This is a genomic window from Streptococcus rifensis, assembly GCF_053203525.1.
In genome coordinates this window covers 1-115,343 of record NZ_JBRUCW010000001.1, presented here as the reverse complement: position 1 = coordinate 115,343, position 115,343 = coordinate 1, and the positions used below count along the sequence as shown (strand labels likewise).

Below are 115,343 nucleotides of genomic sequence, written 5' to 3'. Positions count from 1 at the left end.
ACAAAGAGGGTCAACTGCCAGGACAGGCTAAACATGGCCACTAAAGTCGCCACAAAAATAAAGCCTGATTTCAAGAAACTTTGGAAGACCGTTGCGAACATATCGGCAACTGCCTGCGTATCATTGGTCAAGCGAGAGACGATGGCTCCTGCTGGTGTCTGATCAAAGTAGGACATGCCTAACTGTTGAATGTTGGAAAAGGCAGCCTGACGCAGATCACGCACCGTTGCATATGCTACCTTGGCAAAGAGAAATTCACTCAAGTAGGAGCTAACCGCCCGGATAATGACCATTCCAAAGTTAAAGAGCATAATCACCAAGGCAATCCGTGTCACTCCGTCTTCGATATGCTGATCAATGTAGTAACGAATGAGCAAGGTATTTCCTGTCGTCACCACTGTTGTCACTAGGACAAAGAAGAGACCCGATAGCATGCCCCACTTGTACTTAACAGCATAGCGTAAGAGACGGCTGAAAACACCAGGTTCTTTTGTTTTAGTTGTCATCCGCTTCTCCTTTCAAGGTCTGTTCCAATTGCTGAGACTGATAGGTTTCGTAATACCAGCCACGTTGTGCCATCAAGCTCTCATGGTTCCCGCGTTCTTTGATGGTTCCATTGTCCATAACAATAATGACATCTGCATGCACGATGGCTGACAATCGGTGAGCTGTGATGATCGTGGTTTTACCAGAACGCTCTGCTTTCATATTTTCGAGGATGAAGTGCTCTGTTTTAGCATCGACGGCTGAAAGGGAATCATCCAAAATTAAGATATCAGGATCCATGACTAAGGCACGGCTCATGGCAAGACGTTGTTTCTGACCACCTGAGAGGGAAACTCCACGTTCTCCAATAATCGTATTAAAGTCCTCCGGCATGTCCATGATGTCCTCATAGACACCACATAATTGGGTAGCACGCGCTACGGCTTCGTCTGAGAGATTAGGATTCGCAAAACGGACATTTTCCCGAATCGTCGTCGCAAACAGCATTTGATCCTGAGGGACATAGCCAATCAGGCTTCTCAAATCTGAAAGGCGGTAATCACGGATATCGTGACCATTCAGCCGGATACTTCCTTCTTGAACATCGCGTTCGCGCAGTAATAACTTCAAGAGGGTTGTTTTCCCAGAACCTGTAACACCAACGATCCCCAGAGTTTGCCCTTTTTCAACACTGACCTGAACATTTTCAAGGGTCACCATGTCATCGTAGGCAAAATGCTGAATAGCATACTCTAAACGACCATTTTCAATTCCATTGAGTGGTGTTTCAGATTCTTGAATGTCACTCTCTTGAGACAAAAGGGTATCGATACGGTCATAAGAGACTGTTCCCCTTTGAATAACGTTAAAAAGAAATCCGATTGCCATCAAGGGCCAAACCAACATATCCAGATAAGTGATAAAGGTGATCAATTCTCCGATCGTTAAGGCTTGTCGCTGAATCAACACCGTTCCGACAATCAAAGTCAAGAGATAAGAAAAGCCAACGAAGATCAAAACCAGCGGACTAAAGAGAGCGTTGTAACGAGCAGAGACTACATTTTTATCAAACACGGTCTGGTTGGTTTCTTCGAAACTCTTGGTCTCGTCTTCTTGGTAACCAAAGGACTTGGTCACCTTAACCCCTGCTACCGACTCTTGAACCTTGTTGTTCAGATCTGAGAAAGCTTCTTGAGCAGCCTTAAAGGTCGCATGGTTCTTGCGACCCAATCGACTCGTTGCCATGGCCATAAAAGGTAATGGCAAAATAGCAATTAACGTTAAGCGCCAGTCAATAACGAAAATCATGGTTAAGAGCGTCACCAAAGCGGTGATGGAAGCGTCAACTGCAGACATCACACCCCCACCAGCTGTCTGAGTGACAGCATTAATGTCATTAGTCGCATGGGCCATCAAATCACCCGTCCGGTACTTTTGATAAAAAGATGGCGACATCTTTGTAAAATGCTCAAACAAACGGTACCTAAGGATGCGCGCTAAATGATTAGCCGTTCCAAAGATGTATTTCCGCCATATATACCGCAACAAATACATGGCTACAGCAGAACCTACTAGTAGAAAAATATTCCACCACAATTCGCCATTCGTTAATTCACGATTATTAATCCTGTCGACAACATTTCCTAGAACCCGAGGTGGAATTAAGTTTAAAACTGCTACCAAAGCTAAGGAAAAAATCCCAACCGCATAGCGCCGTTTTTCCAATTTGAAAAACCAGCTTAATTTTTTTACTAAGTGCATCCTATCCCCTCATCGTCTTTTTCAATAAGTCCAATCCCTTAATCTCCGCTAAATCGTCTATTAGGGACAATGTATTATTATACGCCTTTTTTTCATTATTTTCAAAAATAAGTCCTTGAGATGTTATGACTCATTTCAGACGTTCTGCTAAAACTAAATCTCTTTTTAGTCTACTTATCATCTGTTTTTTACCTGTAGTTTCAATTTTAACTTGCAAAACATGGTTATAAGTTATATAATTAACTGGTTAATTAAAATTAAGGAGTTAACTTATGAAATCATCAAAAAAAGCCCTGATACTAGCTGGTATCGCACTTTCCTGTCATCTTTGCCTAGCTGGTTGCCAAAACAATCAAGAGAAACAAGAGACAGCTTCTTCCTCTACTGCTCAAACAGATAAAGCCTTGGTAGTTTCAAACACAGAAGAAAAGGCAGAAAATCTGGTAGTCGTAGCCAGCCTTACTGAAAACGGCTATGAACGCCTGATTGGAAAAGATCTTTATCCTGAAATTGGACCTGTCCCTTTCACAGCAAAATTTTTAAAAGAAACAGTTGCGCCCAAGTCCTATGATTTTGACAAAAAGGATGTCCTTTACCAATTAGAAAAAGGGTACATTGTCAAGGTATCCGACGAGGTTTATTATTATCCAGAAGAAACTGGAGCAAATATTATTGAAAAAACTGAGGCTGAGAAGCTGACCAAAAACCAGACAAAACCTACTAAACAAGCAAGCTCTTCCGTTCCAGGAGTAGATAAACCAACTGATGATGGTTTCCTTTTAACCGACGAAAAACAAATTATCAGTAAAACTTCTGAGGGCATTGTCGTTGATCATAACGGACACTCCCACTTCCTTTTCTACTCAGACTTGAAAGACAGTAAATGGTCCTATCTCATCCCTAAAGATTTTGTGGAAGATCCTAAACCTCGTAAAAAAGCTGCAACAACTTCAGACAACGCCTCTCATTCCTTAGACGATGGTTATGTCTTCAATCCAAATGATATTGTGGCAGAAGATGCTAATGGGTACACTGTGCGGCATGGTGACCATTTCCACTATATCTTAAAAAGCCAGTTGGGACAGATTAACAGAAACGCAGCCCCTTCTCATAACGCTCAGCTTCTTCCCAACCAGAATACTCCGAGCCCTAGAACATCTGAACCAGATCTCTTAATTTCAAATCCACCAACAACACAAACTGACCGGGGAATCCCTGGAATCCACTATCCGACTAGTGATGGCTTCCAATTTGATGGTTCAAATGTCACAGGGAAAACGGCTTTAGGGATTTTAGTGAATCACAATGGTCACTCCCACCTGATTCCTTTTGACCATCTCAGAAATACACCTTGGGAGCACCTTATCCCTAAAGGAACAGCTCCATCCTCGATTAGGCCAATTGCTCCAAAAACCATTCTTCCTACTCCAAATCCTAAACCAGTTCCTCAAAAACCAGCTAAACCGGCTAAGCCAGCTAAGCCTTCAAAAGAAGCATTAGAGCTAGCTAAAAAGAAAGCTTATTTAGCGTCACAGTTCAACATTCCAGAGGAAAGCATCCAAATCACTGATGGGCCTAATGGAAAAATTTTCGTCTATCCTCATGATGATCACTACCATTCTATTGATGTTGATAAGATCGTTATCGGTGAGCCAATTGAAGACCCACACGGTGATCCACATGCTCATCAAAAAATTGGTATGGAAACACTAAGAAAACTTGGTTTTGACGAGGAAATTATCATAGACATCCTCCATGCTACGGCCAGTTCTGACTTTCCAGCAACAGAAACAAGTCCTGAAAGAATGAAGGATTGGTTAAAAACTGTTAAAAGCATTAATATTGGACAAAGAGAGAACCCCCTTGAAAGAAAAGGCCTTGACTTAATGCCTAATATTGAAATTTTGGGGATTGGCTGTACGACTATTCGTGATATTAAACCTGTTTTTCAATTCAAACATCTGAAACAACTGCTGATGACTAAAACTGGCATTAAAGACTACAGTTTTATGAAGGAAATTCCTACACTAGAAGGTATCGACCTATCTCAAAATGAGTTATCAGATCTTAGTTTCCTAGCAGACTATCCTCATTTTAAATATCTTGCAGCAAATGGAAATGGTATCAAAGATATTTCGGTACTTGCTAAATTACCTCATCTGGAAACACTCAATTTAGACTATAATCAGATTTCAGATTTAACTGCTCTAAAACCTTTACAAAATTTACAGGCCGTTAGTTTAGATGCTAATGATATTTCAAACTTAGAAGTGCTGAATGATAAGAAGCAGCTTGAACGCCTCTTTGTCTCTAATAACCAGAATCTCCAGTTATCAACACTTAAAAATCCTCAACTTAAACATCTCATTGCCAATGAAAGCCTTGTAAACAATTTGGATTTCCTTCAAAACAATCCTCATCTAGAAACTGTTAGTGTGAACAAAAATGAATTAACGTCTCTAAAAGGTGTTGAAAAAGCAAAACAGCTGAGCAAGCTTTCTGCCAATAACAATCGTATTACAAGTCTTAAAATAGAGGGTAAACAAGAATCCCTGAAAAATTTAGATGTTGACAACAATAACTTGACTTCACTAGAAGGAATAAATGATTACACCGCTCTTCAAACAATTGATGCTGACTACAATAATATCCAAACCTTAAAACTAGATGTTCCCAACAAGACTATTAATGAAATTAATGTTAGCCACAACCACATCCCCCAATCAGAATTAGAGACTAACGAGAATAACGTTCCTAAAGTCATTGTTGATTATTATCCAGAAGCTCGCTCTGGAAATTTAAGCGCTAATACTGAAGTTCCTCAGCTGGAAGAAAAAAAATCAGACTTAGAAGACATCAAAGATGATAAGACTGATGATGATGAAGAAAACAACAAAAAAGATAAGTAAGCTACAAATCAATAGATAATGAATTGCCTTGAAATTATCTAATAACCTGTCAAAAGCAAAGCTAGGAAAGTCAAGAGAGAATAGCTGAAATTTAGTATTGATTTCTAGCCAAATCCATAGTTGGTTTAATATTGTTAAAAACCTCTGAAACTATACGTTTCAGAGGTTTTGTTATCACTAATTTAGGGTCTCTAGGGCAATCCGCAGATCGTCAATCAAGTCATCGGCGTTTTCAAGACCAACCGACAAGCGGATTTGGTTAGGGGTGATGCCACAGGCTAAAAGATCAGCTTCGCCTAACTGACCATGCGTTGTGGTGGCAGGATGAACAACTAGAGATTTGGCATCCGCGACATTGGCCAGATTTGAAAAGATTTCCAAATGATCAATAAGGGTATGGGCTTCTGCTTGTCCTCCCTTAACATGGAAGGTAAAGATGGAACCCGCTCCTTTAGGGAAGTATTTCTGAGCCAGATCATAGTAGGCATTGTCGGCTAACCCTGGATAGTTGACCTTTTCCACCTTTGGATGGTCTTTCAAGAAAGCAACGATTTTCTGGGTATTCTCGATATGGCGCTCTAAGCGTAAAGACAAGGTTTCAAGCCCTTGCAAGAGAAGAAAAGCGTTAAAAGGCGAGATGGCTGCACCGGTATCGCGCAATAACTGGGTCCGTACAGCTGTGATAAATGCTGCTGCGCCGATGTCACGTGTGTAACTGAGATTGTGGTAGGTCGCATCCTCTTCCACAAATTGCGGGAACTTGCCTGAAGCCTCCCAATCAAATTTACCAGAATCGACAATAACCCCACCGATGGTCGTCCCGTGACCACCGATAAACTTGGTTGCCGAATGAACCGAAATGTCAACACCGTGTTCAAATACATTGATCAGGTAAGGCGTCGCAAAAGTGTTATCTGCTACCAATGGAATCTTATGGCGATGCGTGATTTCAGCAACCTTTTCAAAATCAGGCACATTGATGACAGGATTCCCAAGGCTTTCAATCAAGACCAATTTGGTATTATCCTGAATGGCCGCTTCCACCTCATCCAGCTTATCGATGTCAACAAAGCTTGTGGTAATCCCGTAGCGGGGCAGGGTTTCTTTAAGCAGGTTAAAGGTGCCCCCGTAAATGGTCGTCGCAGCCACCACATGGTCTCCAGCATGGGCCAAGGCCAAGACTGTATAGGTGATAGCAGCCATTCCAGAAGCTGTCGCAAGGGCACCAACGCCACCCTCAAGAGCCGCCAAACGTTCTTCGAGTACGGCTACCGTTGGGTTGGTAATCCGTGTGTAGATATTAGCGGGTTGGCGAAGGGCAAAGATTTCTTCCGCATCATGAGCACTGTCAAAGACATAAGAAGTTGTCTGGTAGATAGGCACAGCCCGTGATTTGCTAGCAGGGTCAACTGGTTGCCCAGCATGTAATTGTAAGGTTTCAAACTTAAAGTCACGTGTCATAAAGGACTCCTTTAAAAGCTTTTTTAGTGTTGTCTCTATTGTAATCCTTTTCAAACAACTTGTCTAATACTTATTTTTGAAGAGATGCATAGTTTTAAGCTATAACAGGAGCACAAAAAAAAGCCAGACAAGCTGGCTCTAAAGATTAAATCCTTTACATTCGCTTCTCTTGGCTAAAATAGTCTTCCAGACTGTTCAAGCAATAGTAAAAATAAGATTTTTTGATTTTGAGTAATTGCTTGAACAACTATAGTGGTGTTTTATAAATCCTTAATTTTTGACCGAAGGAGATCTGAAATAGGTTGTTGGCTCCTTTCTTTTCTCATCCAATAATCTAGGGACTCAAAGATGAAGACTAGTAGGATATAGACCAAAGGCAAAGCGATCAAGTGTCCACCCAAAGTCAATCCGACTGGAATGGCGAGAATAATAACAAATAGGCGTAATAACCATTTATTAATAGTTGTGTGGTAAGTAATATACCACTCTAAAAGGGCGAGAATAACAGTCGCTACAATGACAAGTAATTGCATAAGATTACTTCCTTTCTTCTCTGTAAGATGTGATCAATTTTTTGGCAACGTCAAAGGAGAGTTCTCCGTCAAGTGCCAATTCTTTGATGAGGTTAACATAAGGCTCTTCTGGTTGGTCTTGCTGGCTAACTTTTTCAATCAAGCGATTCAAGCGTAGGCGAATGGTTGGATAGGAAATCTCATAGTAGCTTGCCATTTCCTTTAGCGAACCCGAAGCCAAAATGAAACGACGGATAAATTCGATGTCTTCTGCCTCTAGTTCTGCCAGCCAAACTGGTAAGTTCTCTTTTGCCACCCTTATATCACCTTCCTTCTATAACCATTATACACCTAAATAAAATTAAAGTAAACTTAAACATTATTAAAATCTTATTAATAATATAAAGAAAAGTCATTTCTAAAATAATAGATTTTTCTATTTCTAATAAAAAAGTATGAACCAAGAAATTATTCGGTTCATACTTTTTTATAAGCCCTTCTTCTACGAAAAGTTTTACCAAGGACAGTCGTGAAATGTCTCATCATTAGGAAAGGATAGTGCCACCTCTAATAATGAGACAAAGTCGTTTTCATAGACAACTTCTACTTGAACCTAATCGATAGTTATTCAGAAATGTCGTTTCTCACTTTTTCTCAATCGGTGCGACACTGGCCAGCAATTTTTTAAGGCCGACTTCTGGGAAGTTAATTTTCAATTCTTGGGCGCTTCCGCTTCCTGAGACTTCAAGAACGATGCCATCGCCCCACTTCTTGTGGTGGGCAGTATCACCAATCTCCCAATCAATGGCAGGCTTAGCAGTCGCTGAAGTCGATTGGCTACGACTGCTTTGAGGCGCAGCCTGGGCTTTTCGGCTTTGCAGGGCTTGAGCCAAGCTCATGCCTTGTCCGAAGGTTGGCGCAGCCCCATTGACATAAGAAGCCTTAAAACTAGTATTGGCTGGTCGGGCATTGCCTTGGTAGTCCAAAAGGTCGCTGGAAATCTCACTGAGGAAGCGGGTCGGGCGGTTGTAATTGGTCCGACCATAAAGGAGGCGAGAACTGGCATTGGTCAGGTAGAGGCGTTGCTCGGCTCGGGTAATCCCGACATAGGCGAGGCGACGCTCTTCTTCCAACTCATCTTCGTCTTCCTTGGCCCGGCTGAGCGGAAAGACATCCTCTTCCATCCCGATGATAAAAATAACCGGAAATTCCAGACCCTTGGCCGCATGGAGGGTCATGAGGGTAACATCATCACTCTCACTATCACCATCATCCGTATCTGCAATCAGAGCCAGGTCATTGAGGAAACGGCTGAGACGATCTAGACCAGATTCTTCGTCTGCTGCTTCTTTCTGGGCTTTCTCATCAAAACTTTTCGTCACTGAGAGAAATTCTTGGATATTCTCAAGACGGTTCTCACTTTCAGGTGTGCGCTGACTGGCAAGGGCTGCAGCATAACCGGTATTGTCCAAAACCTTTTCCACCACTTCTGTGACGGTCAGACTATCCAAGCTGACACGCAGGTAGTCAATCAGGTTGGCCAACTCAAAGACAGCACCCGCCGCCTTGCCTTTAATGGGTGACAGCAAGATGTTTTGACTGGCATCTAAAAGGGAGGAGCCTTCTTGAGCAGCAAAGCTGCGTAGCTTTTCGAGGGTTCCTGGCCCAACACCTCGCTTGGGCTCATTGATGATGCGCTCAAAGCTCAGATTATCCGCTGGGTTAGCAATGATATTGAGGTAAGAAATCACATCCCTAATTTCTTTGCGGGAATAGAACTTGGTCCCTCCAACCATCGTGTAAGGAATATTAGACTTGAGCAGGGCCTCCTCAATGGTCCGTGACTGGGCATTGGTCCGGTAAAGAACGGCAAAGTCACGATAACGATAGCTGTGCTCCTGAATCAAGGCATCAATGGTTCTTGCAACGTAGACTGACTCATCCTGCTCATCTGTTGCCTGATAATAGGTAATCTGCTCACCGTCAGGGTTTTGGGTCCAAAGTTTTTTCTCTCTGCGATGACGGTTGTTCTGAATCACGTCATTGGCTGCTTGGAGGATTTTCTTGGTTGATCGGTAATTCTCCTCAAGGAGGACAACCTTGGCTTCTGGATAATCTTTTTCAAAATCCAGGATATTTTGCATATCAGCTCCACGCCAGCCATAAATGGACTGGTCCGCGTCTCCGACCACACAGATATTTTTGAAGCGTGATGCCAAGAGTTTGACCAACTGATATTGGGCATGGTTGGTATCCTGATACTCATCCACATGGATGTACTGGTAGCGCTGCTGGTAGTAGGTCAAGACATCAGGATTTTGATCAAAAAGACGCAAGGTCAGCATGATCAAATCATCAAAGTCAACAGCTTCTGATTGCCGCAATTCCTTTTGATAAGCACTGTAGCATTTCGCCACTATCTGGCTATACATATCCCCAGCCATCTTTTCATAGCCGACATCATCAATCAAGTCATTTTTCGCATTGGAAATGGTGCCCAGAATAGCCCGTTCATTCCACTTTTTAGGGTCTAAGTTCAGGGTTTTCAGGATCCGCTTCATCAGCGTACGCTGCTCACCTGGATCGACAATGGTAAAGTTGCGGTTGTAACCAATATGATCAGCATCTCGACGCAAGATACGGACACACATGCTATGAAAGGTCGCAATCAAGCTATCTTGAGTCGCAGGATTAAGCTGAAAGGCCCGTTCACGCATCTCACGCGCTGCCTTATTGGTAAAGGTAATGGCCAAGATATTCCAGGGATTGACCATTTTTTCATCAATCAAGTAGGCAATGCGATGGGTCAAAACTCTCGTCTTACCTGATCCAGCTCCTGCCATGATTAAGAGAGGCCCTTCTGTCGTCTGTACCGCTTCTGCTTGGCGGTCGTTCATGCCTTGCAATAAAGGATTCATCGTTCTCTCGCTTTCTATCACTATCTTTTTCAGTAAAAGGCCATGATATCAGTCGAATCACACCTTTATATCAGCTCTTTCAAGACTATTAACCTATCCATTATAACAAAATTTCAGGTCCCTTGCTCCTTCTAACACCAGGATTTCTCAACAAACTAGATTTGAAAATTCAAGACCAAATCGCTATAATAGACTATAACCTGAATCCCTAGTATTAGAAAGAAGGTATTTGATGAACCAACAAGCTACGAATTTAAAAATAGCAGAGCGAGGTGCCCTCATCGGCATAGCAGCTTACATCCTGCTGTCTATCGCCAAACTAACAGCTGGTAATCTTTATAATTCCTCCGCGTTGATAGCTGATGGTTTTAATAACATGAGTGATATTCTTGCTAATCTAGCTGTCTTAATTGGCCTTCGTTTAGCCAGAAGGCCAGCAGACACGGATCATAAATTTGGTCACTGGAAAATCGAAGACCTGGCCAGTTTAATCACGTCATTTTTGATGTTTGCTGTTGGCTTTGATGTACTCTGGGATACTGTTCAGAAAATCGTTAACCAGGAGACAAGCCCTGTCGACCCGATTGGTGCCCTTGTCGGCATTATCTCAGCCATCATCATGTTTGCGGTGTACCTCTACAACAGCCGTTTAGCTACCAAGGTCAACTCCAAGGCCCTGAAGGCCGCTGCCAAGGACAATCTCACTGATGCCCTCATTTCAACGGGTACAGCCATCGCTATTTTTGCTTCAAGTTTTGACTTTCCCATCGTCGATAAACTGGTTGCTATCGTCATTACCATCTTAATATTGAAAACAGCTTATGGCATTTTCATGGAATCCTACTTTACCCTGTCAGATGGTTTTGATGAGCAATTATTAGACAAATATAGCGAGGATATCCTCAAACTTCCAAAAATTAGTGCTGTCAAAGCCATTCGTGGCCGAACTTACGGCAGCAATATCTATTTAGATGTCGTCCTCGAAATGCATCCAGACCTCTCTGTCTACGAAAGCCACGATGTGACCGAACAAGTCGAAAACCTTTTAAAAATGAAATACCAAGTGTTTGACGTCGATATCCATGTAGAACCTGCAATCATTGATGACGATGAAGTCTTTGAGAATATCTTCAACAAACTCTATCGTATGGAAAACTTGGTGCTAACGCATCAAGATAATTACCAAAATCTTGTGGCAGATAGTTTTAAAGGAATCAATGCTCAGGGAGAACACCTCACTAAGAGCCAGTTTTTAGAAAAACCAGCTACTACTGAGCACACGGCTAACTTTTCCGTAACCCCTATTAGTCAAAAAAGCATGCTGGTCCAGTATCATCTAGGACAGCAGCATCACAGCTCCCTATGGCGCCGTCATGAATCTTGGCAACTACTCTTTCATCAGGCTACAAAAATCGACCCAACTACCAATTAACAGATAAATGTAGTTATTCAAACAGTATGACATTTTTCATGTGTGCAGAACTTTCTAGACACTTCAATACTTCATGAATTCAATACTCAAAACGAGCTTGAGGCCAAAATGTCTCAAGCTCGTTTTAATTCTTTAACAATGCGTTTACTTGTAGTTACGTGACTTAAGTCCTTCTTCAGCAAGGTATTGGCTAAATGGCACCAATTCTTCTGCTTCATATTTTTCACGGAAAGCAGCAATCTCTTCAGCAGAGTAGGCTGTTGGTTCCAAACGAAGTTCTGGAGCTTCTACTGGGATTGGACGATGTTGTGTGATGCGGGCATCAATCACGATTGTTCGACCAGCTTTGTTGAGTTCAACCGCTTCTTTAACAACAGCATCGATATCTTCGATACGGTTAACAGTGAAGCCTACAGCACCTTGTGCTTCAGCAATCATCTTGTAATCAGGGTTAGTGAAGTCTACACCAAACAAGTGCTTGTTTGTATCTTCGTACTTGTTCTTGATAAAGGCATATTCAGCATTTGAGAAGACAACGTTAATAACTGGCAAGTTGTATTGAACGTTTGTAATCACGTCAGGGTAGCACATACCAAATGCACCATCACCCATGATGTTCCATACTTGACGGTCTGGGTTATCTTTTTTCGCAGCGATACCACCAGGAAGGGCAATCCCCATTGTCGCAAATAAAGGAGACGTGCGCCACATGTTCTTAGGTGTCATGTGCAAGTGACGTGTAGAGGTTTGCGTCGAGTTACCGACGTCGATAGAGTAGATAGCATTGTCATCTGCGTATTTGTTAATGGCATTGTAAACTTGGTACAATTGCAATTCGCCTTCTGTTTTACCTTCAAGCTTGTTCATGTAATCGCGCCAGTTTTGGTTGTTCTTAACAGTTGCTCTCCACCATGGTGTTGATTCAACAGCATTGACTTTAGCTGTGATCGCTTTTGTTGCTTCAGCAACATCACCAAGGATAGACGCATCAAGGGCATGACGTTTCCCAAGTTTGTAAGGATCGATATCCACTTGGATGAATTTCTCAACATTTTTGAAGGTATTGTAGACTTCTGAGAATGGGAAGTTACAACCCATGAAGAGAACCGTATCTGCTTCAAAGATTACTTCGTTGGCTGGTTTCCAACCCACACGGTAAGCTGAACCCGTCAAACCTTCGTAGTTCCATTCAAATGCTTCAAAGTTTTTACCAGTTGTAATGATTGGTGCTTTGATTTTACGAGACAATTCTGTCACCAATTCACCAGCACCAACACCACCGAAACCAGAATAGATTACTGGACGTTTCGCATTGTTCAAGATGTCAACGGCTTTATCGATTTCAACTTCGTTCAAAGCTGGTGCAACGAAAGTGCGGTCGTATTGACCTGATCCGTAGTAAGAATCTGCATCGATTTCTTGGAAACCGAAGTTAACTGGGATTTCAACAACCGCAGGACCTTTTTTAGCGATCGCTGCACGACAAGCATCGTCAATCACTTTTGGTAATTGCTCAGCGTATGCTACACGTTTGTTGAAAACAGCAACGCTTTGGTACATTGGGTTTTGGTTCAATTCTTGGAACGCATCCATGTTCAATTCGTTAACTGGACGTGAACCCAAGATAGCAAGCATTGGAATACCGTCCATTGCTGCGTCATAGATACCGTTAATCAAGTGAGTTGCACCTGGTCCACCTGAGCCGACACAGACACCAATTGATCCACCGAATTTACGTTGCATAAGGGCTGCTAGAGCACCTGTTTCTTCGTGGCGTACCTGCAAGAAGTTGATATCCTTGTCTTCCGCTAAAGCATCCATCAATGAACTCAATGTTCCTGAAGGAATACCATAAATTGTGTCGACGTCCCATGTTTTTAGGACGTTAAGCATAGCTGCCGATGCAGAAATTTTGCCTTGACTCATGTAAATGAAATCCCCTTTTCAATTTTTTTACGGTTGTTATTTTAACATAGCCTTTCAGCAAGCGCCAACAATTTGATTATTTTTTAATACTAATCAAAATTATCCTTATCTAAAGCAGCCTTAGTTTGATAACCTTCAGTATTATATGTCTCTAGATGGCCATTCCTCTATTTGATTTTTATAATATATAGACCATTTTGATTAAAAAAAGGAGTGGCAACAGGGCCAACTCCCTTTAAGATTTATTTCCTAATCGTTATATTTATCATCCCATACGGAGGGTAAGCGACAATAACTAGCTAATTTATTATTTCGATTTGATATAGTTCACGCCGTCAGCTTTTGGTGCCACTGCTTTACCAAAGAAGGCAGCGAGAGCAACTATAGTGATTAGATATGGGGCAACCTGTAGATAAACCGCAGGAACTTTCGATAGGAATGGAATCTGAGTTCCAATGACAGCTAAACTCTGAGACAGACCAAAGAAGAGAGAAGCCAGCATCGCACCGATAGGGTTCCATTTCCCAAATATCACTGCTGCCAGGGCGATAAATCCAGATCCAACAATAGTGGATGCCGAAAAGTTTATATTGACTGATTGAGCACTAACCGCTCCTCCAATTCCGCCGAGAAATCCTGCAATCAATACACCAGCATAACGCATGAGATAGACGTTAATCCCAAGGGTATCGGCTGCTTGAGGATGCTCACCCACTGAACGCAACCGCAACCCGAATTTTGTCTTATAAAGCACAAACCAAGCGATAAAAGCTGTCAAAATGGCGACATAGCCCATCAAACTCGTATTTTTAAAGAAGATAGGTCCAATGACTGGAATATCTGCTAGCAGTGGGAAGGAAAACCGGCCAAAGGATTGACCAATGGAGTCAGTTTGACCTTTTCCATAGATAACTTTAACTAAAAAGACAGATAAGGCTGGCGCCAGCAAGTTCAGAACAGTCCCTGAAACGACATGGTCCGCTCGGAAAGTAATAGTCGCCACAGCATGAATAATGGCAAATAACAGACCAGCTAAGCCGCCCACTAAAGTAGCAACCAAGGGTGTAGATTTCCCAAATGCGTCAACAAATTCAATGTTAAAGACAACCCCTGCAAAAGCCCCGATAACCATGATCCCTTCAAGTCCAACGTTGACAATACCAGATCTTTCAGAGAAGACCCCTCCTAAACTGGTGAAAATCAAGGGGGCTGAATAGATAAGCATTTGCGAAATAAGCAAGATTAAAATTGATGTGATATTCATTTTTATTTTGCTCCTTTCACTGCTTTGACATTTCTCGATTTTAGCAATTGTTCAAAAACAAATTTTATCCCAATGAAGAAGATAATGGAAGCTGTTACAACATTAATCAATTCAGGCGGAATCCCTGCACGAGTCATCCCAGTAGATCCAATGGAGAGCATTCCAAATAAGAAAGCTGCAAACGGTATCCCTAGAGGTGAATTCGTCGCTAGCAAGGCTACGGACATCCCATTGAATCCAATGGATAAATTAGCACCTTGAATGTACACGTTTTGGAAGGTTCCAAGACCTTCAACAGCTCCCCCTAGTCCAGCAAGTGCACCAGAAATAACCATTGACAAAATAATGGTTTGCTTGGCTGACATCCCAGCATAATCTGATGCTGTCGGATTAAGCCCTACAGAACGTATTTCAAATCCAAGTGTTGTTTTTGTAAGAAGGAACCAGATGACTACAACTGCGATAATGGCAAAGAAAATACCAATATTCATCCGTGAATTGTCTGTTAATGTTCTCAGCCAGGCCGTTTGATAAGAAGCATTGGCAGAAACATTAATACTAGAATCCGTATTTTTCATGATATCTTCTGAGAAAACATTTCGGATTAAGTGGTTACAAACGTAGAGCAAAATGTAGTTCATCATAATGGTTACGATAACTTCACTAGTTCCCAAGTAAGCTCTGAGAATTCCAGGAATCGCTCCAGCAATCCCACCCGCAATCATAGCAATTAAAACAGTTGCCAGGATAAGGATTGGACGAGGAAGATCTGGATTTTCAAGAGCAAACCAGCCAGCAAAAACCCAGCCGACAAGCGCTTGACCAGGTAAGCCGACATTAAAGAAACCAGCTCTACTCGCAACTGCAAATCCAAGGGCAGTAAAGACCAGAGGAGCCATGGCCCGAAAGATCTCACCAATCGATTTTATATTACCAAATGCTGTATAGAAAAGCTCTTCATAACCCCAAATCGGATCATATCCAAAGATTAACATGATAACGGCGCCTAGGAGTAAGCCTGAAAGGACTGCTAACAAAGGTATCGCCAGATTCTGAAATTTTTTAGGCATGAACTTCTCCCCCTTCTAAGTACCCACCAGCCATTAACACACCTAGTTCCTGTTTATTGGTGGTTTCTGGTGTCACAATACCATGAATGGACCCATCATGAATAACTGCTATGCGATCAGATACGTCTAGAATTTCATCTAGTTCAAAACTAACAACTAAGACGGCCTTCCCTTTATCACGCTCTGCAATCAACCGTTTCCGAATATACTCAATGGCACCGACATCAAGTCCACGTGTCGGTTGACTAACAATCAGTAAGTCTGGATCTCTATCAACTTCACGAGCAATGATGGCTTTTTGCTGGTTACCACCGGATAAAGCCTTAGCAGGGACCGTTTCACTGGCAGCCCGAACGTCAAATTCTTCCATCAATTGACGCGCTTTTTCGTTAATTTTATTGTAATTAAGAATGCCATTTTTAGAAATGGGTTCTTTATAGTAGGTCTGTAAGGAGATATTTTCAGCAATGGTCATGTCAAGAATTAAACCGTCCCGATGGCGGTCTTCAGGGACATGACTCACCTGCATTTCAGTGATTTTACGAGGGCTCTTGCCGACGACATTCTCTCCCTTAATCCAAATTTCTCCAGACTTAACCTTACGAAGGCCAGTAATGGCTTGAATGAGTTCACTCTGTCCATTTCCATCTATCCCAGCAATTCCGACAATTTCACCTGCACGAACATCCAAGGATAAATTCTTAACAGCTGGAATCCCACGGTTTTCATCAACAACGAGGTCTTTAATAGACAGTATAACTTCTTTAGGATCCGCAGGAACTTTCTCTGTTTTAAAGGAAACGGAACGGCCCACCATCCACTCTGCCAAATCACTGTTTGTGGCTCCTGCTACCGGCGCTGTCTGTATTCCTTTCCCACGACGGATAACGGTTACCATATCAGCTACTGCACGAATTTCATCCAGTTTATGGGTAATGAGTATGATGGATTTTCCTTCTTTGACCAGGGTGCGCATAATCTCAAGCAGTTCTGTAATTTCTGCCGGTGTCAACACTGCAGTCGGTTCATCAAAAATGAGCAAGTCAGCACCGCGGTATAGGGTTTTAAGAATCTCAACCCTCTGCTGTGCTCCAACTGAAATATCTGCAACCTTGGCAGTCGGATCAACGGATAAGCCATAACGAGCAGAGAGCTCTTTGATTTCTTCGATAGCCTGCTTAATATCTATGATACCAGCTTTTGTGGTTTCACTTCCTAGAATAATATTTTCAGCCACAGTAAAAGCATCTACCAACATGAAGTGTTGATGGACCATACCGATACCCAAGCGAGAAGCCTTTGAAGGAGAATCAATGGTAACCTTTTCTCCATTGATTAAAATATCACCACTAGTCGGTTCCAAAAGACCAGCCAGCATATTCATTAGGGTTGATTTTCCAGCACCATTTTCACCAAGTAAGGCGTGAATTTCCCCTTTTTTGACATTTAAATTGATATTATCATTTGCCGTAAACTCTCCAAAAGTTTTGGTGATTCCACGCATCTCAATGACATAGTCATTTGCCATAGTCATAATCCTTTCTGATGATCATTTTTGACAGTAAAACCTACTTCTTCTGAAATAAGCTTTACTGAGAAAAACTCTCAGTTCCCAGAAAAGGCGACCGACTATGATCGCCTTTAGGGATTATATGACCTGATTATTTTTCAGGTGCTTCTGGAACTTTAACTTCTCCATCGATAATAGCTTTTTTAGCAGTAGCTACTGCTTCTGAAGCTTCTGAAGAAAGGTTAGTTTCAGCCAATTCGACACCTTGATCTGCAAGAGAGAAGGTTACGATTTCACCACCAGGGAAGTTGCCTTCAATTGCTTGGTTAGCAATTTCACGAACAGATGTTCCAACTTCTTTGATCGTTGATGCTAAAACAAAGTTAGAGTCTTTACCATCTTTAGACGTGTAGTTACCTTCTTCTGATTGGTCACGGTCAACACCAATAACCCATACTTTATCTGCTTCATCCGTTGTTTCGTTAATCGCTTTAGCAGCAGCAAAGACACCGTTTCCTGTACCGCCAGATGCGTGGAAGATAACGTCTGCTCCTGCAGCATATTGAGCCGCAGCAATCGTTTGACCTTTAGCCGCATCCACAAATGAACCAGCGTAATCTACAGTAATTTTAATATCTGGATTAACTGATTTAACCCCTTCTACGAAACCAGCCTCAAAGCGGTCAATAACGACACCTTCCATACCACCGATGAAACCAACGTGATTTGTCTTGGTAGATTTAGCAGCAGCTACGCCAGCAAGGTAAGATGCTTCATGGTCCGCAAAACCGATACTTACAACATTGTCCTTGTCTGCAACAACAGAGTCAACAATAGCGAAATGTGTATCAGGATTATTGTCAGCAGCTTCGCCAATGGCTGTTTCCAAGGCAAAACCAATACCAAAGACAAGGTTGTAACCACCTGAAACAGCTGAATCAAGGTTAGTCACATACTCTGATTCACTGTTAGATTGGAAATAAGTGAAACCATTGTCTTTTGACAAACCATGTTCTTCACCCCAAGCTTGCAAACCTTCCCAAGCTGATTGGTTGAAAGAACGGTCATCAACACCACCAACGTCAGTAACGATAGCAGCCTTGATTGCTGGCTCTTCACCAGTATTTGAAGAAGACGTGTTGTTAGCGGTACGGCTACCACACGCTGCAAGTGTAAGGGTTGCAACTGCTGCAAGTCCTAAACCTAAAAATTTCTTGTTCATTGAAATGAACCCTCCTAAAAAAATTTTGTGCAACAGATAAGTTGCAAAGTTCCAGTCATGATGACTGTCCAAATTTAAATGATCCAAAACTTAAAAACACGAGGGGTTAACTGCTCGTTAAACATGCCCTAACCTCATGTCGTCATGACGATGACTGACTAAACAGTTCCACCACGACATGATGCTGTATTTTTAGATTCCAGTTAATTTAAATCTGTAAAGGAATATGGAAGTAACTCCCCGACTGTCATCACGACTGTCGTTTTATTTCTAGACACTAAAGTCACTGGCATGTCTTTTTCAAAAAACTCTGCCATAACCTGGCGACAAGCACCACAAGGTGAAATTGGCTGCTCAGAGGTCCCATAAACTACGAGTTCTGCAAATTCTTTATGTCCTTCAGAAACGGCCTTAAAGATTGCTGTTCGCTCACCACAATTGGTCAAACCAAATGAAGCATTTTCAATATTGCAGCCGGTGTAAACGTCCCCAGCTTTGGTTACTAGTGCGGCTCCGATTGGAAAATGGGAATAGGGCACATGTGCATGCTGACTGGCTGCAATGGCCTGATTAATCAACTCAGTAGTCGCCATCTGCTTGCAGTCCTTTCATAATCGCTACACCTGATGAAGCCCCGATACGATTGGCGCCAGCTTCGATAAAGGCTTGTGCATCCTCTAAGGAGCGAGCTCCACCAGAAGCCTTAACTCCCATTTCTGATCCAACAATTTGACGCATTAAGCCTATGTCATGAACATTAGCCCCACCTGTTGAAAATCCTGTCGATGTTTTAACAAAATCAGCTCCAGCAGACTTGGCCAATTCACAAGCCACAATTTTTTCTTTATCGGTTAGAAGGCAAGTTTCAATGATGACCTTAACCAATTTGTCGCCACTAGCATCAACAACAGCTTTAATATCAGATTCTACTAATTCTAAATCCCCAGATTTTAAGGCACCAATATTGATGACCATATCAATTTCATCAGCACCGTTGGCAATGGCATCCTCTGTTTCAAAAGCTTTGACAGCAGAAGTATTAGCTCCAAGAGGAAACCCAATAACCGTACAAACTTTCACATCTGTTTCCTTCAGTTCTTCAGCAGCTAGTGCTACCCATGCAGGGTTAATACAAACACTTGCAAAGTCATATGTCTTTGCTTGATCAATGATGGCTAAAACCTGTTCTTTAGTGGTTTCTGGCTTCAAAATAGTGTGGTCTATATATTTATTTAAATCCATAATCGTTACCCTTAAGATATGATTTCAAGAATCTCAGTTACCTTAACTTCTTCCTTATCTATTTTAACATTTTTTTTGAATTCTGACAGTACTTTTTGATCTAAATGTTGGTTTGTATAAACTTTTGCGACAATATCTCCTGTTTTTACGGCATCTCCAACCTTTTTCTCGAATACGATACCGGTTTCATAGTCTAAAACGTCCGTTTTTACCGCACGACCTGCCCCAAGTTTCATGGCGAAAAGTCCAAACTCAAGGGCTGGTAACTCAGAAATATAGCCGTCTTCTTCAGCCAGAATCTCTATCACTTCTGCTACATCAGGCTCTCTGTAGAGATCCGTCAAGTCACCCCCCTGGGCTTCTACCATGGCCTCAAATTTTGCTAATGCTTTTCCATTACTAAGGTGCTCTTGAATTTCCAAAATAGACTTTTCAACTCCAGCAAGACCCAACATAATTCGAGCAAGTTCGCAGATGAACTGCGTAACGTCTTTACGCCCTTGACCTTTCAAGATATCAAGAGCTTCCAAAATTTCTAAGCGATTGCCAATAGCTCTACCAACCGGTTGGCCCATGTTGGTTAAAACAGCAACTGTTTCGCGACCAACTGCCTTACCAAGATTGACCATGGTTTGGGCTAAATCACGCGCGTCCTCAATATTTTTCATGAAGGCACCGTCGCCCACAGTCACATCAAGAAGGATGGCATCAGCACCAGCTGCAATTTTCTTACTCATAACAGAGCTAGCAATCAGTGGAATAATATCAACTGTTGCCGTCACATCACGAAGGGCATAGAGCAACTTATCCGCCTTAACCAAATTATTGGACTGGCCGATAACAGCTAAACCGATATCTTGGACCTGCTTAATAAAAGCTTCTTGAGTTTGTTCTATTTGATAACCCTTTATGGCTTCTAATTTATCCAGAGTTCCACCCGTATGACCGAGACCTCGTCCACTCATTTTTGCCACTGGAACGCCGAAGGAAGCCACCAATGGAACCAGAATGAGGGTAACTTTATCACCTACTCCCCCAGTAGAATGTTTATCGACTTTAATACCTGGAATAGCTGACAAATCAATTTGATCCCCTGACGCTACCATATTCATGGTCAACTCTGAAATCTCTTCAGTTGACATCCCTTGGAAATAAACCGCCATGGCAAAGGCAGCCATTTGGTAATCAGGAACTGTCCCCTCAACATAGCCTTCGATTAACCATTTAATCTCTTCAGGAGACAATGCCTGACCATCTCGTTTTTTCTGAATTAAGTCAACAGCTCTCATCTTTTATACTCTGAAGGATATAATATCCTTTCTCCTTTCTAAGGGTAGTGACATTGCCAAAAACGTCTTCCATTTTTGCCTTGGCACTCGGAGCCCCTTGTTTTTTTTGAATGACAATGGTAAATGTCCCATTCGGATTCAGGTGATCAATGCTCTCTATAATAATCCGATGAACAACTTGCTTTCCAGCACGAATCGGTGGATTGGAAATAATATGGTCAAAACAATCTGTCACTTGATCATAGCCATCTGATTGAAAAATAGAGGCCTTAACCCCATTGAGGTCAGCATTTTTTCGAGCTAAATCTAATGCTCGTAAATTAACATCAACCATGGTTGGCAAGACACCCTGAACCTTAGCTAAGGCAATTCCTAGTGGACCGTAACCGCAACCGACATCCAAAACTTTTTCTCCTGCTCGAAAATCAAGATTATTAAGCAGGACTTGACTGCCAAAATCAATCATTTTTTTGGCGAAAACACCTGAATCTGTCCAAAAGGTGAAATCTTGGCTGAGGAGTTTTACCCTCAATTGCTGGACATCATGCACAGCATCAGGATTTTCAGCATAATACATTTTACTCATACTATTATTTTACCATAATTAGTTTTGAAGACAGCTAAAGATCCTTCTTAAGATTCTTTAGGAATATTAGTATATCATTTACAAACATTATTTGCAAGCGTTTTCTATTTATGGGGGTCCTCTAATTTAAAAAATCTTTTTCTACCAATATTCTGATATTTTAAGCTATAATAGAAGATATTTTAAGGAGAACAGTAGCATGTTAAACGAGTTTATCAATTTTGAACTAATCTCTCGGGAAAATTGGCAGAACCTACATCGAAATACAACACCACCGCTGACATCCGATGAGCTTGATTCGATTAAATCTCTAAACGATAGGATCAGTCTTCAGGATGTCATCGATATCTATCTGCCTCTAACAAGTTTAATTCGTATTTATAAGAAATCAAATGATGACCTGTCCTTTTCTAAAAGTCTTTTTCTGCAAGAAAAAATCCGTCAGTCACCTTTCATTATTGGAGTTTCAGGTTCTGTTGCCGTCGGTAAATCTACAACAAGCCGACTACTTCAAAAACTATTAGCTGGAGCCTTTAAAAATGCTCGAGTTGAAATGGTTACGACAGATGGGTTTTTATACCCAAATGCTATCTTGGAGCAAAAAGGCATTATGGATCGTAAAGGTTTTCCAGAATCTTACGATATGGAATTATTACTGAACTTTTTAGATACCATAAAAAGTGGTCAAAACTGTGCCATTCCAATTTATTCTCATGAAACTTATGATATTCTAAAGGACCAAGAACAGTGGATAGAGGCCCCTGATTTCTTGATTGTCGAAGGAATTAATATCTTCCAAATTCCTCAAAACCAAGGTCTCTACATCAGTGATTACTTTGATTTCTCAATTTATGTCGATGCAGAACACGATGCCATTGAAAGCTGGTATATAGAACGCTTTAGTAAGTTACTGCAATTGGCCGAAACTGATCCAAAGAACTATTACCATCAGTTTACACATCTCCCCTATTCTGAAGCTATCCAACTTGCAAGGGATACATGGAGATCCATTAACCTTCCAAATTTAGAACAATATATTGAACCGACTCGGAGTCGGGCGGATCTCATTTTGTATAAGTCTGCCAATCATAAGATTGACAAAATTTACCTTAAAAAATAATAATGCTTGTCAAACGATAGATTTTCAGATATAATGATATGGTTAGATTAAGATGGAGGTGAACAAATTGGCAAATATTAAATCAGCTATCAAACGCGCTGAATTGAACGTTAAACACAACGCTAAAAACTCAGCACAAAAATCAGCAATGCGTACAGCGATTAAAGCTTTTGAAGCTAACCCTTCTGAAGAACTTTTCCGTGCAGCTAGCTCAGCGATCGATAAAGCAGAAACAAAAGGCTTGATCCACAAAAACAAAGCTAGCCGTGACAAGGCTCGTCTTGCTGCTAAATTAGCTTAATAAGACATTTAACCACTTCTTCTTTCAGAAGTGGTTTTCTTGATCATTCATTGAGGGAACCTATGAAAATCATCATTTGGATATTATGGAAAGGACGCTCTAAAAGAGCCAGACAAAGATACCTAGAACTCATCGAAAAGTACCCTAAAAAAGTCATAGTCCTAAAAAAACAAACAGACATTGATTTATTTCTGGAAAAATTAGGTTGAGATTAACCAATAGGTGCTAAACAACAAATTGGGACCAGACAACACGGTTACAGGGAGATCTGAGTTCATCAAATTCAGTTGATGCCACCTCATTTTTTTTCAATATGCTAGATGAATCCTTCTCAACTATTAAAAAACCTTCTAAAGTTCGTTAGCAAACTTTAGAAGGTTTTTTGTCAGGCTTAAGATTGGCCATCATCACAATGGTAATCGTATTTCAAATATGGTTCCGTTAGGAACACGGTCATGGACTAAAATTTGACCTTTTAATTGGTCAACGATTTGCTTTGCTAGAGAAAGGCCAAGTCCAAATCCGCCGTTCTGGCGAGTTCTAGCCTTATCCACACGGTAAAAGCGATCAAAAACTTTTTTCTTGTTTTCATCTGATATGCCAACACCGTTGTCTTCCACTATTATCACCAATAGTCTTTCTCTCAGTTTAGAGGTAATCTTTATTTCACCATCCTCCCCAGTATATTTAACGGCATTGTCAAATAAAATGGTAATCAACTGTTTGAGAAGGGCGCTATCTGCCTTAATGGTTTTTCTAACCAGATTCTGGGATTTGAATAGCTTCTCATTTTCCTCAGCTATAAGAGAGAAGTTTTCAAACATAGATTCAAAAAAAACAGGCTCAACTGTCTCCATGACAACTTTTAATTGGCCATCTCTTCTCGCTAAATTCAGAAGGTTGGTTGTTAATAATCGCATATTTCGAACCTCTTCCAAACTGGAAGCAATCGATTCAGATTCTTCTAAAATCGTCGTATCTGGTTTACGAAATAGCGATTCCAACCGATTTTGTAGAACTGCTAGAGGTGTCCTCAGCTCATGACTGGCATTTTCAACAAATGCCTTTTGCTTTTCAAGAGAGTCTCTAATGGGTCTTACCGTTATAACTGTTAGCATTAATGCCGCAAAAGTTGATGCCAACCAAAAACCAATCATCACATAGAGCACGATACGCCGTGTTGCATCTCCAGTTGACTTCAACTGCGTCACATTGATGAGTGACATGGCATATTTCACGGAGCTATCTTGTAAATAACTGTCATCAAGTTCAACTATGACATATCGATAAGTATCAACCGTATCAAAGCTTGTCGTAATTTCAAGTTCCTGAATGGACCCCATATTGCTAAAATTTGGATTTATTTTGTCCAAACCTAGAACATGATCAAGTCGCGTAACTGGGTTTTTGTCTTCATCAAACAGAATAGCTTGGCTACTTGTCCCAATTTTAATGTCTAATTTTTTTATTCTGGGAACTTCACTAACTTCAGCGTCATCAATAGTTTCATCCGTGGTCACTCCGTTCTCATCTTCAATGATTTCTTCCACAGCCGTGATTTTTCCTTCTTCGTTGATTAAAGAACGAACTTGAGCAATATAGAGAATATTTCCAGGATTTTCAATTTGATATTCTAAGGTTTTATCCGTATTTTGATATAAGCTATTGGTTATTAACTGTAGAATAATCAATGTCATCGCTAAGAAAATAATTGTAAATACACTAAAATATCTCAAAAAATAGTTGAAGATATCTGATTTAAAAATAGATTTTACTTTAGTCCACATTTCGTAATATATACCCGACACTTCTTAAGGTTGATAAGTTTTTCACGAATTCTGTCCCCTTTAATTTTTTTCTGATTTTAGAGACGTAGACTTCGACTACTGAAACAGTGGTGTCACTGTCAAATCCCCAGATTCGGTCAAAAATTTGATTTTTAGGCAAGATAACATTTTGATTTTGTAAGAAATAAACGAGTAAATCAAATTCTTTTCCTAAAAGTTCTACTTCCTGCCCATTAACTAGGACAGCATTTGTTGCTAAATTGACTGTAACATCTCCATAGGAAAGAGTATTCTCTGTTAATTTTCCTGACCGTTTGAGTAAGGCTTGGATCCGCATTTTGAGTTCTTCAAGATAGAAGGGCTTAGTCAAATAATCATCTGCCCCCAGTTCAAAACCATGTCCCTTGTCGTCTAAGGATTCTTTGGCCGTCATAATGAGGACAGGTGTCGTAATTCCTTTTTGACGGAGCTCCTTAAGAACGGTAAAGCCATCTTTTTCTGGTAACATCAAGTCCAGCAAAATCAAATCATAAACACCAGATTCCGCTTCATAAATACCTTCTTCGCCATCAAAAACCTGCATGACATCTGCAAAATCATCTAAGAAGTCAAAAACTGAATTGGATAGGCTAAGGTCATCTTCTACAAGTAATATTTTTATCATTCGTTTAACCTCGTTTTTCTTATATTATACCACGTCAGTCTATAAATCACTAGGACCCACACATTATCTGACATAAAGGGGTTGTTTTCATTATACACATTCATCTTAAACAAGGCTAAAATCAACTCAATCCTGATAAAATAAAAGGCTTGTGTTATACTGGAATAAAAAAAGACAAAGCTTGGAGATATCCTTTGGAACAATTAGATCTTTTTTTCCCATCTGCTAGTGTAACAAATACGCAACTTGAGCAAATAGGTATGGTAAGTATTCCTCGCTCAGATGGCAAATGGCTTAATATTAATAGCAATGAATTAACGGCCCGAGAACACCTCCTGTTAAAGCAACTTCTTTCATCAGAAAAAGAGGTGGCTTCTTCTAACCCTTGGTATGCTTACCTTGTCCAAAATCAAGGGGGTCTCCCTAGTCCAGTCAGACTGATTCAATTTTTACATGTTCAAGTCATCCGACATACTGATCAAAATGATTTTGAAGCGGAGTGGTTGGACATGCTTTCACACTTACTTCCTAATCTCATCACGTCTCTAAAAATTACACCCAATCGCTATGTCCTTATCCTCAATCAGGACCCTCACTTCTTTGTCGAATCGATTATGTCAGAGATTTTAGCAAGTATGGAATTTGACTTTGATATGACGATAACTGCTTTATTAGGGCAAATGTGGTCTGAAAGGATGATGTCCAACTGGTCAGAAGCGTATCAGTTAGAGGACCAACTTTTTAGTCACAATCTCCAAAAGACTAGCTTCTCAGGCTTTAACCCATTTTCGCTCACTCTATTGCGAACAGCTGGAGAAACCTCAGCTGAACTCTACCCTCTTTTAGCCCAGCTTATCATGAGCCAGGACGATATGGAAGAAACCATTAAAGCCCTCTGGGAAGAACAAGCTGTTGTCACAAAAGCTGCTCAAAAACTTTACATTCATCGTAACACTCTCCAGTATCGCTTGGATAAGTTTCAGGAGCAAACAGGTCTGTCCCTCAAAAGTATGGATGACTTAGCTGTGTGTTATATCGCTTTATTACAGTTCTCATCCTGACATTTTGTGCAGCTTGCACAAAATGTTTTTTTCTTTTTAAGCACTATGACCAAAGAAAAATAAAACGTTTTCATTTATAATAACCTTATAATGAATAAGGAGGAACCAGCATGGTTCAGTTAAAGTTAAACAATATCTACAAACGCTATGAACGCAGCGACCACTACTCCGTTGAAAATTTCAACCTCGACATTAAGGACAAGGAATTCATCGTATTTGTAGGTCCTTCTGGTTGTGGTAAATCAACAACTCTTCGCATGATCGCTGGTCTTGAAGATATCACTGAAGGTGAATTTTTCATCGATGACAAATTAATGAACGATGTGGCACCTAAGGACCGTGACATTGCCATGGTTTTCCAAAACTATGCCCTCTACCCACACATGACTGTGTACGATAACATGGCCTTTGGTCTTAAACTCCGTAAATATCCAAAAGATGATATCGACCGTCGTGTTAAAGAAGCTGCTGCTATCCTCGGCTTGACTGAGCTTTTAGACCGTAAACCTGCAGACATGTCTGGTGGTCAACGTCAGCGTGTTGCCATGGGACGTGCGATCGTTCGGGATGCAAAAGTCTTCTTGATGGATGAGCCTCTCTCTAACTTGGATGCTAAACTTCGCGTTTCCATGCGTGCAGAAATTTCTAAGATTCACCGTCGTATTGGAGCGACTACTATTTACGTAACGCATGACCAAACAGAGGCTATGACTCTGGCTGATCGTATCGTTATTATGAGTTCAACCAAGAATCCTGCAGGCAATGGTACTATCGGTCGTGTCGAACAAATCGGTACCCCTCAAGAGTTGTACAATGAGCCAGCAAATCGTTTCGTTGCAAGCTTTATCGGTTCGCCAGCCATGAACTTCTTTACTGTTAAATTAGAAAATGGCTATATTACAACTGGGCGTAGCCTTCGCGTTAAGGTTCCAGAAGGTCGCCGTAAATTACTGGAAGAACAAGGCTATAATGGCAAGGAGCTGATTTTTGGTATCCGCCCAGAAGATGTCACAGCATCTCAATTAGAATTGACAGCCTATGCGGATTCCGTGATTCAATCTGAAGTCGTTGTTTCTGAGCTACTCGGTGCTGAAACCATGCTTTACAGCAAGGTTGACGATATTGAGTTCATCTCACGTGTAGATGCTCGTGATTACCACGAACCTGGTGAAATCGTGAAATTGGCCTTCAATATGAATAAAGCACATTTCTTCGATATCCAAACAGAAAAAGCGATTCGCTAATATACTAACGATATCTTTAGCCCGTCTAGAGATTAAGAACTTGGGACAAGCAGTCTCAGGTTCTTTTATTGATTGATTTTATGAGAATGTGCAGTAGCTGGAAGCGTCAAAACGATTAGAAACTCTTCTGTTTGAGATAAGGCTGAGACTGATTTTCTAAACACCATAAGGTGGGGATTTAAACAAGTTAACAAGGGTCAGTCTTAGCCCATTTTAGCAACAACTTGGAAGTAGGCAAACAATAGCGCACGTTTAGAAAAGTATTGTTTTTTGTAAGACTTTCTTATTGTCCATTTTAAAATCCATCAAGATATGGTATGATGGAACAAATGACTTAGAAAGTTGGTTTCCTATGGCAGCAGAACCTTTATTTTTAACTTCGACCATGCATGAAAAAATTTGGGGAGGTGACCGCTTAAATAAACTATTTGATTATGAGATCCCTAGTAGCCATACTGGTGAATATTGGGCTATTTCTGCCCATCCTAATGGGCCTTCTGTTATTGCTAATGGCCCCTATAAGGGACAAGCGCTCGATCAGTTGTACCACGAACAGCCTGCCCTTTTCGGACATCCAGATAGCACCGTATTTCCACTTTTAACCAAAATTTTAGATGCTAATGATTGGCTCAGCGTCCAAGTTCATCCTGATGATGCCTATGCGTTAAAACATGAAGGTGAACTGGGAAAAACAGAATGCTGGTATATCTTGCATGCGGAGCAAGGAGCTGAGATTATTTATGGGCATGAAGCCAAAAGCCAAACGGAGCTAAAATCTCTCATCACGACAGGTCAATGGGATAAGCTCTTAACGCATGTTCCCGTCCAAACAGGTGATTTTTTCTTTGTTCCAAGTGGGACACTTCATGCTATCGGACCTGGAATTGTTATCCTAGAAACTCAGCAATCTAGCGATACAACCTATCGTGTTTATGATTTTAATCGCAAAGATGACCAAGGGAATCTTCGACCACTTCACATTCAGCAATCCCTTGATGTTTTAACGATTGGTAAGCCTCAAAATAGCACACCAAGCATCGTCAAATTGGATAACTTCACTTTGACCACATTGGTCGCCAACCCCTACTTTACGGTGGAAAAATGGGACATCTCTGGAATGGTCTCAGTGAAACAGACAGCACCTTATCTTTTAGTATCTGTCATAAACGGTAATGGCCAACTAAAGGTTAGTCAGCAGACTTACCCAATCACTAAGGGAGACCATTTTATTCTTCCACATGATATCAAGGAGTGGGACTTTGGTGGGGAGATGACTTTGATCATTAGTCACATCTAAATAGTGTCAGACATAGAAATTGTTGTATCCTTGATTGAAAGTCAATTAGGAGAGTTGACAAAAACTTCAAATTATACGAAAAAGAGAGATTCAGCTATCATGACTGGCTAAATCTCTCTTTTTTAATTATAATTCAATGATTTTACCTGTTTTAAGGAAGACTACCCATTCACAGATGTTGGTGGCATAATCTCCAATACGCTCTAAATAAGTCAGAACTTGGAAATAATCCTTCCCAGCAACAACAGCCTCTGGGTTTTCCTTGATTAATTCAATAGTTAAAGCCTGAATAGCGTTATACATATTATCAATAGCGACATCTGAAGCCGCAATTTCTCTTGCTTTTTCATCGTCTCCCTTGATATAGGCATGCATTGTTTCTTCAACCATTAACTTAACCGCACGACCCATTTTACTGATTTCTTCTTCAACTTCTTTAAGACGGGTCTCCCCCTTCATACGAATGGTTGCTTCTGCAATTGACAAGGCATGGTCACCCATTCGTTCCACATCACTTGATGCTTTTAAAACAGTAATAACTGTTCGTAAGTCATTTGCTACTGGTTGTTGAAGGGCAATAATTTCTAGAGATTTTTTCTCCAATTTTAATTCATAATTATTGACCTCTTCATCACCTGCAATGACTTCCTGAGCCAACTCACGATCGTGACTGACAAAGGCACGAACAGTCTTATTAATCTGCGCAAGAACCTCAGTTCCCATAGCATAAAATTGATTGTGTAATTTCTCTAACTCTTCTTCAAATTGTGCTCTCAGCATTTTGGTCTCCTTTTTAATTCCTCAAGGTTAATAACCCTCAAACTTGAGCCCAGACTATAGTCTAGGTAACTCATTGTAAACTAGTCACTCTAACAGGATTAGCTGAAACAAAAATTGCTCTTTGCCTCCATAGCCCAATCGGTGCTATTTTAATCCTGACTAACCAAATTTACCGGTAATGTAATCTTCCGTTTCCTTATGTGTCGGATTTAAGAACATTTCTTTGGTTTTCCCAAATTCAATCAGTTCCCCATCTAAGAAGAAGCCAGTTCGCTCTGAAATCCGAGAAGCCTGTTGCATGGAACGGGTCACTAAGAGAAGCGTGTAATCTTTCTTAAGCTCAAATAGCGTTTCTTCGATTTTACCTGCAGAAATTGGATCGAGGGCAGATGTTGGCTCATCTAAAAGAATGATTTTAGGACTAGTTGCTAACACACGAGCAACACAAACCCTTTGTTGCTGACCACCTGAAAGCCCTACTGCTGAATCGTCCAGACGATCCTTTACTTCATCCCAAATAGAGGCCCCACGAAGGGCTTTTTCGACAGCCTCATCCAGAATTGCTTTATCTTTAATCCCCTTGATGCGCAGCCCGTAGACGACATTTTCATAGATAGACATCAAGAAGGGATTGGGTTGTTGGAAAACCATCCCAATTTCTTTCCGTAGGTCAACGGTGTCTGTCCTAGGACTATAAATATTATGACCATTATAGGTCACTGTTCCAGTCAAAGTCACTTCGGGATTCAAGTCGTTCATGCGGTTAATGGAGCGCAAGAGCGTTGATTTCCCAGATCCAGAAGGTCCAATCAATGCTGTAATCTCATTTGGCAAGAAGTCAATAGAAACGCTGTCCAAAGCTTTTTTCTTTTTATAATAGACCGATAGGTCTTTAACACTTAAAATTGGTTCTATCATCATTTACCTTTCTATCCGAATCGACCAGTAACATAGTCCATTGTCGACTGACACTGAGCATTCTGGAAGATATTTTTGGTTTTATCGTATTCAATGAGATCTCCTAGATAGAAAAAGGCTGTAAAATCGCTAGAACGCGCCGCTTGTTGCATATTATGAGTCACAATAATGATTGTGTAATTTTCCTTCAGTTCCATCATAGTTTCCTCGAGCTGCATGGTTGCAATCGGATCTAAAGCTGAGGCTGGTTCATCCATGAGCAAGATATCAGGTTTTACAGAAATCGCTCGAGCAATACAGAGGCGTTGCTGTTGGCCACCAGAAAGAGTGAAGGCAGATTTATGGAGGTCATCTTTAACCTGATCCCAAAGCGCTGCTTGTTTCAGAGAGGTTTCGACAATCTCATCCAAAACCCTTTTATCCTTAACACCAGCTCGCTCATGGGCAAAAGTGATATTATTGTATATAGATTTTGCGAAAGGATTTGGACGCTGGAAAACCATCCCAATATGTTTACGGATTTCGTAAACGTTCATATCAGCACGGTTGACGTCAATCCCTTCATACAAAATTTCACCGGTAACTTTAGCCACATCAATGGTATCGTTCATGCGGTTAAGGCTACGCAAATATGTTGATTTCCCACAGCCCGACGGACCAATTAAGGCTGTGATTTTATTTTTTTCAAACTGCATATCAATTCCCTTGATAGCCTCATTCGACCCATAATAAACATGAAGATCCTTTGTTTCAAGGGCAATTGTTTCTTGAGGAAAGGTGATGATATGGCGTTCATTCCAATTATATTCAGCCATTAAGACTCCTTCTTAATTTTAAAAACAGGAAATTCTTGGTTAAAACCAATCAAATAAGCACTATTCTGCAGAGGTTAATCTCTTATACAAGGTCTGACCTAGGCGACGTGCAGAAAGGTTGAAAATCAAGATAAAGATCAATAGTACGGCTGCACTACCAGCAGAAACTTGAACAGCATCAGGAATGGTTCCTTCACTGTTAACCTTCCAAATGTGGACGGCAAGGGTTTCTGCTTGACGGAAAATCGAAATCGGACTGGTAACACTAAAAATGTTCCAGTTAGACCAATCAAGAGCTGGTGCTGATTGACCAGCCGTGTAGATGAGGGCTGCAGCTTCACCAAAAATACGTCCAGAAGCTAACACAATCCCAGTAACAATTCCAGGCAAAGCCTCTGGAATAACAACGTGGACAATCGTTTCCCAGCGTGAGAGGCCTAAGGCTAATCCAGCTTCCCGTTGTGTGTGGTGAACATTTCGCAGACTATCTTCCACCGTACGTGTCATCTGCGGCAAGTTAAAGACTGTTAGCGCCAAGGCACCAGAGATAATAGAGAAGCCGTATTGAAACTGAACAACAAAAATCAAATAACCAAAGAGCCCGACAACCACAGATGGCAGGGACGAAAGAATCTCAATACAAGTCCTGATAAAGCTTGTCAAAGACCCTTTTTTGGCATATTCTGAAAGATAAATCCCCGCACCCATTGAAATAGGAATGGATATAATCAGTGTGACCACCAAGAGGAAGAAGGAATTGTAAAGCTGTATCCCAATACCACCGCCGGCTTGATAAGAAGATGATGGACTAGTCAGAAAGGACCAACTGATATGTGGCAAACCTCTAAAAAGAATGAAGAGTATTAGCGATGCCAAAATCGTAACGATAATAACAGCAATTGTATATAATATTCCTGTTGCTAATTTATCAACTTTCTTAGCGTGCATAGTTCTTCTTCCTTTCTCGAGTGATGAACTTCATCAACATATTGAAAGCCAAACTCATAAAGAGTAAGACCAAGGCCAAGGACCAGAGAACGTTATTTTGAACAGTTCCCATAACAGTATTTCCAATTCCCATAGTCAAGACAGAGGTAAGTGTCGCGGCTGGTGTCGTTAAAGAGGTTGGAATAACAGCAGAGTTACCAACAACCATCTGAATCGCCAGGGCTTCACCAAAGGCACGTGCCATCCCAAAGATGACTGCAGTGAAGATGCCTGGGCGGGCTGCATTGAGGATAACACGCCAAATGGTTTGCCACCTCGTCGCTCCCATGGCCAGACTGGCCTCCTTATAATGGCGAGGAACAGCACGCAAACTATCAACCGTCATAAAGGTTACTGTCGGTAAAATCATAACAAAGAGAACGAATACCCCTGATAGAATCCCAAAACCGGTTCCTCCAAAAATAGAGCGAACAAATGGCACAACCACTTGAAGACCGATAAACCCATAAACAACTGATGGTATACCAACGAGTAGTTCGATAACCGGTTGGAGAATTTTTTTACCATACTTAGGAGAGACCTCGGTCATAAAGACCGCTGCTCCAATAGCAAAGGGCGTTGCAATCAGGGCTGATAAAATCGTTACAATAAAGGAACCCATAATCATCGGTAAAGCACCAAGATAGGGATTGCCATCAGCATCTTTAACGCTTGGTTGCCATACTTTTCCAAATAGAAAATCTAAGGGATTAACCTTATCCACAAAGAAGGTGGAAAGACCTTTTTGAGCCACAAAAATGAGAATCATAGCAACAACAAAGACAATGAGGGCTAGACATAAAAAGGTAATCGTTTTTCCAAATTTTTCAAGGCGAGAATTTTTTGACGGTGTGGTCAATTTTTTCGCCAATTCTTCATTTTTCATGTTTCCTCCTTATTTTGCTGTCACATTGCCCTGAGCGTCTTTGGTTACTTGCATCTCATTGATAGAGATATAACCAATAGTCGGCACAATACCCTTTTGCACTTCATCACTCATCATATAATCCATAAACTCTTTGGTCAACTCAGTAGGCTCACCTTTTGTATACATGTGTTCATAAGCCCAGATTGGCCAATCATTGGTAGCTACATTTTCAGCAGTTGCTTCAAAACCATTGAGTTTCAGTTTTTTCACGGAATCATCAACATAAGCAAAAGCAAGGTAAGAAATGGCACCTGGTGTCTGAGAGACAATGGATTTAACCATCCCGTTGGAATCTTGTTCTTGACTCTGTTTAGCGGCAACACCATCCATAATAATGCTATCAAACGTTGCGCGAGATCCTGAGCTTGCTGCGCGGTTAATAATGGAAATGTCTAAGTCTTGTCCACCTAGTTCCTTCCAGTTTGAAATTTCCCCACTGAAAATCTGGCGCAGTTCTTCGGTCGTCACATCATCAACAGTAACTTTGCTGTTGACAATCACAGCTAATCCTGCAACCGCTACTTGATGATCGACAAGGATACTGGCATCAATACCATCTTTTTCCTCAGCAAAAAGGTCACTATTTCCTATCTGGACGGCACCAGATTGGACTTGAGAAAGACCTGTACCGGAACCACCACCCTGGACGTTAACCGTTTTACCAAGGTTTTCTTGACCAAATTCATAAGCTGCCGCCTCAACAAGTGGCTGCAATGCCGTTGATCCAACCGCAGTTATCGATTCTCCTTTGTCGATCCAACTGGCACAAGCTGACAGATTTACAGCCGCTATGGCTAGCATGAGCATTTGGCTCCATTTGTGTTTAATCTTCACGGATATCTCCTTTATTTTAAAGAGGGAAATTTACCTTAACTTCACAAAAATTTTACAGAATTTCCCTCTTTCCACTATAACATAGTTGAAAGTATTTGAAAAGCAGTTTATTTGATTCTAAGGCCTTTAGGATAGTAATTTTTTAGGGTTCCATTGACCCATTTGGCAAAGCCTAAACCATTGCCAGCGACTAAAACTTGATACCATCCGTTAGGAAGCGAACAATTCAGCGCTAAAGCCTCTCCTCTGATATAACGTTCAGCCTCTTCGTCACTGAGCGTGAGGGATTGCATAACCTCTTTTGGTCTGAGAGCGACTCCCAAGGCAAAGCTAGGTTCAAACCGCTTGGTCTTATAGGTTCCCAGATGGAGGCCGTTTCTGGCTAATCTCATCTTACTCAAATCAGGCAAACCTTGAGGAACCAGATACAGTTCCTCCCCAAAGGTTTGCAAGAGACCCTCTAGCTTTAAGTTCAAGTGCCTGCTTTCAAACTCCTTCCAATAGTCCAACTGATCCTTAGTCAGATTTGACTTGCCAGCTTTTAGTCGCTTGTCAGATACTAGCTCTCTATTGTCCTGAAAATGAGCTACAAACTGCCCTTCCCCTTTAAAATGGTGGGGGTACATCCGAGCCGTCTCAGACTGACCAAGTCCCTCAGTCATACCATTGATTTTAGTCACAGGTATAAGTTTAAAATCTGGAAATTCTTCTAATACCCAATTCACAATGTCTTCATTTTCCTCAGGCGCCCAAGTGCAAGTCGAATACACTAGGCGACCTCCGGGTTTTAACATAGTGATAGCATCGCTTAGAATCTCCCTTTGTAAACGGGCACAAGTCGCTGGATAATCTTCTGACCAATACTGGATGGCATCTGGGTCTTTTCGAAACATCCCTTCTCCCGAACAGGGAGCATCAAGGACAATAACATCAAAATACGCTTTGAACACCTTAGCGAGGCGGTCCGCAGGCTCATTGGTCACAATGACGTTACGAGCGCCAAAGCGTTCTATATTTTCAACCAAAATTTTACTGCGTTTTTTGGTAATCTCATTGGACACTAAGATCCCTTGATTATTGAGATAACTCAAGAGATGAGTAGATTTGCCACCAGGTGCAGCACAAAGGTCGAGCACCTTCATGCCAGGTTCTGGCTGGGCCACTTGACCAACGATCTGAGCAGCTGGCTCTTGCGAATACACAAGACCTGTTACATGTTCCAAGGACTTCCCTGGCACTTTGCCGTAATAGGACCAAGGCATACCGGGGATAGGGTCTTCAAAGGACTTCTGTTTCTCCTTCAAAGGATTACTTCGGAATCCTGATACAGCAGGTTGATCAAAGGTCTGAAAAAAAGCTTGTGCCTCTTCTGTGCCAAGCCATTTTTCATATCTCAAGCGAAAAGATTCTGGTAACTGCATTAAATCTCCAATACTTTCTGAATATCTGATAAGCGCGCTTTAGGAACCAGCATGAGAAACTCACGTTCTTTAAAAGATGGCTCCTGACCCGATAAGGTCACTGTAACGTAACCAAGACGGTCTCCCATAATCTTTGAAGCCCCATAATCCCATGGACTGATATTAGAAATATAGCCAAAAAGTTGGCCCGCAAGAACCTTAGAGGCACTAAGGGCTGCAGAACCATAGGTTCTCACTCCCAAAAATTGGCTAGCTAAATCTCCGACACCAGCTACGTTGTGGCGATACATGCCAGGATTAATGGCTAATAAACTCTGACTAAATGGGCGATCTTCAAAGGCTGGCAGGGGGGTTCCATTGCAGAATACCTCAAAGTCTCCACCACCATAGAACATCTCCTCAGCCATGACATCATAAATTAGGCCGAACTGCCCTACACCATTTTCATAATAACCTACCGAGATGGCGAAATCTGTTTTTTGAGTCACAAAGTTAGACGTCCCATCAATTGGATCAATCACCCAGATATTGCCTTCATGAATGTCTTGGAACACCTCTCCTTCTTCTGCTAAAAAACAGTCTAAAGGATAAGCTTCCATGATCGCTTCCATCAAAAAGTCCTGAACCTTTTGATCCATATCGGTGACCAAATCCGTAAAATCCGTTTTTTCCTTGATTTCAAAAGGTTGGTCCATCTGCGTCTTTAAAAAAGCTCCCGCAGACCAGACCAAGTTTTTAGCAAAATCAAACTTAGTTTCCAAGACTCACTTTTCCTTTCTTAGGATCTTTTGCAGCTTGAACGGCCTTATAGGTTGAGTAGCCACTGACTGCTTCAAAGTCACGATCAATTTGACGTTCCTGTCCCTTGCTCGGAACAACTGTTTTAAACTGCTGATAGGTTGAAAGGAGCGCTTGACGATCTGCTCCACCTTCATAAGCAAGCTCCACTTGATTCAAAAAAGAAAGCACTGCCGCTATTTCGTCAGTGCTCCACGACAAATCCAAAGGGTATGAATACTGTTTGTCCATACGTTTCTCTCTATCTCTTACTATTCTCTATGTTAGAAGTTAGCTATGACAGAATCTTATCCAATTTCTGCCTTTAAGGTAGCATTTTTAAGCTCTTGCTTACGGTAATCTCTCGACAAGAAGGCTCTGATCTCATCTTCATTGAAGCCAATTTGCATCCTTTTTTGGTCTAACAAAATAGGACGACGCAGAAGGCTAGGATATGTCTCAATAAGATTGATTAATTCTGATATGGATAAGTCATCGACATCGACATTTAATTTTTGAAAGATTTTTGATCGTGTTGAAATCAAATCATCTGTACCATTTTCTGTTAAAGATAGGATATGTCTCAATTCGTCAGCCGTTAAAGGGCTTGTCATAATATTATGCTCCCTAAAAGGAACATTATGCTTTGTCAACCAAGCTCTTGCCTTGCGACAAGAGGTACAACTCGGTGATAAAAATAGGGTTATCATAGCTTCATCCTCATACTTACTAATATTATTATACAATAATTAAGAGCATTTTGCTAGACTTTTTTGTGAATTTATGCCTGCCATCCTCTGGCTATTTTAGCGTCTTCCTCTAACTGTTGACTTAAGGCTTCAATACTTTCAAACTTGACCATCTCACGAATATGATCGAGCCATTGAATACTGATTTTCTGACCGTATAGGTTACCATCAAATCCAAAGATATGGGCCTCAATCCTTAGTTCTGTCCCGTCAAACGTCACATTTTTGCCAATACTAGCCATAGCTCGATAGGCTGTTGAACCAATTACCACATCCGCTACGTAAACGCCGTCTGCTGGAAGATAAACCCTATCTAAAAGCGCTAGATTAGCTGTTGGATACCCAATTGTTCGACCCCTAGCATCCCCATGAACAACAATCCCGTGAGTAGTATATGGGTATCCGAGTAATCTATTGGCTTCAAGCATATTACCTGATAAAATAGCCTGCCGAATACGTGTCGATGAGATTTTTTTTCCATCCAAGTCCTGCTCAGGAACCACAATCACTTGGCCATCAAAGACACTTCTGAGATAGTTGCCATCCTTTTGGTCACTAGCAAAACGGTAGTCAAAACCTGTCACAATGGCCTTAGCCCTAAGACTATGAATATATTGGTCCATAAAGTCAGAAGAATTGGTTCTGGCAAACTCTCCTGTAAAATCAATCAAATAGAGATCATCAACTCCAGCCGCCTCAAAGCGGGCTAGTCTTTCCTTTGGACTATTTAAATGCAGAAGCAAATCAGGCTCAAAACGAGCAAAAGCCAACTTTGGAGACTCTGGAAAGGTGAGGACTGCTACCCGCAAATGGTTAGTTTTTGCTATCTTTCTCGCTTCAGCAAACAGAGCCTGATGCCCTAAATGAAGCCCGTCAAAATAACCAAGAACAAGGACGGTGTCTTGCTCTTGGTGGATATCTTTATAATCGTTAATATTGTAAACTTTCATAATTTCTATTCTAACATAACTTAGTCTTTGAAGACCTTTCGAGGTTTGTAACTGTCCTGACGTTTTTCTAAAATTGCTAATAAATTCTCACCGGCAAACGCGGCCAAGATAGACTCCTCCGACTCGACTGTGATAAAACGGCCATGACTGACATCCTCGATTTGCTCCTGAGATAAGGTGTACCTTGGCAAATCACCAACCGCTGATTCTATAGGAAGGAGAAAAGACCAATCATCTTGGGAAACAAGGGTAGATATTTCTTCTAGAGTCAAAGCATGATCAATCTCCATGCCAGAAGCTGACGTTCTAACCAAGCGTGACATGTGACTGGCAAGACCTAACTTCGCCCCCAAATCAACCGCCAAGGTTCGGACATAGGTTCCTTTGCTACAAGTCACTTTAAAATCAAAGCTAGCCAGGCCATCTGCTATCGTAAGCGGACTAGTCCGGACAAACTCCGTTATGGTCACCTGGCGAACGGGACGCTCAACCGTTTCCCCCGCACGGGCGTATTCGTAAAGTTTACGGCCATTAACCTTCACAGCTGAGTACATGGGTGGGATTTGTGAGATTTCCCCCTCAAAGGTCGCCATCATCTGGTCAATTAACTCTTCTGAGAGATTCTCCGGTAAAACTGAACGCTCCACAACCTCTCCTGAAGCATCCTCAGTTGTGGTTGAAAAACCAAGGGTCACTTCCCCCTCGTAGACCTTGCCTTCTTCTTGCATAAACTCAATCATGCGAGTTGCTTTTCCAACCGCAACTGGTAAAACTCCAGTCACATCGGGATCTAACGTTCCCCCATGACCAATTTTCTTTTCCTGTAAAATGCGACGCAATTTAAACACCACATCGTGACTGGTCATGCCTGCTTCTTTTTTAACGTTAATAACTCCTGAAATCATAAATGTATTATACCACAAAAAGCCCAGTTCCCAACTAAAGCGAATATGAGTTAATCCCTATGAAGTGAAATATCTCATTTTCAGACCAACTTTCGGGATGAGGCTACCTAGGTTACAAAAATTTCTAGAACAACAAGGCTGTAGCAGCGATTTTGACCAATGGAGTGTCGGCTGTTTATAACCTGGGTAGTCTTCCATTCTCCGTATTTCCTAGTTTATAGTTGGTTGGCGATTTGTCAAAAAAAGCTTCTTGGTAAATTGCAAAAAGAACTTAAGAATTAATTTGACCTTCAAAGACCCGATAGAGTTGCTCCAACCGATACTCCTCCTCACTGGTCAATGGGCTATCTGATAACAGATAGGCCTCTAAAACAGGTAAGAACCCTTGCGCTAACGCCTGGCTACTCAACCAGTCTGTCATCTGTTTATTAAATGACGGATTGACAGAAAAGCTATAGTCAAAGCAGGCATAATCCTTGGTAAAATAATAGTAAATCTCTTCTAAAGCCCACAAGGAACTCATCTGGTCAGTATCTTCTAGCCAAAGCTTCAAATCTAACAGGTGACTAGTCTCAAGACCTGCCAAATCAAACATAGTCAGATAAACAGCGATTGCATCTGCTCTTGTAGAGGACAGATTGATGGTATCGATGATAAACTGGCGGGAAAATCGCCCCATAAAGTCCAATTCCTCAGAACTCCACCCCTTCTTTTCAAAATGACACCTATCCAGATTGAGAGAATCATCAATCCTGATATAGTCATAACGGGCAATCAGTTCTAAAATCCGTGGCAAAAAATGTCTTATCTGATCATCACCATCCTCATTTCGAACCGCATCCAGATACTCAAACATCAATTCCTTGCTGATTTGGTGGACATCCTCTGTCTCCAGACGCTCCAGATTGTCTTCTGAAATACAGACAGGACAGGTACAGAGGTCAAGAGGTCTCTGTAACTCACAGGCAAATAGAGTATAGGCTTCTTCTATAAGCAACTGCAACTCTGGACTTACCTGCGGTGTAGACGGCTCAACTGGCCTGGTTTTAGGTGCTTGTTTGCCCATCCTTTTCCTCCTCTATATCTAAAGCAAAACCCAAACTTCCTTGTTCAAAACCATAGCTTTGATAAAAAGCATGCGCAGCTTGGCGATGATTCCCGATGCCACTGTTGAGAGCTAAGGCACTTGCCCCGTCTGATATGGCTTGCGCTCTTAAAGCATCCAGCAACTGCGTAGCCACTCCCTGTCGCCTTGCTCGTTCAGCCACAACCATGGCTAAAATCCGATAATAATGCCCTGACCGTTCAAAGTAGTAAAGTTTGGCATAGCCCAGAAAGCCCAGTAAATCCCCGCCCTGATCAAGGACCAAAAGCCCATAGTCAGGGTGTTTGAACAGGTGATGAAGCTGTTCAGACAATTCCTCCTCTGTCATGACATAGCCTAATGCCTCATAGAGCGGGAGCAAGGCTGGCACATCTGTTGAAGTAGCTTGGCGAATATGGGACATCACTTTCTCCTTCTCGGAACTATTGGCTAGTCTTTCAAAGCCTCAAACTTGGCTTTCATGGTCGGGTTTTTGCGGGTCAGTTTTTTGACCGACACATCGTCCAGTTTATTATTGGCCAAGCGGAGTTGGTTTTCAGAGGTGGTCAAGAAACGTTTGACTTCCTCCATGCGCTTGATAGCCTTATCAATCTCCTCGATAGCCTTACCAAAGTTGACCGAAGCTGACTGGTAGTTCTTGGCAAAGGCTGTTTTGAAGGCTTCCAAATCCGATTCAAAGTGGGTGATGTCGATATGTTGCTCCCTGACCAAAGCCAGCTCCTGCTTGTACTGGAGCGCTCCTAGCGCAGCATTTCGCAAAAGACCGATCAGCTGGATAAAGAACTGCGGGCGCACCACATACATCTTCTCGTACTCGTGGCTGACATCGACGATGCCGGTGTTATAGTAGTCATTGTCCGCCTCCAGCATGGTCACCAAGACCGCATACTCGCACTTCTTCTCGCGCCGGTCCTTGTCCAGTTCCTTGAAAAAGTCTGCGTTTTTGTGCTTGGTCTTGGTCGTATCCGCCTCGTTTTTCATCTCGAACATGATAGACAGCAGCTCCACGCCATTGTCATCCGTCTCGCGAAAGATAAAGTCCCCCTTAGAGCCCGTCTCAGACACCTGATTATCCTTGCCGAAAAAGGCCTTGGGAAAGGCATAGCTTCTAACCTTATTAAACTCAGCTTCAGCATAGGCTTCCAGGCTCTCACCGATAGCCTTGGTAGACTGCTGGGCCTTGAAATTCTTATAAAAATCCACCTGCTCATTTGCAGCTTTTAAACGATTTTCATAATCGCTCTTCACCGCAGCCAGCGACAGCTCACTTTCTTTTTCCTGCAATGCCAATCGACTTTGGACAGCATCCAGCTCCTTTTCAAGGGCGGTCAAGGAGGCTTGAAGTTGGTTCTGGTGGCTGAGTTTCAGGGTTTCTAGCTGGTTTTGCAGACCTTGGATTTCCTTCTCACGCTCTGCTACCTGCTCAGCCAAGGACTGCTCTGTTTCCTTGATTGCCAAGGCTTGCTGGGTATCAAACTGAGCGATTTGAGCTTTCAGGGACTGGATTTCAGCCTCCTTCTCACCCAGAGCCTGCTGCTGGGTATTTTGGGCCTTGGCCTCAACTAGCGCCACCTCGCGACTGAGACGGTCGTGGACCTCCTGTTCAAATTCAGCCGTTCTCACCTGGCTTAACAGTTCACTATATTCCGTTTCATTGACCTGAAAGGCCGTCCCACAATGGGGGCATTTGATTTGATTCATGTCTTAGTCCTTCTGCTTTTTTCTTTTGTCTATTATATCAAAAATCATGACCAAAAGAAAAAACCTGACGAATCAGGTTTTTTAAGATTACTCAGCGTTTAAGGCTGCCATTGTAATGTAGTTATATGGTTTGTTAAAGTGTGGCAAGAAGAAGATATCAGTCAATGCTAATTTCTCGATTGTCACGCCTTCTTGTACAGCAAGTGAGAACATGTGGATACCCATAGAGATATCTTCACGCGCTGCCATTTGTGCACCAAGGATACGACGAGAATCTTTATCGTAAACGATCTTGATTGTAACTGGGAAGTTACCATGCTCCATGAATTCTGGTTTTTGGTTGTCAGTGTACTCCGTTACAGCTGCATCAAAGCCAAGACGTTTTGCTTTTTCAAGTGTCAAACCAGTTGATACCAAGTTAAGACCGTAGATAGAGATACCGTTTGAACCTTGAACACCGATACCTTCAAGATCCGTACCACAAGCGTTGTGTGCTGCTACGATACCAGTACGAACGGCATTTGAAGCAAGAGCGATGTAGCTTGTGTCGCGAGTTGCGTTGTCATAGATTGTCGCACAGTCACCGATAGCGTATACGCCTGGAATAGAAGTTTCTTGACGTTTGTTAACAAGGAAAGCACCATTGCGGAAACGCTCGATTTCGTCACCCGCGAAGGCAGTGTTTGGACGGAAACCTACTGCAAGAATAACCATGTCAACATCGTATTCGTTCTTGTCAGTGATGATTTTTTCAACTTTACCGTTACCAGCAACTTCTTTCACTGTTTCACCGAATGCTAATTGGATGCCGTTGTCTTCCATGTTCTTAGCCATCATATCGCTAAGGTCACGGTCGTAGTAACCAGCCAGACAAGTGTCAACAACGTCGATAAGGATAACTTCTTTACCTTTGCGTTGGAAGGCCTCAGCAAGCTCAACACCGATGTAACCAGCACCAACTACTGCTACTTTATTGATGTCTTTGTCTTTCAAACGTTCGATAACATCAGCAGAGTTTTGATACAATTTAACGAATTGAAGGTTTTCAAGAGTTGATTCAAATTCCAATGAACCTGGTTTGAATTCTGCACCTTTGATTGGAGGCAAGATTGGTTGTGAACCAGTAGCAAAGATCAATTTTTCGTACGATTCAACATGCTCTTTACCGTCTACAAGAGCTGTCACAGTTTTCGCATCGTAGTCGATGTGTTGTACTGGAGACTCCATGTAAACTGTTGCACCAAGTGATTCCAATTCTTCTTTGTCTGAGTAGAACAAGCCATCAGCACCGGCGATTTGCTCACCAATCCAAAGAGCCATACCACAACCCAAGAATGAAATATTTGAGTTTTGGTCAAATACGACGATTTCGTTAGCATCACCGTAGTTTGTCAACATAGTTTTGATACATGCAGTACCAGCGTGGTTAGCACCAACAACAACGATTTTACTCATTAAAAGTTCCTACTTTCATAAAATATAATTTTACATGTTCTATTATACTATAATCAGTTACCGCTTACAATGTTTATGCTCAAAAATTAACAAATTACGAAAAGGAAAGTCATCCATTTCTTTTATGGAGAGTTCCCTGTGTGAATTTTAGTCAAGCATGTCACTTCTGAGGTAAACATCAACCAGGGATTCGGTTGCTTTTACGGAATCTTCATGGGTCCGCTCATAAGAATGGCTGGACTCAATCCCAGCTCCTAAAAGGGCATGGCGAACATCTGCTCCCGCTCGCATAGCCGCAGACGCATCACTACCATAATAGGGATAAATGTCTAACTTATACGGAATATCATTCTTCTTACAGAGGCTAACCAAGTGCTGACGCAGTTCAAAATGATAAGGTCCTGATCCGTCTTTGACACAGATAGATACCGTGTACTCATCAGTCTGCTGGTCATCCCCCATGGCTCCCATGTCAACCGCCAGATATTCAACCACCTTAGAATCAATATTGGAATTGCCACCGTAACCGATTTCTTCATTGTTTGAGAAATAGAAGTGCGTCGTGTAAGGTAAGCTGATACCGTCTTCCTTGTATTGCTTCAAGAGATGGAGCATGATGGCTGCGCTGACCTTATCGTCCAAGTGGCGGCTCTTGATGAAGCCATTCTCCGTCACGATAGTTCGTGGGTCAAAGGAGATAAAATCCCCGACTTCAATGCCCAAGGAACGTGTTTCCTCAGCAGACGTTACTTTTTCGTCTAGACGCACTTCCATATTGGCTTGATTACGCTCTGCTGTACCTGCATCACGATAGACATGAACACTGGTTTGGTGCATCAACATGGTTCCCGATACAGTTTTGCCGGTCTTGCTGATATGTACGGTGCAGTTTTCACCCTCGATGGCGTTGTAGACAAAGCCTCCAACCAAGTCCATCTTGAGACGGCCATCTGGCTTAATGGCCCGTACCATAGCACCTAAGGTATCTAAATGCGCTGTGATAAAGCGGTGCTCGGCATCGTTTGCCCCAGCAACTGTGACCAAGACGCCACCTTTAGGAGTCAAAATTGGTTCATAGCCAAAATCTTGAGTTTCAGCCATGATGAAAGCCATGATTTCCTTAGTATAGCCTGTTGGTGATGGGGTAGTGGTCAGTTTTGTAATGTAATCAATGGTATTCACTTGTGGTTTCCTTTCGAGAAATAACGGTCATATAGTTTATCACACCAGTTTATCCATAGTGTGTCGTAATCCACTGCAGTTAGAATCTCTGTTCCTAAGTCTGCAATAGAGGTTATTCCTTTATCCTTTGTAGCTTGGATACAAAAACGATAAAAGTCCCAGTTCCAGTCTTCCTGCTCAAGTTGAACAGGTATCATTTCCAAACCTTGTTGATAGGCCACAAAAAGCCGTGAATGCCCATCGACAATAATCCACTGGTCATCTATTTGTTTAATAGAAATAGGTTCAAATTGGCTTAAATCATCTGCTTGAAACCAGGTACAAATGGTTTCAAGTTTTGCCTCAGATAGGTAAAACTGACTGGGTTGCAGGTTTAAAATTGAAAATTCTTTCATCATAGTGCACTTAACTGTTGATAGCTGTATTTTTTTCTACAGCAATCACAAGTCTTCGTCGTTAAAACATAGAAATCCAAAAGATTGCTTAAAAGTAAGAGTCTGTCCGGATAAACAGTTATAACATTTCGACGCGTTTTATGGCAAAATATTTCCAGCTGACAGGTAAAGCTTGTACCATTCTTGACGCGTTAGCTCAATATCACAGGCCTTGGCCACATTTTCAAGACGTTCTGGTGTCATAGAACCAATAATGGCCTGCATTTTAGCAGGATGACGCAGAATCCAAGCGATGGCAATGGTTTCAGGAGCAACGCCCTTTTCAGTGGCTAATTCTTCCAGCACAGCGTTTAATTCTGCGTAGTCAGGATGACCAAAGAAAGTTCCCTTGTCAAGTGCAATCAAAAACGGTGACCATGTCTGAATGGTAATCTTTTTTAGACGGCAGTAATCTAGAACACTGCCATCACGGTTAACGCCGCCATCAGTCAGCATATTGACCTGAAGACCAGCATCAATCATCGGAGTGTGGGCAATGCTGAGTTGCAATTGGTTAACTAAGAGTGGCTCATCCAGATAACTTTGGAGCAACTCAATCTGGTAGCTATTGACATTGCTAAGCCCAAAATAACGCACTTTACCACTAGCTTTTAATGTTTTAAAAGCTTCAGCAACTTCTTCAGGTTCTAAGAGAGCATCTGGGCGATGCAAGACCAAGACATCCAAATAGTCTGTCTGTAGGCGTTCTAAAATGCCATCAACAGATTCCAGAATGTAGTCTTTTGAGAAGTCAAAGAAGCCTCGGCGGATCCCACATTTTGACTGAATGATGATGTCTTCCCGTTTAACGCCTAACTCCTTGATAGCTTGCCCAAAGAGAACTTCTGACTGCCCGCCACCATAAATATCGGCATGGTCAAAAAAGTTAATACCTAAGTCAAGACTGGTCTTGATTACTTCCTTGGCTTTTTCCAAATCTACACCAGCTAATCGCATACAACCGAGGGCTAAACGTGACACTTCTAAATCGAATTGTCCGAGTCTGATTTTTTCCATTTTAAATCTCCTTTTGATGGTAGAGTTACTAACTGTATTGTACCATAAAATAAAAAAGCGGTTGCCAATAAACACTAGGCAACCATCAATAATATTTTAATTTTTTTGCTTAAATAATCCTTTTATCGTTGCTGGTGCAAAAAGAATTAAAATAGGGTAGATTTCTAAACGACCTGCCAACATGGAAAAAGTTAGAACTAACTTATTCCAATTGGAATAAGCAGAGAAATTGGCCAGCGGTCCAACTTCTCCTAAACCTGGACCAATATTATTAAAAGTTGCAGCTACAGCTGTAAAGGCAGTCGTAAAGTCCTTGGACTCCAATGCAACACTAAACAATATCAATATGAATACGACAATATAGATAAGCAGATAATGACTAAGATTTACCTGAGTAGATTTTTCAATGACTTTTTGGTTGAACCGGAGAGATACAACACGACGAGGCTGACCAACTCGGCGCAATTCTGCTAGCGCCATCTTAGCATAAATGATAATTCGAGTTACCTTGAGTCCTCCAGCAGTTGAACCAGCACTCCCACCAATAAACATCAATAGGATAAGAATCATCTGAGTAATTAGATGCCATTGATTAAAGTCTGCTGTTGCGAATCCTGTTGTTGTCATAATCGAAGCCACATTAAAGAATGCTGTTCGCAGAGCGTCAGAGTTGCTAGAATAAAACCCAGTTATGCCAACCGTCACTGCCAGCGTGGCAACTCCGACAAGGGTTAGATAAGTTTTAAATTCTTCATCTTTAAAGGCCGAAAGGCCATATCCAATGAGCATGTAATAATAGAGATTAAAGTTAACTCCAAATAAGAGCATTCCTAATCCAATAATCCACTCTACTAGCTCTGGATGTGGATAAATAGAAAATCCAGCATTATTAACTCCAAATCCTCCTGTTCCTGCAGTTCCAAACGATAGCAATAAACTATCAAATAGAGGAACTCCTGATAGGCACAAGACAAGGACTAAAATAGCTGTTAGAGAAACATAAATCGTATACAGGATACGTGCAGTCTGACTTAATTTTGAAACAATTTTTCCAAAGACTGGACCTGGAACTTCTGCCCGCATCAGTTGTACGGTATCTGATCCTGAATTTGGAAGAATGGCCAAGGTAAACACAAGAATCCCCATTCCCCCGATGAGATGGGTAAAACTTCGCCAAAATAAAGACGATTTCGCCAGTGTGGACAAATCAGATAAAACACTCGATCCAGTTGTTGTAAAACCACTAGCAATCTCAAAAAAAGCATCAAAGAAATTAGGTATTTCACCAGAAAACACTAATGGAAGAGCTCCGAACATCGATAAACAGATCCATGACAAAGCTACAGTAAAAATACCTTCACGAGCATTGAGTCTCAATTGCGGTGGTTTTTTAAAGGATAATAAGCTGCCTAAAACAAGAAGTCCTAATATGACACTGGCATAAGCTAATTTTTGACGACTACTCTCTTGATAGATAAAACTGACTATCAAAGGAAGAGCCAGCAAGACAGCTTCAACCTGCAATAGTTTGCCAATAAAATAACGAATAAGTGAGTGCTTCATCCCTAGGCCTCCAAAATATCATTGATATCTGTCAGCTGATTATCTGTCGTTACCAGAATAACACGGTCATGAGGTTGCAGTATGGTTGACCCATTCGGAAAGATTAATTCCTCATCTCGCATAATATTGACAATTAATAAATCCTTCCGAAGTTTCAAACTCTGTAATGGAGTCCCACATACTCGCGAATCTCTAGTGACCCGAAACTGTAAGGCCTCTACCTGATTATCTGCTAATCGGTATAAGGCTTCTACATTAGATCCCTGAGCATTGGCACGGGATCTGATAAATCTTACAATATCATTGGCAATCAATTGTTTTGGGGTGATGATAGACTTGATACTGATATCTCCTAAAATTTTAAGAATTTTAGTTCGGTTCATCTTCGTAATCACCTTTTTGACACCAGCATGTTTAGCATAAACCGATGTGATGAGATTTTCTTCATCAATACCTGTCAAAGAGACGAAAGCGTCATAATCTGTTATCCCTTCATCATCCAAAAGTGAGGGGTCCGTCCCATCTCCTTGGACAATCGTTGCTGCTGGCCACTCTGCACTCAGTATCTCGCATCTTTCTTGATTTAATTCTATAACCTTAGTATCAATACGTTCCTTGGTCAATAGTTTCAAAAGATAATGAGTGATACGACCACCGCCAACAATCATAACACTCCTATTTTGACGTTCATCATCCAAAAGGCATTGACGGAACTTCCCTAAATCCTTCACAAGTCCTGCAACATGGACTCTATCACCTGCTTGAAGACGACTGTCAGCTCTTGGAATCATGATGTCGTCTCCTCGATGAATAATACAAACTCGGACCGTGCCAAATTTCGCTTTGTAATCACTTAAAGGAATACCGACTAAGGAAGATTGAGAAGAAATTTCAAATTCTATCAAATTGATGCGCCCACCCATAAATGTTTCAACACTCAAGGAGGACGGATACTTGATGATGGCAGCAATGTCCCTAGCTGCAGAAAAATCTGGATTGATTAGAATATCAATTCCTAAGCTATCACGGACAAAATCGACTTGGGTTGCATATTCAGGATTTCGAATTCTAGCTACGGTATGTTTCGCTCCAATTTTTCTTGCCATGATGGCAGAAATGATATTTATTTCATCTGATTGACTTGTTGCAATAAAAACATCCGCATCCTCAACGCCTGCCTCGACTTGAATATCGTAGGCTGCACCATTTCCGACTAGACCGGTGATATCATAGTTATCAATCATATAATCTAGAACATCAGGGTTTTTCTCAATAAGAACAATATCATTGTGTTGATTAGCTAACTCTGTACAGAGTACTTCTCCAACCTTACCACCACCGGCAATGACTATTTTCACTCTTACGCCTCCACGCAATATAATAGACTTATTATAGCACAAGCCTCAAAATATAACCAATTTAACCTGTCTTCTCAACTCTAGTCAGTCTGCTATCCATCCCGTCATAGGTATAGAGTCTAACTAAACGATTCTCTGGATAGCTAGAAACCGTGAAATAAAAGCGATGCTCCTGACCATCTTGACTTTTTTTAGCTGATAGTGTAAAGTAATTTCTCTGCCGTTGAGCCATACTTGCTAAGATATCATCAATCAAAAAGGTTAACGGCGTATCTATAATAGAGTATTGGTAAAAGTCCTCCTGCAATTGATAAAAAGATTCCGATCGTAAATCTATCTGAAGTTGGTTTTGCATGTATCGTCGTTCATCCATGGTTTTCCTCAATTAATTCTATTGCTAAAATGCGTTCATAAGGAACCTGCACATAACCCTCCTGACTCTCAAAAAGGACATAATAGCTGTTCATATCCTTGATGATTCCTTGATGCTTGACTAACTGTTGATCTTTTTGACAGATAAGAACACTCTCTAGCCCTTGAAGATATAATTGACCTAAGACTCGCATTTTTTCAGAAAGAGGTAGCGCTTCTGATAAAGTTATTTGATTCCCAAAGTGATCCATGGCTGTGTTGAACTCAGACAAAAAGAAACCCATCCATTTCAACATCCCTCTATCGTAATAATCTTTAGCAGAGTCAAAGGGTAAATACTGACGATCTACATTTCCTATCATTTTAAACCATCCAATCCTCCTGCACTGCCAGAAGCGTGACCTCCTGTTAACAGACTGCGTGCCTTAACACGTGAACCACTTGTCAGCATATTAGCCTTCTGAACAGAGATAAAACCAAATTTTTCTCTAATGAGATCAATAGTCTCTTGCAAATCGTCTTCCTTATCCAATTCCTTTAAATCATCAAACAAGGAAATGACGGTTACCGCTGCATCTACAAAACAGGAATAGCGAATACCGATTCTTCTAACTGCTCCGCCCTGATACTTGGATCGAAACAATTGCACAGCTGTTTCAGCTAAAATCCGGGTGGAAGCAGTCGGATCGAGAGTAGTTTGCGCCTTGATAGCCTTTTGTCTATCTGTTCTTGAATAACCAACATAGACAGAGACGCGGGTTGTTTTTTTGCCTTTTTTGCGCAGACGAGTTGCAACCTGCTCGGCCATTTCTTTTAGGACCAACTCTATTTCCTTTTGATCGTTGTAGTCTCTGGGCAATATCTGGGCATTTCCCAGACCTGAAGATTTGGGTTTGTATACTTCATGGACATTACTCTCATCAACACCGTTCGCATGAAACCAAAGTTGAACTCCCACAACCCCAAATTCTTCTTTAAGCCTATCTGGGTTAGCATTGGCTAGCTCTTTAATGGTATAGATGCCCAAACGATTTAAACGCTTAGCTGTTCGATACCCAATTCCCCAGAAATCTGTTAAATGAGGCAGGGTCCAAACCTTGGATTCAACCTCTTCATAAGACCAATTGGCCCTCATTGTACGAGTTTTTTTGGCCTCGTTATCTAAGGCAAGTTTAGCCAAGAGCGGGTTAGCATTACTCATCCCAACTGTCGCATAAACGCCTGTTTCCTTCCAAATTTGATATTGGATCTGATCTGAGACCAAATCTAATTTTTGACGCCTCGACAAGTCTTTTTCTGGAATAAAATAGTTCAGTGAACCGGTTAAATCGATAAAAGCCTCATCAATAGAATAAGGTAAAATATCACTGGGACTGGCAAAATCTTGAAAGATTTTCTGAATTCGCATATTTTGAGCAATATACTCATCCATCCTAGGTGGGACAATAAAGGTTCTCTGAGCCCATTTTTCAATAAATTCGACATATTCTCGAGTAATAGAGATTCCTTCTTGACGGGCTTTTTGAACATTAAATTTTCGTGTAACGATATCAAAAGGGAGATCATAGGCCCTTCCTACATTGGACTTACCAAAAACAGCTTTAAAGGTCGGTGATGACGCTAAAATTAATCCTTTGGAGGTATCGGTGCGACTCATCACACACAGAGAGGTCGTTAAGGGGTTCAGCCCTCTTGCCACGCATTCAACACTGGCATAAAAGGATTTCATGTCAATGAAGGCTATGTCTGATCTGGGCTCACGGCTGTAATCGATATAACCCATCTTTTACTCTCCTAAATTATTGAAATTCCATCGGCATAAAATGACCAACAATCTTACCGATTATACGCGGTTCTTCATCATAGGGAGCAAATTTATCTGCATATTTTTTATTGAGAGAAACCAGTCGAAGGCCGTCTTCCTCCCGATAAACCTTTTTAATATAGGTTTGCCCATCCCATTCAAGAGCATAAATAGCCCCATCATAGTCAAAGGAGCCTTGACGTATGAGAGCGACCTCACCATTTAAAAATTGCGGTAGCATGGAATCCCCAAAAACATAAGAGGCGAAGTCATGTGGAATTTCTTCATCGTGATAAACAGTGTCATAGTTACCGTCACCAAAGTAGCTGAATCCTGTACCAGCAGACATTTTTTCATAGACCTTGTAGGCATATCTTCGTTTTGGTACGTCAGTTGTCGGCTCAATAAGAGGTGTAACCTTCTGTGCAACTAGTAAATCACTGGCATAAGCTACTGTTTTCTCCTGATTGGTAGGAGTCAGCTGGGTATAAATTTCAGTAATCGTATCATCGTAGAAAAAATAGGTCTCTGCCACACCTAAAATCTCACTCAGGCGTTTCAAATTAGCTTGGTTGGGCCTCGTCTTACCCGATTCCCAATTAAAATACGAGGCACGACTGATCCCCAAACGTCTAGCCATATCTGTTTGTTTGAGTTGGCGTTCTTGCCGTAAGTTCTTGAGACGTTCTCCTTGAAACATAGCATTCTCCTTTTTGTTAGTTTTAAAGCTAACATCAGTTTATCACAGAACACAAAAAGTGTCAATTATTAAACTGACACTTTTTTAAATATTAAGTTTTCTTACAGGACTTACCTTAAATTTCATAGCCCATCAGAATACCGCCTTCTTCCGCATAGAAGGAACAAAGACCTGATGTAGGATAAGCCTGAATATCTGCTTGAGCAAAGTTAGCGGTGATCAACTCAGAGATTTGATCTACATATTTCACATTGTTTCGATGGGCAATAATCACTTTGCCACCTTTATAGCCTGACTTGACCATCTCATCGTAGGCAGCAGTCACAGATTTTTTATGACCACGCGCTTTTTGGAGCATTTCCAAGGTTCCTTCAGCACTTGCTTCACCAACCAAGCGAATATTTAGAAGACCGACAACTGCCCCGACGACCTTGCTAAGACGGCCATTTTTGACCAGGTTATCTACCTTAGCTAAGACAAAGATAAGCTTCGTTTTGTTTTGATAGTCAGTAATCTTTTGAACAATTTCATCAAAAGATAAGCCTTCACTAATCAAGCGTCTCAACTCTAAGACAATCAAGTCCACTTCGCCACCCGCAGATTTTGAGTCAATGAGATGTATTCGAGCGTCTGGATGGTCTTCCTTATACATTTCTGCTGCAACCCGGGCAGCATTGAAACTCCCAGAAAGCGTTCCTGTAACGGTGACAACAAAAATCTTATCAGATCCTTGGTAGGACTGGAGATAATCCTCGGTATTAGGACAGGCTGAGCTGGCTGCTGTCGAAGAGGCATACATCACTTCCATCATATGGTCGATATCGAGTTGAGCATCATCCACAAAGGTTTGATCTCCGACAGAAATCGTCAAAGGAACACGTTCGTATTGTGTAGCATTTGGTAGTTGATCTAGTGTCTTGAATTCACTTGAGGAATCCGCAATAATTTTCCAAGTCATAGCTTTCCCTTTATCACTTCATTTTTAATTTGACATTTAAGAGGTTTATCATTAAAATTATATCATGTAATCGTTATTATTTGTAGACTAAAAAGCTTGTGATGTCACAAAGAAAGGAGAAGTGTCATGTCTAATATGCCAGTAAAGAAAAAGTCGACAGAGCACCTCCAAGAACGGAACAAAGAGTCCAATCAGATTACCAGAGAATCTTTAGAGACAGCTCTACTATTTTTAATGGAAAAAAAAGAGCTTACTAAAATTTCAATTTCTGAACTCGTCGAGAAAGCTGGTGTTTCTCGTAATGCCTTTTACCGCAATTATCAATCTAAAGAACAGATGCTAGAAGAAATGCTAGATAAAGTGGTGAGACGCATGTTCACGGAAGTGAAGACTTCTTCTAAAAAAACAAATGCCCAATTTTCTTGGCTAACTCTCTTTCAAGAAGCCAAAAAGGAGGCTCGTCTCCTACGTGTTGCTTTTCAGCATAACTTAGAAAAAAAAATGAGTGCCCTGGTTTCCGACTTTCTCAGCAAACCAGATAAGGGATGCCAGTCAACTGAAACAAGCGAAGCAAATTCTTATCTCAACTCATTTTGGAGCTCTGCCATTGTCTCAACCTTAGTGAAATGGGTATCTGACGGAATGAAAATTTCCGAAGAAAAGATGGCTAATATGGATCTGCCCTTATTTAACCGAAAGAAAAACAACTCTACTGACTAATCCAAACGCCAAACCTGAGCAACGCTCACGTTTGGCGTTTTATTTTCCTAATATCTTCTCTTAAAACTCTAACAGTAGCTTACTTTTAAATCGTTTGATAATCAAATCATTTGCCAGTTATCAGCAATCTATGCTATAGTGATAAAAAAATATTCATTTAGGAGATTAACATGAAGTTAGTTTTTCAATTAACTGGTTCCTTGGTAAAACACGCTTTAGATATTTACGATGAAGCTGATACGTTGATTTATAAAGTTCGTAGTAAGAACCTGATGTTTGGAGCTAAAAGCAGTATTACAGACGCTTCTGATAAGGAGTTAGCCCAAATTAAGCAAAGAGTTGGCTTGACCTATAACTATGATATCTTTAAAGGTAACGACAAAATTGCCAATATCAAGAAAAAGACTGTCTCTGTAACACCAAAGTTTACTATTTCGGGGCTTGATTGGAAATTAGAGGGCAAATTCCTTACTCGTCAGTACACGATTAAGGATGAAGCTGGACAAATTATTGCCGAGATCGGCAAACAAGGCTTATTACAAGGTGGTGGCTATGAGTGTGACATCGTCGAGCCTTCTGTAGATCCACTCGTCGTTGTCGCTCTAGTCAGCGCGATTGATATTGCAGCTATGCAAAGATAGTATTCCCTTAAAATAGAAAATACCAAAAAACGTTGTGTCCTGAAATAATAGGCTCAACGGTTTTTTGTTGATGTTCTTGAGACAAACAGTCACACAACAGTGACTTTATACTAAAGTAAACTAGGTAATATAAAAGGGAGATAAAGCTGACGTTCATCAAATGCAGTCAAAAACGTCCAAGTTTGTAGTTTAAACAATACACAGAAGTGTACTAAATGATAGTACGGCTTCTACAGCTATCAGATCCCTTATTCGTTTCTAAAATAGCTATCAAGTCCATCCCTTAGATGACTTTTGGTAACTTCATCTGCAAAGCTAGCCTCAATGGCAATATAAGACAACTGCTCTACTTGCTTTCTTGTGAGTCCGCATTGCTTACTTAAGGTCAGGAATTCTCTAGTCAGGGTAGTCTGCGATACTGTACGATTGTCTGTATTAATCGTACACTTAACACCCTGATCTAAAAAATAATGCAAGGGATAGTCAGTCCAGGAAGAAATGGCATTGGTTTGCAGGTTACTAATTGGGCAGAGTTCTAGAACAATTCCCTCTTGAACGACGTGGTTTAAAATCATAGGATCATCTGCGATGGCAACCCCGTGTCCTATTCTAGACGCTCCTAACTGCATAGCCTCATAGACATTGTGGGCACAGCCACATTCGCCTGAATGGAGGGAAATAGCAAATCCTGCCGCCTTGGCAGCTTTAATATAAGTAGCCACGACCTGATTATCATAAGCAGCTTCGTCTCCAGCCGCATCAAAGGCGACCAGATAAGGAAAGGACTGCTGGATGGCCTCCTGGACCAAGCTTAGATTTTGCTCCTCGCTATGGTGGCGCATACCAGAAATCATGAGGTTCACCTGGATGTCAAACTCTTGACGAGCCCGAGAAATCCCCTGACAAACCGCTAAGATTACTTGGGCGATGGTCAGGCCTTGGTGCCGGTGCAATAATGGGGCAAAACGGATTTCAGCGTATTGCACCTGTTCCGCTGCTAAGCTTTCCACCAAAGCATAAGTCCCCAGTTCAAGGTTCTCAACTGTTTGCAGTAATGGCAAAATCGCATCAAAGCAGGTCAGATAGTCTGCTAAATTGGTGCATTTATCTGGAGCCACTGCCTTGTTAGCGTCAAAGATGAGACCATCCTTTTCAGCTATTGCCTCAAGAGTCGCTAGTGGTATTGAGCCATCCAGATGGCAGTGTAAGTCTACTTTGGGCAGATTTTCTATCCAGTGGCGATCCATAGGAGTCTCCTCTCTTCATGCATACTATTGCCCTCTTTCAGGAAAACGAACTGGTCGTTCGAACAACCTGATAGTTACAGGGGCGTTCCCTAATAAGTCAATAAAACATCCTTTGGTGCCTTGGTTTAAACCTTACATCTTCTCTTCGAGCTCAACGTCTGGATACTTATCCGCAAACCAGCGTAAGGCAAAGTCATTTTCAAAGAGGAAGACAGGCTGGTCAAAACGATCTTTTGCCAAGATATTACGGCTAGAGCTCATGCGCTCGTCCAAGTCTTCAGGCTTAATCCAGCGGACGGTTTTATTGCCCATCGGCGTCATGACGACCTCAGCGTTATACTCGCCTTCCATGCGGTGTTTGAAGACTTCAAACTGGAGCTGTCCGACAGCGCCCAGCATGTACTCACCGGTCTGGTAATTTTTGTAGAGCTGGATAGCTCCTTCTTGGACTAGCTGTTCAATCCCTTTATGAAAGGATTTTTGCTTCATGACATTCTTAGCTGCCACCTTCATAAAGATTTCAGGAGTGAAGGTTGGTAGGGGTTCAAACTCAAACTTGTTCTTGCCAACGGTCAGGGTATCCCCTACCTGGTAGGTACCTGTATCGTATACCCCAATGATGTCGCCAGCGACCGCATTTTCCACATTTTCACGGCTTTCCGCCATAAACTGGGTCACATTAGACAGCTTAGCACCCTTGCCTGTCCGTGGCAGATTGACCGCCATGCCGCGTTCGAATTGGCCTGAGACCACACGAACAAAGGCAATGCGATCACGGTGACGAGGATCCATATTGGCCTGAATTTTAAAGACAAAGCCTGAGAAATCCGGATTGAGCGGGTCGATGACCTGCTCATCGGTCGTTTTATGACCATGCGGTTCTGGGGCAAATTTGAGAAAGGTTTCAAGGAAGGTCTGGACACCAAAATTGGTCAAGGCAGAGCCAAAAAAGACTGGCGTCAGTTTGCCATCCAAGATGGCGTCTTCTGAAAACTCATTTCCAGCTTCTGAGAGGAGTTCAACGTCTTCAAGGACTTGGGCATAAAAGGGGTTATTGCCAAAGAGCTTGTCGCCATCTTCAAAGCTAGCAAAGCGCTCCTCACCCTTATAGAGCTCTAAGCGTTCATTGAAAAGGTCATAGAGGCCTTCAAAGGATTTGCCCATACCGATTGGCCAGTTCATAGGATAGCTGGCAATACCAAGGACTTCTTCGAGTTCTTCTAAGAGGTCCAGAGGCTCCCGACCATCACGGTCCAACTTGTTGATAAAGGTAAAAACTGGAATGTTGCGGTGGCGAACAACCTCAAAGAGTTTTTTAGTCTGCGCCTCGATACCCTTAGCGGAATCCACGATCATGACCGCGGCATCCACCGCCATCAGGGTTCGATAAGTATCCTCTGAGAAGTCTTCGTGCCCTGGGGTATCCAGGATATTGACCCGTTTGCCATCATAGTCAAACTGCATAACGGATGAGGTCACTGAAATTCCCCGTTGTTTCTCAATATCCATCCAGTCAGACTTAGCAAAGTTTCCGGTTTTCTTTCCTTTTACTGTCCCTGCTTCACGGATTTCACCGCCAAAATAGAGCAGTTGCTCGGTCATGGTCGTCTTCCCCGCATCCGGGTGAGAGATAATGGCAAAGGTGCGGCGTTTTTTTATTTCTTCTTGTAAGTTCATCTGTGTCTCATTTCTGTTAGTCTTCTAGTCGTTTTCAAAGCTTATCTAATCGTTCTACATGGGATTTCCCCTCTAACGGTGATTGATATTTTCATCCTTTTTATTATAGCGAAAAAGGCTATCTAATGCAATGCTGATAACTAAGAAAGTCCTTAGCCATACTTGCTAAGGACTTTCATTTTCAAACTAGGTTTAACCTGTAATAGTTGATGGGTAAAGACCAATAAGGCAGACAATCCCATAGTGACAAGGATATAGTTAGAGATGATGGAGTGACCTCCTATAACTGGAGGATGTCTTAAAAAGCCATAGTCTCCTCCGGTCAACTGGTTAACAACAACAAGGACTATATTGATCAAAAGCGTATTGTTTACTATTTTCCCTACTGACAAGTTGCTCCTACCATCCTCCATTTTCGATAAATGAAGAAGACTGTTGACATAGAGGGCAAGATGACCCAGAAAAAAAGTAAAAAATGTTAAATGAGGAAAGGCATAGTTATCCAAAATGGGGTATACAAAGGCTAAAATTGTTCCTACAATGCCCATGGTAGCAAAATACTGCTTCAGAGGTGAGCGGTCAGGTAATAAAAGCAAACCAAACATAGCCAACCGGCAGTGGTATAAAGGAAGGCTAATGGATAAAGGGAACCTATATGCCAAGTACCAACTATAGAGGGCAACTATTTGAAGCACCTGCAGGCTGAAAAAGAAACCCTTATAAAGCGGTTGCTTCCGAAAAAATTTTGTTAAAAGGGCAAACACCCAGAGGGAAAAGAGCAAAAGAAGTCTCCATTCATACCCAATGCTGGGTGGAGAAGCTTCCTGAGCCGTCCAAAAATCTGCCATTTATCATATTCTTTCTAAATTCTTTTTACTTATTATACCATGGTGTAATAAGTAGGAAAAGCATTAGCTGATTTCTCCTTTGACCAACCATTTACTTTGATAGAGACAATTATTTAGCAAATTGACTGTAATAAAGATCATGGTAGAACCCTTTGTCTTCAAGAAGGCTGGTGTGGGTTCCCTGCTCGATGATTTGACCGTCTTTGAGGACCAAAATCTTATCCGCTTCTTGGATGGTTGACAAACGATGGGCAATGACAAAGCTGGTTCTGCCTTCCATGAGGCGTTTCATGGCCTTTTGAATCAAGAGTTCTAGGCGGGTGTCGACAGATGATGTCGCTTCGTCCAGAATCAAGATTTTAGGGTCAGACAGCAAGGCACGCGCAATGGTCAAGAGTTGCTTTTGTCCCAAGGAGATGTTGCTGGATTCTTGGTTCATTTCCATGTTGTAGCCACCTGGTAGTGTCCTGATAAAGTGATCGACATTGGCAGCTTTTGCAGCAGCAATAATGTCTTCATCCGTTGCTTCCAGATTACCAAAGCGCAGGTTTTCCTTGATGGTACCTTCATACAACCAGGCATCCTGCAAGACCATGCCAAAGTTTTTTCGATATTCTTGACGGGATAAATTACGGATATCATGACCGTCCACCTTAATAGCGCCTGACGTCACATCGTAGAAACGCATGAGAAGGTTAATCAAGGTCGTTTTTCCTGCTCCTGTCGGCCCAACGATGGCTATCATCTCGCCCGGTTTGACTTCAAGATTGAAATCACGAATCAGAGGTTTATCCGGTAAGTATTGGAAATCCACCTGCTCAAAAGAAACCTGCCCTGTTAGAGCTGCCTCAAGGGTCTCGGTCACAACTGAAGTTTCATCTGCTTCGTCTAAAACGGCAAAGATGCGTTCCAAAGAAGACTGGGCAGACTGTAAGATACCCGCTAGCTGAGTAATGGTTTGAATGGGCTGGTTGACCTGCCAAACATATTGAACCATGGCTTGGAGATTACCGACCGTCAAGGTTCCTGACAGAACTTGGAAACCACCGAAGAGAGCTACAGCAAGGTAGGCCAGGTTTGAGATGGTAGAGAGGACTGGCATCATGATACCAGATACAAAACTAGCCTTAAAGCCAGTCGCCTGTAAATCCTCTAGAATCTCACCAAACTCAGTTTCTGAATGGTCCTCTCGCCCATAAAGTTTGATAACGTTAAAGCCTGTCAGGTTTTCCTGAACAAAGCCGTTCATGTCTCCCAAAATTTTGGCCTGACGTTTAAAGTATGGCTGGGATTTGCCCATGATAAAACGGGCTGAAAAGTAGGTTAAGGGGATACTCACAATAACAATAAGAGATAGTCCCGGATTAATGTAGACAGCCATGGAGATCGCAAGGACTACCGTTAAAATAGCATTGACGATCTGTAAAAAGGACTGCTGCAGAGCGTTAGATACCGTTTCGACATCCGAAGTAAAACGCCCTAACATATCCCCAAACTGATGACGGTCAAAGTATGAGGTTGGAATACTGTTAATCTTGCGGCTCATCTCATTGCGGAGGTCACGAATGGTGGACTGAACAGCTTTAGTGATAAAGACATTGGCATACCAGGACCCAATCGAATAAAGGGTTCCTCGAATGTAGTAGATGACCAAGACGATGATGATGTAGCGGTAATTGATACCAGCACCTTCTACCCCTGCCAGCATGTCACGGACGTTAAAGGTAATTTCAGTAATGATGAGACCAAAAATCAAGGGTTCTAGAGCATTCATGGCTGCACTTAAAACCTTGAAAAAGATAGCAAGAAAGAGAGAACCACGGTAATTTTTTAAATAGTGCCAGAGGCGTTTAAAGGCATTTTCTGTATTCATACTAGGCATCTCCTTCCGTTAAACTTTGATTATTGAGTTGGCTTTCGGAAATCTCACGATAGATGTCATTGGAGACCATCAGCTCGTCGTGTGTCCCACGGCCAACAATTTCACCTTCATTGAGGACAATAATTTGGTCCGCATTCATAATGGTCCCAACGCGTTGAGCTACAATCAGAACTGTCGCATCACCCGTTACTTCCTTGAGACGGCGACGCAATTCAGCATCTGTCTTGTAGTCCAGTGCTGAGAAGCTATCGTCAAAGATATAGATGTCAGGTTTTTTAACGACTGCACGAGCAATGGACAGACGCTGTTTTTGACCGCCTGAGAGGTTACTTCCTCCTTCTGCAAGATGATGGTCATAGCCTTTCTCAGTCGATTTGACAAAGTTTTCTGCCTGAGAGACATCAACCGCTTGATCAAGTTCATTAAGAGTCGCATCTTCTTTTCCGTAACGCAGATTCGTCCCGATTGTCCCTGTAAAGAGCAGAGCTTTTTGGGGAATAAAGCCAATCTTCTGGCGGAGCGCCTTAAGATTATAATCTCTAACATCTACACCATCCACCAAAATACGTCCAAACGTGATATCGTAAAAGCGTGGAATCAGATGAACCAAGGAAGACTTCCCTGAACCTGTTGATCCAATAAAGGCAATGGTCTCACCAGGCTTGGTCTTAAAGCTAATGTTTTGTAAGACTGGGCTCTCTGTCTCCCCTGGATAGGCAAAGGTGACATTGTCAAACTCAAGATAGCCCTTAGTTTCCGTTTCAGTAACACCGTTTTCGTTGGAGTCAATCGAAATAGGCATGTCTAGAACTTCTTTGAGGCGTTTAGCTGATACCGCCATCCGTGGGTACATGGTAAAGAGATTCGCAAACATAAGGAAAGAGAACAAAGCATGAAAGGCATATTCGATAAAGGCTACTAAATTACCAACTTGCAAGGTTCCTCGGCTAATCGGTGGCAAGGCAAACCAGACGATCAACACAATCATGACAATGATCAGTTGAACAAAGAGTGGCTCCCCTAGACCAGTCAAACGAAAAAGTTTGCTGGAGGTGTCTGCGTAGCTTTCATTAGCTTTACCAAAACGCTCTTCTTGAAAATCCTCACGAGCAAAGGCACGAATAACCCGCAAGCCTGTCAGATTCTCACGAACGTATTGGTTAATTTTATCCAAGGTTTTCTGTTGCTTCTCAGATAAAGGACCCGTTTTGTGGGCAATATACCAAACCGTGACCGCTAAAAAAGGAATACAAAGCGCAACAACCCAACCTAAAGAGGGACTTGAAAGAATGATCATAACCATAGAAAAGGTCATCATCAGCGGGGTAATGACCCCCATTCGAAGGGCTTGCTCTGCAAAGGTCATGAGGACAAAGGCATCACTGGTAATCCGTGTCACCAGAGAAGATACTCCAATTTGCTCATACTCGTGGTGGGAGTAGGCTTGCAGTTTTTCATATAAGTCTGCACGCATCTCCTTAATCATGGTCGTTGTCATCATACTGGAAGCATAGGTTAAAACAACCCGGCCTAACCCACCGACAATAATAACAGCTAACATGACGACTGCCCAATAATACAACCGATCAGGCCGATTTCCAATCAAGCCCTCATCAATCATTCGGGCCAAAATCGTTGGCAAACCCAAGTTAACGAGCACAAACATAAAAGCCCCGAAAACATCAAGAGCTAGGAGCTTGGGATGTTTCTTCAAGTAAGACCAAATAAAGCGCATAAATCCTCCTAAGACAAAGATAGAGGAGCGCAATAAACTGAACACTTTCAGCCTATCTCGCTCCCTACGTGTTCCTTTCATTACTGAAAGGATTATTCATTAGTCTAGTTTACACAAATTCCAAGACTTTGGCAAGCTATTGAAATAGACTTTTTATGTAAACGTTTTTCCTGTTTTTTCTTGTAAAGCTCTTATTTCTGGACTATGGACGGCCCTCCCAACCACAATGGAATTGGGATTTTCATATTCTTTTTCGAGATAATCAAAATAGGACCCAGGGGCTATGATACCAGCCATCCGGATCAAGTCCAAACCTGCTGTCCCAATCAATTCATCCGCTAAGAGCACACAATTGGTCCCCAGGACAAAATAGGTCTTGAAACGACTTGATTTGAATTTCGAAAATATTGCTCCATGAATCGCCTGTAATTGCCCCATATAACTAGCCTTTTGTGTCTCAGAGGTTGGCTCCCAAGGGACAGTTAGCTCTTTGATGTCTGCTAATTTTGCTTCAAAAGCCTGACGTTGTTGATCATCTAGCACCAACTGGTATTCAAAAAGAGTCTTGTCAGCCTCTCTTAAGCAATAATCAATGTAGGATGTCTCATTTGTTTCGACTAAGACCCCATCTCCCATAGTTCCAAATAACCGTTCTGAGTCCACATCATAATTCCCAAAGGTGTAGATTCGGCCTTGATAACTGATATCGCAGTGTCCCACCATATTAAAACCAGTCTTAGCGGTATGAATAAAAACCTTTAAATCTGGTATGCCTGAAACGCTTTTTCGGGCCTTTAAGGCTTCATCAGCCTCTATTTGAGGTGTCAGGTCTAACTCATCATTGATAAAGGCGTTGATTTTGGTCATCATCCCATGCGGTAAGAACATGGTAAAAATAACTGGAACGCTGATACGAATGTTCCGATTAAATCGAGTTTCTCTCTCTTGTGAAATTAAGATCCGACGGCCGTCATTAATCGAAGTCAGTCCTACAAAAATCAAATAGATTCCTAAGCGAAACAAGGTTCCTTGTACATCATATTGATTAAAAAGGCTGAGCAAGCCAAAAAAGAGGTTGTAAAAAGCGATCATCAGTTGGTTTAAGCGACGAGGAACCCTGTCGCTTCGCAAAATCAAATAATTAAGCAAGGCAATCAAGCCTAAAACCATCTGATAAAGGCCTACCAACCTTGCCAGCCATACCGCTGAGTAGGGACTAATAAAGACAATTAAACTTGCAATCAAAAGGTGAACAAGCCCTTCTCCCCAATGAAAGAGCTTATGCTTTAATTGGGGAAATTTTTTGGTGGCAAACAGGGCTTCTGGAAACTTAAAGAGACCCAGTAAAAAAATACTGATACCCGTGATATAGACCATCCCATCCACAAAAGGCTCCCTGCGAACCATTAATCCCAGACCAATGACGATCCAAAATAGCCCCCAGAGCACATAGGAAATATCTTTTTTCATATTCGTTACTTATAATTAAAGGTCTTCCGAGCCAGGTAATCTCCTATGGTCGGAAAAAGGGTATAAAGACGATGGGCTACTTTCAGGATAAAGGGCAAGGTTACCTCGCGTTTCTTGGTCCTGATAGCCTCTACAATCTGACGAGCAACCTGATCTGGATTAAGGGCATAGCGGTCAACCCGCTTGAGGTAATCTCCCGATGGGTCAGCTAAGTCAAAAAAGCCTGTGCGGATGGGCCCAGGGTTTACTGTTGTGACCGTTACGCCGTGGTCTGCCAGTTCGAGCCGCAGGGCATTGGAAAAGCCTGTCACAGCAAACTTAGCTGCTGCATAGACTGTTGACTTACTCGTTGCCATGAGTCCCAAGACACTGGAAACATTGATAATTTGACCTTGCTCCTGTTGCTTCATCTCTTTGCCAACGAGACGAGATAGGGTCATGAGGGCGAAAACATCAATGTCAAACATGGCTCTGATTTCGCTGTCAGAGACCTCATCAAAGGCTTTAAAGTCACCAAACCCAGCATTGTTAATCAGGACATCAATTCGTCCATAGGACTGGTAGCAAGCGGCCACAAATTGCTCGAGGGCATTGTTATCAGCCAAATCCAGCTGGACCAGTTTGGTCCGCGGTCTGGTCTGATAAAGAGCGGTCAGTTTCTCAAGGCTCCGACCTGTCAGAATCAGCTGATCATCTGGCAGCTGCTTGATTATTTCCTGAGCCAGCCCACCGGTTGCTCCTGTGATGATAATGGTTCTCATACGTCAAACTCCTCCAAGTCGTTAACCACATAGACATTTGAAAAAATAGTCGCTGCATCCTGACGAAGCTGCTTGATGTCCCGAGAAAGAAAACGGGCAGACACGTGGTTTAAGAGGAGACGCTTAGCATTAGCTTCATTCGCTACTTCTGCCGCCTGCATATTGGTAGAGTGGCCATGCTTGCGGGCAATTTTCTCATCACCTTTTCCATAGGTTGACTCATGAACCAAGACATCGGCATTAACTGCTAAACGAACACTAGCAGCTGTGCGACGCGTATCTCCTAATATCGTGACAATCTTTCCAGGACGTGGTGGCGACACATAGTCTGATGCGATAATCTCACGACCGTCTGCAAGCGTAACATTTTGACCATTTTTAACCTGACCAAAGAGAGGACCAAAAGGAACGCCGGCAGCTTTCAAACCCTCCGCATCTAAGGTCCCTTCTAAATCTTTTTGGATTATACGGTAGCCAATGCAAAAAACAGTATGGTCCAGTTTTTCAGCATAAACCTTAAACTTGTCATTCTCCATAATCAGTCCAAGCTGGTCGGCCTCTAATTCATGAAAGGTCAATTTGTAAGGTAGTCGAGTGCCTGTTACTTTGAGACTGGTCAAGACAAAACGTTTTATCCCGACTGGTCCGTAGATGTCTAAGTCTGTTTGTTCTTCATTAGCTTGAAAAGAACGGCTGGATAAAAAACCAGGCAAGCCAAAAATATGGTCTCCGTGTAGATGGGTAATAAAAATTTTTGAGATTTTTCTGGGGCGAATGGTCGTCTCTAAAATACGGTTTTGCGTGCCTTCGCCACAATCAAAGAGCCAGATTTCATTGAGCTCATCGAGCAATTTAAGGGCGAGACTGGAAACATTGCGCATCTTGGAGGGCTGACCTGCCGATGTGCCTAAAAATTGAATGTGCATGTGTAACTTTCTAATTGGTAATTAATAAGGTAAGTTGGTTTTCCGTGAACTGATAGCGCCTCATCCCCTGGTAGTTTTGAGCTATCTGAAGCAAGTCCTCTGTATTAAAACCTGATAATTTAACCGCCTTTTCTGCTATCCAGATATCGGTCAGCAGACTACTGGCTCCGTCTTGATAAACCCAATCAATGTCGGCCTCCTCAACAAGCGTCATCCAAATCTGACCTCCTTCTTCAAAGACCTGATAATGGGGAAAGAGTTGTGCTAGTTGGATGAGTAAGGATTCTGTCATAGGCTCTGCCTGCTCAGCAAAAACCTGTGCTTTTTCTGAAGCACTAGACAGATAGGCAAAGCCATAGGCCTTACCTCCTAGATTCAGACGGACAAAGGGGTATTCTTCTGCAAAGGACGGATTAGTGGGGAACAAGCCCAATGCTCTAGACAGCTCCCAATAATAGTTGGTCGCTGCTTGAGGACCTTGCTTGTCATAAATCTCCGCAAAATAAGCGTTGAGAACGCTGGGTGGAGGTGTGATGAATTGAAGTTTTTCAGCATGGGATTTATCTGCTAAAGCCTTTTTCAGATAAACCTTATCAAGGCTTGTGAAGCCTCCATGAGCCATCGCTAATTTGAGGTAATCAGTCATAGAAAACCTCCAAACGCCAGCGGTTAGCAGGCATAATGACGCCAGAAACCTCTTCTCCTGTCTCAGTCACCTCACGCTGGTCGATAATAGCAAACTGGGACAAATCGTGAAGGAGGTATGATTTAGAAAAGGGCACCGTCACACTAAACGGCTCCGCCATTTCTCGGATTTTGTCCAGAATAACCTCCTGAAGCCTTTCCTTGGCGTCTGGTGCCTTGGCTGACAGAAGAACATGAGGAGACAGGGTGGGGAGGAAGTCTTTGATCAGGTCAGCCTTGTTGTAGACGGTCAAGCGTGGGATATCCAGCATGTCTAAGTCTTTTAGAATTGCAAGAACCACTTCTTCCTGCGTAGCATGGTCAGCATCTGACGCATCAATAACATGGAGCAAAAGATCCACATGGCGGCTCTCCTCCAAGGTTGACTTAAAGCTAGAAACCAACTCGGTTGGCAAGTCCTGAATAAAGCCGACAGTGTCAGTCAAGGTTACCTGAAAATGGTCTTGTAGCTGGATTTGCTTGGTTGTCGCATCCAAGGTCGCAAACAGTTCATCAGCCTCATACTGATTCTTTGTAGTAAGTAGATTCATGATGGTTGATTTGCCTGCATTGGTATAGCCGATAAGCCCCAGTTTGAAGACACCTGATTCCAGACGCTTTTCTCGGACCGTTGACCGTGTCTTTTCAACCAACTTCAGCTGGCGTTCAATGTCATGGATCTGATTACGGATAGAGCGACGGTTAAGCTCCAACTGGCTTTCACCTGGTCCTCGGCTACCGATACCACCCGCTTGACGGCTGAGCATAACGCCTTGACCGACCAAACGGGGCAACATATACTTAAGCTGGGCTAGATGAACCTGAAGCTTGCCTTCGTGACTCCTAGCCCGCATAGCGAAGATGTCTAAAATAAGCTGCATCCGATCGATGACTTTAACGCCTAGAATCTTCTCTAGATTAACATTTTGGCGCGGTGTCAGCCTGTTGTTGACAATGATGGTGTCAATCTCATCGGCTTCAACCATCTGGGCAATCTCGTCCAACTTACCGGATCCGATAAAGGTCTTACTGTCGTAGCGGTCACGGTTTTGGACATAAATTCCTTGAACATCAGCACCTGCAGTCTTGGCTAGGTTTTCCAGCTCCTGCATGGACATATCAAAGTTTACGGTGTCTTGGAGTGCTACACCAACCAGGATAACACGTTCTGTTTTTTTCTCTGTTTCTATCATTAGTGTTCCTTCTTAAGACTCCAAAAAGTCTCGCACAGCCCGAAGAATCTTATCTTTGGCATCTGGCTCAGATACTTGGTAAAAATCAACAGCCATTCGGTTACGAAACCAGGTCAGCTGACGCTTAGCAAAGCGACGACTGTTTTGCTTGAGTTGCTCAAGGCAGGTCTCCAAATCCGCCTCCCCTGCAAAATATTGAAAAAGCTCTTTATAACCGATTCCACGGGTTGCCTGAACTTCTGGATAAGTATCATAGAGCCGCTTTGCTTCTTCTAAGAGACCCTTTTTCACCATCTCATCCACCCGCTGGTTAATTCGCTCATAAAGCAAACCCCGCTCATCATTGAGGCCGATTAAGAGCACATCATAAGGCGCATCGCTGTTGGTCAAGTCTTTCCCGAAATGATGAAGTTCCAAGGCTCTGATGGCGCGACGTCTGGTAAATTGTTCAAGGGTAATGTTGGCTTGCTCCAGCATGTCTTTCAATACTTGGTCAGACAAGGATTCTGACTCCTTACGGAAAGCTAAGACCTGTTCCTGATCAATGTCACCACCCAGATGATACCCTTCTAGCAAGCTTTGCAGGTAGAGGCCTGTTCCTCCGACAATGATTGGCAGTTTCCCACGCGCTGTAATATCCTCGATAGCTCGTGCCGCCTCCTTAACAAAGTCAAAGGCTGAGTAGCCTTCGGTCACTTCTCTGACATCAATCAGATGATGGCGAGCCATCGCCTGCTCTTCAGCAGTTGCTTTGGCTGTCCCAATATCCAAGCTCTTATAAACCTGTTGGCTGTCTCCAGAAATGATTTCTCCATCAAAAAGCTGGGCTAGTTCAATGCCCAAAGCTGTCTTACCGACAGCCGTCGGTCCTAAGACCGTTATTACCTTTTTTTTCATCTTTTTCCTTGAAAATTCCTGACTTTTTCGCTATTATTTATTATAACACAAGATGAGATTCAAACAAAAAGTCAGTCACTTCCAAAACCTGATTTAATTGGAATCTTTATCGAGGAAAGGAGACCATCATGGCTAAAAATAGTTTTGTAAAAGGGATAGCCGCAGGTGTTGCTGCGACGGTAGCAGCTGTAGCGGGTGCTGTCTACACCTTCAACAAAAAAGTGATTCAACCCGAAGAAGAAAAAGAAGCTTTCATCGAGGAAAACCGTAAGAAAGCTGCTCGTCGTCGCGTATCACGCTAACAGAGTAAGAAAACACCTTGAGCAAAATTGCTCAAGGTGTTTTCAGATTGAAGACAAAGTCTCTTTTGAAACTTTCCTTAGGTCATTACGGACGGTAGCGACTTCCTACGAGACGTCTGTTTCAAGCTATCGCTTGCTCTATTTCCAACCTTTAACAGTCTCCCAGACTGTTAAAGCAAACCTAATCTTTGAGCCTAAGGTCTCAAAGATTCCTAGCACCTGAAACTTTAGGGTTTCAGGTGCTTTTATTACGGCGGAAAGTTTCGTTTTGGACTCGCTTCGCTCGCTAGAAGAAATCTTTAACAGAGTTTTTTAATGTCATATCAACAGAAAATAGGTTTGTCTACGTTCTCTAACGACGATGCTCCTCCTAATCCCTCAACCGGAAGTGCTTAGGAGCAAAGGTCAAAACCGCCCAAAGTCCGAGAGGGACCGAGAGGGCCATGACTAGTAGAAACCCCCAGAAAAAAGCTAAGGGTTTGCCCACAGACACCCGGTACATGTGAAAGGCCAGAAAGTAAACAGCGCCATTGATGGCCTGATAAGTGAAACTCTTGGTCTTCATGGCCTCAGTAAAGGGCTGAATCAAGTAATAAAGAATCAAGTGAAACAGGCTAAAAAAGAGCATGAGAACGGCTTGTAAACCAAAAAGCAAGAACAAATCAAACCACGATTGACCACCTGTTAAGAGGTAAATTCCCGCTACTCCAATCAGTACGATAACGAGCAAGGGCAGATGGAGTCTAACCAATTTAGCAAAACGGATTTTTAGCGCTGTCAAGACCTGATCAGGCTGTCGGTAAAAAGGGTATTTGAGCAACTTTCTGTCTAAGTGATAAAAACAAAAGCGGGTAAACTGTTCGCCTGAATAGAGCAAATACCCCAGCATTAGACTTATTGGAAAAACCTGTGGCAAGAGTTCTTGGAACCCTCCCGGCTTACCAGGTTTTAGAAAGACAGTCCCAATCATAGCTAGAAGCATCAAGCCAGTGATTAGTAGCTTTCGAAGGCGCATTTTCTTCTTCAAATGAGGCCCGACCCGGTTATAAAAGATTTGATTGAGATAGACAATCCCCTTAGCGGTTCGATGGCCTACTTCTCCACTAGCTAGGGAAGACAAATCATAGTCATCGTCCTTGACCTGCAGGTTGGCTGTCGCAATCTCTTCCATATCCATAGTCTTGAGCTCTGTGATTCGGAGCAAACGATCAGCTACTTTTTTAATCAGCCTCGTCCGCCACAAGAGAAGCCCTCCTATTGCAATCAGAAGCAAACCCACGATACCTGCTTGAGGGCTGACCATCCATGCCAAAGGCTGGGAATAATGAGTTAAATAAAGACTCAATCCCAAAAAAGGGGCTAGGATACATAATCCTAGTATAACCCCAACAGGCCATTTGCTAGGTGAGGATTTATCCCATAAATAGAGATAAAGTAGCCCATACTTGAGGCATAATCGGACACCCAAGGTTAGTAACGTAAAGGACCAAGCGTGACCGATTGACTGTCCCATCACACGACAGAACCAAGACAGGACAAGTGAGAAACTAATCAGGTATAGCACTACCTCTATCAGTAAAAGAAAGAGATAGTAGTAACGGGCTGGCAGACGAAAAAGCTTAACAGCCATGATACTTTCTTTATTAGTCTCAATCATAGCTCTCATGCTTGAAGCCATGATGAGACTTAGGACAAACAGCAAGAGCCAGAAATTCTCAGTCCTATCAAAGGAACCAAAATCCAAGTTTTCCAACCCAATAGCAATCCCTGCCAAAATTGTGAGATAGAAAGCACTCCCTATGAATGGTTTGAGCCCAAACCATACCATGCTGACAAAATGAAGGACTGTCTTGACAGCTCCACCTTGGTAGATGCGGTTGCTGATCAGCTGACCCAACCATGGTATTTTTTGTAACCAGTACGCTATCTTATTATAAGTCTGAGCAACCTTGAGTTTCCAGATAAAATGAAAGAGTTTCAGATTAGTCATGGCTGTCCCCGTCCTCTAATTCTTCTAGGAGGCGCGCTTCAAAGTCAGAATCGTGCGTGTCCAAATCAAGGCGACGAAGTTTACCATCCTTTAGCAGGACCACCTCATCACAGAGGTCTGTTGCCAGCTGCAAGATGTGTGTTGATAGTAAAATCACCCGCCCCGTCTTTAAGGTTTTCAGCAATTTTTTGAGCTGAATACCGATTACCACATCTACTGACGTCAAGGGCTCGTCTAGTAAAATAACGGGAGGCTGCATGATGACCACTGCTAAAATGGACAGTTTGCTCTGCATGCCTGATGAATACCCCTTAATAATCCGGTGGCGGTCTTCCTGAGCGATGGCCACCATGTCCAAATACTCATCTGGGGTCAAACTCTCCTCAGTTCCATGCAGATCTAAGAAAAACTGGACAAATTCATAGCCAGTCAAGAAATCAGGCAGGTAGTTTTCCGCAAAAACCATACCAACGTCTTTGGAGGTCAATGAGCGACTGTCATCACCTTGAACCCAGCTGACCTGTCCTTGGTCAGCATCGAGTTCTTGATTGATGATATTAAAGAGAGTCGTCTTCCCGGCGCCATTGCGCCCCAGAATACCTGTAATCTTGCCAGCTTCAAACTGGTAATCACAGCCTTTTAAGACCTCAGTGTCTTGAAAGGCTTTTTGGATGTTGGATAGGTCTAACATAAGGTCTCCTTATCGGTTATTTTCATAGGCTGATACTGCTATGACTCAACTGGAACAACTTCCAGTTTAGCTCCTCCAAGCAAGACCAGATACTTGTCCACCTTGCTAATGCCGTAGGATCGAGACAAGGCTTGCCCGTAGAGGGCCATCTGGTCACGGTAACGCTCAATCAGCACCTGAGACTTTTGGTAACGGTCAGTCTTATAGTCAAAGAGCACGATGCGATCATCAAGGACCAGATAGCCGTCCACAATTCCACGAACCACGAAGTCTTCTTGGCTGGCTGGGTCTTTGACTAGCATGGCAAAGGGCGCTTCGCGCTTGACCTGAGCCGCATGCGTTTTAAGGAGTTGACCGAGGTCTGACTCTAGGAAATCAAGGATTTTCTGGAAATCCAGTCGAGCGCGGATGGCTTCAGGCAAGCGGAGCTGGTCGGCCAGACCTTCAAGATCTACTAGGCTAACTGGCTTGTCCAATGGGACCTGCTGCATGAAGCCATGGAGGGCGGATCCGACAGCTGCCCCTGTGACAGGGGCGTCCGTACCGAAGGTCGGCAGATCAAAGGCCAGCTCTAGGTCCTTGTCTGCTGTGAGTTCTTCCATGATGTCCAGACCTTCCTCATCTAAAACAGGTTTGTAGAAGGCCTTGATCTGGCTGGGGGTCCGCACGCTTGGCAGGGTGATGGCTGCTTGGTAGCGCTGATTGAGCTTTTCCACGGCTTCTAGCTGGTCCAGCATGGCAGATATGTCCGTGGATTGGCGGTTATGGGCCATGTGGTCTGGGGTGATGGCCTGCGCTTGCGTCAGCCTGCCGATGGCTGCTGCAGTCAGCTCGTCAGCTCCGACAAAGCGGATCTGGTAGTGGAGGTCTTCTTTGGCGCCGAAAGCTTCCTGTACTGCTAAAAACCAGGCTTGGAAGGACTCGAGGGATTCTCTGGTTGCGACGGGCAGAAAGCCATGTTCCGACTTGCTGTCGTAGAGGTTACTGAGCTTTTCCTGACTGCCCTTGCCGACCAGATAAAGTTTGGTTTCGGCCCGGGTCATGGCTACGTAGAGGAGGCGCATGCTTTCAGACAGGGCATTGATCCGCTCCTCACGGCGATTCACCTGATAAGGTAGGGTATCCATGCTGACACGAACCCGAGGGAGCATGGTCGCATCGCCAAACTGGTCCTTCATGTCTGCAATCAGCTTGATACCAACCCCGTTGTATCGACTGATTAAAAGGGGCGAGGCTTGCTCACGCCTGTTGCTAAAGAAGGACTTGTCCATATTGAGGAGAAAGACGTACTTGAACTCCAAGCCCTTACTCTTATGAATGGTCATGAGCTGGACCGCTTTTTTAGGGAGGCTAACTGGGACATCGGCTAGGTCGTTGTCACTGGCAAGGACCTTGTCAATCATGGTCACAAAGCGGGACAGTCCTTTGAAGCCTGTTCGTTCAAAGTTGTCTGCCCGTAGCGCCAGGGCATAAAGGTTGGCCTGGCGCTGTTCGCCATTGACCAAGGCCCCGACATAGTCATAGTAAAACTTGTCATTGTAAATCTGCCAGATCAGGTCATGAAGACTGCGCAGGCGAGCGGCCTGGCGCCAAGATTGCAAGGTTTCTTCAAAACGCTGTAGTTTAGCCATAAAACTGGGACTAATCAAGTCTTGGGCTTCGCCTCGCTTGGCAAGAGTAACCTGTAGTTTTTCATAAAGGTTGGCTGCCTTTTGCCCTTCACGGATTTGGAGGGCTAGGCGGGCCAGCTCGTCTTCGTCAAAGCCAAACATGGGCGAGCGCAAGAGGGCCACAAGGGCATAGTCATTAAGCGGATTGTTGATGACCCGCAGGGTATCCAGCATGACCTGAACTTCTAAGGATTTGAGGTAGTGTTGCTCGCCCCCGTCAGCGACAAGGGGAATCCCATGCTGGGCAAAGGCCGCTAAAATCCCGTTGTTGCGTGTCCTCGAAGGCACGAGTAGCGTGATGTCTTCAAAAGCGACCTGCTCTTCGTTGTGGAGGCGGATGATTTCCTTGATAACCAGATTGACCTCGTTGAGGCCTAGGCCAAGGTCAGACTCGTCTGCATCGCTCTCACTGAGAAGACTTTCCTCTTCGCTGTCCGTGTCGTAGATAAGCAACTCGGTCACATGGTCAGGATTAGCCACTTTTTGCCGGTCGCTACCCGCTACCAGCATGTGGGTGCCATCGTAGCGAATATCCCCGACTTCCTCATCCATGAGGTGGCTAAAGAGGCCATTGGTACTGTCTAGGACCTCTCCTTGACTACGAAAGTTTTCCTTGAGCAGGATCAGCTTACCGTCAGCTGGATTTTCCTGGTAGAGCTTGAATTTTTGGTTAAAAATCTGAGGATCTGCCTGACGGAAGCGGTAAATAGATTGCTTGATATCACCCACCATGAAGCGGTTGGAGCCATTCGAGAGCAAATCGAGCATGGCTTCCTGAGTATGGTTATTGTCCTGATACTCATCGACCATCACCTCGTGGTAACGCGCCTGATAAAGGTCTCTGACCTGACCAAATTCTCTTAAAATCCGAATGGCAAAATGATTGATATCTGAGAACTCAAAGGTCCCCTCCTGAATCTTGCGTTCCAGATAAGCCGCTGAAAAATCAGCCACAAAGTCCCGCAAGCGTCGGAGCATCGGCAAGGCCTGACCTTGGTAGGCCAAGATAGTCGTCAAGTGCTGGAGGTCGATAAGGTCTGCATGCAGGGCTTTGAAAATCGGGTACTTGACCTTGCTGACGGTGACGTCATCCCCTGCAGGGATCAGGGCCTTAACGGTCTGGGCCAGGTCACTCAGACTCGGAAAGACATCTGGCGCCGCACTCCACTCATAGAGCTGGGTGAAAATCGCTTCGTGCTTCTGATAGGTCGCCGTCGGGGTTCCCTTGGCCGTCACCTGCTTGTAGTCTGGCAAGTTGGTCAAGTCTTCCAGATTTTGGGCCGCCTGACGCATCTTGCTGACCAGGTTGTCCTTGATATAAGCCGGCAAGTCAGCCTCAGTCTGAAAATCCTCATAGCTTTTCAAAAAGGTCTCCTGCAGCCAGCCGTCTGGGTCTGCCGTCGACTGGGTAAAGCTATAAACCTTGTCCACGATAGCCTGAAAGGCCTTGGTCGACTTGCTGCTGCCAGAGAAATTCTGCACCAGACGGGAAAAGACATCCCTGTCCTCACCTTGATAATAAGTCTCAAACAGTTGGCTAAAGACTTCTTGCTTGAGCAGGTCTTGCTCGCTCTTATCCGTTAAGATCCGAAATTGCGGGGCAATCCCAATCAAGTAACCGTACTGGTTGACCAGTTTCTGGGTGAAGGCATCCATGGTCCCGATATCAGCCGTCTGAACATCGGCCAGCTGGGCAGACAAGTGTTGGAGAAGACCAGGATCCGAGGTTTGGGCAATCTCAGCCGATAGCTTCTTCTCCAAGCGCTCCTTGAGCTCCCCAGCCGCTTTTACCGTAAAGGTCGAAATAAAGAGCTCGTTGACCTTGACGCCACGCTTGATCTTATCAATGATCCGCTCGACCATGACAAAGGTCTTGCCCGAACCCGCTGATGCCGAGACCAAGACATTATTGCCATGAGTATAGATGGCTTCGATCTGCTCAGCGGTCCGCTTTTGGACCTTGTCCGACTGAGCTTCTGCTACCTGCAGGGCCTCAATCTCTACTGGGCTTAAAAATGGTTCAAATCCCATATCAGTCTTCTCCTCCTTTCATCTGGCTCAGCCAGTCTTCCTTCTTCCGGCCCAATTTGGCCAAAAACCGTGCCTGACCAAGGTGCTGGTCCGCCTCAAAGTGCGTGATGCTATTGTACTGGTCACCCGCCACCGACCGCCCATCAGCGCTATAAGGGTTAATGGCAAAATGCCCCTCTAAAATCCGACTGCCCGCCTGACGGTAGAGATGCTCCGTATGCTGGGTCAACATCTCCATCTCCTCAGGGCTAAAGGTCGTGCTCGCCGTCTTACCGTACTGACCGGTCAAGCCCTGACTAGCCTCCGCGTCAAAGAGACCCTTGAACTGCAGGCTGGTCTCACTGGCCTTCAAAATGGCATCCAAATCCTTGATCTTGCTGAGCTGTACCACCGGATCGGTCATGTGCAGGTACATGGCCCCAAAAACCTTCTCCTCCAGCCCCAAATGCGGATTGTCCCGCATGGCCATGACATAGGTCATGAGCTGCGGACTCAAACCGTTGTAAAAATTGGCCATCTTAAAGGACTGCGGGCTAGACTTGTAATCCACCACACCTAGTGCTGCTGTCGTTTTTAATTGGTCAATGCGGTCAATCTTACCGACAATATTGAGTGGCTTGCCTTGCGGCAAGAGCAGACTTTTTTCAAAGGAGCTTTCCTCTCCGACTGTCGTCACCAAGCTGTCATCCCTTAAAGCCGTCGCTGTCGCCTGAGCGATAGCAGTAAGCACCTCATGGGAATAAGCCGTTTCACTGGATTCTTGGTAGACATCCCTAAACTCCGCCAGCTGACTGGTCTTCTCTAGGGCCCGACTGACCTTGCGGTCAAAGTCGCCTGTCCCAGTGTCCGCTAAAACTTCCTCAAAGACCTTGTGGAGGAAGTTGCCGTGGATTCTGGCATCTGGCACGATAGAGCGCACTTCTTCTAGGCGTAAAATGTGGCGCAGAAAATACTTGTATTCTGAATTGTAAAAATCGTTCAAACTCGAAGCCGACAAGCGCAGAGGCTTGTCCTCTGGGAAGAGGCGGCTGAGCGTGTCCTTGGCCAGCGGCTGAGTGGCTAAGCTTGGTGTCGCCCCTGCCTCCGGCAGGGCCAGCCCTGAATCGGCTAATTTCTTTCTCAGGTAGCGCACTGCCACTGACCAGAAGGTCTGGTCGTCAGCACTCATCTCCTCTGCCCAGTCTGCCCGATTCAGCTCGACTACCTGAGACAGGAGGCCCTTGTAGTTGCCGACATCTGCTGGACTGGCTTCAAGGCTAGCTCGCCCTTTTTCAACCTTGGGAAGACCCATGGCCTCCAATTGACTCAGGTAGGGCGACACCTGCTCCTCCGCCTCCTTGAAGAGCTGAGGCGTCGAGAGCACCAGCTGCTCTGTCGCTGCATTGAGGAGCGACAAGGCTGTAAAGTGATTGCGTTTGCCCTGTTCTCTGGCAAGTACTTCTAAGACTGTTTCTCCAGCCACCTCATTGATGGCTTGACGCTCCTCATCTGAAATCAAGCTGGTATTCTTGCCCAGCTTTGGAAAGTTACTCTGACTGAGCCCAATCGCAAAGACCAGCTTGTTAGCCCTAGGAGTAATGAGGTCATAGGACTTGATATTGACCACATCGACGGTGGCAGGCACCGTCCGATAGTTGGCCGACAGCATGCCAGACAATATCAAACTCAGCCCTTCTTCCACCGAGATGGTCTCGGTGCCAAAGATGGCCTCAAACTGGCCTAAAATCCTGCTAAAGGTCTCCCAGACCTGCTGTGCTTGCTCGCGGTCTTGCTCCGACCCTGTCTGAACCAGACGGGCTAAATTCTGCGGCAACTGCACCGCCGTCAGAAATTGGATTAATCCCTCCAAGAACTGCCGTCCCGTCTGAGGCTTGGCCTGTAAGAACCCCACGAGCGGCGGCAGGATTGCCTCACGCAAACGGTTCAGCTCAGTCAAATCAAACTTATCACCGCTATTGGCCTGAAAGGCCCGAGAAAAGCGTGCCCAACCCTTAACTTGAGCAAACTGGACATACTGCTCAAAGTGGTCCAGCTCGTCTTGCGTCATATCCCCATAGAGACCGGTCTTAAGGAGGTTGAGCAAATCCTCCCCTTGACAGCGGTACCGCTTGAGCCTAAGCAGGCTATCGACGACCGTCACCAGCGGGTGCTGGCTCATGGGCTCAGCCTTGGCCAGGTAGTAGGGAATCTCGTACTGGTCAAAAATCTTGCCAATCTGCAGGCGGTAACTATCCACATCCCCCAGCAGGACCAAAATATCCTTATAGCGATAGCCCTCATGCAGGTGCCTTCGGATGGCCTTGGCCACATGGACAACCTCCTCCTTCTGACTGATCACCTCCCAAAGGGTCACCCGCTTCTTGTCCGCCTCGGTCAAGCTTAGCTCGTCCTCGCTATAATCATAGTGGCTAGCGAACTTTTGGGAAATGCGGTGCAGAGAACTGTCGATCTCCGCCTCACCTGAGATATAGTCAGGCTTAACGGCAAAGGTTTGGGCCAAATGACGGAGAAAATCCACCCCAGCCTGATAAAGATTGCCAGAGATATAATTGGCCTGATAAGCTGTCTGGCTGGCATAGGTCCCAATCACAATCGGTACCCCCTGCGCCTCAAGCGCCTTGACCAAGTTTTCTTCCTCTGCCGAAAAACGGGTAAAGCCATCGATGACCAGGGCCATCTGGTCGAGGGCAGCTTTAAGAAGCCCTGCCTCAACTTCCTTGGTCAGGGTTTGAACCTTGCTCTGGGATGCATAGTTTTCCCGGTCCAGCAAGCTATAAAAAGTCTGAAAGATGACCTGCAAGTCAGCCTGCTTTTCTGCTGAATCAAGGCTCGTCAGCTCTGCTATGGCCAACCCAGACCCTTGTAACTCCTTATAAAGAGCTACCAACTGCTGGATAAAGTCCATGTTCTGCTTGAGCCGACCATAGACCTTCAAGGTATCCTCCGGCAGGCTCGATAAGGCCCGATAAAAGAGCATGGCTAGTCCCGTCTCGTCGATGCTTTCCTTAACCTCTACCTGATTGAGAGTCACATAGCGCACCATCTGAGCAAACCGCGTCACCAGCACATCAAAAGACGCGCCCTCTGGTAATAACTCCAAGACCGCTCGTTCCTTTTCAAAAGACAGGGAGTTGGGCGCAATGTAAAAGACCCGACGCCCCTCTGCCGTCAGCGCTAGCGCCTCCTTGACCAGAAGGCTTGTTAAGTCCTGCCCAATCTCCGTATAAACCAATCGCATCTCCGATATCCTCCTACATTACTCGCCAGTCCCTATGATCTATCCACTTCTCACACGCTTCATTAGCTCCTATTATACCAAATTCACGCATGAAAAAACACCGCCAGAAGGCGGTGGGGAACTGTGAAATGACCATCAACCATTTTGCTATTACGTAGTGATGGAGTAAGATTGCTTTAATGTCTCAAGAAATTTCTTTTCATTTTTAGCCATTTCTGTTACAAATGCGTCATAGCTAGTGCAACCTTGTGGGATTTTAATGGACCATTTTTTTAGCATAGCACCATAACCAGCTAATTCTCCAATCATGTTAGCAACTTTATCGTTCTGACTTGGAAAGACTAAACCTGCCAGATTGGCTTTTAAGATATAAGCATAAGTTACTATTTGGTACAGATCCGATCTGTCAATGCCTTTTTCTGTTAATTCCAAACGTTTGTATTTAGCATCTAAAACAATGCCTTTTTCTGGACTATAAAAATCTGGATAAACCTTCCGACGTCCGCTTGAAAAAACAGAGATCCCTTTCTGGTTAGCCTTATTTCTAGGATGGACAAACTCTGTTCCCAAAAGTGTCGCTATATATTCCTCCCATAGCCATGCCACATCAAAGAGGATACCATGTATGTTGTCTCTGTTGCCACCTACTGACTGCTTTTGACTGGTCAAAAGCAACAAACACAGTTGTTGCAAAGCGGTATACTCCTTAAAATAAGCATGGCGGAGCCGCTTTTTCTGGTTAGACAAAATGATTGTTTGCCTATCTGATAGTTGGTAGCTTGATGTCACTTCAGCGACTGCTTTAACATTTCCCCTTGTTTCTGGATTAGAATCCAAAATAGAATAACTATCTTTTTGACTGACTTTAATGTATTCAATGGTGTGACGAACCAATTGCAACAGAGGATTGTCATAGGCAAACTCTCTGGTCCTATAAGCTATTTTCCCAGTAAAAGGAGTACTCACTTTGATATGCCTCGCAACATCAAGACTCCCTTTAATATTGGCATCATGATAATCAAAACGGCGGTATTCTTTGTATAAACCTTTTCGTAAGGCTACCTGCAGATATTTGGGAAAGAGATAAACCAAAAGCTGATAAAACTGCTGATCTTGTGAGAGTGTAGTGTCCAGATTGGTCAGATTGATATGAAGAACTTTTTGTAACATATAGTGCAAAAAGTAGTCTTTGTCATCCGCCTGAGCAAAACGAGAATGAATGGTTAATTGTTCATCTCGATAACCAATAAAACCAGCCACATTCTGGGATTTCACTTTATCATCAACTGACTCGAAAATTTTTGCCGATTCATCTAAATCTGGTATCTTTGACAAATCCGTCGGAAACACAAATAACTTCTCATGCTCACTTAAATACTTGAGGCTCTTATCGAGCAAGTAATTTCCTAAATTAGGATACGCCTCTAAAAATTCAGACTTAGAAATATCTTGTTGATTATCCTTAATCCACATGTGCTTCTTCCTCAAGATAATCGTATGCTTTTTTTAAGGTTTCAAGATGTTCTATCTCCTGATAGGTGCCTCGCAAGTACTCTTGTAGAAGGGGTTCCAGATAATCAGTCCATAATGTATCATACTGATAATCAAGCTCTGGTAGTTTAAGGAAATAAGAAGGGCCCACATGATAATTTGTATTTAATTCCGGAATCTCTTCGATAGCTTGATTGAGAGACAGCAAGCGACGCTTAGCTTCTTCAATCTGACTGTCATCAAATCCCTCTGTCTTTTCCCACATATCTATGGTATCTTCTGCCTTAATTTCGATAAATCGAAAACGACGTCGCATAGCAAAATCAAAGGTATCGACAGAGCGATCAATATCATTCATGGTACCAATAATATAAACATTTTCTGGAATGTAGAACTTTTCATCCGATTCGTGCATATTGGCATACTGGGTAGAAACCGCACCCGCTGGCCCTCTGTATCCAGGGTCGATCGCGTAAAACAATTCTCCAAAAATTTTAGAAATTTCCCCACGATTGATTTCATCGATGATGAAAACAAATAGTGGAGCATCTTTAGCATTTGTATCCGTAGGGATTTGGTAGTCTAATAAGCCAAATTTTTGTTTTAAGGTTTTTAAAACCGTGCGTCCGCTAGAACGGTAATAGGTTTGCTTGTCGTATGTCTCATCTTTATAGAGTTCATAAACATAAGGCCTAGGCAAAGTCCAGCCAGAAGCCCCACTATCATAATTTACAGATAAATTTTGTCTGCTGTTAACAGTAAGATAGGATGTTTTTGTCACGTATTCTTTTTGATCTGATTGGTTTATAAACCCTAGATAGCTATCCCAAGCCTCATCAAAATTATCACGACCGCCAACCTTACTCTTTTTTGTCGCTCTTTCACAGAAACCCTTAAAAATACCATCCTTTAATTCAAAACTCACTTGGCCATCATCATTTGACATCGGCCTCAGACCTTCAACGAAATCCGTATAATCATACGAAGGGTGAAATTGAACAAAACCGATGCGTTCTTTCTCAGCATCTGTCAAATCAGAATAATCATGCTTACTCCCGTTCGAAACAAGTTCAGCAGCAATCTGTTTAGCTAGAAAAGTCTTTCCAGTACCAGGGGCACCACGTAAAATGATATTTTTAGAATTTATCACTTGTTTGCTAAATTTTGACACTACTTGCTCACTTTCTAATCCCAAAATTTTCCAATATTGTTTGATTCTACTCTGGTTCTTATCTAGGTGAACCGTATCTCTATTTGTTACATTTACAAGACTCCACTCACCTGTTACTAACCATTTTACATTAATACAATGTTGCATATCTTTTTTTTCTGAAGTATGATAATACGGCTTGATTACCCTACCGATTCCAAGTATTTTGGATATACCTTTCTTGGCAACAATAATATCACCAGTTTTCACTTCATGTGCAAACTGCCATATATATTTACTTGATTTTTTTTCATTTGGAATAGGCAAATCGTTAAAATTACGATATCCTTTTAGATCTCCTAAAGTATATCCTGAAAAACCTATACAAACTTGATTGTATTTTCTAAAATCATTCCATAGCTCTCCTTTACTACCTGTAGCAACTATCCAATAATTTGCTTTCAAAGACTCATATACTTTCTTAATCAGTGGAAGTATTTTGTTATAATCTGTTTCACTAGAAACAATATAACTAGCATCAATTGACCATCCATTTGTTTTTGGAGCTACTTTAAAATGCTTTTTCTCTTCAAAAGATAAAAAACGTGAAATAAGTGAAATTTTAGAACCTGACTTCGTAAAGCTAATTTCAATGAAATTCTGCTCAGATCCGTCATCCTTCTTAACTTTTAAAGAAGTGTACTTTTTTGTTTCATTTCGTATTACATCAGGAAATAATTCAACTAAATGTGCAATCAATTCTTCTTTTTCCATCTCATCTCCTTAATCGTTTTCATATATTTTAAAAATTAAGATGACAACAATACATTTACTCTATTCTATTTTATTATAACATTTTACTCGAGAAACTAATTATTCATTATAATGTAATTTCTTTTTAGACTCAAAAACCACCAGAGTCCTGCTCTGATGGTTATTTCAATTTATAAAATAATGGCTTAACGTACTTCGGCACCAAGGGTTTCGGTCAGTGACCTGGTGATTTTAGCCATGTAGCCCGCTACTTCCTCATCGGTCAAGCTGTCAATCGGATTTTGGAAGGTCATGTTGTAGGCCATAGACTTCTTACCAGGCTCAATACCAGGCCCTGCGTAAAGGTCAAAGAGGGCCACCTTGGTCAAGCGTTTCACACTTGCTGCTGCGATCGCATCCAAGACCTCCTGATGGCTCACAGTGCTCTTCAAGAGGAGGGAAATGTCACGGCTGACTGCCGGGAATTTCGAGATGTCGGTAAATGGCTGAGCTGGTGTGAGGGCTGCCTCAATCGCTGTCAGGTTAAGCTCTACCACATAGGTCTCAGGCACACCGTAAGCCTTAGCTGTTCCAGGGTGCACTTGACCGATAAAGCCAACGGCTTGGCCATCCATTTCAATGCTGGCTGCGCGTCCAGGATGGAGATTTGGCAGGTCAGCTTGAGCGACAAAGCGCGGTGTTAGACGCAACTGGTCAAAGAGGGCTTCCACAGTACCCTTGGCACTGAAGAAATCCACCTTGTCTTTTGTACCAGCGACTAAACCCGTTAAGGCAAAGGCAAAGGTTTCGATTTCCTGAGGAAGGTCCGTCTTAGCATCCCCAGACTGTTCAAAGATCTTGCCGATTTCATAGAGGGCCAAGTCTTGATTCTTACGGGCTACATTGTAGGCTACGATGTCAAGCAAGCCAGCCGTCACATTCTGACGAAGGACAGAGCGATCGATGGTCATCGGCCACATAAGCTCTGTCACCTGGGTTAGCTGAGCCGTAAAGGCGACTGCTTTTTCAGGGGTTGTGAGGGCATAAGAGATGACCTCAGTCAGCCCTGCTCCTTCAGCCAAGGTACGGACTTTGCGGCGTAGCTGTTGCATAGGGGTTAATTCGCCGGCTGTTCCTGCTTCGTTTGGCAAGGTTGTCGGCAACTTATCATAACCATAGATACGGGCGATTTCTTCTACAATGTCGGCCGGGATACGGATGTCCCAACGGCGACGAGGGACCTGAACCGTAAAGCTTTCCTCGTCTCCTGACACCGCCATACCGAGACGACGGAAAACATCTGCAATGGTCGCGTAGTCAAGGGTTGTCCCGAGACGCTTGTTGACATAATCAAGGCGAGCTGAGACTGGAATATCAGACACATCCAAGTCTCCAGCCTTGACCACACCAGAACGCACCTCACCACCGGCTAATTCAGCCACCAGTGCAGCTGCCACATCTAGGGCAAGCCCAAGTTCCGCCACATTAGTTCCTTTTTCAAAACGGGCAGAAGATTCTGAGCGGAGGTTGAGGCGACCGCTGGTTTTGCGGATGGTCTTGCCATCAAAGCTGGCTGCTTCAAGGACAATACGGCTTGTCTTATCTGTGATTTCAGTCGCTGAGCCACCCATGACCCCACCAAGAGCCACAGCCTCATCCCCAACCGCGATAACGATATCGTCCACTGTCAATTCACGTTCTTCTTCGTCCAGTGTCACCAAGGTTTCACCGGCCTTAGCTTGACGCGCGACAATCTTGTTGTCCTTGAAGGTATCTAGGTCAAAGGCATGCATCGGTTGCCCAAAGTAAAGCAAGATGTAGTTAGTAATGTCGACCACGTTGTTGAGTGGGCGAATACCCGCGTTCATAAGCAGGTTTTGGAGCCACTGTGGACTTGGGGCGATGGTCACATTTTCCACCACACGCGCCTGATAGCTAGCCACCTTATCAGAAGCAATCTCGACAGATAAGACATCACTAGCAGCTAGATTTGACTCTGTCAAGACAGGATCTTCAAAGTGAACTGGCGTGTCATAGATTGCTGCGACTTCATGGGCCACCCCACGCATAGACAAGGCATCTGCGCGGTTTGGAGTAATCGAAAGTTCGACAATCTCATCATCCATATCCAGATATGGGAAGATGCTGTCGCCGACCACTGCGTCCTCAGGCAGGTAGTAAATACCGTCCGCATAGGCTTTTGGCACCACCGCATCTGGATAGCCGATCTCTGCCAATGAGCAGATCATCCCAAGGGATTCTACACCACGGATTTTGCCTTTTTTAATCTTGTGATTGCCCGCGATACGCGCACCTGGTAGGGCCACAATGACCTTGATACCAGGCTTAACATTTGGTGCCCCACAGACGATTTGAGTGGTTTCCTCACCAATGTTAACTTCACAGATGTGCAAGTGGGTTTCTGGGATATCTTCAACCGATACCACTTCACCCACGACGAGTTTAGACAGGCCTTCTACAGGTGTTTCCACCCCTTCAACCTCAATTCCTGTGGTTGACATGGTTTCTGACAAATCCTGACTTGTCGCCGTCACATCAACCAGTTGTTTTAACCATTTATAACTTACTAACATGTTTTTCCTTCCCTATTTGAGCGCTTTTTTCATGAGCCAGTCCGTATCTACTTTATCACCGACTTCAAAATGATGCTCGCCAAATTTTTCAAAACCGTATTTCTCATAGAAACGCTGAGCCTTCACATTGTGTTCCCAGACCCCTAACCAAGCCCATGTTTTTCCTGAGTTGGCGGCAACTTCCATGGCATAATCAAAGAGAAACTTGCCCAGACCTTGTCCCTGATAGGCATTGAGAACGTAAATGCGCTGGATTTCAAAGCCGTCTTCCAGCTCTTGCTCGGTCTGCGCCTGACCCCAATTGAGCTTGATAAAGCCAACCGGTTGGCCGTTTAACATCAAAAAATCAACCTCTGTCTCAGGATCGGCCAATTCCTTTTGGAGCTGTTCCAAGCTGTAATCCTTATCAAAAAACTCCTGAAGTTGAGCCTCACTATTGTCATGCCCAAAGGTTTCCCGAAAGGTCTGAATTGCTAGCTCTCTCAAGATTGGTAGCTCGTCAGAAGATACAGGCTTAATGCCTCTTGTTGTCACCATAATAGTTTCTCTTTTCTTAGGCTTATAGCAGAGCTGCTATCTTAAGAGCTCAGCAAACTTTTAGCGTTTCCTAACCCTTGAATTGCTCTGAAAAGCGGGCATCACCTTGGTAGAAGCCTCGGATATCGTTGATACCATAACGGAGCATAGCAATCCGCTCTTGACCAAGTCCAAAGGCAAAGCCAGAATACTTGTCACTATCAATACCTGACATCTCAAGGACACTTGGATGGACCATCCCAGCCCCTAAAATCTCAATCCAGCCGGTCTGCTTGCAAACATTACAGCCATCACCACCACACTTAAAGCATGATACGTCAACCTCTACTGAAGGTTCCGTGAACGGGAAGTAAGACGGACGCAGGCGAATCTTACGGTCCTCACCAAACATCTTCTGGCTGATCATCTGAAGAGTGCCCTTGAGGTCGCCCATAGAGATGTTTTCACCCACAACCAAGCCCTCAATCTGATGGAATTGGTGCGAGTGGGTCGCATCATCCGTATCCCGACGGAAGACGCGCCCTGGCGAGATCATCTTAAGGGGGCCTTTAGCAAAATCATGCTGGTCCATGGTCCTAGCCTGAACGGGACTGGTATGGGTGCGGAGCAAGATCTCTTCTGTGATATAGAAGGTATCCTGCATGTCACGCGCTGGGTGATCTTTTGGCAAATTCATGCGCTCAAAGTTGTAGTAATCTTTCTCGACCTCGTAACCATCTACGACTTGGAAGCCCATGCCAAGGAAGATATCTTCGATTTCTTGGCTGGTCTGAGTCAAAACATGGCGTTGCCCAACAGGGACAGGCTTACCTGGCAAGGTCACATCAATCGACTCGCTAGCTAGTTGCGCCGCAATTTTTTCTTGTTCAATTAAGGCATTAACTTCATCAAAAGCTGCTGTTAGAACGTCACGCACTTCATTGACGTATTTCCCTACCTGTGGACGCTCCTCAGGAGACAGGTCTTTTAACCCTTTCAGAATTTCTGTGAGTGACCCCTTTTTCCCCAAGACAGAAACACGCAGGTCCTGTACTTCTTGAGCAGCTTCCAGATTAACATCTTTTAACTTATCTAGCGTACTTTGGCGAAGCTCCGCCAATTTGTCTTGAATTGTCATAATTCCTCCATTTGTAAAATAGCTTCTTTAAGCCTTTAGAAACTAAAAAAAGCGTGCCAATACTCCTTAGCGGAGCGTTGACACGCGGTACCATCCGTTTTCATTTACCAAGTGGTAAACCTCAATTTCTTGTCCTGCCAAAGGTTTCTCATTTTAACACCATTTAGCCATGAGTGAATTCACAAGGCTTTCCTTGAGTGGACTTCCAGTCACGGTCCACACTCCCTGGTCAATTGCCACCTTGCTACTAGTCTCATAGACAACTATTCAATTATTTCCTATTACTAATCCGTAATATACCTACTAGTTTAGCAGAATTACACCCATTTGACAAGGAATTTAGCGGATCGTCTACTCATAAATCGTCACCTCACCTGTCTCATAATCAAGACTGATCCCTGTCTGAACGTTAGGAACAAAAACATTGAACTCTAAGCTACCATCAGCAGATTTGGCCTCCAGTTGACGACCCACTGCCACCAAATCATTGTCATCCGCATAAATCAAGCTTACGCGGTAACGGACGCGCTTGTTATTATCCAGAGCGTTGCGGATGAGGATTTCATAGTAATTTTGACCTGTCGATGTTTTCTCATAGGCTTGATTGGACCAAGCCGTTTGCGTTGCGATATTATCAGAGTTACTAGTCGACGCATCAAACCCCTTGAGGCCGCCACCTATGGCATAACCAATAAGATGCCCTCGATCCACCGCATGATCATATTCCCCAGAAAGGCCATGTTCTTGCCCCCAGCCAGCTGGTGTCCAGTAAGTCTGCCCTTGACCAGTTTGCTCACGATTTTTATACTGACGCGTTGATTTGGCTAAGATAGCATTAGCAACTGTTGGAACTTTTTCAGATCCGACCTTCTTCGTTTTCAAATCGATATAAGGCTGCGAGGCCACATCTGCATCCAGATTGGTCTTATTGCCGTTTAGGATAAAGGCTCCCGCCCCATTCCACTCAATGTTTTTTGGCAACTGCGCTCTGACTTCGTCCACCAGCATTGAACTGGCAAGCTCTTCGTCAGGTGTGACATCTACAGTGCTGCTGGCATATTGGGGAATAGCCACATCATAGGTCGCAGGACCAATCGTAGCATCCTGGATTTCAGTTGTCTGATTATCCGTAACCGTATAACCCGTAACTGCTAGTATGAGAGCCAGAATCCCTGTTAAAATCGAATTTTTTTGTTTTTTCGTTAATTGCATCATATCTCTTTTCATAGCATGGAAAAAGTAGGCCTAGCCTACTTCCCAGTTATTTTTCCAATAAGTTCCTGCCATTTATCAGGTGATAAAATCGTCCACATGGATTCCCCATCACCGATAACCCCATATCCAAGCATCAGCCCAAGAACAAAGAGCAAAAGTGCAATTAATAAAACAAGACCAATAATCAACAACTGCTGCGACACATACTGGACGCCATCTTTTTTTCTTGGTAAGTTACTACTGGCATTACGCATCATCATCCTCCTTAATCCGCTTGATGTCAGCTCCTAGCGCTGCTAATTTTTCATGGAATTTATAATATCCTCGGTCTAGATGATCCAATTGCCCTACACAAGTTGTTCCTTCTGCGACCAAGCCAGATAAAATAAGAGCTGCTGACGCCCGTAAATCAGTTGACAAAACTGGAGCTCCTTGAAGTTTCTCACCACCAAAAATCAGAGCCGTATCTCGTAAGATTTCAGAGTGTAGCCCCATCCGGCGTAGTTCCTCCAAATGTTGGAAACGATTTTCAAAAACGGTTTCAATCATAGTAGACTCACCTTTTACAACCGTCATTAAGGCGGTCATCTGTGCCTGCATATCTGTCGGAAACCCTGGATGTGGTTGTGTTTTGACAGTGACTGGTTTCAATCGAGCAACTTCAGATTGCACACGAATCCCGTCATCTTCTTCTGTAATGGCCACACCCATCTCTATCATCTTAGCAAGAAGGGGACGATTATGTTCCCAAACAGCATCTTTGATAAGGACATTGCCACCAGTCATAGCAGCTGCAACCATAAATGTCCCTGCTTCGATCCGGTCTTGTACTACTGCATGATCTGTCCCATGGAGATGATCGACACCTGTGATCGTCATGGTGTCTGTACCAGCACCACGTACCCTTGCACCCATCTTATTAAGAAGGTTGGCTAAATCAACAATTTCAGGTTCGCGAGCTGCGTTTTCAATCGTCGTTTGGCCATTGGCTAAAGTCGCTGCCATCATCAGATTTTGAGTCGCCCCAACACTTGGAAAGTCCATATAGATATAAGCACCTTTTAGACGATCTGCCTTGGCCTCGATGTAACCGTGGGTCTGATGAATCTCTGCTCCCATGGCTTCCAATCCTTTGAGATGAAGATCTATAGGACGCGAACCTATCGTACAGCCACCAGGCATTGAAACCTTAGCGTAACCATTTCGGGCTAAAAGGGGGCCTAAAACAACGATAGAAGCTCGCATCTTACTGACATAACGGTAAGGGGCTTCAAAATGAAGAGGCTGAGTCGCATCCACTATAATCTCATTGTTCTCTTCAGTAAAAGAAACCTCAGCATTAAGGCCTCGCACCACATTATTCATGGTATAAACATCTGATAAAATAGGGACATTTGTCAATTTTGTTTGACCATCACTAGCTAAAATCGTCGCTGCAAGAATTGGCAGAACCGCATTTTTAGCTCCCTCAATCGTTACCTCGCCTGTCAAACGGGTATCTCCACCGTTAATAATAATCTGTTCCATACAAGATCCTTTTCTTACATACTGTTTTCTTATTTTACCATAAGACACTAAATAATGCTTTCATTTAGGAATGCGTTAGCTCATACTCCAAAGTTATTGTTTTTACTTTTTGAGCAGAATACTAATAGCTCTTCGCCAGTTTTCTCACCCAAGCACTATTTACTCAAAAAACAAAGCAAAAGCCATTCCACGCCCAATCGCTAATAGTTCAAGGAAAAACCGGCTCGATAAAAAGCCCAAAACGATACTAAGTAAGAGAACCAATAGGCGCAAACGGCTAAGATTATCAAGATGTGTTTTTGTAAATTTTTGCCAGTCAACCACCGTTACCAATAGGTGATATGATAATCCAATAAACAGCATATGACTGCAAAGTTGTAAGGTATAGGTTGTCATAATTTGATTATAACAAAAAAGATAAAGATTTGCTGAATTAGGATTAAGCGAAGCAAGATATATTGCCGTTACCCACCTATACCATTTGATAGATCACTCTAACAATAGTAACCCCGCTGACTCAGATAACCTTTCTGGCTGAGAAAAATGACCAGACTAGACCTAGTGTCCCCCTCAAAACTTAATGTTTTCCTGTTCTACTTTCTTAAACAGAGAGGAATTTCCTTACTTTCTGAGAGATATGCTATAATAGAACACAAGACTAAACGCAGGAGAATATTATGCCCTTTGACGGTTTCTTACTTCACCACTTAACTGAGGAGCTTTCTCAGGAACTTCTTGGTGGACGTATCCAAAAAATTAATCAACCATTTGATAATGAACTAGTTTTAGCTGTTCGGAGCAATCGAAAGAACCACAAACTGCTCCTCTCTGCTCATCCTGTCTTTGCAAGAGTCCAGCTAACTCAGACAGAATTTGCCAATCCACAAGTTCCTAATACCTTTACCATGATTATGCGCAAATACTTGCAGGGAGCAACTATTGAGCGGATCGAACAGATTGAAAATGATCGTATTTTAGAGATTTCTGTCTCCAATAAAAATGAAATTGGAGACGCTATTCAGGCCACATTGATTATCGAGATTATGGGCAAACACTCTAATATCATCTTGATGGATAAGGGGTCTGGAAAGATTATAGAAGCCATCAAACATGTCGGATTCTCCCAAAATTCCTACAGGACCATTTTACCTGGCTCTACCTATATTGCGCCACCTCAAACAACTGCTTTAAATCCTTTCACCGTTTCTGATGAGAAACTCTTTCAAGTTCTCTCAACTGAAAATTTAGATTCTAAATCCCTTCAGACCCTTTTCCAAGGGCTGGGGCGAGATACCGCTCAGGCTCTAAGTGAAGTCCTTAAGGACAATCGCCTTCAAGCATTTAGAACATTCTTTACTCAAGCAACAGAGCCCAATCTCACCGAAAAATCATTCGCCCCTGTCCTCTTTAAGGACAGTCACAGCACCTTTCCCAGCTTATCAGAGGCTATGGACGTCTACTATCAAGACAAGGCTGAGCGTGACCGCGTCAACCAGCAAGCCAGTGAAATCATTAAACGTGTCGATAACGAACTGGATAAAAATCGCAAAAAATTAGAAAAGCAAGAAGCAGAACTTGCAGCAACTGAGAACGCTGAGGATTTTAGGCAAAAAGGGGAGTTATTGACCACCTATCTTCATCAGGTCCCTAATGATCAAGACAATGTGACGTTAGATAATTACTACACTGGTCAACCTGTCACCATTTTCTTAGACAAAGCCCTTAGTCCTAGCCAAAACGCTCAGCGCTATTTTAAAAAATATGCTAAATTAAAAGAGGCCGTCAAGCACTTGACTGGCCTAATCATGGAAACACAGGAAACCATTACCTACTTAGAAAGTGTTCAGACCATGCTTTCTCAGGCAACGCTCTCTGAAATCGCTGAAATTAGAGAAGAACTCATCGAAACAGGCTTTATCCGTCGCCGCAACCGCGAAAAAATACAGAAACGGCAAAAGCCCGAACGCTATTTAGCAACCGATGGTAAAACCATTATTTTAGTCGGTAAAAATAATCTTCAAAATGACGAACTTTCCTTCAAAATCGCTAAAAAAGGAGAGCTATGGTTCCACGCCAAAGATATTCCTGGTAGTCATGTCATCCTCACAGGAAATCTCAATCCAACAGATGAGGTCAAGACAGACGCTGCAGAACTGGCCGCCTATTTCTCCAAAGCACGCTTGTCGAACTTGGTTCAAGTCGATATGTTAGAAGCCAAAAAGCTCCATAAACCAACAGGAGCAAAGCCAGGTTTTGTGACTTACACAGGACAGAAAACACTTCGCGTCACACCAGATGAAGACAAAATAAAGCGCATGAAACTCTAAATGATAAAAACAAGAGATTGGGCCAGATCCCAATCTCTTGTTTTTTGTCATGATGTCAAGCTTAGCCCTTCTAGCAGGAAACCATCCGTTTATTTTTTAGATAACCCTTGGATTTTCAGAAATCACTAAGTCTTTATCACTCATTTCTGGCCAACCATTTCTATAGAAGCAAGAAGCGTTCTAAGGCCACATTCTGGTCTCTTTTGCTTGTTTAAAACCATTCACAAGTAAACTTATCTTATTCAGATTTATCGATATCCTCTTTGACTTCATCAATGTTAAATTTAGCAAAAAGAAACTGACGATCCTGCACAGGGAAACGTTGGTCAAGCTGATCAACAGGACCCACCTCAACTTGTCCTTCTTTGATCACATAATCAATCACGTGCCCCCCAAAAGTAAGGTCTTCAGAAATAAAGTGCAGATGATATCCTGCCACACTAACACCATGGAACATTTCAGGTGTCCAAATACCAACGATTGTTCCCTTGATATTGTCTCTCTTGTATTCCGGCTGATGAGTGGCAACTTCTGAAAATTTGATATTTGGTGAGGATTTTGGAATCATGCGAACATGCATGTGGGCAAACTCTCCCTTAATCTTAATCGATCGAAATAAGTTTTCCCCGTCATAATAGGACTCAATCCGTTTTTCCAATTCCTCAGAGGTCATTTCAAAGCGTTGCCTAAACACAACCTCAGCCATATGAAAGAGCACTGCTGCATAAGGTACCTTAATATCCGGAGCAACTTCCACCACTTCAGGCTCTTCACCAGAACCTTTAGCCTGATAGGCCTTGCCATCCAGCACAATCAACTCTCCATCAATACTGTCTAGGGTGCCAATCCCTAAATCCCCATGTTCTAGGAGTTCTTGAATCGTTAATGTTCCACCATAGAGCCCTGCCATTAAAGCGCCTAAGGTATTGTATTGAAATAATTTGACTAACTCCACCACTCATCCCTCTTTCTCAGTCATCTGCCAAAGCTGCCATCTCTAAGTCGTCTGGAACCAATTGCAGATAATGGTTTAGCTGTTGATTCGCTTCTTTAAACTCCCCAATCTCTCTTAAGACGAAAATAAATTCTTTTAGAAACTCTGGATTGTCTTGCAAATCAGTTGCTAATTGATGATAAGCAGATTCGGTTTCAGGTTTGTCCAAAGCGCGATAGGCCTTAGCCAAATGCCATCTTGTTAACACATGATCGATGCTATCCTCGGCAAGGTCAAGAAGGTCTTCATAGCGTTCCTGCTCTAGATAGAGAGTCGATAAACGTAAATCAATCTCTTCCACATCATCCGCCCAAGCTTTTGCTTTCAGAAGATATTGTTCTGAAAGGTCAGGATCTTTTAGCTCATAAGCATATTGAGAAGCAAGAAGCAACACAGAAACGGCTGTCTCATTCTTAGAGAGATAATCTTGCAATACATTTAAAGCCTCTTTGGTTTGATGTTCCGCATGCAAGGATTGCGCATAGGGATACTGATAGCCTTCAAATTCAGGGTTTAAGGTAGCCAATTGTTTGAAATAAAGATTTGCCCGCTGATACTGCTCCGTTTCAACGAACAAGGTTGCTAACTCGTATAAGATGTCGTCATGGTATTCCAGCTCAACAGCCTTCTCCAAAAACTCAATGGCTGCTTCAAACTTGCCTAAATTAGCATAGGCGTATCCTATTCGCTGATAAGTAGACACCCCTGTCTGCTCATAAATAGAACGATTGTCAACACTGGCATAATAGTTAATAGCAGACTGATAGTTCTCTAATTCGAGCTCAATTTCTGCTAAGCCAAATCGAATCAAATCATCATCGGTCAATTGACTAGCTTCTAATAACTTTTCCTTGGCTACATCAGCAAGCCCCTCTAATTGGTAGAAATCCGCTTTGGTCACCAAAGCTTCTAAATAATAAGGGCTAGAGGATTCAATCTGCTCAAGATAGGAAAAGGCCTGCTCAACTGCTCCATCTTCTATAGCAATCCTTGCCAGATTAATAGCTAGCTCTGGATAATTAAGCAACAATTGCTGATAAATCACTTCTGCTTGAGGCAGAAAACCAATACTTTCAAAATAAGCACCCAAATCCAACAACGTCTCTTCATCGTCTTCAACAAGTGCCTGTCTAAGATGGTATTCTACTTTTTCTAAATCTTGCGCTTCAAGCGCTTCTACCACTAATTTACTCTGAGATTCCATACTCTTCCTCTTCTGCTACCTCCTCATAAAGTCCGCTATAGGCTTGGTACCATTTGAATATTGCTTCAAAGACAACTTTGGCTGAGGCATAAACAGGTATTCCCAGTAAGACACCCCAAACACCGAACATCCGACCAGCGGTTAGGAGTATAAACATGATTGTTATCGGGTGAATTTTTAAACTTGAACCAATAATGAGCGGAGATACGAAACGGCCTTCAATCGTCTGTTCAATGATAAAAACAATGATAACTTTAATAAACATACTTGGTCCATCAATCAATGCTACAAGGAGAGCCGGAATCATCGCTAAAAAGCTTCCCAGATAAGGGACCATATTCAAGACACCTGCTAATACCCCTAGGGTCACTGCATAATCTAAACCGACGATGGAAAACAATACCGAAAACATAATTGCAACTATCGTTGCCACAGTAACCTGTCCCCGAACATAATTAGACAATTGACTATTCATGTCATGAAGGACTGCTCCAACTGGTTGACGCCATTTTGTCGGCATAAAGCGTGTTACCGTGTCATTCAATGTATGGCCATCTCTCAAGAGATAAAATAAAATAAATGGCATGATAATAACAGCAACAACAATCTGGGAAGTCGTTGAGACAAAGGAACTGACCCAGTTGACCGCACTTGTCGAAAAACCACGCGCAATTTCAGTAATTTGACCAGTCACCTGATCTAAAATATCGTTGATTTGTGGTCGGAATTGGGCAAAGCGATCGTCTTTTAACAAATCAGTGATGGCTCGATCCATCTGATTGACATAGTTTGGCAAGTTGTCTGCAAAACTAATCAATTGCTCCTGAAGACTAGGGATAAAGACTGCTAATCCCCAGATGATAAGCACGGCTACCACAAAAAACACAATACTGATCCCCCAAACACGGGGAATTTTCTGCCTCTCTAACCAGTCGACTCCAGGTTTCATGAGGTAATAAAGCAGACCGGATAAGATAAGAGGAAGCATGATAACACTTAAAAATTCAATAACAGGCTTGAATAAAAAGGCGGTCTTATTTAACATAAAGATGTTGATTAAAATCAATAAGGTTACCAAAAGGACCGTAACGGTCTGATTGTTGATGAACCAGCGGTAGAACCATGAGTGTTTCTGTTTTTTATTATCTTCCATAGTCAACCTCACTTTCTCTTTCATTTATTTTACCATTTTCTCTTTAAAAATCCCCCATTTACCATCTGTTAAAATCTTTTTTTGAAAAATCACTTTTGATAGAGCAACCCCTTTCTTTTGTGTTATAATAGCATAAACTAAGAAAAAGAGGTGTTCTTATGACAGAAACAGTTTATTTTGGTACCTATACTCGCCGCCTATCTGAAGGAATTTACCGTGCTCAATTTGATTCAAAAGCTGGCCAACTCAGCCAATTAGAACTTGTTGCCGCAGAACCAAGTCCTACTTATTTAGCCTTCGCTAAAAATGGCCAATTATACACTGTAGGTGCAGAGGATGACAAAGGTGGTGTCGCCGCATTTGACGCTGACTTTTCCCCTCTTAACCATGTTGTTGAAGATGGAGCGCCCCTATGTTACGTTGCCGTCGATGAAGAACGTGAACTCGTTTATGGTGCCAATTACCACAAAGGACAAGTTCTTGTCTATAAACGCCAAGAAGATGGTAGTCTAACCCTTGCAGATGTTTCTCAACATGAAGGCAATGGTCCCCATGAAAACCAAGCATCTCCTCATGTTCATTACACTGATTTAACACCTGACAACTATTTGGTAACTTGCGATCTTGGAACTGATGAAGTGGTTACCTATGATGTTAGTGAGGATGGGAAACTAACGCGACTTGCTACCTACAAGGCTAAGCCAGGAGCAGGTGCTCGCCACATTGTTTTCCATCCAACTCAAAAGATGGCTTATTTAATGTGTGAACTTAACTCAACTGTTGAAGTCCTCATCTATGATGGTGTTGGCCAATTTGAACTTCTTCAAACCATTTCAACACTTCCAGAAAGCCATACCGCATTTAATGGTACAGCGGCTATCCGTATCTCTAATGATGGGAACTTCGTCTATGGCTCCAACCGTGGACATGATTCTATCGTTGTTTATAAAGTATTAAACGATGGCACTTTGGAATTGGTGGAGTATACACCAACCAATGGAAAAAATCCACGCGACTTCGATTTAACACCGGATAACAAGCACCTGATTGCCGTTCATCAAGACTCTGACAACGCAACGATCTTCTCACGTGACGAAGCAACTGGCAAACTAACTGAAATCGCACATGATTTCACCGTTCCCGAGGCTGTTTGCGTGACTTTTGGAGCCAAATAACATATACTGAGATAGTAAACTATCAAACTATATAGGAGCCCAACAATGGACGCTAAAGAACTTTTTGAACAATTAAAAGATATCGTTAAAAATGGCGATTTCGACCAAGCTAAAACCCTTCTTGAAGAAAACAAAGATAATCTTGGTGAATACTTCGAGCAAGCTAAACAACTTTTAAACAACACAGAAGGCCTTGATGGTGTCCTTGACAAAGTCAAAGGAATCTTTGGGAAGTAATATGAAAACTCTGGTGCCAAGGGCGCCAGAGTTTTTTTGCACCCTGAAACTTTAGTTCAAAACCATGGAAACAAGGAAATGACAATCAAATAATAGCTGATACTAAACCTATCATGCAATACATTGGGTATCGTTTAGAGAATTAATGGTAAGAAGAGTTGCGCCAGGCCTAGGAAGGCAAAATAACCGAGAACATCTGTCGCTGTTGTGATAAAAATAGTCGAGGCTAAGGCTGGGTCCTGTTTTAAAGCCTTCAGGATAAGTGGTACAAAGTAGCCAAAAATAGCTCCACAAGCCAAATTAATCATCATGGCTAAAACAACAATCAGCGAGAGGTAAACGTTTCGGTAAAAGACAAACATGACAATAGCAGCTACGCCACCAGTCACAAAACCATTTGTTAGGGCCAAGCCAATTTCCTTCATGACTAGAGCCTTATCCTCTTTTAAATTCAACTTACCTTGGGCAAGTCCTTGAATGACCAAGGCTAAGGTTTGGGACGCTGAATTCCCTCCCATTCCGGTAATGATTGGACTGATTGCTGCTAAGGCCACAACCTGAGCGATAACCCCATCAAACAAGGCTACAGTCGCTGAAGCTAGGAAGGCTGTTACAAGATTGACCAAGAGCCAAGGTAGCCGCTTTTTCAGAGATTCTCTAAAGGGACCACCAATTTCTTCGGTCTCTGAGACACCCCCCATCCGCAAGATATCTTCTTGAAACTCTTCTTGCAGGACATCGATAATGTCATCGATAGTAATAATGCCTAAAATAACCTGACGGTGGTTAACAACTGGAACAACGGAGAGGTCATACTTAGCAGATAATTGTGCAACCTCCTCTTGATCAGTCTCTGGCGTTACTGTAATTAGTTGTGTGTTCATGAACTGATTTAAAGGTTTTGAGATGTCTTCTAAAAACAAGTCTCGTATGTCAATCCATCCGACTAAAGTGTTTATAGAATTGGTAATAAAAAGAGTGTCAATGACTTCCGTATTGGGTGAAATTTCTCTTAGTTTTTCTAAGGTCTGACCGACCGTTAAATGCTCCCGAATCGTGATAAACTCTGTCGTCATCAAACCACCGGCCGTATGAGGGTCATAAGCCAGCATGATTTGCAAATCTTCACGATTACTGTTTTTCATAAGGCTCAAATATTGTTTTCGGAGATCAATGTTAAGAGCACCCAGAATATCTACCACATCATCGTTGGGCATTTGATTAAAGATAGCGACTGTACGTTTAAAGGATAAATGACGAACCATCTCACGCTGTAAGAGCGGGTCTGACTCCCGAATAATATCACTCAATTGTTCATCATTAGCGATGGTCAAAAACTCTTTTAAGAGTTCTTCATCCTTTAATTCTTCCAGAGCAAGAGCAATATCAACTGGGTAATGGGTCGTCAGCACCTGCTCCAATAGCGCCACATCTCTATTAGCAATTAACTGTCTTAATAACTCTTCCATATCGTCACTCCTTCCTCAACTTATTTAGTATAGCATAAAATCAAGGAAGCGAGTATCTTAAATTTTTAGAAATAGTGAAAAAGAAGTCTTATCACTTTTTGAGCAACTTTCTTAAGCTGAGATATGGTATACTTAAAAGAAAAGGGAGATGACGATGTGTGAAACTTCCCCCTTACAGTCTCTCCCATGCTGATAATATCCTTATTTACTAGGATCTGATGGAGGTCACTCATGAAAAAAATCATTCAATCAAAGATTGCTAAAGTTATTCTTGCCCTTCTAACCCTCACACTGTTAGGAATTGCAGCTATCCTTGGATATGAACGCTTCACCAATTCCCGTATCCAAAAATTATCACCTTATTATACGATTTTGATGAACAAACATAGCCCATATACACCAGCAGAACTTGAGTATATGGTTCAAGCTCACCACTATACAGACCCGTTGCTTTTTAATGAGGAAAGATACCGAAAGGTTTATGCGCCCGTATCCTTTGAAGAAATGTCGGATATTGAAAAAGAACAAATTATTCTTTGGGCAGATGACCTCCAGTTAGAAAAACCTGCTGAATTAAAATCCAATGAATCATGGATTCCAACTACAAATCTGGCTATTTTTATCCCTGATCATTGGGAACAAAGCTATGAAGATCGTCAAACCACATCCGAAACAACCGGCATACCTAGCACTCTTGCTTTAAATAGTCAAGATCAATCAGGTGCCTTCGTATTTTTTGAACTTGTTAATTTGGAAAAAGAATTTACTTCTCTTGAAGAATATGCTACTTCTAGCGGTGTTGAAAAATTTTCTAAGATAGACAAGAGTAGTTTTTCATTTATAGACGAAATGCATCGGCAAAGAGCCCTTGACTTCAATCGAAGCATGGATTCTACCTATAATTATAAAAACATTACTGAGATGACGATTAATTATAGTCCCAACACCATCGATCATCGTCCGGTCTATCTTTACCAACAGCTGGTCAATTACAAAGATGGACAAGTCCTTGAATCTATCTATCTCTATGAAATAGATGGGTATTTCGTTGCAGCCAATGCCTATTATCGCCTAGAGGATAAAGAACAACACCAAAAAGCAGTTGAGGAAATGATTGCTAAGAGTCATACCTTCTATTTAGACTTCATGAGAGAAGACGAGCCAAGCCGTCATGGTATTACAATCGAGGAAGAAAATAAATTACAGGAAAACAAGTGAGAGTGGGGCAGAAGTCATGATTTCGAAGAAATTGACTTCCCTTCACTTTTTCAGTTTTAGGTTCAGGCTGAGAAGGTCTATCCTCAGACCTTCTCACTCCCACCTCCGCACAGTTGATTAGGACGGCCTAAAACGATTGCGTAGCAAGCGTTTTAGGCTTCCAATCAACAGTGGCTCATTGGTGCTAAAGCACCTAATGACCTGTGCAGGGGTAACACTAAAACTGGCATAGCCAGTGAGTGTTACGCCCAACCACTGCGTCTTGTTTAACTGGTGATAAATGATTAGAAGGCTAGGACTTTTTGCCCAGCCTCTTTTTTAAACTGTTATGGACTATGAGTCGGATTCAGAAACCACTACACAGATTTATACTCACATTACAGAAGGAATAAGAAATCAAGCGATTGATGCCCTTAATAATTTGTATTTCATGCCCAAAAACAATAAAAAAGCTCCTGGACTCAATCCAAGGGCTTCAAAACATTGATAAATCAAAAAGAAGGCATCTGTACTAGCCAGATGCCTCTCATGCTACCCCTCGCTATACTAGCTCAGGAATAAATTAGTCCTTTAACCAATTTATTTTTTAAGGTTGTAGAATGATTTCAAACCACGGTATTCTGCAACTTCACCCAATTGATCTTCGATACGAAGCAATTGGTTGTATTTAGCAACACGGTCAGTACGTGACAATGAACCTGTCTTGATTTGACCAGCGTTAGTTGCAACAGCGATGTCAGCGATGGTTGAATCTTCTGTTTCACCTGAACGGTGTGATACAACGGCAGTGTATCCAGCTTCTTTAGCCATTTCGATAGCATCGAACGTTTCAGTCAAAGTACCGATTTGGTTAACTTTGATAAGGATTGAGTTAGCTGCACCTTCTTGGATACCACGTGAAAGGTATTCAGTATTTGTTACGAAGAAGTCGTCACCAACCAATTGAACTTTGTTGCCAAGACGAGCTGTAAGAGCTTTCCAACCATCCCAGTCGTTTTCATCCATACCATCTTCGATAGTGATGATTGGGTATTTGTCAACCAATTCTTCAAGGAAGTCGATTTGTTGCTCAGAAGTACGAACAGCAGCACCTTCACCTTCGAATTTAGTGTAGTCGTATACACCGCGCTCTTTGTCGTAAAATTCTGATGACGCACAGTCAAAACCAAGGAAGACATCTTTACCTGGCACATAACCAGCTGCTTCAATCGCTTCAAGGATAGTTTCTACGCCATCTTCAGTACCCTCAAATTTAGGTGCAAAACCACCTTCATCACCAACAGCTGTTACCAAACCACGAGATTTCAAGATTTTCTTCAAAGCGTGGAAGATTTCAGCACCCCAACGAAGGGCTTCTTTGAAAGTTGGTGCACCAACTGGCAAGATCATGAATTCTTGGAAAGCGATTGGAGCGTCAGAGTGAGAACCACCGTTAACGATGTTCATCATTGGCGTTGGCAATACTTTAGTGTTGAATCCACCAAGGTAAGTGTAAAGAGGCACTTCAAGGTAGTCCGCAGCAGCACGCGCAGCAGCAATAGATACAGCAAGAATCGCGTTCGCGCCTAACTTACCTTTGTTTGGAGTACCGTCAAGTTCGATCATAGCACGGTCGATACCTTGTTGGTCACGAACGTCGAAACCGATGATAGCTTCAGCGATGATGTTGTTGACGTTGTCAACAGCTTTTTGAGTACCAAGACCAAGGTAACGAGATTTGTCACCATCACGGAGTTCAACTGCTTCGTGTTCACCAGTAGAAGCACCTGAAGGCACCATACCGCGACCGAATGCACCTGATTCTGTGTAGACCTCTACTTCAAGTGTTGGGTTACCGCGTGAGTCAAGGACTTCGCGAGCGTAAACATCAGTAATAATTGACATGTTGTACTCTCCTTTTGAGTTTTAATTTTTACCCCTTCATTATACCGCAAATAAGCTATTACTTCAAGGAAAAGTTTAAGATTTAAGAAAATGATTGAAAAAAACTGAAAACTATTTTTACAAGACGGCTTCAATTTGTCAGGATTATTTTCCCTATGGTATAATTGGAGAATGAAAGATTTAAATGAAACGATTCTCCAAAAAGCCAGCGGCGAAATGCGCTTGAAGCCTGGCGAACAGAACCTCTACTTGGGGACTTATCGCGAGCGTGTGTTCCTTGTTGCGACTACCGAAGAAGCAGAACGCCTAGAAGTAATGAACGGATTAGTAATTCTACTTGAAAATTACCTTCAGTCTCTCAAACCTCTCACCTTTAAACTCTCAAGTCATCTCAATCAAAGCACTCAAACTTTTTATATGAAGCTGGCTCAGCAGAAACAAATCCCTTTTAGCCTAATTGATGAAAACAACAACCAGTCCCCCTATGGCCTTGTTGTCCATACAGACCATGCCATCAATCAGGAAACGATCAATGTCCTTGAACTGCTACCTAAAAAGCAAGCAACTGAAAATAGTCAATCAGAAATACCTAAAAAAAGCTTCTGGACTAAACTCTTTGGAAAATCGTAAAAAAGCCCTGCTTGGGGCTTTTTTACTTGATTGGTGAATACTGTGCATCAACCCCACGCTTAACAGCAGGACGTTCCGCAATTTTTTCCGTCCATGCTTTAAGGTGTTTGTAGGATGCCACGTCAAGGAATTCATAAGCGCCTTGATAGAGCTTATCTTGAGCCAAGCGACCGTACCAAGACCAAATCGCTATGTCGGCAATAGTGTAGTCCTCACCAGCAATGTATGGTTTTTTAGACAATTCTTTATCCAATAAATCCAATTGGCGCTTGGTCTCCATGGTAAAGCGGTTAATCGGGTATTCCAATTTTTCAGGAGCGTAATTGAAGAAATGCCCAAAGCCACCTCCTAAAAATGGCGCAGCTCCTGTTTGCCAGAAAAGCCAATTGAGTACTTCTGTTCTTTGAGCAGGATCTTTAGGAATAAAGTGTTCAAATTTATCTGCCAAATACAGTAAGATTGAGGCTGATTCAAACACCCGGACTGGTTTTGCACCTGATTGATCTAGCATGGCAGGAATCTTGGAATTGGGGTTAATCGCAACAAAGTCAGATCCAAACTGGTCACCATCCATGATACTGATCTGATAAAGATCATAGGCAGCTCCCTTGATACCAAGCTCTAACAATTCTTCCAAAAGAACTGTTACCTTGATGCCATTAGGTGTTCCTAATGAATAAACCTGCAATGGGCTATCCCCAACCGGCAGCTCTTGTTCAAAACGGCTACCAGCTGTTGGACGATTAATGCCTGAAAATTTTCCTTGGTCGCTATCAGCAGCTGACCAAACTTTTGGTGGGGTGTAACTCATAAAATGGCCTCCTTTTTCTGAGAGTCGTCAGGTAGGTTTCTTTTAAAACAGTTCCCTGCTCCTCTTAAGTTAATATTATTTACAAATAATGATGGAAAAAGCTAGATTTCAGTAACTTGATTCTCTCTCTTTCATTACAGGGTCACGGTGAAGTGAATGAGCTCATCTTTATAGGACACATCCAGCCTCCCTTTAAATAGTTGAACACTGCGCTCCGCCATGGATAGACCGATACCAAATCCCTTAACATCGCTACTGTGAGACTGGTCTTGCCGATAAAATCTATCAAAAAAGCGTGAATAATCGACATCTTTCCCAGCAACGTATGTATTAGAAATGACGAGCCGAGCTTTTTTCCTCAGACGCGTTGATTGCGATAAACTAACGATAACCTGTCCACCAGGATCACAATACTTGCAAGCATTATCTAAAAGAATCGTTACTAGTTCAAATAAAGCCTTTTCCTCAGCTTGAACAATGACATCAGGTTGAATGGAGACTTGATAATCCAACTGATTTTTGGCTGTCAGCGATTTAAAATTTTGGGAAACATCGGCGACAACTTTAGAAAAATTGATATCTATCAGTTCAATGTCAGGCATTTCTTCCATTTTAGCTAAAAGAACCATCTGATTGATTAAGCTGGTTAGACGCTCTGTTTGTTCCTTGGTGCTTCTACTCCACTCCGTTTCTCCATCCAGCATTTCCTGAAGTTCAGTATTGGCTGAGATAATGGCAAGTGGTGTTTTCAGTTCATGACCAGCATTCGTAATAAATCGTTTTTGCCTCTCATAATTAGCAACAAAGGGTTCAACTACCTTAGCAGATAATACGGTCACAATGATAATAAAAATCAAGAGATTGCTCCCAAACATGACCATGGACAAACGGTGCATCCTTGTTTGACTTGTATAAAAAGTGGTCACATCAAGCACTACCAAGAGTGTTCGATCGTTCCCTAAGTCTGCTAATCGATAGGCATACGCCTGCTGTTTATTTCTAAAAATACCTGAATTACGACCTGAGCTGATGACTCTGTTGACAACCTGATCTTCGATTTCAGAAACAGCAAAGGCTGAAATTTGGTCCAAATAGAGGTTCTCAACCTCATTGTTTTTATCCAGGGTCAAGCTAAAATAGCGGTATTGATGGAGAAAATCCTCATTGGCTGTTTCTCCAAACTGGTCTTTCGCTTCTGAAACACTGGGGAACTTCCCCTTGTTTTCAACTAGGATCGTTAAAATGGTATCAATTTGTTTTTGGGACTGGTAATACTGTACGGAATTAAGAACTCCAATGACAGAGGATAAAATCACAACGATAGCTAAAGCAGCAATCAGGATAAATTGTCTTCTGAGGCGTTGAATCATTCGACACCCCCTCTCACAACTAGGGTGAAATCTTCATTTTCCTCACCTAGAATATCAAGATTGGCTTGCACTGATCGGAGCTTTTGCTTCAAATAGGAAATATAAATCCAGACATAGCCATCGTCAAACTCACTATCCGACTGCATGCCCCAGACATGCTCATAAAGCTGAACAGTCGTCAAAGGTTTGCCCACATGCCTCATCAGAAAGGCCAACAATTTGACCTCTTTATTGGCCAGTCTAATGGCATTACTGCCCATTAATTCTTGCTCTTGAGTATCTAAGGTGACATTGCCCAGTCGTAACAGTTGCTCACTATAGTTAGTTTCAAACCGTCGGCTCAAAGCTCTTAGCCTTGCGAGCAACTCTTTAAGTGAGATTGGCTTAGTTAGGTAATCATCCGCACCGGCATCTAACCCGTTGACACGGTCATCGATTTCAGCCATAGCTGTTAGCATTAGGGTGTAGGTCGTATTTCCATTCGATCTCATCTCTCTTAAAGCTTCAAGACCCGTCATTTTCGGCATCATGATATCTAAAATCAAAACATCATAAGCATTGTCCTGAGAAAGGCTTAGAGCTTGTTCCCCATCAAAAGCTTGATCAACCTCGTATCCTTCATGCCTTAATGCTGTCGAAAAAACATGGGATAGTTGCGCTTCGTCTTCTGCTAGTAAAATTTTCATGCATCCTCCTCAATTAAATCTCTAATAGTCTGCATGCTCAAATCACAAGAAGCCAGTTCGTCTGCACACCGCTTTAATTCGCGGGTCAATCGTTCTGGATTCTTAATCGTATGTTTATATTTCATTTGGTGTTCTAAACTTGCCCAAGAATCCATAGCAATGGTTCGCAGTTGGACTTCTACAAAATATTTCCCAGGCAGATGCCCCAGACAATCCTCGTGGGGTCGCTCTATTTCTAATATCAAATGATAGGAACGGTAACCATTTGGCTTTGCTTGCGTAATGAAATCTTTTTCTCTGACAATAGTGATTCCTTCTTGCGCTTTAAACCAATCGACTAATCGATAAATATCATCTATAAAACCAGTCACGAGTCGAATACCAATGGCATCCTTAATTTGTTTTAAGGCAGCTTGCGTGGTCTCAGGAAAACCTTTGCGACGGCATTTTTCCTGCATACTTTCTGATGATTTAATCCGACCTAAAAAATGTTCGAACAGTTTAAAGCCTGTCTCTACTTTTTGACGATTATTGGCTACTTCAAGTTGTTTTGATAACTCGATTAAAATAGCTTCAAGATGACTTTCGTAAGTACCATAAATAGATTGTGTCATGCGATACTACTCCTTATTTGCTTGCTATTATATCATCTTTCAGGTAAACTTTCCAAAAACAGACGGCAGACTTGAAGAACGACAATGACTTTAGTAAGATGAAAAGAGGTAAAGCTTGCAAAGCAAGGAAATCTTGGAAGATCGAAAATATAACGGATCTCTTCAGGAACAAACAGTTAGAGAACTAAATGTATCATGATTCTACCCAGAATAATCGACAACATAGCCTATGTTTTCAACTCTTCTACCTCCTTCCCTTGACCGAGCTTACCAAATGAAATTCTAAATAACAATTCTCCAGCCTCTTATAAGTTAGGACTCAAATGAAGAACAATTCAAAAATGACGATTTACACTTTATACCAAAGTTTATTGGAACACATAGGACATCAAGGAGACTGGCCAGCTAAGTCGCCTGAGGAGCTGATTGCAGGTGCCATTTTGGTGCAAAATACCCGCTGGGAGAATGCTCAACTCTCACTCGCTCGTCTTTCCCAAAAAACTAACGGTAATTTCAAAGACCTTTATCACTTACCGATTCAAGAACTCCAAGATTTGATTAAATCTAGCGGTTTCGCCAAAAATAAGAGTCGTGCTCTACATGATCTCTTTTGTTGGCTTCAGCAATACGCTTTTGATTATGAAACGATAGCTCAGTCTCATGGTGTCAATCTCCGTAATGAACTGTTAAAGCTTTTTGGTATTGGTCAGGAAACAGCTGATGTCTTGCTATTATATATTTTTAATCGTCCTGTTTTTATAGCAGACAACTATGCCAGACAGCTCTTTAGTTATCTTACAGGCACTGATTTCCCTGACTATACAAGCCTGTCTAAACTTATTAATCTACAGGAATTCACCCTAGAGGAAGCCCAGCAGTTTCATATTCTCATAGATGAATTTGGCAAACATTACTGCAAGTCGAACACCGGAATACAGACTTCCTTTTTACAGACTAAAAGTTTAATAGTCAATAATTATTCAAATTAGTGGCTATTTCTTAAGCTTTTTTGCTATAATATTGGAAGAATAAAAAATGAGGAGATGTTATGAAACGTTCTCAAAAACACTTAAAGTCCAAGAAATCTTGGCTGACGCTTATCTTAGCAATACTGGCTATAGGGACTACCGTTTGGTTCGGGGTCACTCACCTACAACAAAATAAAGTAACTACACCAAGTAGTAGTACACAAATAACAAGTTCAACATCTACAACAGAGAGTTCCTCTGAAGAGGTTCCTCCTTATACGGTTTCTGAAGAAGAAAAAGCTTACCTAAAATCTCGTTTTGAACCTCTATTAGCCCTTAATGCGGACACCATTGCTTATGTCTATGCTCCGGGTACTATGCTGGACGAACCCGTTGTTCAAGGGACTGACAATAACCACTATCTTGAGTATACTATTGATGGCCAATATTCACCATACATGGGAACTGTTTTTATGGACCATGAGAATTCCAAAAATTTTGAAGATAGTCTGACTTGGTTATTTGGCCATGCTAGGGGGAGTACGGTTCCCGATCACCGCATGTTTAACGATGTGAATTTTTATGAGGATCAAGCATACTTTGATCAACATCGTTACGTCGTCATCGAAACACCCGAGCGTAAATATTACTATGAGGCCGCCTTCTTTATCATCGTTCCAGAAACAACAGCTTTCTACAGAACATCCTTTGAAAGCAAAGAAGTCTTTGCAGACCAACTATCATCCGTGAGTCAAGATGCTAAAACAAAGGCCAGCAATATAAAGATTAACCCGGATGATAAATACCTCGTCTTATCAACTTGCCGTGAAGAAGATGAAACCATTCGAAGCAATCTCTATCTGCGCCAAATTCCTGATTCGGAATTAACAGCATTTCTTGCAGAACATGGAGATAGCCTCGCCTATCAGCCAACACGATAAACTAAAAGCGAGCTTGAGACAAAATGTCTCAGACTCGCTTTTGTGTATTAACTTCAGGAGCGTGCGCAATGGCTTGGAACTTTAAAAAATTGGGGAAAGTTGGTAATGAGATTGACACAGCCCTTTTCAAGCAGTCTGACCAAAAAAACTGTCAAAGAATCCCCTGGCTTTGCTCGTTTTAGTGTTATCTAATCGCTACATCTGCTTTTTTCAAATCAACATAAACATTCAAACTTAATCCTTGGATTAAAAATTCAGTTCTTCCGCTTCATGGGCAAATTTCTGAACATTTTCTTCGATTTCCAATTCAAATGGATCCATACTATAGGCTGCATCAGAGATTTCATCAGTATTGCAGAAGAATTCAATATGATTTTTCAGATTCTTGAGTTCAATAGGAGCATCCCCTCCATATTCCCCGTCTAAATTAATCATCATTGGACGACTATCCGTAGGTGTTTGAGGTTCAATTTTGATAAAGCTGGTCTTGAGGTACTCAATTTGTCGGTGTTCGACATGTTTACCCCCTTGGAGGACCAAACGAATCAGATGCAAGATTTCAAAGAGGTTGCTAGTTTTAACCATAATCAGCGTAAAATTACCATCATCCAACATAGCATCTGGCGCAATCTGTTCAAAACCTCCGATTGTATTAGTAAGGGCTGCAAAAATCATTGATACCTTGCCCTCAAAAACACCATGATCATGCGTCACCTTAACAGGGGTCAACTGGATCTGAGGAAGGAGTTCTGCACCTTTAGCAACATAGGCTAAATACCCAAATATCGTTTTTAATTGACTCGGCACACTATAGGTCAATTCTGTCAGGGTACCTGCTGCTGCGATATTGATAAAGAAGTCCGATTGACGAGCCAGGCCAATATCCATTTTTATGGTTTGATTTTTTCCAATAATATGCGCAGCCGCCACTGGATTAGATCGAGGCACTTTGAGAGCCCGTGCATAATCATTGGTTGTACCAGTAGGGATAATTGCTAACTTAGGACGATTCTCTAAAGGAGCGATGCCATTGACAACCTCATTTATCGTGCCATCGCCTCCTGCCGCAATGATTAAATCAAAGCCTGCCAACCCTGCTCGACCAGCTTCTCTTCTAGCAGATTCAGGATCAGAAGTTGTTTGGAAGGCTGACGTCTCATATCCGTATCCCTCTAAGATATCCAACACCTCAGCCACATGCTTTTTCATGATTTCTTGCCCCGATGTTGGGTTATAAATCAATCGTGCGCGTTTCTGTTTTTCCTCTAAAACCATATTACAACTCCTCTAACCAAGCCTCATCTTTTATGTCAATTCCTAATTCTTGAGCTTTCACTAGCTTGCTACCAGCATCTGCTCCAGCTACAACAATAGCTGTTTTTTTAGAGACAGAGCTCGATACATTAGCCCCCAAGGCTTCTAATTTTGCTTTTGCTTCACTTCTCGTCAAGCGCTCTAACTTTCCTGTTAAGACGATGGTTTGTCCTGATAGCGGAGCATCAGAGGAAGCTACAAATCCTTTGTATGCTAAGTTTAAGCCCAATTCCTTAAATTCACTTAACAGTAGCTGGGCTCCTTCAGTGGCAAAATAGGTTTTGAGACTCTTGGCAATGACCGCTCCTAAACCATCGATAGCCGCAATCTCAGCTTCATCAGCCAATGCCAACTGGTCAATGGCGCCAAACTTTTCAAGGAATAACCTCGAAGCCTTACTGCCGATATGTCGAATGCCCAGACCAAAGAGCAGCCGCTCTGCAGAATTATCCTTAGAATGCTCAATTGCAGACAAGAGTTTGGTCGCAGACTTTTCTTTGAAATTAGGTAAAGCTAGCAAATCTTCCATGGAAAGGCGATAAAGATCAGCCACATCGTGTACCAAATCAGCGCTGTATAGCTTATCCACAATCGATGGGCCCAGTCCTGAAATGTTCATGGCATCTCGACTCGCAAAATGTGCTAAGCGTACCTTAATCTGTTCTGGGCATAGTGGATTAACACAACGTAGAGCAACTTCATCCTCATAATGTTGAAGCACCCCTCCACAGGATGGGCAATTTGTTGGCACCGCCATCTCTGTTTGGTCACTCCGATCTCTCATAACCACATGCAACACAGCAGGAATAATGTCTCCAGCCTTGTAGACCACTACAGTATCACCGATTCGGATGTCTTTTTCTGAGATATAATCAATGTTGTGCAAGGTCGCCCGACTAACCGTTGTTCCTGCTAATTGAACAGGTGTTAAATTAGCTGTAGGCGTCACAACTCCGGTACGCCCCACAGTCCAACCCACTGACAAAAGCGTCGCTTCTTTTTCCTCTGCAGGAAACTTGTAGGCTACAGCCCAACGGGGGGCCTTGACTGTAAACCCAAGTTCTTCTTGCATCGATAAGGCATCAACCTTGATGACAATGCCATCAATCTCATATGGAAGGGCATGGCGTTCTTCTTCGACACGCTTGATAAACGCCCATACATCATCAATATCACTCGTTTTAAGATGAAGAGGATTTGTCGCAAACCCTAATCTTGATAACTTTTCAAGCACCTCTGATTGTCTGTTAACATCAGATGGGCTAGCCTCTTGATAAAGAAAAGTAGCCAAACCTCGCTTTGCGACAATGGCAGTGTCTAATTGTCTTAAAGTCCCAGCTGCTGCATTGCGTGGGTTCGCAAAAATGGCTTCTCCTGCTTCTTGCCGTTGCTGGTTGATCTTTTCAAACGATTTCCGAGGCATATAGCACTCTCCACGAACGGTTATGCTGATTGGTTCAGGTAACCTAAGTGGAATGTCTGCCACTCGCCGTAGATTTTCAGTGATGTTTTCTCCGGTAGTGCCATCTCCTCTAGTCGCACCAACCGTCAGATAACCATCGACATAGGTCAACGAAATCGATAAGCCATCAATCTTCAACTCACAAAAATACTGCGCCTCTGGAAACGCTCTTTTCACCCGTTGGTCAAACGCTTCTAATTCTACGAGGGAAAAAGCATCCTGCAAACTGTAAAGCGGATACTCGTGCCTATACTTTTCAAAGCCATCTAAGAGACGCCCTCCTACACGGTGAGTTGGGCTATCAGGCAAAACCGCCTCTGGGTATTTTTCTTCTAAAGCAACCAGTTCTCGGTATAGGCGATCATACTCCGCATCGGATACCATGGGTTGGTCTTCAGTATAATAGGCTGAGGCATACTGATTAAGCAAAGCCACTAATTCTGCTATTTTTTTCATAGTCTTATTTTATCACAAGTTCGTCTAATTCTTAACCTGAAAACTTAAGGGACAAAAAAGACTTTAAGCAAGCTCAAAGTCTAAGATTGAAGACAAAGTCTCTTTTGAAACTTTCCTTAGGTGATAACGGACGGTAGCGACTCCCTTCGGGATTCCAAACCTAAGTTTTGAGCCTAAGGTCTCCAAACTTCCGAGTGCCTGAAACTATTGCGTTTCAGGCACTTTTATCACAGCGGAAAGTTTCGATAATTGCTCGCTTAGCTCGCAAAAGATCATCTCTTTAAAACCTTGCTAGAACTTTGTAATGTCCTGTTGACAGAAAAACTAGGGTTTGTCTACGTTCTCAGACTTTAAGCAAGCTCAAAGTCTTTCTTTTGGGTTTTTAACAGTTGACATCAAAGAGATGGATGTCGTTATTTAACCATTCCAGGGTTAAATTCATAGAAACCAGTGTCCAGTCCTCGATTTGCTGGATGAAATTGCCGAATTTGCTCATCCAATTGGAAGGCTTGCTCTTGACTAAAGGTCCCAGCCTCAATAGCATCTCTTGCAGTAAGAAATAGTTTTGTAATCTCGACAAAGTTGTCTTCAGGACAATAGATACCATCTAATTTCCAATGGTCAAATCCATGCTCAACCAGTTCTAAAAGTTTGGTCATCATGTCGATATCATTGTTAATAAAAATATGGGTCCCATGATTATCCTCATAAATCGAATAGTGCGTCTCCGGTTTATTGGGCTCAGATAAAAAGAGACCACGGTCCTTGTCTTTTGCTTCCTCCTGGTGGGTAAAATTATAGTAATTTTGCAAAAGAGGGCGTTTTGAGTGATGAATGACTGAAGCCCCATAAACAAGGATTTCTGCAGGAATCTCGACATTCTTAGCAATTTCAAAAAGCTCAGCTGAAGGAATCTCTCTGGCCAATACGGCCTCAGTCGCTCCGTGTTGGCCCCAAAAATTTAGCTGTCGACTACTGGTAGCCATGACAGATGTATCGTAGATAGCTTTAAAGGGGTAACCATCTCTCTTTAAAACATAGAAAACACCTGTATCTCCAACGGTTACATAATCTGCTCCTATGTCTTGTAAAAAATCAAGATAAGGTTTGATACGATCCATCATATCCTGATGCATCAGAGCATTAACGGCAACGGTAATTTCTTTTTCTGCATCGTGAGCTAGCCGTGCCATTTCTGCCAACTCTTCATGCGAAAACGTTTTTGGTAATCGTAAGCCAAATTGTTCTTCTCCAATGTAGATTCGGTCTACACCAAGCTCCAAAAGTTTCTTGGCCTGATCAATACTTTCTGCTGTCGCTGTGATTGTGATTTTTTTCATGATACTATTATAACTTTTTTTAATCAAAATACCAAGTTTCTCTAATAAAGGGAAGAATAAGCTTTGTAACATAAATGTAATATAAATTTAACGAATTTATGATATTATAGAATAGAACTTCGAGGAGAGAGAAATGGCCCTAAGAGATTATAAATACGACCAGGAAAACGTCGTCCCACTGCGTCCTAAAGCAAGTTATGACGCCTACGAAGAGAGCAAAGAGGAAGAAACTCTGGTAGTTGAAGAAATTCTATTCTTCGCTAATATTGCAATTTTTGCTATTGCAAGTGTCCTCAGTATCTTTATTCTGTCAGCTCTTAAACTAAATACTGTATTAGCCTTTGTGCTTGGAATGGGCGCTGGTATCTTAGTCTTGCAGACTTGTCGAGTCATCATGAAGAAATACAAATATCAATTCAAAAAAACAGATTAAACATTTTCGTTTAATCTGTTTTTTATTGATTTTCATGTAACTCTAAAACATTAAAGATAATCACTATTATCTTCAGGTGCTTCACTCAAGTCCTCTAAAAGCTCAGACTCAGGAGCGATGACATCATCTGCTAGCAAGTCGACTTCATTAAGATCAATGGTAATATCTTCGGAAATTGACTCCCCATCAAATTCGTCTGTCTCTGACCACTCAGCTGCTTCTACATCTTCAGCAAAATCAGATCCTTCACTAACGACCTGATCCTTAAGGCTTGTGAAAAAGTCTTCTTGACTAATACAGTCTTTCCACTCAGCTGCTTTTTCTCTCACAACTTCTACAAGATCATCAGTTGTTAATTCACCGGTCTCAAACTTGTGACGAACATCACTGTATTTCTCAACAGCTTGATTTTTGATTTCATTAGCACGCTCAGCCCATTCCGAATGTTTAGCATCTGGATCTTCTTGATAATCCGTTAGAAATTCGGCTACTTTTTGCTTAACAGCCTTTCCAGTTTTACTAGCTAGAAACATAGCAGCTGCTGCACCACCAGCAGCTCCTAACAAGACTGTGGTAAAAAATTTATTGGATTTTGACATAAGAATGCCTCCTTATTTTTTTAAAATCTTAGAAACAAGACTAACTGCAGACAATGTCTTTCCAGCCTTAGCTGTTGACTTTCCCGCTTGACCAGCCTTTGATGACAATTGACGTGCAGAACTATTCAAGTCAGAAACAGATTCTGAAAGATCTGAAACGGCTTGAAAAAGCGGGTTAATCGTCACCATTTTACCATTAACATCGTCTACTAAAACATTTGCTTTTGCTAAGATTTCGTTGGTTTGGTAAAGTGTCACATTAACATCACTGGTTAATACTTTAATGGTTGTTTGCGCCTCATCAATCATCTTAGAAACCTTATTCAACACAATGATCAAAAACACCACTAAAGCCACAAAAGCAATAGCAATAATCAAAAGAGCAATATCACCCATAAATAAACTCCTATCCCAGCCCTAATAAAGAGGCTGATTTTTATTTTTTCGAATCACTACGATGAGCGCTAAGCCCAATGCAATAATAACTAAGGACAGCCATTGCGATACACGCAGGCCAGCAACCATTAAACTATCCGTCCGCATGCCTTCGATGACCATGCGACCAATACCATACCAGATGAGGTAGAAAGCTGTAGGCTCTCCACGCTTCATCCACCCCCGATGCCGTATGCTCATAAGAACCACAAAGCCTACTAAATTCCACAACGACTCATAGAGAAAAGTTGGTTGTCGGTAGCTACCGTCAATATACATTTGCTCTCTGATAAAGGTGGGCAAATAATTGAGACTGCCTACCGCCTTACCATAAGCTTCTTGGTTGAAAAAGTTCCCCCATCGACCAATCGATTGGGCGATCATAACGCCAGGCACCGCAATGTCTAAAAGATCCAGTGGCTGAATAAAATGATACCGTGAAAAGAAATAAAGGACGATAGCGCCTGCTATTAAACCGCCATAGATGGCAATTCCACCATGCCAAATGGCAAATATTTCGGCAAGATTATCTTTATATTGGTCCCAAGAAAAAGCGACATAATAAATTCTAGCACCGATAATGGCAATGGGAAATGCCAACAAAATGAAATCGACAACCTGATCCGATTCAATTTTTTTTCGCGGGGCCTCTTTCATGGCCAAATAAACACCTAGTAGCAGGCCAGTAACTATACATAAGGCATACCAGCGTATTTGTATCGGTCCAAGTTCTATTGCTATGGGGTCAATCATTTGATCACCCCATTCTGATCAATAAGATTGGTTAGGCGATCCTCAAATGTTTTCGTGGCATCAAATCCCATTTCACGGGAACGATGGTTCATGGCTGCTGCTTCGATGACAACGGAAATGTTACGACCCGTTTTAACTGGGATACGTACTCTTGGAATTCGCACATTAGCGATTTCGATTTCTTCATTGCCATTTCCTAAACGATCAAAAACCTTATCTTTTTCATAATTTTCGAGATAAATAGATAACTGAACTGGTGAGGAGTCCTTGACAGCAGAGGCACCGTAGAGACTCATGATGTCGATAATGCCGACTCCTCGAATCTCAAGAAGGTGGCGAAGAATTTCCGCAGGTTCTCCCCAAAGCGTCACATCATCCTTAGCATAAACATCGACACGATCATCAGCGACTAAGCGATGTCCCCGCTTCACAAGTTCAAGACCAGTTTCCGATTTACCGATACCAGAATCACCTTGAATCAGAACACCCATACCATAAATGTCCATTAAGACACCATGAACACTTGTTCGTTCTGCCAAACGAGAATCTAAGTAGCTAGAAATTTCTCCAGATAAGCGACTGGTTGGGATCTTACTCTGTAGAACAGCTATGCCTTCTAATTTTGCAGCTTCAATCATTTCATCAGGAATTTCCAATTCTCGAGAAATTATAAAAGCAGGTGTTTCAGGTTTAATCATATTGGTAAAAACCTGAAGGCGATTATGGGATGTCATTTTAGTAAGGTAAGACCACTCTTTCATCCCAATTAGTTGTATTCGCTCTGGCGCATAATAGTCAAAGTAGCCCGTCATCTCTAATCCTGGACGCGAAATATCCCCTGTAGTGATCTCTTTTTGCAAGAGTTCTTTTGTCCCATAAATAACGTTCAGACGGACCTTTTCAACTAATTCTTTTACTGTAACTGCCATAAATCTCCTTCCCTATACGTTGATACTATTATAGCATTTAATGCCAAATTTGACTTATGAAAACCCTTAACGTAATTGTTTTATTTTCAAAGAAAAAAGACCCTAACGGGCCTTCTTTTTTAGGGGGAGGAGCAAATTACCAGAACCAGTTACCATCCGGCTTGATTTTTTCAGCTTCCTTAATCCGACGAGGACCTTGTCCGTAATGTTTACGCTCTCGATCCTCTTTAAAGGTCAAGAAATGGCTTGCTAAAACATAAACCAAAACCCCAATAACAGGATTGAAGACTGAAAAAACAAAGAAAAGAAGGCGAAGATACTGGAGATTCCAGCCAAACTTATCTGAAACTCCTGCGAGTACGCCGGAAATCATTCTATTTTTTCGGAGCTTATAAAGACGAACTTGCATATTATCCTACCTCCTTTCCTTACTGGTTACTACTATTATAAGCCATCTCTCTTATTTTTGAAATCCGTCCAAAGACCGATTTCCTGACTTCTTCCTAGTAAGAGAATACTTCAAAACACTGCTATTTCAAGCATTTGACCCATTAAGCTATATCAAAAATCAAAAAAATCAGTCCTAAGACTGATTGTCAATTATTTATAAAACAGAAGCTCTTAAATCATCCACTTTATCTAAGCGTTCCCAAGGGAGATCAAGATCTGTTCGACCCATATGTCCATAAGCTGCTGTCTGACGATAGATAGGCCGTTTCAGATCCAACATCTGGATGATACCCGCTGGGCGCAAATCAAAGAGATCACGCACAGCTTTTTCTAGCTTGCTTTCAGCTACTGTTCCTGTTCCAAAAGTGTCAACACGAACAGATACAGGACGGGCAACTCCGATTGCGTAAGCTAATTGCACTTCAGCTTTATGAGCAAGACCAGCTGCAACAATATTTTTAGCAATATAGCGGGCTGCATAGGAAGCCGAGCGATCCACTTTAGTCGCGTCTTTTCCAGAAAAGGCACCACCACCATGCCTCGAGTAGCCACCATAAGTGTCAACGATAATCTTACGTCCAGTCAAGCCAGAGTCACCTTGAGGACCACCGATAACAAAGCGCCCTGTCGGATTGATAAAGAATTTAGTCTCGTCATCCAGATACTGCTCTGGAATGACAACTTTGATGACCTGTTCAATGATATCCTGACGGATTTGTTCATTGCTGATTTCAGGGTCATGCTGCGTCGAAATAACCACCGTGTCCACCCGAACTGGCTTATCCTGCTCATCGTATTCGACTGTGACTTGTGACTTAGCATCTGGCCGTAGATAGGCAATTTGGCCTGACTTCCTAAGTTCAGCTAGAGTTTTCACCAGTCGATGGCTAAGGGAAATAGGTAAAGGCATGAATTCAGATGTTTCATTAACCGCAAAACCAAACATCAACCCCTGGTCACCTGCACCAATCAAATCAAGTGGATCTTGACCACCTGACTCTCTGGCTTCGAGGGCTTCATTGACCCCTTGAGCGATATCTGGTGATTGTTCAACAAGAGATGGATGAACACCTACTGATTCAGCCGCAAAACCATACTCAGCATTGGTATAGCCGATATCAGCTATGGTGTCCCGAACAACACGATTAATATCCACATAAGCAGTCGTTGAGATTTCTCCAAAAACATGGACTGAGCCCGTATAGACTGCTGTTTCTGCAGCGACATGAGCCTCGGGATCTTGTTCTAAAATGGCATCCAAGATAGCGTCAGAAATTTGGTCTGCAATCTTATCGGGATGGCCCTCCGATACTGACTCAGACGTGAAAAGTTTACGTTCAGACATGTGATGTCCCCCTTTTAAAAATAGTTTTGACTAAGCGAAATAGCTCTAGAAGTCCTCTAGCTCCTCAAACCAATTTAGTTTTAGCAGTCCGCAACTAGCGGCTGGCGTTGAAAAGAGAGCGGCGTTAACAGCCTATTTTCTTAGCGGATCCAGTTACGACATGAGGTTTGGAAAACGATATTTTTTCCAAACCGAGCGAGTAAGTCGCTTAGGCAGTCCGCAACTAGCGGCTGGCGTTGAAAAGAGAGCGGCGTTAGCAGCCTATTTTCTTAGCGGATCCAGTTACGACATGAGGTTTGGAAAACGATATTTTTTCCAAACCGAGCGAGTAAGTCGCTTAGGCAGTCCGCAACTAGCGGCTGGCGTTGAAAAGAGAGCGGCGTT

The 115,343-nt window shown here is 42.6% G+C and carries 104 protein-coding genes (1 of these 104 running past the window's edge); 19 read left to right on the top strand and 85 right to left on the bottom strand.

The features are described from left to right. Positions 1 to 506 carry the 5' portion of an ABC transporter ATP-binding protein gene (locus tag ACVRYP_RS00520; RefSeq protein WP_447466870.1) on the bottom strand. 1,246 nt of this gene lie to the left of the window's left edge, so only the first 506 of its 1,752 coding nucleotides appear in the window; it begins with the start codon at positions 504 to 506; its stop codon lies beyond the left edge, outside the window. After that, a complete protein-coding gene (locus ACVRYP_RS00515; protein ID WP_447466869.1) occupies positions 496 to 2,247 on the bottom strand; it encodes an ABC transporter ATP-binding protein in 1,752 nt (583 codons plus the stop codon). Before ACVRYP_RS00515 ends, ACVRYP_RS00520 begins: the two co-directional genes overlap by 11 nt. Before the next feature lie 272 nt (positions 2,248 to 2,519). Between ACVRYP_RS00515 and ACVRYP_RS00510 the strand changes: the two genes are divergently transcribed. After that, the gene (locus tag ACVRYP_RS00510; RefSeq protein ID WP_447466868.1) at positions 2,520 to 5,156 is read left to right on the top strand and encodes a pneumococcal-type histidine triad protein; all 2,637 of its coding nucleotides are present in this window, start codon (positions 2,520 to 2,522) and stop codon (positions 5,154 to 5,156) included. A gap of 177 nt (positions 5,157 to 5,333) precedes the next feature. Here ACVRYP_RS00510 and ACVRYP_RS00505 read toward each other — a convergent pair whose 3' ends face one another. The 4 genes from ACVRYP_RS00505 to pcrA all read right to left on the bottom strand — a co-directional run bounded on the left by ACVRYP_RS00505 (position 5,334) and on the right by pcrA (position 10,047). Then, entirely contained in the window at positions 5,334 to 6,617 is a 1,284-nt protein-coding gene (locus ACVRYP_RS00505) for an O-acetylhomoserine aminocarboxypropyltransferase/cysteine synthase family protein (protein WP_447466867.1), read from the bottom strand. 260 nt (positions 6,618 to 6,877) lie between these two features. Further along, on the bottom strand, positions 6,878 to 7,150 hold the full coding sequence (locus ACVRYP_RS00500; protein WP_447466866.1) for a hypothetical protein: 273 nt from the start codon (positions 7,148 to 7,150) through the stop codon (positions 6,878 to 6,880). A 4-nt stretch (positions 7,151 to 7,154) separates the two neighbouring features. Continuing rightward, positions 7,155 to 7,445 (bottom strand): DUF2089 family protein, encoded by a 291-nt coding sequence (locus ACVRYP_RS00495; protein ID WP_447466865.1) that lies wholly within the window; start codon positions 7,443 to 7,445, stop codon positions 7,155 to 7,157. Between the two features lie 328 nt (positions 7,446 to 7,773). Then, positions 7,774 to 10,047, bottom strand: coding sequence for a DNA helicase PcrA (gene pcrA / locus ACVRYP_RS00490; protein WP_447466864.1), 2,274 nt, complete (start codon positions 10,045 to 10,047; stop codon positions 7,774 to 7,776). 232 nt (positions 10,048 to 10,279) lie between these two features. Here pcrA and ACVRYP_RS00485 point away from each other — a divergent pair, with 232 nt between their 5' ends. Then, positions 10,280 to 11,479: a cation diffusion facilitator family transporter gene (locus ACVRYP_RS00485; RefSeq protein ID WP_447466863.1), complete on the top strand. Its 1,200-nt coding sequence runs from the start codon at positions 10,280 to 10,282 to the stop codon at positions 11,477 to 11,479. A gap of 144 nt (positions 11,480 to 11,623) precedes the next feature. On the opposite strand, the gene spxB is transcribed toward ACVRYP_RS00485, so the two are convergent. From spxB to ACVRYP_RS00440, 9 genes are all read right to left on the bottom strand, one after another. Then, entirely contained in the window at positions 11,624 to 13,405 is a 1,782-nt protein-coding gene (gene spxB, locus ACVRYP_RS00480; RefSeq protein WP_447466862.1) for a pyruvate oxidase, read from the bottom strand. Between the two features lie 307 nt (positions 13,406 to 13,712). Further along, positions 13,713 to 14,669 carry an ABC transporter permease gene (locus tag ACVRYP_RS00475; protein ID WP_447466861.1) on the bottom strand — a complete coding sequence of 319 codons (957 nt, stop codon included), beginning with the start codon at positions 14,667 to 14,669 and terminating at the stop codon, positions 13,713 to 13,715. A 2-nt stretch (positions 14,670 to 14,671) separates the two neighbouring features. Further along, positions 14,672 to 15,739, bottom strand: coding sequence for an ABC transporter permease (locus tag ACVRYP_RS00470; RefSeq protein WP_447466860.1), 1,068 nt, complete (start codon positions 15,737 to 15,739; stop codon positions 14,672 to 14,674). Further along, positions 15,732 to 17,267, bottom strand: coding sequence for an ABC transporter ATP-binding protein (locus ACVRYP_RS00465; RefSeq protein WP_447466952.1), 1,536 nt, complete (start codon positions 17,265 to 17,267; stop codon positions 15,732 to 15,734). Before ACVRYP_RS00465 ends, ACVRYP_RS00470 begins: the two co-directional genes overlap by 8 nt. Before the next feature lie 133 nt (positions 17,268 to 17,400). Continuing rightward, positions 17,401 to 18,471, bottom strand: coding sequence for a BMP family lipoprotein (locus tag ACVRYP_RS00460; protein ID WP_447466859.1), 1,071 nt, complete (start codon positions 18,469 to 18,471; stop codon positions 17,401 to 17,403). A 203-nt stretch (positions 18,472 to 18,674) separates the two neighbouring features. Further along, positions 18,675 to 19,064: a cytidine deaminase gene (locus ACVRYP_RS00455; protein WP_447466858.1), complete on the bottom strand. Its 390-nt coding sequence runs from the start codon at positions 19,062 to 19,064 to the stop codon at positions 18,675 to 18,677. Continuing rightward, the gene (gene deoC, locus ACVRYP_RS00450; RefSeq protein ID WP_447466857.1) at positions 19,051 to 19,713 is read right to left on the bottom strand and encodes a deoxyribose-phosphate aldolase; all 663 of its coding nucleotides are present in this window, start codon (positions 19,711 to 19,713) and stop codon (positions 19,051 to 19,053) included. The genes ACVRYP_RS00455 and deoC overlap by 14 nt, the downstream gene beginning before the upstream one ends. 11 nt (positions 19,714 to 19,724) lie before the next feature. Then, positions 19,725 to 21,002, bottom strand: coding sequence for a pyrimidine-nucleoside phosphorylase (locus ACVRYP_RS00445; RefSeq protein ID WP_447466856.1), 1,278 nt, complete (start codon positions 21,000 to 21,002; stop codon positions 19,725 to 19,727). After that, a complete protein-coding gene (locus ACVRYP_RS00440) occupies positions 20,989 to 21,588 on the bottom strand; it encodes a class I SAM-dependent methyltransferase (RefSeq protein WP_447466855.1) in 600 nt (199 codons plus the stop codon). Before ACVRYP_RS00440 ends, ACVRYP_RS00445 begins: the two co-directional genes overlap by 14 nt. Positions 21,589 to 21,787: 199 nt before the next feature. Between ACVRYP_RS00440 and coaA the strand changes: the two genes are divergently transcribed. Then, positions 21,788 to 22,708: a type I pantothenate kinase gene (gene coaA, locus ACVRYP_RS00435; RefSeq protein ID WP_447466854.1), complete on the top strand. Its 921-nt coding sequence runs from the start codon at positions 21,788 to 21,790 to the stop codon at positions 22,706 to 22,708. A gap of 52 nt (positions 22,709 to 22,760) precedes the next feature. Beyond that, positions 22,761 to 23,009: a 30S ribosomal protein S20 gene (gene rpsT / locus ACVRYP_RS00430; RefSeq protein ID WP_447466853.1), complete on the top strand. Its 249-nt coding sequence runs from the start codon at positions 22,761 to 22,763 to the stop codon at positions 23,007 to 23,009. A 407-nt stretch (positions 23,010 to 23,416) separates the two neighbouring features. Here rpsT and ACVRYP_RS00425 read toward each other — a convergent pair whose 3' ends face one another. Next, positions 23,417 to 24,796, bottom strand: coding sequence for a sensor histidine kinase (locus ACVRYP_RS00425; RefSeq protein ID WP_447466852.1), 1,380 nt, complete (start codon positions 24,794 to 24,796; stop codon positions 23,417 to 23,419). Next, a complete protein-coding gene (locus tag ACVRYP_RS00420) occupies positions 24,786 to 25,460 on the bottom strand; it encodes a response regulator transcription factor (protein WP_447466851.1) in 675 nt (224 codons plus the stop codon). Before ACVRYP_RS00420 ends, ACVRYP_RS00425 begins: the two co-directional genes overlap by 11 nt. A gap of 194 nt (positions 25,461 to 25,654) precedes the next feature. Here ACVRYP_RS00420 and ACVRYP_RS00415 point away from each other — a divergent pair, with 194 nt between their 5' ends. The 3 genes from ACVRYP_RS00415 (at position 25,655) to manA (ending at position 29,062) form a co-directional block, all read left to right on the top strand. Beyond that, the gene (locus ACVRYP_RS00415; protein ID WP_447466850.1) at positions 25,655 to 26,521 is read left to right on the top strand and encodes a helix-turn-helix domain-containing protein; all 867 of its coding nucleotides are present in this window, start codon (positions 25,655 to 25,657) and stop codon (positions 26,519 to 26,521) included. A 110-nt stretch (positions 26,522 to 26,631) separates the two neighbouring features. Next, a complete protein-coding gene (locus tag ACVRYP_RS00410; protein ID WP_447466849.1) occupies positions 26,632 to 27,765 on the top strand; it encodes an ABC transporter ATP-binding protein in 1,134 nt (377 codons plus the stop codon). Between the two features lie 352 nt (positions 27,766 to 28,117). After that, positions 28,118 to 29,062 carry a mannose-6-phosphate isomerase, class I gene (gene manA / locus ACVRYP_RS00405; protein WP_447466848.1) on the top strand — a complete coding sequence of 315 codons (945 nt, stop codon included), beginning with the start codon at positions 28,118 to 28,120 and terminating at the stop codon, positions 29,060 to 29,062. Positions 29,063 to 29,188: 126 nt separating this feature from the next. Here the strand turns inward: manA and phoU are convergent, their stop codons facing one another. The 26 genes from phoU to ACVRYP_RS00275 all read right to left on the bottom strand — a co-directional run bounded on the left by phoU (position 29,189) and on the right by ACVRYP_RS00275 (position 52,775). Further along, a complete protein-coding gene (phoU, locus tag ACVRYP_RS00400; protein ID WP_447466847.1) occupies positions 29,189 to 29,842 on the bottom strand; it encodes a phosphate signaling complex protein PhoU in 654 nt (217 codons plus the stop codon). A gap of 159 nt (positions 29,843 to 30,001) precedes the next feature. Then, entirely contained in the window at positions 30,002 to 30,760 is a 759-nt protein-coding gene (pstB, locus tag ACVRYP_RS00395; protein WP_447466951.1) for a phosphate ABC transporter ATP-binding protein PstB, read from the bottom strand. 11 nt (positions 30,761 to 30,771) lie between these two features. Continuing rightward, positions 30,772 to 31,575, bottom strand: a complete 804-nt coding sequence (gene pstB / locus ACVRYP_RS00390; protein WP_447466846.1) for a phosphate ABC transporter ATP-binding protein PstB — start codon at positions 31,573 to 31,575, stop codon at positions 30,772 to 30,774. 60 nt (positions 31,576 to 31,635) lie between these two features. Beyond that, positions 31,636 to 32,523 carry a phosphate ABC transporter permease PstA gene (gene pstA / locus ACVRYP_RS00385; RefSeq protein ID WP_447466845.1) on the bottom strand — a complete coding sequence of 296 codons (888 nt, stop codon included), beginning with the start codon at positions 32,521 to 32,523 and terminating at the stop codon, positions 31,636 to 31,638. Then, on the bottom strand, positions 32,513 to 33,448 hold the full coding sequence (gene pstC, locus ACVRYP_RS00380; protein WP_307121658.1) for a phosphate ABC transporter permease subunit PstC: 936 nt from the start codon (positions 33,446 to 33,448) through the stop codon (positions 32,513 to 32,515). The genes pstA and pstC overlap by 11 nt, the downstream gene beginning before the upstream one ends. A 9-nt stretch (positions 33,449 to 33,457) precedes the next feature. Next, on the bottom strand, positions 33,458 to 34,297 hold the full coding sequence (locus ACVRYP_RS00375; RefSeq protein WP_447466950.1) for a phosphate ABC transporter substrate-binding protein PstS family protein: 840 nt from the start codon (positions 34,295 to 34,297) through the stop codon (positions 33,458 to 33,460). A 134-nt stretch (positions 34,298 to 34,431) separates the two neighbouring features. Continuing rightward, positions 34,432 to 35,745, bottom strand: a complete 1,314-nt coding sequence (locus ACVRYP_RS00370) for an RsmB/NOP family class I SAM-dependent RNA methyltransferase (RefSeq protein WP_447466844.1) — start codon at positions 35,743 to 35,745, stop codon at positions 34,432 to 34,434. Then, on the bottom strand, positions 35,745 to 36,506 hold the full coding sequence (locus tag ACVRYP_RS00365) for an inositol monophosphatase family protein (RefSeq protein WP_447466843.1): 762 nt from the start codon (positions 36,504 to 36,506) through the stop codon (positions 35,745 to 35,747). The genes ACVRYP_RS00370 and ACVRYP_RS00365 overlap by 1 nt, the downstream gene beginning before the upstream one ends. Then, complete coding sequence (locus tag ACVRYP_RS00360) at positions 36,496 to 36,774, bottom strand: UPF0223 family protein (protein WP_447466842.1); 279 nt, start codon at positions 36,772 to 36,774, stop codon at positions 36,496 to 36,498. Before ACVRYP_RS00360 ends, ACVRYP_RS00365 begins: the two co-directional genes overlap by 11 nt. Before the next feature lie 56 nt (positions 36,775 to 36,830). Continuing rightward, positions 36,831 to 37,232 (bottom strand): Spx/MgsR family RNA polymerase-binding regulatory protein, encoded by a 402-nt coding sequence (locus ACVRYP_RS00355; protein WP_447466841.1) that lies wholly within the window; start codon positions 37,230 to 37,232, stop codon positions 36,831 to 36,833. Positions 37,233 to 37,303: 71 nt separating this feature from the next. Next, positions 37,304 to 38,221: a bifunctional riboflavin kinase/FAD synthetase gene (locus ACVRYP_RS00350; protein ID WP_447466840.1), complete on the bottom strand. Its 918-nt coding sequence runs from the start codon at positions 38,219 to 38,221 to the stop codon at positions 37,304 to 37,306. Between the two features lie 20 nt (positions 38,222 to 38,241). Then, on the bottom strand, positions 38,242 to 39,126 hold the full coding sequence (truB, locus tag ACVRYP_RS00345; protein ID WP_447466839.1) for a tRNA pseudouridine(55) synthase TruB: 885 nt from the start codon (positions 39,124 to 39,126) through the stop codon (positions 38,242 to 38,244). A gap of 271 nt (positions 39,127 to 39,397) precedes the next feature. After that, positions 39,398 to 40,192 (bottom strand): hypothetical protein, encoded by a 795-nt coding sequence (locus tag ACVRYP_RS00340; RefSeq protein WP_447466838.1) that lies wholly within the window; start codon positions 40,190 to 40,192, stop codon positions 39,398 to 39,400. Beyond that, on the bottom strand, positions 40,173 to 40,634 hold the full coding sequence (locus ACVRYP_RS00335; RefSeq protein ID WP_447466837.1) for a GNAT family N-acetyltransferase: 462 nt from the start codon (positions 40,632 to 40,634) through the stop codon (positions 40,173 to 40,175). Before ACVRYP_RS00335 ends, ACVRYP_RS00340 begins: the two co-directional genes overlap by 20 nt. 26 nt (positions 40,635 to 40,660) lie before the next feature. Beyond that, positions 40,661 to 41,932: a DUF2130 domain-containing protein gene (locus ACVRYP_RS00330; RefSeq protein ID WP_447466836.1), complete on the bottom strand. Its 1,272-nt coding sequence runs from the start codon at positions 41,930 to 41,932 to the stop codon at positions 40,661 to 40,663. Between the two features lie 87 nt (positions 41,933 to 42,019). After that, positions 42,020 to 43,387 carry a H2O-forming NADH oxidase gene (nox, locus tag ACVRYP_RS00325; RefSeq protein WP_447466835.1) on the bottom strand — a complete coding sequence of 456 codons (1,368 nt, stop codon included), beginning with the start codon at positions 43,385 to 43,387 and terminating at the stop codon, positions 42,020 to 42,022. Positions 43,388 to 43,534: 147 nt separating this feature from the next. Continuing rightward, the gene (locus ACVRYP_RS00320) at positions 43,535 to 44,569 is read right to left on the bottom strand and encodes a M42 family metallopeptidase (protein WP_447466834.1); all 1,035 of its coding nucleotides are present in this window, start codon (positions 44,567 to 44,569) and stop codon (positions 43,535 to 43,537) included. After that, positions 44,566 to 44,967, bottom strand: a complete 402-nt coding sequence (locus ACVRYP_RS00315) for a hypothetical protein (RefSeq protein WP_447466833.1) — start codon at positions 44,965 to 44,967, stop codon at positions 44,566 to 44,568. Before ACVRYP_RS00315 ends, ACVRYP_RS00320 begins: the two co-directional genes overlap by 4 nt. A gap of 135 nt (positions 44,968 to 45,102) precedes the next feature. Continuing rightward, on the bottom strand, positions 45,103 to 46,020 hold the full coding sequence (locus ACVRYP_RS00310) for an aldo/keto reductase (RefSeq protein ID WP_447466832.1): 918 nt from the start codon (positions 46,018 to 46,020) through the stop codon (positions 45,103 to 45,105). A 96-nt stretch (positions 46,021 to 46,116) separates the two neighbouring features. Further along, positions 46,117 to 47,583 carry a TrkH family potassium uptake protein gene (locus ACVRYP_RS00305; RefSeq protein ID WP_447466831.1) on the bottom strand — a complete coding sequence of 489 codons (1,467 nt, stop codon included), beginning with the start codon at positions 47,581 to 47,583 and terminating at the stop codon, positions 46,117 to 46,119. A gap of 2 nt (positions 47,584 to 47,585) precedes the next feature. Beyond that, positions 47,586 to 48,941, bottom strand: coding sequence for a Trk system potassium transporter TrkA (gene trkA / locus ACVRYP_RS00300; protein ID WP_447466830.1), 1,356 nt, complete (start codon positions 48,939 to 48,941; stop codon positions 47,586 to 47,588). Positions 48,942 to 49,002: 61 nt separating this feature from the next. Continuing rightward, positions 49,003 to 49,314: a DUF5960 family protein gene (locus ACVRYP_RS00295; protein WP_447466829.1), complete on the bottom strand. Its 312-nt coding sequence runs from the start codon at positions 49,312 to 49,314 to the stop codon at positions 49,003 to 49,005. Further along, entirely contained in the window at positions 49,307 to 49,675 is a 369-nt protein-coding gene (locus ACVRYP_RS00290) for a hypothetical protein (protein ID WP_447466828.1), read from the bottom strand. The genes ACVRYP_RS00295 and ACVRYP_RS00290 overlap by 8 nt, the downstream gene beginning before the upstream one ends. Beyond that, complete coding sequence (locus ACVRYP_RS00285) at positions 49,672 to 51,096, bottom strand: Y-family DNA polymerase (RefSeq protein WP_447466827.1); 1,425 nt, start codon at positions 51,094 to 51,096, stop codon at positions 49,672 to 49,674. The genes ACVRYP_RS00290 and ACVRYP_RS00285 overlap by 4 nt, the downstream gene beginning before the upstream one ends. 16 nt (positions 51,097 to 51,112) lie before the next feature. Continuing rightward, entirely contained in the window at positions 51,113 to 51,817 is a 705-nt protein-coding gene (locus ACVRYP_RS00280) for an XRE family transcriptional regulator (RefSeq protein ID WP_447466826.1), read from the bottom strand. 115 nt (positions 51,818 to 51,932) lie between these two features. After that, positions 51,933 to 52,775 (bottom strand): DegV family protein, encoded by an 843-nt coding sequence (locus ACVRYP_RS00275; protein ID WP_447466825.1) that lies wholly within the window; start codon positions 52,773 to 52,775, stop codon positions 51,933 to 51,935. Positions 52,776 to 52,901: 126 nt separating this feature from the next. Here ACVRYP_RS00275 and ACVRYP_RS00270 point away from each other — a divergent pair, with 126 nt between their 5' ends. Both ACVRYP_RS00270 and ACVRYP_RS00265 read left to right on the top strand, forming a co-directional pair. Next, positions 52,902 to 53,495, top strand: a complete 594-nt coding sequence (locus tag ACVRYP_RS00270; protein WP_447466824.1) for a TetR/AcrR family transcriptional regulator — start codon at positions 52,902 to 52,904, stop codon at positions 53,493 to 53,495. 170 nt (positions 53,496 to 53,665) lie between these two features. Continuing rightward, a complete protein-coding gene (locus ACVRYP_RS00265; RefSeq protein ID WP_447466823.1) occupies positions 53,666 to 54,136 on the top strand; it encodes an LURP-one-related family protein in 471 nt (156 codons plus the stop codon). Between the two features lie 248 nt (positions 54,137 to 54,384). On the opposite strand, the gene add is transcribed toward ACVRYP_RS00265, so the two are convergent. The 11 genes from add to miaA form a co-directional block, all read right to left on the bottom strand. After that, a complete protein-coding gene (gene add / locus ACVRYP_RS00260) occupies positions 54,385 to 55,383 on the bottom strand; it encodes an adenosine deaminase (protein ID WP_447466822.1) in 999 nt (332 codons plus the stop codon). Between the two features lie 132 nt (positions 55,384 to 55,515). Next, entirely contained in the window at positions 55,516 to 57,060 is a 1,545-nt protein-coding gene (locus ACVRYP_RS00255) for a peptide chain release factor 3 (protein WP_447466821.1), read from the bottom strand. A 152-nt stretch (positions 57,061 to 57,212) separates the two neighbouring features. After that, a complete protein-coding gene (locus tag ACVRYP_RS00250; protein WP_447466820.1) occupies positions 57,213 to 57,908 on the bottom strand; it encodes a YwaF family protein in 696 nt (231 codons plus the stop codon). 109 nt (positions 57,909 to 58,017) lie between these two features. Next, positions 58,018 to 59,781 (bottom strand): ABC transporter ATP-binding protein, encoded by a 1,764-nt coding sequence (locus tag ACVRYP_RS00245; protein ID WP_447466819.1) that lies wholly within the window; start codon positions 59,779 to 59,781, stop codon positions 58,018 to 58,020. 1 nt (position 59,782) lies between these two features. After that, positions 59,783 to 61,525 carry an ABC transporter ATP-binding protein gene (locus ACVRYP_RS00240; protein WP_447466818.1) on the bottom strand — a complete coding sequence of 581 codons (1,743 nt, stop codon included), beginning with the start codon at positions 61,523 to 61,525 and terminating at the stop codon, positions 59,783 to 59,785. Positions 61,526 to 61,678: 153 nt separating this feature from the next. Then, a complete protein-coding gene (locus ACVRYP_RS00235) occupies positions 61,679 to 62,995 on the bottom strand; it encodes an HdeD family acid-resistance protein (RefSeq protein ID WP_447466817.1) in 1,317 nt (438 codons plus the stop codon). A 5-nt stretch (positions 62,996 to 63,000) separates the two neighbouring features. Then, the gene (locus ACVRYP_RS00230; protein ID WP_447466816.1) at positions 63,001 to 63,756 is read right to left on the bottom strand and encodes an SDR family NAD(P)-dependent oxidoreductase; all 756 of its coding nucleotides are present in this window, start codon (positions 63,754 to 63,756) and stop codon (positions 63,001 to 63,003) included. Beyond that, a complete protein-coding gene (gene rnz / locus ACVRYP_RS00225; protein WP_447466815.1) occupies positions 63,753 to 64,682 on the bottom strand; it encodes a ribonuclease Z in 930 nt (309 codons plus the stop codon). The genes ACVRYP_RS00230 and rnz overlap by 4 nt, the downstream gene beginning before the upstream one ends. 10 nt (positions 64,683 to 64,692) lie before the next feature. Then, positions 64,693 to 65,328 (bottom strand): cystathionine beta-lyase, encoded by a 636-nt coding sequence (locus tag ACVRYP_RS00220; RefSeq protein ID WP_447466814.1) that lies wholly within the window; start codon positions 65,326 to 65,328, stop codon positions 64,693 to 64,695. Beyond that, positions 65,321 to 66,559: a GTPase HflX gene (hflX, locus tag ACVRYP_RS00215; RefSeq protein WP_447466813.1), complete on the bottom strand. Its 1,239-nt coding sequence runs from the start codon at positions 66,557 to 66,559 to the stop codon at positions 65,321 to 65,323. The genes ACVRYP_RS00220 and hflX overlap by 8 nt, the downstream gene beginning before the upstream one ends. Positions 66,560 to 66,571: 12 nt before the next feature. Beyond that, the gene (miaA, locus tag ACVRYP_RS00210; protein ID WP_447466812.1) at positions 66,572 to 67,456 is read right to left on the bottom strand and encodes a tRNA (adenosine(37)-N6)-dimethylallyltransferase MiaA; all 885 of its coding nucleotides are present in this window, start codon (positions 67,454 to 67,456) and stop codon (positions 66,572 to 66,574) included. A gap of 128 nt (positions 67,457 to 67,584) precedes the next feature. On the opposite strand from miaA, the gene ACVRYP_RS00205 reads away from it, so the two are divergent. Further along, the gene (locus tag ACVRYP_RS00205) at positions 67,585 to 67,758 is read left to right on the top strand and encodes a DUF3042 family protein (protein ID WP_447466811.1); all 174 of its coding nucleotides are present in this window, start codon (positions 67,585 to 67,587) and stop codon (positions 67,756 to 67,758) included. Between the two features lie 370 nt (positions 67,759 to 68,128). On the opposite strand, the gene ACVRYP_RS00200 is transcribed toward ACVRYP_RS00205, so the two are convergent. The 13 genes from ACVRYP_RS00200 to ACVRYP_RS00140 all read right to left on the bottom strand — a co-directional run bounded on the left by ACVRYP_RS00200 (position 68,129) and on the right by ACVRYP_RS00140 (position 88,158). Beyond that, on the bottom strand, positions 68,129 to 69,748 hold the full coding sequence (locus ACVRYP_RS00200; protein WP_447466810.1) for a hypothetical protein: 1,620 nt from the start codon (positions 69,746 to 69,748) through the stop codon (positions 68,129 to 68,131). Next, a complete protein-coding gene (locus ACVRYP_RS00195) occupies positions 69,741 to 70,439 on the bottom strand; it encodes an ATP-binding cassette domain-containing protein (protein WP_447466809.1) in 699 nt (232 codons plus the stop codon). The genes ACVRYP_RS00200 and ACVRYP_RS00195 overlap by 8 nt, the downstream gene beginning before the upstream one ends. 38 nt (positions 70,440 to 70,477) lie before the next feature. Continuing rightward, a complete protein-coding gene (gene addA / locus ACVRYP_RS00190; protein WP_447466808.1) occupies positions 70,478 to 74,140 on the bottom strand; it encodes a helicase-exonuclease AddAB subunit AddA in 3,663 nt (1,220 codons plus the stop codon). A 1-nt stretch (position 74,141) separates the two neighbouring features. Next, positions 74,142 to 77,378 carry an ATP-dependent nuclease subunit B gene (rexB, locus tag ACVRYP_RS00185; RefSeq protein WP_447466807.1) on the bottom strand — a complete coding sequence of 1,079 codons (3,237 nt, stop codon included), beginning with the start codon at positions 77,376 to 77,378 and terminating at the stop codon, positions 74,142 to 74,144. Between the two features lie 150 nt (positions 77,379 to 77,528). After that, positions 77,529 to 78,851 carry a 5-methylcytosine restriction system specificity protein McrC gene (locus ACVRYP_RS00180; RefSeq protein WP_447466806.1) on the bottom strand — a complete coding sequence of 441 codons (1,323 nt, stop codon included), beginning with the start codon at positions 78,849 to 78,851 and terminating at the stop codon, positions 77,529 to 77,531. After that, a complete protein-coding gene (locus tag ACVRYP_RS00175) occupies positions 78,841 to 80,793 on the bottom strand; it encodes a DUF8426 domain-containing protein (RefSeq protein WP_447466805.1) in 1,953 nt (650 codons plus the stop codon). Before ACVRYP_RS00175 ends, ACVRYP_RS00180 begins: the two co-directional genes overlap by 11 nt. Before the next feature lie 185 nt (positions 80,794 to 80,978). Beyond that, positions 80,979 to 83,366 carry a phenylalanine--tRNA ligase subunit beta gene (gene pheT, locus ACVRYP_RS00170; RefSeq protein ID WP_447466804.1) on the bottom strand — a complete coding sequence of 796 codons (2,388 nt, stop codon included), beginning with the start codon at positions 83,364 to 83,366 and terminating at the stop codon, positions 80,979 to 80,981. Positions 83,367 to 83,378: 12 nt separating this feature from the next. Next, on the bottom strand, positions 83,379 to 83,903 hold the full coding sequence (locus ACVRYP_RS00165) for a GNAT family N-acetyltransferase (protein ID WP_447466803.1): 525 nt from the start codon (positions 83,901 to 83,903) through the stop codon (positions 83,379 to 83,381). A 70-nt stretch (positions 83,904 to 83,973) separates the two neighbouring features. Next, positions 83,974 to 85,020, bottom strand: coding sequence for a phenylalanine--tRNA ligase subunit alpha (gene pheS, locus ACVRYP_RS00160; RefSeq protein ID WP_447466802.1), 1,047 nt, complete (start codon positions 85,018 to 85,020; stop codon positions 83,974 to 83,976). 351 nt (positions 85,021 to 85,371) lie between these two features. Continuing rightward, positions 85,372 to 86,247, bottom strand: coding sequence for a DNA/RNA non-specific endonuclease (locus ACVRYP_RS00155; protein WP_447466801.1), 876 nt, complete (start codon positions 86,245 to 86,247; stop codon positions 85,372 to 85,374). A 23-nt stretch (positions 86,248 to 86,270) separates the two neighbouring features. Next, positions 86,271 to 86,489 carry a DNA-directed RNA polymerase subunit beta gene (locus ACVRYP_RS00150; RefSeq protein ID WP_447466800.1) on the bottom strand — a complete coding sequence of 73 codons (219 nt, stop codon included), beginning with the start codon at positions 86,487 to 86,489 and terminating at the stop codon, positions 86,271 to 86,273. Further along, complete coding sequence (murA, locus tag ACVRYP_RS00145; RefSeq protein ID WP_447466799.1) at positions 86,482 to 87,762, bottom strand: UDP-N-acetylglucosamine 1-carboxyvinyltransferase; 1,281 nt, start codon at positions 87,760 to 87,762, stop codon at positions 86,482 to 86,484. Before murA ends, ACVRYP_RS00150 begins: the two co-directional genes overlap by 8 nt. A gap of 159 nt (positions 87,763 to 87,921) precedes the next feature. Beyond that, positions 87,922 to 88,158 carry a DUF1146 family protein gene (locus ACVRYP_RS00140; RefSeq protein WP_447466798.1) on the bottom strand — a complete coding sequence of 79 codons (237 nt, stop codon included), beginning with the start codon at positions 88,156 to 88,158 and terminating at the stop codon, positions 87,922 to 87,924. A gap of 281 nt (positions 88,159 to 88,439) precedes the next feature. On the opposite strand from ACVRYP_RS00140, the gene ACVRYP_RS00135 reads away from it, so the two are divergent. Further along, positions 88,440 to 90,089, top strand: a complete 1,650-nt coding sequence (locus ACVRYP_RS00135) for an Rqc2 family fibronectin-binding protein (protein WP_447466797.1) — start codon at positions 88,440 to 88,442, stop codon at positions 90,087 to 90,089. 238 nt (positions 90,090 to 90,327) lie between these two features. On the opposite strand, the gene budA is transcribed toward ACVRYP_RS00135, so the two are convergent. Genes budA through ACVRYP_RS00120 form a run of 3 tightly spaced genes read right to left on the bottom strand, consistent with a single transcriptional unit; the run spans position 90,328 to position 93,440 of the window. Then, positions 90,328 to 91,047: an acetolactate decarboxylase gene (gene budA / locus ACVRYP_RS00130; protein WP_447466796.1), complete on the bottom strand. Its 720-nt coding sequence runs from the start codon at positions 91,045 to 91,047 to the stop codon at positions 90,328 to 90,330. Between the two features lie 13 nt (positions 91,048 to 91,060). Beyond that, positions 91,061 to 92,287 carry a tetratricopeptide repeat protein gene (locus ACVRYP_RS00125; protein WP_447466795.1) on the bottom strand — a complete coding sequence of 409 codons (1,227 nt, stop codon included), beginning with the start codon at positions 92,285 to 92,287 and terminating at the stop codon, positions 91,061 to 91,063. Then, entirely contained in the window at positions 92,271 to 93,440 is a 1,170-nt protein-coding gene (locus ACVRYP_RS00120; protein WP_447466794.1) for an AI-2E family transporter, read from the bottom strand. The genes ACVRYP_RS00125 and ACVRYP_RS00120 overlap by 17 nt, the downstream gene beginning before the upstream one ends. A 158-nt stretch (positions 93,441 to 93,598) precedes the next feature. Between ACVRYP_RS00120 and ACVRYP_RS00115 the strand changes: the two genes are divergently transcribed. Together ACVRYP_RS00115 and ACVRYP_RS00110 are read left to right on the top strand one after the other, a co-directional pair. After that, positions 93,599 to 94,615 (top strand): lactonase family protein, encoded by a 1,017-nt coding sequence (locus ACVRYP_RS00115; protein ID WP_447466793.1) that lies wholly within the window; start codon positions 93,599 to 93,601, stop codon positions 94,613 to 94,615. Positions 94,616 to 94,660: 45 nt separating this feature from the next. After that, a complete protein-coding gene (locus tag ACVRYP_RS00110; protein ID WP_307121706.1) occupies positions 94,661 to 94,852 on the top strand; it encodes a hypothetical protein in 192 nt (63 codons plus the stop codon). A gap of 134 nt (positions 94,853 to 94,986) precedes the next feature. Here ACVRYP_RS00110 and mgtE read toward each other — a convergent pair whose 3' ends face one another. Further along, positions 94,987 to 96,321 carry a magnesium transporter gene (mgtE, locus tag ACVRYP_RS00105; protein WP_447466792.1) on the bottom strand — a complete coding sequence of 445 codons (1,335 nt, stop codon included), beginning with the start codon at positions 96,319 to 96,321 and terminating at the stop codon, positions 94,987 to 94,989. Between the two features lie 231 nt (positions 96,322 to 96,552). Between mgtE and ACVRYP_RS00100 the strand changes: the two genes are divergently transcribed. After that, on the top strand, positions 96,553 to 97,539 hold the full coding sequence (locus ACVRYP_RS00100; RefSeq protein WP_447466791.1) for a hypothetical protein: 987 nt from the start codon (positions 96,553 to 96,555) through the stop codon (positions 97,537 to 97,539). Between the two features lie 579 nt (positions 97,540 to 98,118). Here the strand turns inward: ACVRYP_RS00100 and eno are convergent. Next, the gene (eno, locus tag ACVRYP_RS00095) at positions 98,119 to 99,423 is read right to left on the bottom strand and encodes a surface-displayed alpha-enolase (protein ID WP_307121709.1); all 1,305 of its coding nucleotides are present in this window, start codon (positions 99,421 to 99,423) and stop codon (positions 98,119 to 98,121) included. Positions 99,424 to 99,594: 171 nt separating this feature from the next. Between eno and ACVRYP_RS00090 the strand changes: the two genes are divergently transcribed. Then, the gene (locus ACVRYP_RS00090; RefSeq protein ID WP_447466790.1) at positions 99,595 to 100,053 is read left to right on the top strand and encodes a DUF1694 domain-containing protein; all 459 of its coding nucleotides are present in this window, start codon (positions 99,595 to 99,597) and stop codon (positions 100,051 to 100,053) included. Positions 100,054 to 100,075: 22 nt separating this feature from the next. On the opposite strand, the gene yghU is transcribed toward ACVRYP_RS00090, so the two are convergent. From yghU to ACVRYP_RS00070, 4 genes are all read right to left on the bottom strand, one after another. Beyond that, positions 100,076 to 100,864, bottom strand: coding sequence for a glutathione-dependent disulfide-bond oxidoreductase (yghU, locus tag ACVRYP_RS00085; protein WP_447466789.1), 789 nt, complete (start codon positions 100,862 to 100,864; stop codon positions 100,076 to 100,078). Between the two features lie 134 nt (positions 100,865 to 100,998). Further along, positions 100,999 to 102,234 (bottom strand): sensor histidine kinase, encoded by a 1,236-nt coding sequence (locus ACVRYP_RS00080; protein WP_447466788.1) that lies wholly within the window; start codon positions 102,232 to 102,234, stop codon positions 100,999 to 101,001. Further along, positions 102,231 to 102,920 (bottom strand): response regulator transcription factor, encoded by a 690-nt coding sequence (locus ACVRYP_RS00075; RefSeq protein WP_447466787.1) that lies wholly within the window; start codon positions 102,918 to 102,920, stop codon positions 102,231 to 102,233. The genes ACVRYP_RS00080 and ACVRYP_RS00075 overlap by 4 nt, the downstream gene beginning before the upstream one ends. Next, a complete protein-coding gene (locus ACVRYP_RS00070; protein WP_447466786.1) occupies positions 102,917 to 103,534 on the bottom strand; it encodes a GTP pyrophosphokinase in 618 nt (205 codons plus the stop codon). Before ACVRYP_RS00070 ends, ACVRYP_RS00075 begins: the two co-directional genes overlap by 4 nt. A 341-nt stretch (positions 103,535 to 103,875) precedes the next feature. Between ACVRYP_RS00070 and ACVRYP_RS00065 the strand changes: the two genes are divergently transcribed. Both ACVRYP_RS00065 and srtB read left to right on the top strand, forming a co-directional pair. Beyond that, positions 103,876 to 104,523 (top strand): endonuclease III domain-containing protein, encoded by a 648-nt coding sequence (locus ACVRYP_RS00065; protein WP_447466785.1) that lies wholly within the window; start codon positions 103,876 to 103,878, stop codon positions 104,521 to 104,523. A 59-nt stretch (positions 104,524 to 104,582) separates the two neighbouring features. Further along, entirely contained in the window at positions 104,583 to 105,443 is an 861-nt protein-coding gene (gene srtB, locus ACVRYP_RS00060; protein WP_447466784.1) for a class B sortase, LPKTxAVK-specific, read from the top strand. A 246-nt stretch (positions 105,444 to 105,689) separates the two neighbouring features. Here srtB and ACVRYP_RS00055 read toward each other — a convergent pair whose 3' ends face one another. The 3 genes from ACVRYP_RS00055 to ACVRYP_RS00045 all read right to left on the bottom strand — a co-directional run bounded on the left by ACVRYP_RS00055 (position 105,690) and on the right by ACVRYP_RS00045 (position 110,015). Continuing rightward, positions 105,690 to 106,718 (bottom strand): diacylglycerol kinase family lipid kinase, encoded by a 1,029-nt coding sequence (locus ACVRYP_RS00055; RefSeq protein WP_447466783.1) that lies wholly within the window; start codon positions 106,716 to 106,718, stop codon positions 105,690 to 105,692. A gap of 1 nt (position 106,719) precedes the next feature. Next, positions 106,720 to 108,675: an NAD-dependent DNA ligase LigA gene (gene ligA / locus ACVRYP_RS00050; protein WP_447466782.1), complete on the bottom strand. Its 1,956-nt coding sequence runs from the start codon at positions 108,673 to 108,675 to the stop codon at positions 106,720 to 106,722. Between the two features lie 413 nt (positions 108,676 to 109,088). Then, complete coding sequence (locus ACVRYP_RS00045; RefSeq protein ID WP_447466781.1) at positions 109,089 to 110,015, bottom strand: peptidase U32 family protein; 927 nt, start codon at positions 110,013 to 110,015, stop codon at positions 109,089 to 109,091. A gap of 133 nt (positions 110,016 to 110,148) precedes the next feature. Between ACVRYP_RS00045 and ACVRYP_RS00040 the strand changes: the two genes are divergently transcribed. Then, positions 110,149 to 110,448: a DUF3270 family protein gene (locus ACVRYP_RS00040; RefSeq protein WP_447466780.1), complete on the top strand. Its 300-nt coding sequence runs from the start codon at positions 110,149 to 110,151 to the stop codon at positions 110,446 to 110,448. 50 nt (positions 110,449 to 110,498) lie between these two features. On the opposite strand, the gene ACVRYP_RS00035 is transcribed toward ACVRYP_RS00040, so the two are convergent. The 6 genes from ACVRYP_RS00035 to metK form a co-directional block, all read right to left on the bottom strand. Then, positions 110,499 to 111,047 carry a YtxH domain-containing protein gene (locus ACVRYP_RS00035; protein WP_447466779.1) on the bottom strand — a complete coding sequence of 183 codons (549 nt, stop codon included), beginning with the start codon at positions 111,045 to 111,047 and terminating at the stop codon, positions 110,499 to 110,501. A gap of 12 nt (positions 111,048 to 111,059) precedes the next feature. Beyond that, positions 111,060 to 111,443: a DUF948 domain-containing protein gene (locus tag ACVRYP_RS00030; protein ID WP_447466778.1), complete on the bottom strand. Its 384-nt coding sequence runs from the start codon at positions 111,441 to 111,443 to the stop codon at positions 111,060 to 111,062. Between the two features lie 21 nt (positions 111,444 to 111,464). After that, the gene (lgt, locus tag ACVRYP_RS00025; RefSeq protein WP_447466777.1) at positions 111,465 to 112,235 is read right to left on the bottom strand and encodes a prolipoprotein diacylglyceryl transferase; all 771 of its coding nucleotides are present in this window, start codon (positions 112,233 to 112,235) and stop codon (positions 111,465 to 111,467) included. Beyond that, entirely contained in the window at positions 112,232 to 113,164 is a 933-nt protein-coding gene (hprK, locus tag ACVRYP_RS00020) for an HPr(Ser) kinase/phosphatase (RefSeq protein ID WP_447466776.1), read from the bottom strand. Before hprK ends, lgt begins: the two co-directional genes overlap by 4 nt. A gap of 136 nt (positions 113,165 to 113,300) precedes the next feature. Continuing rightward, positions 113,301 to 113,573: a PspC domain-containing protein gene (locus ACVRYP_RS00015; RefSeq protein WP_447466775.1), complete on the bottom strand. Its 273-nt coding sequence runs from the start codon at positions 113,571 to 113,573 to the stop codon at positions 113,301 to 113,303. Positions 113,574 to 113,768: 195 nt separating this feature from the next. Then, entirely contained in the window at positions 113,769 to 114,959 is a 1,191-nt protein-coding gene (gene metK, locus ACVRYP_RS00010) for a methionine adenosyltransferase (RefSeq protein ID WP_447466774.1), read from the bottom strand. Between the two features lie 160 nt (positions 114,960 to 115,119). Here metK and ACVRYP_RS00005 point away from each other — a divergent pair. Then, a partial coding sequence (locus ACVRYP_RS00005) for a hypothetical protein (protein WP_447466773.1) occupies positions 115,120 to 115,343 on the top strand: 224 nt, incomplete at its 3' end.

What these genes read in the sequence shown, in the direction of transcription:
- ACVRYP_RS00515 (WP_447466869.1), bottom strand. Translation starts at nt 2,247, where the DNA reads ATGCACTTAGTAAAAAAATTAAGCTGGTTTTTCAAATTGGAAAAACGG.
- ACVRYP_RS00510 (WP_447466868.1), top strand. Translation starts at nt 2,520, where the DNA reads ATGAAATCATCAAAAAAAGCCCTGATACTAGCTGGTATCGCACTTTCC.
- ACVRYP_RS00505 (WP_447466867.1), bottom strand. Translation starts at nt 6,617, where the DNA reads ATGACACGTGACTTTAAGTTTGAAACCTTACAATTACATGCTGGGCAA.
- ACVRYP_RS00500 (WP_447466866.1), bottom strand. Translation starts at nt 7,150, where the DNA reads ATGCAATTACTTGTCATTGTAGCGACTGTTATTCTCGCCCTTTTAGAG.
- pcrA (WP_447466864.1), bottom strand. Translation starts at nt 10,047, where the DNA reads ATGAATCCTTTATTGCAAGGCATGAACGACCGCCAAGCAGAAGCGGTA.
- ACVRYP_RS00485 (WP_447466863.1), top strand. Translation starts at nt 10,280, where the DNA reads ATGAACCAACAAGCTACGAATTTAAAAATAGCAGAGCGAGGTGCCCTC.
- spxB (WP_447466862.1), bottom strand. Translation starts at nt 13,405, where the DNA reads ATGAGTCAAGGCAAAATTTCTGCATCGGCAGCTATGCTTAACGTCCTA.
- ACVRYP_RS00475 (WP_447466861.1), bottom strand. Translation starts at nt 14,669, where the DNA reads ATGAATATCACATCAATTTTAATCTTGCTTATTTCGCAAATGCTTATC.
- ACVRYP_RS00470 (WP_447466860.1), bottom strand. Translation starts at nt 15,739, where the DNA reads ATGCCTAAAAAATTTCAGAATCTGGCGATACCTTTGTTAGCAGTCCTT.
- ACVRYP_RS00465 (WP_447466952.1), bottom strand. Translation starts at nt 17,267, where the DNA reads ATGGCAAATGACTATGTCATTGAGATGCGTGGAATCACCAAAACTTTT.
- ACVRYP_RS00460 (WP_447466859.1), bottom strand. Translation starts at nt 18,471, where the DNA reads ATGAACAAGAAATTTTTAGGTTTAGGACTTGCAGCAGTTGCAACCCTT.
- ACVRYP_RS00455 (WP_447466858.1), bottom strand. Translation starts at nt 19,064, where the DNA reads ATGGCGACTACTGAGTTGATTAATCAGGCCATTGCAGCCAGTCAGCAT.
- deoC (WP_447466857.1), bottom strand. Translation starts at nt 19,713, where the DNA reads ATGGATTTAAATAAATATATAGACCACACTATTTTGAAGCCAGAAACC.
- ACVRYP_RS00445 (WP_447466856.1), bottom strand. Translation starts at nt 21,002, where the DNA reads ATGAGAGCTGTTGACTTAATTCAGAAAAAACGAGATGGTCAGGCATTG.
- ACVRYP_RS00440 (WP_447466855.1), bottom strand. Translation starts at nt 21,588, where the DNA reads ATGAGTAAAATGTATTATGCTGAAAATCCTGATGCTGTGCATGATGTC.
- coaA (WP_447466854.1), top strand. Translation starts at nt 21,788, where the DNA reads ATGTTAAACGAGTTTATCAATTTTGAACTAATCTCTCGGGAAAATTGG.
- rpsT (WP_447466853.1), top strand. Translation starts at nt 22,761, where the DNA reads ATGGAGGTGAACAAATTGGCAAATATTAAATCAGCTATCAAACGCGCT.
- ACVRYP_RS00425 (WP_447466852.1), bottom strand. Translation starts at nt 24,796, where the DNA reads ATGTGGACTAAAGTAAAATCTATTTTTAAATCAGATATCTTCAACTAT.
- ACVRYP_RS00420 (WP_447466851.1), bottom strand. Translation starts at nt 25,460, where the DNA reads ATGATAAAAATATTACTTGTAGAAGATGACCTTAGCCTATCCAATTCA.
- ACVRYP_RS00410 (WP_447466849.1), top strand. Translation starts at nt 26,632, where the DNA reads ATGGTTCAGTTAAAGTTAAACAATATCTACAAACGCTATGAACGCAGC.
- manA (WP_447466848.1), top strand. Translation starts at nt 28,118, where the DNA reads ATGGCAGCAGAACCTTTATTTTTAACTTCGACCATGCATGAAAAAATT.
- phoU (WP_447466847.1), bottom strand. Translation starts at nt 29,842, where the DNA reads ATGCTGAGAGCACAATTTGAAGAAGAGTTAGAGAAATTACACAATCAA.
- pstB (WP_447466951.1), bottom strand. Translation starts at nt 30,760, where the DNA reads ATGATAGAACCAATTTTAAGTGTTAAAGACCTATCGGTCTATTATAAA.
- pstB (WP_447466846.1), bottom strand. Translation starts at nt 31,575, where the DNA reads ATGGCTGAATATAATTGGAATGAACGCCATATCATCACCTTTCCTCAA.
- pstA (WP_447466845.1), bottom strand. Translation starts at nt 32,523, where the DNA reads ATGCACGCTAAGAAAGTTGATAAATTAGCAACAGGAATATTATATACA.
- pstC (WP_307121658.1), bottom strand. Translation starts at nt 33,448, where the DNA reads ATGAAAAATGAAGAATTGGCGAAAAAATTGACCACACCGTCAAAAAAT.
- ACVRYP_RS00375 (WP_447466950.1), bottom strand. Translation starts at nt 34,297, where the DNA reads ATGCTCATGCTAGCCATAGCGGCTGTAAATCTGTCAGCTTGTGCCAGT.
- ACVRYP_RS00370 (WP_447466844.1), bottom strand. Translation starts at nt 35,745, where the DNA reads ATGCAGTTACCAGAATCTTTTCGCTTGAGATATGAAAAATGGCTTGGC.
- ACVRYP_RS00360 (WP_447466842.1), bottom strand. Translation starts at nt 36,774, where the DNA reads ATGGACAAACAGTATTCATACCCTTTGGATTTGTCGTGGAGCACTGAC.
- ACVRYP_RS00355 (WP_447466841.1), bottom strand. Translation starts at nt 37,232, where the DNA reads ATGATAACCCTATTTTTATCACCGAGTTGTACCTCTTGTCGCAAGGCA.
- ACVRYP_RS00350 (WP_447466840.1), bottom strand. Translation starts at nt 38,221, where the DNA reads ATGAAAGTTTACAATATTAACGATTATAAAGATATCCACCAAGAGCAA.
- truB (WP_447466839.1), bottom strand. Translation starts at nt 39,126, where the DNA reads ATGATTTCAGGAGTTATTAACGTTAAAAAAGAAGCAGGCATGACCAGT.
- ACVRYP_RS00340 (WP_447466838.1), bottom strand. Translation starts at nt 40,192, where the DNA reads ATGGGCAAACAAGCACCTAAAACCAGGCCAGTTGAGCCGTCTACACCG.
- ACVRYP_RS00335 (WP_447466837.1), bottom strand. Translation starts at nt 40,634, where the DNA reads ATGTCCCATATTCGCCAAGCTACTTCAACAGATGTGCCAGCCTTGCTC.
- ACVRYP_RS00330 (WP_447466836.1), bottom strand. Translation starts at nt 41,932, where the DNA reads ATGAATCAAATCAAATGCCCCCATTGTGGGACGGCCTTTCAGGTCAAT.
- nox (WP_447466835.1), bottom strand. Translation starts at nt 43,387, where the DNA reads ATGAGTAAAATCGTTGTTGTTGGTGCTAACCACGCTGGTACTGCATGT.
- ACVRYP_RS00315 (WP_447466833.1), bottom strand. Translation starts at nt 44,967, where the DNA reads ATGATGAAAGAATTTTCAATTTTAAACCTGCAACCCAGTCAGTTTTAC.
- ACVRYP_RS00310 (WP_447466832.1), bottom strand. Translation starts at nt 46,020, where the DNA reads ATGGAAAAAATCAGACTCGGACAATTCGATTTAGAAGTGTCACGTTTA.
- ACVRYP_RS00305 (WP_447466831.1), bottom strand. Translation starts at nt 47,583, where the DNA reads ATGAAGCACTCACTTATTCGTTATTTTATTGGCAAACTATTGCAGGTT.
- ACVRYP_RS00295 (WP_447466829.1), bottom strand. Translation starts at nt 49,314, where the DNA reads ATGGATGAACGACGATACATGCAAAACCAACTTCAGATAGATTTACGA.
- ACVRYP_RS00290 (WP_447466828.1), bottom strand. Translation starts at nt 49,675, where the DNA reads ATGATAGGAAATGTAGATCGTCAGTATTTACCCTTTGACTCTGCTAAA.
- ACVRYP_RS00285 (WP_447466827.1), bottom strand. Translation starts at nt 51,096, where the DNA reads ATGGGTTATATCGATTACAGCCGTGAGCCCAGATCAGACATAGCCTTC.
- ACVRYP_RS00280 (WP_447466826.1), bottom strand. Translation starts at nt 51,817, where the DNA reads ATGTTTCAAGGAGAACGTCTCAAGAACTTACGGCAAGAACGCCAACTC.
- ACVRYP_RS00275 (WP_447466825.1), bottom strand. Translation starts at nt 52,775, where the DNA reads ATGACTTGGAAAATTATTGCGGATTCCTCAAGTGAATTCAAGACACTA.
- ACVRYP_RS00270 (WP_447466824.1), top strand. Translation starts at nt 52,902, where the DNA reads ATGTCTAATATGCCAGTAAAGAAAAAGTCGACAGAGCACCTCCAAGAA.
- ACVRYP_RS00265 (WP_447466823.1), top strand. Translation starts at nt 53,666, where the DNA reads ATGAAGTTAGTTTTTCAATTAACTGGTTCCTTGGTAAAACACGCTTTA.
- add (WP_447466822.1), bottom strand. Translation starts at nt 55,383, where the DNA reads ATGGATCGCCACTGGATAGAAAATCTGCCCAAAGTAGACTTACACTGC.
- ACVRYP_RS00255 (WP_447466821.1), bottom strand. Translation starts at nt 57,060, where the DNA reads ATGAACTTACAAGAAGAAATAAAAAAACGCCGCACCTTTGCCATTATC.
- ACVRYP_RS00250 (WP_447466820.1), bottom strand. Translation starts at nt 57,908, where the DNA reads ATGGCAGATTTTTGGACGGCTCAGGAAGCTTCTCCACCCAGCATTGGG.
- ACVRYP_RS00245 (WP_447466819.1), bottom strand. Translation starts at nt 59,781, where the DNA reads ATGAATACAGAAAATGCCTTTAAACGCCTCTGGCACTATTTAAAAAAT.
- ACVRYP_RS00240 (WP_447466818.1), bottom strand. Translation starts at nt 61,525, where the DNA reads ATGCGCTTTATTTGGTCTTACTTGAAGAAACATCCCAAGCTCCTAGCT.
- ACVRYP_RS00235 (WP_447466817.1), bottom strand. Translation starts at nt 62,995, where the DNA reads ATGAAAAAAGATATTTCCTATGTGCTCTGGGGGCTATTTTGGATCGTC.
- ACVRYP_RS00230 (WP_447466816.1), bottom strand. Translation starts at nt 63,756, where the DNA reads ATGAGAACCATTATCATCACAGGAGCAACCGGTGGGCTGGCTCAGGAA.
- rnz (WP_447466815.1), bottom strand. Translation starts at nt 64,682, where the DNA reads ATGCACATTCAATTTTTAGGCACATCGGCAGGTCAGCCCTCCAAGATG.
- ACVRYP_RS00220 (WP_447466814.1), bottom strand. Translation starts at nt 65,328, where the DNA reads ATGACTGATTACCTCAAATTAGCGATGGCTCATGGAGGCTTCACAAGC.
- hflX (WP_447466813.1), bottom strand. Translation starts at nt 66,559, where the DNA reads ATGATAGAAACAGAGAAAAAAACAGAACGTGTTATCCTGGTTGGTGTA.
- miaA (WP_447466812.1), bottom strand. Translation starts at nt 67,456, where the DNA reads ATGAAAAAAAAGGTAATAACGGTCTTAGGACCGACGGCTGTCGGTAAG.
- ACVRYP_RS00205 (WP_447466811.1), top strand. Translation starts at nt 67,585, where the DNA reads ATGGCTAAAAATAGTTTTGTAAAAGGGATAGCCGCAGGTGTTGCTGCG.
- ACVRYP_RS00200 (WP_447466810.1), bottom strand. Translation starts at nt 69,748, where the DNA reads ATGACTAATCTGAAACTCTTTCATTTTATCTGGAAACTCAAGGTTGCT.
- ACVRYP_RS00195 (WP_447466809.1), bottom strand. Translation starts at nt 70,439, where the DNA reads ATGTTAGACCTATCCAACATCCAAAAAGCCTTTCAAGACACTGAGGTC.
- addA (WP_447466808.1), bottom strand. Translation starts at nt 74,140, where the DNA reads ATGGGATTTGAACCATTTTTAAGCCCAGTAGAGATTGAGGCCCTGCAG.
- rexB (WP_447466807.1), bottom strand. Translation starts at nt 77,378, where the DNA reads ATGCGATTGGTTTATACGGAGATTGGGCAGGACTTAACAAGCCTTCTG.
- ACVRYP_RS00180 (WP_447466806.1), bottom strand. Translation starts at nt 78,851, where the DNA reads ATGTGGATTAAGGATAATCAACAAGATATTTCTAAGTCTGAATTTTTA.
- ACVRYP_RS00175 (WP_447466805.1), bottom strand. Translation starts at nt 80,793, where the DNA reads ATGGAAAAAGAAGAATTGATTGCACATTTAGTTGAATTATTTCCTGAT.
- pheT (WP_447466804.1), bottom strand. Translation starts at nt 83,366, where the DNA reads ATGTTAGTAAGTTATAAATGGTTAAAACAACTGGTTGATGTGACGGCG.
- ACVRYP_RS00165 (WP_447466803.1), bottom strand. Translation starts at nt 83,903, where the DNA reads ATGGTGACAACAAGAGGCATTAAGCCTGTATCTTCTGACGAGCTACCA.
- pheS (WP_447466802.1), bottom strand. Translation starts at nt 85,020, where the DNA reads ATGACAATTCAAGACAAATTGGCGGAGCTTCGCCAAAGTACGCTAGAT.
- ACVRYP_RS00155 (WP_447466801.1), bottom strand. Translation starts at nt 86,247, where the DNA reads ATGAAAAGAGATATGATGCAATTAACGAAAAAACAAAAAAATTCGATT.
- ACVRYP_RS00150 (WP_447466800.1), bottom strand. Translation starts at nt 86,489, where the DNA reads ATGCGTAATGCCAGTAGTAACTTACCAAGAAAAAAAGATGGCGTCCAG.
- murA (WP_447466799.1), bottom strand. Translation starts at nt 87,762, where the DNA reads ATGGAACAGATTATTATTAACGGTGGAGATACCCGTTTGACAGGCGAG.
- ACVRYP_RS00140 (WP_447466798.1), bottom strand. Translation starts at nt 88,158, where the DNA reads ATGACAACCTATACCTTACAACTTTGCAGTCATATGCTGTTTATTGGA.
- ACVRYP_RS00135 (WP_447466797.1), top strand. Translation starts at nt 88,440, where the DNA reads ATGCCCTTTGACGGTTTCTTACTTCACCACTTAACTGAGGAGCTTTCT.
- ACVRYP_RS00125 (WP_447466795.1), bottom strand. Translation starts at nt 92,287, where the DNA reads ATGGAATCTCAGAGTAAATTAGTGGTAGAAGCGCTTGAAGCGCAAGAT.
- ACVRYP_RS00120 (WP_447466794.1), bottom strand. Translation starts at nt 93,440, where the DNA reads ATGGAAGATAATAAAAAACAGAAACACTCATGGTTCTACCGCTGGTTC.
- ACVRYP_RS00115 (WP_447466793.1), top strand. Translation starts at nt 93,599, where the DNA reads ATGACAGAAACAGTTTATTTTGGTACCTATACTCGCCGCCTATCTGAA.
- ACVRYP_RS00110 (WP_307121706.1), top strand. Translation starts at nt 94,661, where the DNA reads ATGGACGCTAAAGAACTTTTTGAACAATTAAAAGATATCGTTAAAAAT.
- mgtE (WP_447466792.1), bottom strand. Translation starts at nt 96,321, where the DNA reads ATGGAAGAGTTATTAAGACAGTTAATTGCTAATAGAGATGTGGCGCTA.
- ACVRYP_RS00100 (WP_447466791.1), top strand. Translation starts at nt 96,553, where the DNA reads ATGAAAAAAATCATTCAATCAAAGATTGCTAAAGTTATTCTTGCCCTT.
- eno (WP_307121709.1), bottom strand. Translation starts at nt 99,423, where the DNA reads ATGTCAATTATTACTGATGTTTACGCTCGCGAAGTCCTTGACTCACGC.
- ACVRYP_RS00090 (WP_447466790.1), top strand. Translation starts at nt 99,595, where the DNA reads ATGAAAGATTTAAATGAAACGATTCTCCAAAAAGCCAGCGGCGAAATG.
- yghU (WP_447466789.1), bottom strand. Translation starts at nt 100,864, where the DNA reads ATGAGTTACACCCCACCAAAAGTTTGGTCAGCTGCTGATAGCGACCAA.
- ACVRYP_RS00080 (WP_447466788.1), bottom strand. Translation starts at nt 102,234, where the DNA reads ATGATTCAACGCCTCAGAAGACAATTTATCCTGATTGCTGCTTTAGCT.
- ACVRYP_RS00075 (WP_447466787.1), bottom strand. Translation starts at nt 102,920, where the DNA reads ATGAAAATTTTACTAGCAGAAGACGAAGCGCAACTATCCCATGTTTTT.
- ACVRYP_RS00070 (WP_447466786.1), bottom strand. Translation starts at nt 103,534, where the DNA reads ATGACACAATCTATTTATGGTACTTACGAAAGTCATCTTGAAGCTATT.
- ACVRYP_RS00065 (WP_447466785.1), top strand. Translation starts at nt 103,876, where the DNA reads ATGACGATTTACACTTTATACCAAAGTTTATTGGAACACATAGGACAT.
- srtB (WP_447466784.1), top strand. Translation starts at nt 104,583, where the DNA reads ATGAAACGTTCTCAAAAACACTTAAAGTCCAAGAAATCTTGGCTGACG.
- ACVRYP_RS00055 (WP_447466783.1), bottom strand. Translation starts at nt 106,718, where the DNA reads ATGGTTTTAGAGGAAAAACAGAAACGCGCACGATTGATTTATAACCCA.
- ligA (WP_447466782.1), bottom strand. Translation starts at nt 108,675, where the DNA reads ATGAAAAAAATAGCAGAATTAGTGGCTTTGCTTAATCAGTATGCCTCA.
- ACVRYP_RS00045 (WP_447466781.1), bottom strand. Translation starts at nt 110,015, where the DNA reads ATGAAAAAAATCACAATCACAGCGACAGCAGAAAGTATTGATCAGGCC.
- ACVRYP_RS00040 (WP_447466780.1), top strand. Translation starts at nt 110,149, where the DNA reads ATGGCCCTAAGAGATTATAAATACGACCAGGAAAACGTCGTCCCACTG.
- ACVRYP_RS00035 (WP_447466779.1), bottom strand. Translation starts at nt 111,047, where the DNA reads ATGTCAAAATCCAATAAATTTTTTACCACAGTCTTGTTAGGAGCTGCT.
- ACVRYP_RS00030 (WP_447466778.1), bottom strand. Translation starts at nt 111,443, where the DNA reads ATGGGTGATATTGCTCTTTTGATTATTGCTATTGCTTTTGTGGCTTTA.
- lgt (WP_447466777.1), bottom strand. Translation starts at nt 112,235, where the DNA reads ATGATTGACCCCATAGCAATAGAACTTGGACCGATACAAATACGCTGG.
- hprK (WP_447466776.1), bottom strand. Translation starts at nt 113,164, where the DNA reads ATGGCAGTTACAGTAAAAGAATTAGTTGAAAAGGTCCGTCTGAACGTT.
- ACVRYP_RS00015 (WP_447466775.1), bottom strand. Translation starts at nt 113,573, where the DNA reads ATGCAAGTTCGTCTTTATAAGCTCCGAAAAAATAGAATGATTTCCGGC.
- metK (WP_447466774.1), bottom strand. Translation starts at nt 114,959, where the DNA reads ATGTCTGAACGTAAACTTTTCACGTCTGAGTCAGTATCGGAGGGCCAT.